Source organism: Pseudomonas trivialis (assembly GCF_001439805.1).
In the GTDB taxonomy this organism is placed as follows: Bacteria; Pseudomonadota; Gammaproteobacteria; order Pseudomonadales; family Pseudomonadaceae; genus Aquipseudomonas; species Aquipseudomonas trivialis.
The window spans coordinates 57,672-145,227 of the sequence record NZ_JYLK01000017.1; the positions used below are offsets into that span (position 1 = coordinate 57,672).

At 61.6% G+C, this 87,556-nt stretch carries 45 protein-coding genes, 1 tRNA gene and 7 pseudogenes (1 of these 53 running past the window's edge); 23 read left to right on the forward strand and 30 right to left on the reverse strand.

The window, feature by feature from the left end; genetic code table 11:
* Together pvdQ and TU79_RS21055 are read left to right on the forward strand one after the other, a co-directional pair.
* Window positions 1–1,520, forward strand: partial view of a bifunctional acylase PvdQ gene (pvdQ, locus tag TU79_RS21050; RefSeq protein WP_057009806.1) — the 3' portion only. 760 nt of this gene lie to the left of the window's left edge; 1,520 of the gene's 2,280 nt are visible here — the last part of the coding sequence; the start codon falls outside the window, past its left edge; its stop codon occupies window positions 1,518–1,520.
* Window positions 1,521–1,750: 230 nt separating this feature from the next.
* Window positions 1,751–1,824, forward strand: a tRNA-Cys gene (locus TU79_RS21055).
* Window positions 1,825–1,964: 140 nt separating this feature from the next.
* Here the strand turns inward: TU79_RS21055 and TU79_RS21060 are convergent.
* Window positions 1,965–3,623 (reverse strand): ATP-dependent nuclease, encoded by a 1,659-nt coding sequence (locus tag TU79_RS21060; RefSeq protein ID WP_162276081.1) that lies wholly within the window; start codon window positions 3,621–3,623, stop codon window positions 1,965–1,967.
* A 312-nt stretch (window positions 3,624–3,935) separates the two neighbouring features.
* A pseudogene (locus TU79_RS25560) lies at window positions 3,936–4,294 on the reverse strand (transposase); the annotation flags it as partial.
* An 835-nt stretch (window positions 4,295–5,129) separates the two neighbouring features.
* On the opposite strand from TU79_RS25560, the gene TU79_RS25570 reads away from it, so the two are divergent.
* Window positions 5,130–6,968 (forward strand): DUF7380 domain-containing protein, encoded by a 1,839-nt coding sequence (locus tag TU79_RS25570; protein ID WP_162276080.1) that lies wholly within the window; start codon window positions 5,130–5,132, stop codon window positions 6,966–6,968.
* Window positions 6,969–7,445: 477 nt separating this feature from the next.
* Here the strand turns inward: TU79_RS25570 and TU79_RS26655 are convergent, their stop codons facing one another.
* Both TU79_RS26655 and TU79_RS21085 read right to left on the reverse strand, forming a co-directional pair.
* Entirely contained in the window at window positions 7,446–7,718 is a 273-nt protein-coding gene (locus tag TU79_RS26655) for a hypothetical protein (protein ID WP_231986832.1), read from the reverse strand.
* Between the two features lie 78 nt (window positions 7,719–7,796).
* Window positions 7,797–8,039 (reverse strand): hypothetical protein, encoded by a 243-nt coding sequence (locus TU79_RS21085; protein WP_057009811.1) that lies wholly within the window; start codon window positions 8,037–8,039, stop codon window positions 7,797–7,799.
* Between the two features lie 235 nt (window positions 8,040–8,274).
* Between TU79_RS21085 and TU79_RS21090 the strand changes: the two genes are divergently transcribed.
* From TU79_RS21090 to xylB, 9 genes are all read left to right on the forward strand, one after another.
* Entirely contained in the window at window positions 8,275–8,625 is a 351-nt protein-coding gene (locus tag TU79_RS21090) for a hypothetical protein (protein ID WP_057009812.1), read from the forward strand.
* A gap of 228 nt (window positions 8,626–8,853) precedes the next feature.
* Window positions 8,854–9,417 carry a riboflavin biosynthesis intermediates N-glycosidase gene (gene ybiA, locus TU79_RS21095; RefSeq protein WP_057009813.1) on the forward strand — a complete coding sequence of 188 codons (564 nt, stop codon included), beginning with the start codon at window positions 8,854–8,856 and terminating at the stop codon, window positions 9,415–9,417.
* Window positions 9,418–9,593: 176 nt separating this feature from the next.
* A complete protein-coding gene (locus tag TU79_RS21100; protein WP_057009814.1) occupies window positions 9,594–10,151 on the forward strand; it encodes a hypothetical protein in 558 nt (185 codons plus the stop codon).
* 254 nt (window positions 10,152–10,405) lie between these two features.
* A complete protein-coding gene (locus TU79_RS21105; RefSeq protein WP_057009815.1) occupies window positions 10,406–10,741 on the forward strand; it encodes a hypothetical protein in 336 nt (111 codons plus the stop codon).
* A gap of 223 nt (window positions 10,742–10,964) precedes the next feature.
* Window positions 10,965–12,233, forward strand: a complete 1,269-nt coding sequence (locus TU79_RS21110) for a sugar ABC transporter ATP-binding protein (RefSeq protein ID WP_057009816.1) — start codon at window positions 10,965–10,967, stop codon at window positions 12,231–12,233.
* Window positions 12,226–13,206, forward strand: a complete 981-nt coding sequence (locus TU79_RS21115; RefSeq protein WP_057009817.1) for an ABC transporter permease subunit — start codon at window positions 12,226–12,228, stop codon at window positions 13,204–13,206. Before TU79_RS21110 ends, TU79_RS21115 begins: the two co-directional genes overlap by 8 nt.
* Before the next feature lie 34 nt (window positions 13,207–13,240).
* The gene (locus TU79_RS21120; RefSeq protein ID WP_057009818.1) at window positions 13,241–14,173 is read left to right on the forward strand and encodes an ABC transporter substrate-binding protein; all 933 of its coding nucleotides are present in this window, start codon (window positions 13,241–13,243) and stop codon (window positions 14,171–14,173) included.
* 21 nt (window positions 14,174–14,194) lie between these two features.
* Window positions 14,195–15,187 (forward strand): LacI family DNA-binding transcriptional regulator, encoded by a 993-nt coding sequence (locus tag TU79_RS21125; protein ID WP_057009819.1) that lies wholly within the window; start codon window positions 14,195–14,197, stop codon window positions 15,185–15,187.
* A gap of 16 nt (window positions 15,188–15,203) precedes the next feature.
* A complete protein-coding gene (gene xylB, locus TU79_RS21130; RefSeq protein ID WP_057009820.1) occupies window positions 15,204–16,694 on the forward strand; it encodes a xylulokinase in 1,491 nt (496 codons plus the stop codon).
* A gap of 189 nt (window positions 16,695–16,883) precedes the next feature.
* Here xylB and TU79_RS21135 read toward each other — a convergent pair whose 3' ends face one another.
* The 3 genes from TU79_RS21135 to TU79_RS21145 form a co-directional block, all read right to left on the reverse strand.
* Window positions 16,884–17,336 carry an REP-associated tyrosine transposase gene (locus TU79_RS21135; protein ID WP_057009848.1) on the reverse strand — a complete coding sequence of 151 codons (453 nt, stop codon included), beginning with the start codon at window positions 17,334–17,336 and terminating at the stop codon, window positions 16,884–16,886.
* 350 nt (window positions 17,337–17,686) lie between these two features.
* Window positions 17,687–19,666 (reverse strand): peptidase U32 family protein, encoded by a 1,980-nt coding sequence (locus tag TU79_RS21140; RefSeq protein WP_057009821.1) that lies wholly within the window; start codon window positions 19,664–19,666, stop codon window positions 17,687–17,689.
* An 80-nt stretch (window positions 19,667–19,746) separates the two neighbouring features.
* On the reverse strand, window positions 19,747–20,127 hold the full coding sequence (locus TU79_RS21145; RefSeq protein ID WP_057009822.1) for a RidA family protein: 381 nt from the start codon (window positions 20,125–20,127) through the stop codon (window positions 19,747–19,749).
* Window positions 20,128–20,319: 192 nt separating this feature from the next.
* Between TU79_RS21145 and TU79_RS21150 the strand changes: the two genes are divergently transcribed.
* A complete protein-coding gene (locus TU79_RS21150) occupies window positions 20,320–21,675 on the forward strand; it encodes a methyl-accepting chemotaxis protein (protein ID WP_057009823.1) in 1,356 nt (451 codons plus the stop codon).
* A 23-nt stretch (window positions 21,676–21,698) separates the two neighbouring features.
* On the opposite strand, the gene TU79_RS21155 is transcribed toward TU79_RS21150, so the two are convergent.
* Complete coding sequence (locus TU79_RS21155) at window positions 21,699–23,402, reverse strand: ABC transporter ATP-binding protein/permease (protein ID WP_057009824.1); 1,704 nt, start codon at window positions 23,400–23,402, stop codon at window positions 21,699–21,701.
* 199 nt (window positions 23,403–23,601) lie between these two features.
* On the opposite strand from TU79_RS21155, the gene fhuF reads away from it, so the two are divergent.
* Complete coding sequence (fhuF, locus tag TU79_RS21160) at window positions 23,602–24,285, forward strand: siderophore-iron reductase FhuF (protein ID WP_197675637.1); 684 nt, start codon at window positions 23,602–23,604, stop codon at window positions 24,283–24,285.
* On the opposite strand, the gene TU79_RS21165 is transcribed toward fhuF, so the two are convergent.
* From TU79_RS21165 to TU79_RS21200, 8 genes are read right to left on the reverse strand one after another with little or no spacing between them, the layout of a single operon-like run.
* Window positions 24,276–25,916 carry a cyclic peptide export ABC transporter gene (locus TU79_RS21165; RefSeq protein WP_057009825.1) on the reverse strand — a complete coding sequence of 547 codons (1,641 nt, stop codon included), beginning with the start codon at window positions 25,914–25,916 and terminating at the stop codon, window positions 24,276–24,278. The two genes, fhuF and TU79_RS21165, sit on opposite strands and share 10 nt — an antisense overlap.
* Entirely contained in the window at window positions 25,917–29,636 is a 3,720-nt protein-coding gene (locus TU79_RS21170; protein WP_057009826.1) for a non-ribosomal peptide synthetase, read from the reverse strand.
* Window positions 29,633–39,673 (reverse strand): non-ribosomal peptide synthetase, encoded by a 10,041-nt coding sequence (locus TU79_RS21175; RefSeq protein ID WP_057009827.1) that lies wholly within the window; start codon window positions 39,671–39,673, stop codon window positions 29,633–29,635. The genes TU79_RS21170 and TU79_RS21175 overlap by 4 nt, the downstream gene beginning before the upstream one ends.
* Before the next feature lie 47 nt (window positions 39,674–39,720).
* Window positions 39,721–53,610: a non-ribosomal peptide synthetase gene (locus TU79_RS21180; protein ID WP_057009828.1), complete on the reverse strand. Its 13,890-nt coding sequence runs from the start codon at window positions 53,608–53,610 to the stop codon at window positions 39,721–39,723.
* Window positions 53,611–53,644: 34 nt separating this feature from the next.
* Complete coding sequence (locus tag TU79_RS21185) at window positions 53,645–56,629, reverse strand: non-ribosomal peptide synthetase (protein WP_057009829.1); 2,985 nt, start codon at window positions 56,627–56,629, stop codon at window positions 53,645–53,647.
* 34 nt (window positions 56,630–56,663) lie between these two features.
* Entirely contained in the window at window positions 56,664–57,710 is a 1,047-nt protein-coding gene (locus TU79_RS21190) for a TauD/TfdA family dioxygenase (protein ID WP_057009830.1), read from the reverse strand.
* A 17-nt stretch (window positions 57,711–57,727) separates the two neighbouring features.
* Window positions 57,728–61,099, reverse strand: a complete 3,372-nt coding sequence (locus tag TU79_RS21195) for a condensation domain-containing protein (RefSeq protein WP_057009831.1) — start codon at window positions 61,097–61,099, stop codon at window positions 57,728–57,730.
* An 8-nt stretch (window positions 61,100–61,107) separates the two neighbouring features.
* Window positions 61,108–62,043, reverse strand: a complete 936-nt coding sequence (locus TU79_RS21200; RefSeq protein ID WP_414896197.1) for a TauD/TfdA family dioxygenase — start codon at window positions 62,041–62,043, stop codon at window positions 61,108–61,110.
* Between the two features lie 294 nt (window positions 62,044–62,337).
* On the opposite strand from TU79_RS21200, the gene TU79_RS21205 reads away from it, so the two are divergent.
* Both TU79_RS21205 and TU79_RS21210 read left to right on the forward strand, forming a co-directional pair.
* Window positions 62,338–64,398 (forward strand): TonB-dependent receptor, encoded by a 2,061-nt coding sequence (locus TU79_RS21205; protein WP_057009833.1) that lies wholly within the window; start codon window positions 62,338–62,340, stop codon window positions 64,396–64,398.
* An 86-nt stretch (window positions 64,399–64,484) separates the two neighbouring features.
* Window positions 64,485–65,888 (forward strand): diaminobutyrate--2-oxoglutarate transaminase, encoded by a 1,404-nt coding sequence (locus TU79_RS21210; protein WP_082638626.1) that lies wholly within the window; start codon window positions 64,485–64,487, stop codon window positions 65,886–65,888.
* Between the two features lie 3 nt (window positions 65,889–65,891).
* Here the strand turns inward: TU79_RS21210 and TU79_RS21215 are convergent, their stop codons facing one another.
* The 5 genes from TU79_RS21215 to TU79_RS21235 all read right to left on the reverse strand — a co-directional run bounded on the left by TU79_RS21215 (window position 65,892) and on the right by TU79_RS21235 (window position 74,227).
* Window positions 65,892–66,554 (reverse strand): fimbria/pilus periplasmic chaperone, encoded by a 663-nt coding sequence (locus TU79_RS21215; protein ID WP_231986830.1) that lies wholly within the window; start codon window positions 66,552–66,554, stop codon window positions 65,892–65,894.
* A complete protein-coding gene (locus TU79_RS21220) occupies window positions 66,538–68,940 on the reverse strand; it encodes a fimbria/pilus outer membrane usher protein (protein WP_057009835.1) in 2,403 nt (800 codons plus the stop codon). Before TU79_RS21220 ends, TU79_RS21215 begins: the two co-directional genes overlap by 17 nt.
* A gap of 51 nt (window positions 68,941–68,991) precedes the next feature.
* Window positions 68,992–69,687, reverse strand: coding sequence for a DUF1120 domain-containing protein (locus TU79_RS21225; protein WP_169793804.1), 696 nt, complete (start codon window positions 69,685–69,687; stop codon window positions 68,992–68,994).
* Between the two features lie 179 nt (window positions 69,688–69,866).
* A complete protein-coding gene (locus tag TU79_RS21230; RefSeq protein ID WP_057009837.1) occupies window positions 69,867–73,580 on the reverse strand; it encodes an ATP-binding protein in 3,714 nt (1,237 codons plus the stop codon).
* Window positions 73,577–74,227, reverse strand: coding sequence for a response regulator (locus TU79_RS21235; RefSeq protein WP_057009838.1), 651 nt, complete (start codon window positions 74,225–74,227; stop codon window positions 73,577–73,579). Before TU79_RS21235 ends, TU79_RS21230 begins: the two co-directional genes overlap by 4 nt.
* A gap of 254 nt (window positions 74,228–74,481) precedes the next feature.
* On the opposite strand from TU79_RS21235, the gene TU79_RS21240 reads away from it, so the two are divergent.
* Both TU79_RS21240 and TU79_RS21245 read left to right on the forward strand, forming a co-directional pair.
* Entirely contained in the window at window positions 74,482–74,853 is a 372-nt protein-coding gene (locus TU79_RS21240) for a hypothetical protein (protein ID WP_057009839.1), read from the forward strand.
* 135 nt (window positions 74,854–74,988) lie between these two features.
* Window positions 74,989–75,237, forward strand: a complete 249-nt coding sequence (locus TU79_RS21245) for a CsbD family protein (RefSeq protein ID WP_057009840.1) — start codon at window positions 74,989–74,991, stop codon at window positions 75,235–75,237.
* Window positions 75,238–75,335: 98 nt separating this feature from the next.
* On the opposite strand, the gene TU79_RS21250 is transcribed toward TU79_RS21245, so the two are convergent.
* Window positions 75,336–76,148, reverse strand: coding sequence for a DUF1206 domain-containing protein (locus TU79_RS21250; protein WP_057009841.1), 813 nt, complete (start codon window positions 76,146–76,148; stop codon window positions 75,336–75,338).
* A gap of 168 nt (window positions 76,149–76,316) precedes the next feature.
* Here TU79_RS21250 and TU79_RS21255 point away from each other — a divergent pair, with 168 nt between their 5' ends.
* Window positions 76,317–76,706, forward strand: coding sequence for a hypothetical protein (locus TU79_RS21255; RefSeq protein WP_057009842.1), 390 nt, complete (start codon window positions 76,317–76,319; stop codon window positions 76,704–76,706).
* Window positions 76,707–76,795: 89 nt separating this feature from the next.
* On the opposite strand, the gene TU79_RS26120 is transcribed toward TU79_RS21255, so the two are convergent.
* The 4 genes and pseudogenes from TU79_RS26120 to TU79_RS21265 form a co-directional block, all read right to left on the reverse strand.
* Complete coding sequence (locus tag TU79_RS26120) at window positions 76,796–77,053, reverse strand: hypothetical protein (protein WP_139136788.1); 258 nt, start codon at window positions 77,051–77,053, stop codon at window positions 76,796–76,798.
* A 246-nt stretch (window positions 77,054–77,299) separates the two neighbouring features.
* Window positions 77,300–78,172, reverse strand: coding sequence for a methyl-accepting chemotaxis protein (locus TU79_RS27065; RefSeq protein ID WP_428839044.1), 873 nt, complete (start codon window positions 78,170–78,172; stop codon window positions 77,300–77,302).
* Window positions 78,155–79,039 (reverse strand): annotated as a pseudogene (locus TU79_RS27070) (MCP four helix bundle domain-containing protein); the annotation flags it as partial. The pseudogene TU79_RS27070 and the gene TU79_RS27065, both read right to left, overlap by 18 nt.
* A gap of 210 nt (window positions 79,040–79,249) precedes the next feature.
* Window positions 79,250–80,116, reverse strand: a pseudogene (locus TU79_RS21265) (acyl-CoA dehydrogenase family protein); the annotation flags it as partial.
* On the opposite strand from TU79_RS21265, the pseudogene TU79_RS21270 reads away from it, so the two are divergent.
* Window positions 80,112–80,816, forward strand: a pseudogene (locus tag TU79_RS21270) (dioxygenase family protein); the annotation flags it as partial. The pseudogenes TU79_RS21265 and TU79_RS21270 sit on opposite strands and share 5 nt — an antisense overlap.
* A gap of 313 nt (window positions 80,817–81,129) precedes the next feature.
* Window positions 81,130–81,571 (forward strand): annotated as a pseudogene (locus TU79_RS25575) (Na+/H+ antiporter NhaA); the annotation flags it as partial.
* A gap of 194 nt (window positions 81,572–81,765) precedes the next feature.
* Here the strand turns inward: TU79_RS25575 and TU79_RS27075 are convergent.
* Window positions 81,766–81,868 (reverse strand): annotated as a pseudogene (locus TU79_RS27075) (NAD-dependent deacylase); the annotation flags it as partial.
* Entirely contained in the window at window positions 81,856–82,161 is a 306-nt protein-coding gene (locus TU79_RS26660; protein ID WP_057009844.1) for a BPSL0761 family protein, read from the reverse strand. The pseudogene TU79_RS27075 and the gene TU79_RS26660, both read right to left, overlap by 13 nt.
* A 1,670-nt stretch (window positions 82,162–83,831) precedes the next feature.
* Here TU79_RS26660 and TU79_RS21285 point away from each other — a divergent pair.
* Both TU79_RS21285 and TU79_RS21290 read left to right on the forward strand, forming a co-directional pair.
* Window positions 83,832–84,113, forward strand: coding sequence for a helix-turn-helix domain-containing protein (locus TU79_RS21285; protein WP_042944669.1), 282 nt, complete (start codon window positions 83,832–83,834; stop codon window positions 84,111–84,113).
* Between the two features lie 195 nt (window positions 84,114–84,308).
* Window positions 84,309–85,289: pseudogene (locus tag TU79_RS21290) on the forward strand (IS5 family transposase).
* A 128-nt stretch (window positions 85,290–85,417) separates the two neighbouring features.
* Here the strand turns inward: TU79_RS21290 and TU79_RS21295 are convergent.
* Both TU79_RS21295 and TU79_RS25590 read right to left on the reverse strand, forming a co-directional pair.
* On the reverse strand, window positions 85,418–85,777 hold the full coding sequence (locus TU79_RS21295) for a hypothetical protein (RefSeq protein WP_057009846.1): 360 nt from the start codon (window positions 85,775–85,777) through the stop codon (window positions 85,418–85,420).
* A 1,483-nt stretch (window positions 85,778–87,260) separates the two neighbouring features.
* Window positions 87,261–87,556, reverse strand: a 296-nt coding sequence (locus TU79_RS25590) for a transposase (protein WP_211263083.1), incomplete at its 5' end; no start/stop codon positions are given.

Below are 87,556 nucleotides of genomic sequence, written 5' to 3' on the forward strand. Positions count from 1 at the left end.
TCCCCGGCCAGTTGGACGTAATGGGCGCCGCACTGCCAGGCCTGCCGGTGGTGAATATCGGTTTCAACCAGCACGTGGCGTGGACGCACACGGTGGACACGTCCAAGCATTTCACCCTGTACCGGCTGACGCTCGACCCCAAGGACGCCACGCGCTACCTGCTGGACGGCAAATCCGTGGCCCTGAAGAAAACGTCGCTCACCGTGCAGGTCAAGCAGCCGGACGGCAGTCTCAAGGCGGTGAACCACACCGTTTACAGCTCGCCGTTCGGCCCGGTGGTGCGGTGGCCCGGCAAGCTGGATTGGGACGCCAGGTACGCCTTCAGCCTGCGCGACGCCAACCTGGATAACGACCGCGTGCTGCAACAGTGGTACGCCATGAACCGCGCCGACAGCCTCAAATCCCTGCAAACCTCGGTGCACACCCTGCAAGGCATTCCGTGGGTGAACACGGTCGCCGCCGATGACCAGGGCCAGAGCCTGTACATGAACCTGTCGGTGGTGCCCAACGTCAGCGCCGCCAAACTGGCGCAATGCAGCGACCCCCGCGCCGGCCTGCAAATGATCGTGCTCGACGGTGCCCACAGCGCCTGCGCCTGGGACATCGACCCGCGCGCGGCGCAGGCGGGCATTTTCCCGGCAAGCCAGTTGCCGCAGTTGCAGCGCACTGACTACGTGCAGCATTCCAATGATTCCGCGTGGATGGTCAACCCCAAGGCGCCATTGACCGGTTTCTCTCCGGTGATCAGTCAGGACTCCATCGGCCTCGGCCCACGTGCGCGCTTTGCCCTCCAGCGCCTGCACGCCCTGGAGAAACAACCGATCAGCGTCGCCGACCTGCAAGGCCTGGTGATGGACAACGAGGTGTACCTGGCCGGCCAGGTCATGCCCGACCTGCTCGCATTCTGCGCCAAACAGCTGGGCAGCGACGCCGACACACTGCAACCGCTGTGCAGCAGCCTCAAGGCCTGGGACCAACGCGCCAACCTCGACAGCGGCGTGGGCCTGGTGCACTTCATCAACCTCATGGAACACCTGCAGCAAACCCCCGACGCCTGGCGCGTTGCCTTCGACCCCGCCAACCCCCTCACCACCCCGCGCGGCCTCGCCATCGACCGAGCGCCCGTGGCCAACACCCTGCGCGAAGCCATGCTGGCCTCGACCGCAGCCGTCGGCAAACTCGGCGCGGCCCATTGGGGCGACGTCCAAGTCTCCGGCCACACCCCGATGCACGGCGGCCCGCAGGAACTCGGCATCTACAACGCCATGCAAACCGTACCCCGCGCCGACGGCAAGCGCGAAGTCGTCAGCGGCACCAGCTACCTGCAAATCGTCACCTTCGACGACAAAGGCCCGCAGGCGCTCGGCGTGCTCGCGTTCTCCGAATCGAGCAATCCCGACTCGAAATACTCAAAAGACCAGACCCAGGCATTCGCCGAGAAAAAGCTGCGCCCACTGCCGTTCACCGACGCCCAGATCCAGGCCGACCCGCAGTACCAGACCCAGCACATAAAGGAGTAGGGCAGGCGCGCAACCCCTTGATGCGATGCGAAATATTTTCCAAATCAAGGGGTTGCAGGCATGGGTAAATCGGTACATAATGGCGCCCATCGAACGCAATGAGGCGTTAAAAACCTCAATGTATTCAATAGGTTACAGTGAGTTATAGTTGTTCGAGTAGAGGCAGGCCCTTACAGCCCACTCAAGTTTTTATGCGGTGAATGTCGGTGGTAAAGGCATTGATCGTTTGAGGCCGAGTAGCAAAATGGTTATGCAGCGGATTGCAAATCCGCCTACGCCGGTTCGATTCCGACCTCGGCCTCCACTCTTAAAGCCCCGTAGATCAATGGTCTCCGGGGTTTTTTATTGCTTGTGTTTTGGGAAGTGTTCCGCAACCCTCCAAGAGAGTTTCCTCGAAGGAGCTGCTGGGCGGTGGGTCTGGGAGTGCACTCGCGTTGATCAAGCTTAGCTATTCCAAGCCCGAATCTTAGTAACTAACTCCATCACTTTTTCTCCTAGCTCCGGACGGAAAGCCAGATTCTCGTGGTTCAGATGATCGGCGTAGGCGAATGCCTTATTGTGTTTGTCGGTGTAAGCTTTAGCTTTTGAGATACGATTATTATTTAGGTAGTCCTGTATGGGCTCAAACTCCCCGATTTGCGGTAAGTTTTTTACGTTATGAACAATTTCGAATGCTTCCTTGGGGATGTAATTTTCAATTTCTTTGCATCGAGTTACCCAAACCAGTGCGCGTGTGTCGGCTACTTCGCTAATTAGTGTCGCTACTCGTGGTTTTAGAGAGCCTTTAGAGTGCTTTCGATCACTGTCGCATACAAAAGCAAAATTACGATTTATTTTAAAAGCTTTGATCGCCTCTTGTGTTTCATTATCAGGTAAGCTAGCGTCAATATTAGCAAGAACGCTTCCGCCGTAAAATACAAATTGATAGTGGCGCCCCTCGCTAAGTTCTCCTTTGCTCCATATGTCGATCCATTTTTTTATAAATACCCGGTCTGAGGGGCCCTCCACCCAGATTAAACCGTTTGCTTGCAAGAGATCGCTAGCTCGGACGCCAAGATCATCTAACACACCATGCCCAGTAGCTTCGCCAGAGTACGTGGTTCCTATAACTCCATCGTCTCCGCGCGAGACGTGTAATATTTGTGCATGTTCTGAATTACCGAATATATCTATTGCGACATTTGAGTGAGTTGTCAAAAAAATGTGGCAGTTGTTTTTAGTGGCAAAATTTTCTAGGTAAATAAATAAGTTTCTTTGTAGAGCCGGGTGGAGGTTGTTTTCAAGCTCTTCGAGAGAAAAAATATATTTGCTTATTGATTTTCCTTCGTAGTTTGGTCTAACTAATAAGTTTATTAATGAGAGTATGATGGTCTTCAGTCCACTGCCGGAAGCGGATAAAGCGATGGGGCCTTTGTTTTCTTCCCCGAGAAAGATTTCCCATTTATCGGTTTCTTGGTGGTACCGAGTTATTATTTCATTGAATGTGATGTCAGGTGAAAATATAGTGTTTAAAGCAGTGAGTAATTTTACTTGGATGTGGTTTCTTTCAAAGCCAACATGTTGAAGGTATTTATGAATAATTTGTGTGGCGCCCACGCCGCTGGTGGATAGTGCCATCTCATCGGTTATTACTTCGGGCGTGATGTCACGGTCTGCATCAAGCTTTATGTGCCTAAATGAACGTAATACGGGTGAGATTTTAAGTCTAGATAGGCGTCTTTTTTCTTCTTCATCCGCAAGAACGTCAATTTTCACAAAAGATAAAGTTTCGGATGAGATCTCTTTCCACGTCATGCGAGAATCCACAAATTTCGCTCCGTGATCTTCCCAATGATTCCCAGAGAGGTCACCGCCGGAAGAGTTTCGTGAGAATTGTGCATGGAGTTGCGACACAGCTAGGGATTCAGTGATTTCTACGCATGTATTAATGTTTGATGTGATCAGTTTTCCTTCGCATAAAAAGTCTAGAACGTGTAATAATGCTGATTTTCCGATGTTGTTACGTCCAACTATTACGTTTATAGGCTTTATAACCTCGAATCCTGCTCCTGTTTGCCCGAAACTTTTATAATTTCTTAGATGGAATGCGCTTTCAATCGTCACGTTGCCTCCCCTGGCTAGAGTGTCTTCTAGTAATAGATTTTCTTGGCAGAAAGTCTGCTGAATACGAACTGAAAAAGGAGGACCCAAGGAGGAGCCCTAACGTCTTGGATATTTGCAAATTTAGCTGCTTTTCGGCAATAGCTATTTAGTCGGATTAACGATCTCACCGACACGGCGGTATACTTTTCTAGTGATTTCTGCCGTCGAATGCCCGAGCAGTCTACTAGCGTGAGACAATTCTATCTCGCTGGCAGCTTTGGGACGGATATCTTTGAACTGGAACTGTCGGATCAGCACTGCCAGGTCAGAGTCACCGTCGGTGGCCTTGCTGTTGTCTTTTCGGAAGTTGGCGATGGTCTTGAAATCCGGCATCAAACGCCCGGTCAACCACATCAGCTCGACGTTGCGTTGAACTTCTCGTTCCAGCCGCCGGCTCGACTGAATGCGGTTGAGATAGCCGTAGATGTAGATCTTTAGCAGGATCGCGGGGTGGTAAGCCGGCCGTCCAGTATCGGCTGGAATGGCACCTTCAAAACCTAGATTGACCAAGTTGAGTTCGTCGACGAAAACGTCAACTACGCGTACCGGTTGGCATCGCTGACGTAGTCGTCGAGGCTTTCGGGAAGTAAGGTGCCTTGGCCTCGGTGTTCACCTTGGATAAAGCGCTTCATAGGCAATCCCCGCGATAAAATCCTCAGCAATCATAGCAAGGGATCACGGAGTCGTTTCTACATACGCCGGGGCAATCGCAGACACCAATGGATGCCTATAGATAGACGGTCTGGGGACAGCGACTCTGATTGCTCAGCCTCAGGCTCCGAGATACCCTTTCTCCTCCTGACAGATAGGCGCGGCCAACAAATCATGTCTACTTGCTATTCCATTCAAATCACGCCAGAAAGACCATTGCCGGCCTTCTATTGCATTGCTGAACATCTATGGGGAACCGGATGTGATGTTGACTCTGACGGTGACTGCGCAGGTTCAGATGATCGCCAATGGACGGAACTGACATTGTCGCTTCGCGGCACATCAGGAGAACGTATCGACATTGACCCGCTCTCGCTCATGCCTCTTACCCTCGTAATCCGTTCATCGCATGCCACCCTCTGCCAAAGAGCGGCCGACTACATCGTATCTGTTTCCGGAGGCACTATCGGCGCAGCTGTTAACGTCAAGACGGTATGAGTGCGCGGACACGAGGCTTATAGATTTCCGACAGGTGAAGAACCTAAAAGTGAGACCCCTTGGCGTTTTTACACACTCTAGGCCCAGAGCTGTCGGTCGCAAACGGCAGCGATCGGCCAGAAACGAACACCCGCGATGAGTCTAGGATACCTGGGGCGATTCATTGCCTACTAAAAGTCCGGGAAAAGATCGACCTCATGCCCCCTTGGTCTCCTACAGGTTAGGGGCAATACATGCTATGCATGTACGAGATCCAAAGCGGTTCACCATCCCCGAAGCTACCGTATGCATTTCGATAGTCCTACATGGAGACAAAGTATGGCTCTGGATTGGCAACTCATCACTGAAGAAACCTTGTCAAATCTCGACTTGGACAGCCTGCTTCAAGGTGTAACAGACTGCGAATGTCTCAGTTTTCAAAGTGAAATTTCTCGTTTGGAAAAGGAAGAAGCTCGGTGGAGTCCTGCTCAACTGGAAGGTTTACGCTTCATTGGTGCATCGCTATCGATGATGCTTCAGGCAACCCAGCCGTCTGAACCTTTTGGTCCAATGTTTGTGATGGGCGGTCGTCGGAGCGCTATTCCGACAGATTTCCCGAAAGACAAGCTTCGTGGGCTACAGGCCTGGGCACTCGCTCTCAAAGACCCAGAGCTTCGAGCAAGACTTTTGGATCTGATATGGGTTCAAGCTCGTTCATTTCCAGCTGCTCTGGGCGCGGTTGATGCATATCTTGAATCGGCATTAAGGCTTGAAAGTTCGACTGATTGGTCAAAATGCCTTGAGCGTTTAGAGCGATCTTTGCGCCTCTCTGCGGGGTTAGGCAAAGGCGGAGCCCCGCTGCGACTAAAGGCCCTAAACGAAATTGAAGCGATGCTGCACCGGCATCAAGGAAAGGATCCTCTTTATTTGACATTGCGCCTCACACGACTGCTTCTGGAGTTCAAACACGGTGACCCGAGGCAGTACGCCGAATATGCTCGTGCGGCAGCAGCAGCCGCAGATACAGAAAAAAACCACTGGCGCGCGAAAGACTATTATCAACTGGCAGCCGATTGCCTGCGCACCTCAGGTGATGTACACGGAGAAGGTGCTGCCCTTAGAAATTCGGCAGAATCATTGGTTAAAGAATCTGAACTGGCTCGAATCCAGGCCGGACGCGGAGCGATGGCCGCTGCATCAATTTTGTCAGACGCAGTAGAGTCCATGCGACAAGCTCCAGGTGGACGCGAACGCGCGGCAGAGCTGCATGATCAGTTGTTGAAACTGCAGAAAGATTCCTTGGATGATTTCAAGTCAATTTCGACCAGCATCGACCTAACCGAAATGGTCCTAAATTCAAGGGCGGCTGTACGTGATAAAAGCTTTCATGACGCTGTAATCACCTTGATTAGCATGGCGGCACCGCCATCTATCCCCAAACTGATCCAGGACGTCAAGGATCAAGCTCGTGTCTCGATTCTGGGTAGTATGATGTCCAGCGAGATCGTCAACTCTCGCGGTCGGGTAGTTGCCCGCGCTCCTGGACTTGATGGCGCTACTGAAGATACCAAGCACGATGGACTGCGTTGGAGGATGTATAGCACGGCGCGCCTAGGAAGAGGCCTTAACGTACAGGGAGCCTTCGAACCCGCTCGAACGGAGATTTTGGCTGCACACTTTCCGGACCGGCTCGACGTATTAGATTTGATTCAGCACAGTCCTTGGGTACCCCCAGGACATATCGAGAGCATACTTCGTGCATTAGTAGCTGGTTTCCACGGAGACATGCTCATAGCATCGTATCTTGTGATCCCACAACTCGAAGCGATCATTCGGCATGTCGTTGAGTCGATGGGCGGTGCTACTTCAATGCTAGAGCCTGGTGGAGTACAGCCGGAGAGGCCGCTAAGTGTTCTTCTCGAAACTCCTGAAGCACTCAAAATTTTTGGATCGGATGGAGTTTTTGAGTTGCAGGGTTTGCTCGTTGACCCTCTCGGAACGAATCTACGTAACGAAGTAGCACATGGACTGATTGATGATGAGGGTCTTTTTGGCACGGACGTACTATATGCGTGGTGGCTACTGTTGAAGTACTGCGCACTCACATCGAAGATTGTACAGCGAGGATCGACCGATTCTGCTAGTTCCGAAACGCTTGGGGAAAGCGCTAAATCATAATTCCTGCGGTATTGGAAGATCAGATACTGAATCCCTATCCGTGGGCCTATGTAAGAAAGGTTTGCTAAGACCAGTCGTAGGCGTACACAGCTGTAGGCGACGAGGCATAGGAAATCAATTCCGCAACTGAAATAGAATCGCCCGATTTCAAAGGGCTCCAGCCCAGTGTAAGTTTTGGCAATGCGGAATTGATCCTCTCGTAAATGACTGATAAATAAAAAAATATTTGTGGATTGCAAATCCGCCTACGCCGGTTCGGTTCCGACCTCGGCCTCCACTCTTGAAAACCCTGCAGATTAGCGTCTGCGGGGTTTTTTATTGGCTGGGATTTGGTCATCGCTTCGGCAATTTGTCTGACCGCTTTTGTAATCCTAAAAAACGGACTGAAAATCGCGTTTCTACGCGAAAGCATCATTGCCGATCCCGACTTGGCCCCACACCTCACGCTCTTCTCCGTGTTGACGGTCATATTGTTCATCAGCATCCCAAAGCGTGAGTCTGGTTCGGAAAGCAGTACTCGTTACGGTCGAACTCATGGTGGCCGGAATCGTCCGAGGCAGCCATTAGTGAAAAAAATTCAGTTGCAGATATAGAAAAAACATCAACCCCTCTAAACGTGAAGTTGAGTTGAGCGTGTCCGGAGGCGCCTATGAACTGGACTTCATCGCCAGGGCCGTACTCAAGCTGGATGGAAGATTCGCAGAAATAATCGACGCGGCCATAGGCTCGTTCAAGCGGGAATCCACTCACAGACATTTCTTTCCTTGCTGCTGCGCGTGAAGCGCCAAGTCGTGCGGGGCCGATTGAGTATTGGTGCAATTCAGAGGGTCATTTCTTCATCAAGAGCCGTAGTCGCTGCCATTCATTCCAGCAGTCCTCGGCAACTAAGTCCCGGAAACCACGTTCGTTCTCCATATCCAGGGCGACGTCGAATGGAACTGCAACACACGTCGCTTGATCACGGATTTTGAGCACCTCGGACTCTGTAAGTTGGGAGCCTTTTTTCGTTTCGGCGCTTTGCAAAGCGACCGAAAGCGCCGGAATGAATACGAGGCAAAGCTGATCCGTCATCTGTTGCTTGCCTCAATTGTGCGAGAAGGCCGAAAGATTACGCTGGTTGCTTGATCACGGTTATTGACCAAGAGCATCCATCGCCTGATGTCAGCTTTGGGTCGCCTCCTGCCTGCCATGAAAGGCTGCGACCAATACGACCGAGGGTCTATCATGCACTACCAACGAGAATTACTAAAAGGCACTCTCATTAGCTATATTGCGGTATCAGATTGAGAGTTTAGAAGGAAAAATTTTGGAAATATCCAAGGTAAAGGCCGAACTGGAGGCGGTGCTTCAGGATTTCGGGGCTCGTCCCTATGGTTTTTTTTCCATTCTGGACGATTCAGACAACCCGAACCTCAATCTGCGCAAGCAGAACATTGGCTGGGACTTCATAAAATTCGAGCGCTGGCACAGCCTTGATCTGTCCAGCTACATACTATGGAGCATTTCTGACAACGGAGATCTGCTTTGGTGGAATGGTGAGCAGACAATCGCGATGAGTCCGAGGGACGGTACTTACCTGTCCGAGCCTGTCAGCCCGCGTGGGTTCATTCGTCTTGTGGGGCTGAACAAGGTCGGAAGATTGTTCCCGGACTTTTGAATGGTCACATGCTGGCCGACTTCTGCTGGTGCCGAAACGCTGCGCTGGGTCGATTTCGGCCTGTCGTGAGTGTCAGAAATCGACCAGAATAGGTCTAACGTATCGCTGTTTAGTTTACATTCGAAAACCCGAGACTGAATTTTTCAGCCGAACACCTAGCAAACCTCGTGATTGTCTTGGTCAGCACAGTAGCTGTAACTTCGATCTTCAGTCAGCGAGGATATATTTTTGAACGACTCTGAACATCTGAAAGGACTGTGCGCCCGTTTCAACTCTGGAGAGCCTCTGAGGTTTACGTTTTTCTGGGGGCATCAGCGCAGCAAAACTGTCGTCACGGCTTCGTGCTTCAGCCAATGGTTCGAGGCCGGGTTCATTGTCGAGGGGCGACATTACCCGACGGCCGAACACTTCATGATGGCCGAGAAAGCGGCCTTGTTCGACGATCAGGAAAATCGTGCGCAGGTGCTCCACGCTCCTACTCCTAATGCTGCCAAAGCACTTGGCCGCAACGTGCGCGGATTTAATGATAAGGTTTGGCTGCAACACCGATACGACATTGTTGTTCGAGCGAACCAGGCCAAGTTCTCTCAGAATCCGCAGTTAAACGAATATCTTCTACAAACCGGTTCGCGCGTTATTGTCGAAGCCAGCCCGGTTGATAACATCTGGGGTATAGGACTTGCACAGGACAATGCAGATGCGAACAATCCAAATCTATGGAAAGGTTTGAATCTGTTGGGATTTGCGCTGATGCAGGTGCGGGACGGGACTAGTATCCCAACCCCAAGGTAGTGACCTGACCTTACTCGCGAAAAACGCAGAAGCCTTGGCGAACGCCAGGGTTTCTTGCACGCGGCCTTATTAAAACGCGCGTCAATGCTGATTCAGCAATACGGCGTGTAGATAGGATGCTGTACGGCATTAAGTGACAGGCATGTCCGATAATTGATAGCTAGGGAACACTGAGTATGCGTCGCTTAATAGCCAACGGGTTTGTGCTTGTCATTGCGACACTCTGTTTCGGCTGCACATCTTATTCGTCCCAGCCGACAATCAACGAACCCGTTGAACCCGCAACACAAGAAATCATCTCCAGCTTCAGTTACGCAATACACTCCCCATGGAAAGACAGTCGCTTCGGGAAGGACGCATATGCAGCGACACTCAAAATTATTCCCGATGCACAGGATACGGGCTCCAGCCTTGCCGCCCTGACCCTGCTGCCATTAGAGATAAAGATCTCGGAGTTCTCATCTGGCGGCGCTTGCGGACAAGATTACTTGACGGGCCTGAGCCTGGGTTTGATCCCCAGTTGGTGTACGCGAACAAACCTTTTCAAGTTTGATTTTATATTGAATAAGGATCAGCACTTTTGCAGGCAGAAAACCTATTCGATAAACTCCATGTCGTTTTCACATCTCACGATGATTCCGTTTGCACTATTCAACACTGACAATCAGCCATTGACGCTCTATCAGGCGGCGCTCAAGGATTTTCTTCGGATAGGTCAATGTGCGACGCGTTGAGAGGCATGTTAACAGGCTTTGTTTTGCGGCTACGAGGGGCTCATTCCAGGCGTTGGGACGTTCGAAATTTATCTCAAATGAACGGCCGCTCTGCGCCGATTGTGTTGAAAAAGTCGGCTTGCCCAAAACGCTCGAATACTGATGGGTGACCTTCCGAATCGAAGCGGGCGGCCGTTAAGTGACTGAGCAGGAAACGGATAGTGCACTCAGCAGCTGTTGCGTTTCCATGCGTTTTCCCCCGACAGGAGACGCACATGACGTTTCGTATAAAAGGCCTTTCCCCCGAACCCTTTAAGACATTGCCCGACCTGCCGGAGCACAACTTGGCCACACTGGGTGTCATACGCTACCAAGTCGACAGCCACCCCGGTTTCCCTGACCGTATCGAATTGAAAGACGCAGAGAAGGTTGAGAGTGTGGTATTGCTCAACCACGTCTGCGAGCCCGCGCTATCTGTTGAGTTTCTATCTGCAGGCAACATTCTCTATACCCTCGGAATTAAAGACCTCACCACCGCCGCTGCGACACGTTTGGGTGGTGGACCGTGCGAGGGTCGCAAGCCGGCCTCCGAGGGTTCCGGCCGGACATAAGCCCGCCTCACACGGCCAATGGATTTACTGCGCCGCGAGATCATAGCCAAGTTGCTTGAAGCCGCAGCCCAGCCCCCAAAAATACCTACGCTTCCCCAAAATCCACCTGATGAATCGTTTAACCCCCCGACAAAATGCACACGCAAGCGCTTGCGTAAGCAAATGTATCTGATTACAGTCGGCCTCACTCGATTACAAAAATAATAAATCCAGGAGCTCATCAATGAGCCTTGAACCCTTGCTTGAGATGCAGGGCATCAGCAAAACCTTCAACGGTTTGCGCGTGCTCAACAGTGTCGGCCTGAAGGTCTTCCCCGGCGAGATCCACGCCTTGATGGGGGAGAACGGCGCCGGCAAGTCCACCTTGATGAAGATCCTTTCCGGCGCTTACCAGGCCGATCCCGGCGGTGAAATCCGCATCGACGGCCAGCCCGTCCCCACCTTTACTCCCGCGACCGCCAAAGCCCTCGGCATTGCCGTGATCTACCAGGAACTGAGCCTGTGCCCGAACCTGAGCGTGGCCGAGAACATTTACCTGGGCCGTGAACTGCGCCGGGGCTGGACCATCGACCGCAAAGGCATGCAGGCCGGCTGCGTCGAGGTGCTGCGCGACGGCCAGTACGTCGGCGAACTGACCCGCGATGCGCTGTCGGCCGAGGTGCTGGTGAAGATGATGGTGGGCCGCGATTTGTCCGGCTTCTACAAGAAGGAACACGCGGCCTACAACCCCGGCAACGTGGTGATGCGCGTGCGTGACATGGCCGATGGCAAACACGTACGCCATTGCAGTTTCGACCTGCACGCCGGTGAAGTGCTGGGCATCGCCGGGCTGGTGGGGGCAGGGCGCACCGAGCTGGCGCGGTTGATCTTTGCCGCCGACCCGCGCACCAGCGGCACCCTGGAAGTGGTGGGCAAAACCGTCACCCAGTTGCGCAACCCGGCGGACGCGATTCGCGCAGGCGTGGTCTACCTCACCGAGGATCGCAAGGCCCAGGGCCTGTTCCTGGACATGAGCGTGGCCGACAACATCAACGTGTGCGCTTGCGTGCCGGATGCCCACGCCGGCGGCGTGCTCGACCGCACGCACGCCGCGCAACGCTCGAATGACGCGATCAGGTCGCTGTCGATTCGCGTGGCGTCGGGCAAGGTCAGCGTGGGCTCGCTGTCCGGCGGCAACCAGCAAAAGGTGCTGCTGGCACGGCTGCTGGAGGTCAAGCCGCATGTGCTGATCCTCGACGAGCCCACCCGTGGCGTCGACATCGGCTCCAAGTCCGAGATCTACCGCATCATCAATCAACTGGCCCAGGCCGGCGTTGGCATCGTGGTCATTTCCAGCGAACTGCCGGAAATCATCGGCACCTGCGACCGCGTGCTCATCATGCGCGAAGGCCAGTTGGTGGCCGAAGTCGGCGGGGCCTCCGGCCACGCCATCTCCCAGGAACGTATTATTGACCTCGCCACCGGTGGCGATCAGGTGGTGGCCCATGGCTGAAGTGAACGTGGCGACAACAACAGGCAAGGCAGAACGGGTTCGCGAGCTGATGCGCACCGTCGGCATGTTGCCGGTGCTGGTCCTGCTGCTGGTGGGCTTTGCCCTGGCCAGCGAAAACTTTCTGACCCTGCAGAACCTCTCGATCATCACCCAGCAGGCCTCGGTCAACGTGGTGCTGGCGGCGGGCATGACCTTTGTGATCCTCACGGCGGGCATCGACCTGTCGGTGGGCGCGATCCTCGCGGCGTCCGCCGTAGTGGCCTTGCAGGCGTCGATGTCGCCGCAGTTCGGCATGTTCGGCATCGCGGCGGGCGTAGGCTTTGGCCTGTTGCTGGGCCTGGTCAACGGCGGGTTGATCGCCTTCATGCGCCTGCCGCCGTTTATCGTCACCCTCGGCGCGCTCACCGCCATGCGTGGCCTGGCGCGCCTGCTGGCAGATGACAAGACCGTGTTCAACCCCGACCTGCCGTTCGCGTTTATCGGCAACGATTCGATCCTCGGCGTGCCCTGGCTGGTGGTGATCGCCGTCGCGGTGGTCGCGCTGTCGTGGTTCATCCTGCGCCGTACGGTGATGGGTGTGCAGATCTATTCGGTGGGCGGCAACCCGGAAGCGGCGCGGCTGTCGGGGATCAAGGTGTGGAAGGTGCTGCTGTTCGTCTACGCCATGTCCGGCGCGCTGGCCGGGCTCGGCGCGGTGATGAGCGCCTCGCGCCTGTTTGCCGCCAACGGCCTGCAACTGGGGCAATCCTATGAACTGGATGCGATTGCCGCGGTGATCCTCGGCGGCACCAGTTTTACCGGCGGCGTCGGCACCATCGGCGGCACCCTGATCGGCGCGCTGATCATTGCGGTGTTGACCAACGGTTTGGTATTGCTGGGCGTCTCGGATATCTGGCAGTACATCATCAAGGGCATCGTGATCATCGGCGCGGTCGCGCTGGACCGTTATCGCCAATCCGGTGCGCGCACCTGAGTTTCCTCACACAACAATCACAAGAGAGACCCGTATGAACCTCAAACGCCTGTTCCCCGTTATGGCCCTGGCTGCCCTGATGTCCCAAGCCGTCGAAGCCCGTGAGCTCAAAGCACTCGGCATCAGCATGGGCTCGCTGGGCAACCCGTATTTCGTGACCCTGGCCGATGGCGCCACCGCGCGGGCCAAGGCGCTCAACCCCAACGTCAAGGTCACCTCGGTGTCAGCTGACTATGACCTGAGCAAGCAGTTTTCGCAGATCGACAACTTCATTTCGTCCAAGGTCGACCTGATCCTGATCAACGCCGTCGACCCGTCCGCCATGGCCTCGGCGATCAAGAAAGCGCGTGACGCCGGCATCGTCGTGGTGGCAGTGGACGTGGACGCCAAGGGCGTGAACGCCACGGTGCAGACCGACAACGTCGAAGCCGGCAAGCTGGCCTGCCAGTTCCTGGTGGACAAGCTCGGCGGCAAGGGCAACGTGATCATCCAGAACGGTCCGCAGGTCACCGCCGTGACCGACCGTGTCAAAGGCTGCAAAGCCGCACTGGCCAGCGCGCCGGACATGAAAGTGCTGTCCGACGACCAGGACGGCAAGGGCTCGCGTGAAGGTGGGCTGAACGCGATGCAGGGCTACCTCACGCGCTTCCCGAAAATCGACGGCCTGTTCGCGATCAACGACCCGCAAGCCATCGGCAGCGACCTGGCGGCCAAACAGCTCAAGCGCAGCGGCATCGTGATTACCTCGGTGGACGGCGCGCCGGATATCGAGAACGCCCTGAAGACCGACACCCAGATCCAGGCGTCTGCCAGCCAGGACCCATGGGCCATGGCGCAAACCGCTGTGAACGTGGGCAATGACCTGCTCAACGACAAGGCCCCGGCCGAAGCGATCATCCAGCTCACGCCCAAACTGATCACCCGGGACAATGTCGCCAGCTACAGCGGCTGGTCGAGCCAACGTTGATGGGCTGAGGGGAGTCGCGCCGTGGTCACCATGGATGACGTCGCAAGCAGGGCGGGCGTGTCGACCTCGACCGTGTCCCATGTGCTCAACGGCACCCGCAAGGTCAGCCCGGCCACGGTGCTGGCGGTGCAGCAGGCGATCCAGGCGTTGGGGTACATCCCCAACACCCTGGCGCGCTCGCTCGCGCGGTCGAGCACCAGCACCATCGGCGTGGCGATTTCGGCGCTGTCCAACCATTACTTCAGCGAAACGGTGCACGCGATTGAAACCGAGTGCGCCAAGCACGGCTTCATGATGCTGTTCGTCGACACCCACGACGATCCTGAGCAGGAGCTGCGGGTGATCACAGCGCTGCACCATCGGCGGGTCGACGGCATTGTGCTGGCGCCGTCGAACGGCTCGATGGCCCTGGAATACCTGCGCGCCAACCGGATTCCGGCGGTGCTGGTGGACCGCATGATGAGCGGTCAGTTTGACCAGATCGGCGTGGAGAACACCCAGGCCACCCAGGGGCTGATTGCCCACCTGATCGAACACGGCCACCGTCGCATCGGCTTTATCGCCGGGCGTCCGGGCTTCAGCACCACCGAGGAACGTGTCGAAGGCTACAAGGCGGCGTTACAGGCGGCGGGGTTGCCGTTTGATCCGCAATTGCTGGTCAACGGCGGCTCGAACACCGAGCCGGCGCGACTGGCGACCGTGCAACTGTTGGCCCTGGATTCACCGCCCACGGCGATCATGACCGGCAATAACCTGATGACCCTGGGCGCCATGCATGCCCTGCGTGACGCCGGGCTGGACGTGCCGGCGCAGATGGCGCTGGTGGGGTTCGACGATTTTGACTGGGCGGATTTTTTCGTGCCGCGCCTGACGTTGATCGCCCAGCCGGTGCAGGCGCTGGGCATGCGCGCGGTCAACCTGTTGCTGCAACGCATGGCCACGCCAGGTGCGCCGGCGCAAAGCGTGCGCCTGACGCCGAGCCTGCAGGTGCGCAACTCATGTGGCTGTCATTGATTGGAATCACACGCGTATGAGCAGTCCTGTTTCTCTCGGTATTGACCTGGGTACATCGGAACTCAAAGCCATCCTCATGGATGCCTTGGGCAACGTGCTGGCTCAAACGGGCGTGCGCTTGAGCGTGTCGCGGCGTCATAGCGGCTGGTCCGAGCAGGCTCCGGAAGACTGGTGGCAGGCCTGCTTGCAGGCGCTGGGCAGCCTGCGTACCCATGAGGCCTTCGGCCGGGTGGTCTGTATCGGCCTGTCGGGGCAGATGCACGGAGCGGTATTGCTCGGTGACGACAACCGTGTGTTGTACCCGGCGATCCTGTGGGACGACTCACGCGCCGTGGCCGAGGCCGAGCAACTGGGCGCAGGCTTTGCCGACATCACCGGCAGCCTGCCGATGGCCGGGCTCACCGCGCCGAAACTGCTGTGGCTGCAACGCCACGAACCCGAGGTGTTCCAGGCGATTGATTGCGTGCTGTCGCCCAAGGATTACCTGCGCCTGCGCCTCTGTGGCGAGCGCATCAGCGAGATGTCGGACGCCGCCGGCACCCTGTGGCTGGACGTGGCGCAGCGCGAATGGTTCAGCCCCATGCTGCACGCCACGGGCCTTGAGCCTGGGCAAATGCCGAAGCTGGTGGAGGGGGGCGCGGCGAGTGCTCTATTGACGGCGCAAGGGCTGGGCTTGTCCGCCAGCGTGGTGATCGCCGGCGGCGGTGGCGACAATCCTGTCGCGGCAGTGGGCATCGGTGCGATCAACGCCGGTGACGGCTTCATCACCCTGGGCACCAGCGCGGCGATCGTCGCCATCACCGACCACGCCGCCGGCAACCCGGCCAGCGCCGTGCACAGCTTTTGCCATGCGCTGCCCGAGCGCTGGTACACCATGGGCGCCATGCTCGCGGGGGCCAGTTGTTTGCGCTGGGTCACACGGCTCACGGGCACTGCGGATGAGCAGACGCTGCTGGATCTGGTGCAGGCGCACCTGCCCATTGCAGAAAGCGTGCCGCTGAGCACACCGTTATTCCTGCCGTATCTCGCCGGCGAACGCACCCCCCATAACGACCCGCTGCTGCGCGGTGGTTTCATGGGCCTGGGGCATGACTGCACGCCGGCCATGCTTGGCTACGCAGTGATGGAAGGTGTGGGCTTCGGCTTGCTCGACGCCTGGCGCGCGGTGCAATCGAGCGGTGCCGAGGTCAGCGCCTTTGCCCTGGTCGGCGGTGGCGCCCGCAGCGAATATTGGGCGCAGTTGCTGGCCAACATCCTCCAGCGTGAAGTGTTCACCCTGCACGGCAGCGAACTGAGCGCCTGCATCGGCGCGGCAAAGCTGGGGTTCCTCGCGATGGGGCAGGGCGCTGATTTGCTGGCGGCGGGAATGCCGGTCAAGGCGCGCTACTTACCTGACCCGGCACAACAACCGGTGCTTGAAGCGCGCTATGCCAAATTTCAGGGCCTGCTGGCCGCAGCGAAATCTGTCGCAAGCGGGCTTCCTGTGATGAGTGGGCTTGTGTGGTGAGCAGGTTTTTTTGGGTGAGAGGGCGTCCTGTGGCGAGCGGGCTTGCCCCGCGTTGGGCTGCGCAGCAGCCCCAATAAAAAAAACACCGCGGTCTGCCTGACAGATCGCGGTGTCTGGTTTGGGGCCGCTACGCGCCCCAACGCGGGGCAAGCCCGCTCGCCACAGAGATATCTGCCCCCGATGTCACAACTAGGCAGCATCCCATAACGAATAATCGCCAATATGCTCAACCAGCCCCGCCCGTAAAGGGTTGGCAATGATGTAGCGCGCCATTTTGCGGATATCTTCCTCGGCTCTTACTGCTCTATCGTGGTAACCACGTTGCCAGAACCGTTCCCGGCTGCAGCGGGCCCGATTAATGCTCAAGGTGCTGCGAGACTTCGTCGCTCGCATCACCTCGGCAAGCGTTGAGTCGTTGAGGTTGAACAGCCAGTGAAAGTGATCCGGCATGACCACCCACGCCAACGAATTAACGCGGCCCGTTTCATGGGCTCTTTTGAATTCGGTAACCAATAACCGGCCCAACCGAAAGTCCCGAAACAGAGGCAGGCGCTGATGCACCACTGCGGTGACAAGATAAGCACGTCCGGACTCCGAGTAGCGACCGCGACGCAGCAGGTGTGAGTTTGGTTGAAGAGACAATCCGTTGCTCCTTGCATGGATAAGAAACCTCCACGCTAGCAGCGCATTCGAAGCGGCGACGTTGACTACCGTGTCCCTATATTTCAACCAACACCCAAACCCTTGTGGTGAGCGGGCTTCCTGTGGTGAGAGGGCTTCCTGTGGCGAGCGGGCTTGCCCCGCGTTGGGGCGCGAAGCGGCCCTAAACCAGACACCGCGATCTATCAGGCAGACCGCGGTGTTTTTATTGGGGCTGCTGCGCAGCCCAACGCGGGGCAAGCCCGCTCGCCACAACAAGCCCGCTCACCACAGGAAACGCGCTAGCCACAGGAAGCCCTCTCACCACAAGAGCCCCCGCGCTAGCGTTTTGGCTAGTGAGTACCCTGATAGATAAGATTTTCCGGATTGAAATGCTCCACCACGCTGCCCGGTTGCGGCAACCCCAGGATATGCCCCTTGATCTTGCCCACCACATGCATTTCGCAGGGCTTGCAGTCGAACTTCAGGGTCAGCACTTCATCGCCATGGATCAACTGCATCGGCGCTACCTTGGTCTTAACGCCTGTCACGCCCTTGGCCTGTTTGGGGCACAGGTTGAACGAGAAGCGCAGGCAGTGCTTGGTGATCATCACCGGCACTTCGCCGGTTTCTTCGTGGGCTTCGAAGGCGGCGTCGATCAGCTTCACCCCGTGACGGTGATAGAAATCACGGGCCTTCTGGTTGTAGACGTTGGCCAGGAACGACAGATGCGCGTCCGGGTACACCGGCGGCGGTGTGGTCTCGGCCTTGCGCCCGCCACGAGGGTGGGCGGCAACCCGGGCCGCGGTGAGGGCTTCGATCACTTCGCGGCGCAGAGTCTTGAGCTGCGAGTTGGGGATGAAGAACGCCTGCGGTGCATCCAGCGCGATATCGGTGGCGTGGTACTCCGTGGTACCGAGCTGGCCGAGCAGGTCACGCAAGGTGTCCAGCGCCTGTTCCGGCTTGTTGGCCATGCCAAACGGGCCGGGCAGGGTGAGGCTGGCGATGATGCCTTCTTCGCTGGTGGCGGTGACTTCAAGCTGCTCTTCGCGCAGGCGCGCCACCCAGGCCAGGCCGATGCGGCGTTCGGCCGAGGTCTTGAGCAGGGCCTGTTGCCAGTTGTGGTCCAGGTTGCGGTTCAGCGGGTGGTGCGGGCGCAGTTGATGCAGGCCGGCGGGCATTTCGTTCGGCTCGACGCGGTAGCGGTAGCGCTTCTGCCCGTCTTCCTCGAACTCCCCCTTGGGCTCGGCGATGTTGGCGCGAAAGCCCACCACCTCACGCTTGACCAGTACATTGAGCCCGTCGCCGTTGGACAGCGGTTCATGGGTCACCACCTGCAAGTCGCGCTTGCCGGCCTTTTCCACGGTGCCTACCGGCAGGCCGGTGAAGGTCGGGGTGTCGAAGGCGCCGATGTCGATCTTGCGGTCGCTGACAAAGTAATCGGTGCTGCCCCGATGAAAAGTCTTTTCCGGATCCGGCAGGAAGAAATGCGCCGTACGCCCGCTGGAAGCGCGCGCCAGGTCGGTGCGGTCTTCGAGCACATCGTCCAGACGCTGGCGGTAATAGGCGGTGATGTTCTTCACATAGCCCATGTCCTTGTAGCGGCCTTCGATCTTGAACGAGCGCACGCCGGCTTCGACCAGGGCGCGGATGTTGGCGCTCTGGTTGTTGTCCTTCATCGACAGCAGGTGCTTTTCAAAGGCTACGACGCGGCCCTGGTCGTCCTTCAAGGTGTACGGCAGGCGGCAGGCCTGGGAGCAGTCGCCACGGTTGGCGCTACGGCCGTTCTGCGCGTGGGAGATATTGCACTGCCCGGAGAACGCCACGCACAGGGCGCCGTGGATGAAGAACTCGACGGCCGCCTCGGTCTCGTCGGCAATTGCGCGAATTTCCTGCAGGTTCAGCTCGCGGGCCAGTACCAGCTGCGAGAAACCGGCCTGATCGAGAAATTTGGCGCGGGCCAGGGTGCGGATATCGGTCTGGGTGCTGGCGTGCAGCTCGATGGGCGGGATATCCAGCTCCATCACGCCCAGGTCCTGCACGATCAACGCGTCGACGCCGGCGTCGTAGAGCTGATGGATCAGCTTGCGCGCGGGCTCCAGTTCATTGTCATGCAGGATGGTGTTGATCGTGGTGAAGACGCGCGCGTGGTAACGATGGGCGAATTCCACCAATTGAGCGATATCGCTCACCTCGTTACAGGCGTTATGGCGGGCGCCGAAGCTTGGCCCGCCGATATAGATGGCGTCGGCGCCATGCAGGATGGCCTCGCGCGCGATGGCGACATCGCGGGCCGGGCTGAGCAATTCAAGGTGATGCTTGGGCAAGGACATAGTTTTTTTAGTCAGGCTTGTCACGGTTGAGGCGCGCATTGTAGCCGTGAAATGCCTGACCGGCATCTACCGCAGGGCTGTCAGGCCTTGGCGGCCATTGCGGTGACTTCCACGCGCATGCCTTTGACGGCCAGTTCAGCCACGCCGACCGCCGCCCGCACCGGCCATGGCTTGGCAAAAAAGCGCGTGTACACCGCGTTGAAAGCGGCGCGGTCGGCCATGTCGGTGAGGTAGATGGTCATGTGCATCACCCGGTCCATCGAGCTGCCGGCCTTTTCCAGCGCGACTTTCAGCGCTTGCAGCGTGCATTCGCTTTGCAGGGTGATGTCGCCCAGTTCCAGGCTGCCATCGGCGTGGGTCGGGATCTGGGTGGACACCAGGATGCCGTTGAAGCCGATAACGTCCGAGGAAATCGAGTCTTCGTCGGGATCAGGAGTGAAGGACAGGTCGTGATTGGCCATGGGCGCCTCTTGTTGGCAAAAAAACAGAGGCGCCATGGTCCCTGAAAAGCCGCGCCGGGGCAAACCTGCGCAACCGGCCCGCGAGCGGATTTTGACGTCAATAAATAAACATTTTTGCCGCTTAAAGTCCCGTATTCCGAGGCCGATAGGAGTTCTGATACAACCGAATTATCCGCGCGCAGAGGGCACGTCATGTTCAACAAATCACTCAAGACAGAACTGGCGGCCAGGACGGCCGAAGTCACCGAGTACAAAGGACTGATTGCTGCGCTCGAGCGCTCCATGGCCGTGGTCGAATTCGACCTCAACGGCAAAGTGCTGCGCGCCAACGACAACTTCCTCAAGACCCTGGGTTACAGCGCCGCGCAATTGGCTGGCAAGACCCACCGCGATTTCTGCCTGCCGGCGCTCACCGGCAGCCCGGCCTACGCCACGTTCTGGCAAGACCTCAGAGCGGGCAAATTCGTGTCGGGCACCTTCAAACGGGTGGACGCAAACGGCAAGGTGATCTGGCTGGAGGCCAGTTACAACCCGGTGCTGGATGAGCGCGGCCAGGTGCTCAAAGTGGTCAAGTACGCCCTGGACGTCACCGCCAACGTCGAGCAGGAAGCCGCCACCCGCAGCAAACTGGTGGCGCTGGACCGCGCGATGGCGGTGATCGAGTTCGACCTTGCCGGGCAAGTGCTGGACGCCAACCCGAACTTTCTCAACGTGATGGGCTATTCACTGGCGGAACTCAAGGGCAAGCATCACCGCCTGTTCTGCGAGCCGGCGCTGATCAACAGCAACGAATACACCGACTTCTGGCGCCGGTTGAACAACGGCGAGTTCTTCACCGGCCAATTCAAGCGTATTGGCAAACAGGGTCGCGTCGTCTGGCTGGAGGCCAGCTACAACCCGGTATTCGACAGCGACGGCAAACTGATCAAGATCGTCAAGTTCGCCAGCGACATCACCGAGCGTGTGGAAAAGTTCGAGGAAGATTCACGCGGCGCCTCCCGTGCCTACCACATCTCGTCCGAAACCGAGCGCTTCGCCGAGCACGGCACCCAGGTGATCCACGACACCGCCACGGAGATGCGCCGCATCGCCGAAAACATCGGCGCCTCCGCCAAGCTGGTGGGGCAGTTGGGCGAGCGTTCCGAGCAGATCACCGCCATCGTCAACACCATTCGCGGGATCGCCGACCAGACCAACCTGCTGGCGCTCAATGCCGCCATCGAAGCCGCGCGGGCGGGGGACCAGGGCCGTGGGTTCGCAGTGGTGGCCGATGAAGTCCGGCAACTGGCCGGACGCACCAGCCGCTCCACCGCCGAGATTGCCGAGATGATCGGCATGATCCTTTCGGAAACCCGCGACGCGGTCTCCAGCATGAATTCCACTCAGGAGGGCGCGCAACGTGGCGTCAACCTGGCGGACCAGGCCGGTTCGGTGATCCTGCAGATCCGCACCAGCACCAGCGATGCGGTGCAGGCGGTGAGCATGTTTGCCTCGAAGCTGGACGAGTCGGAGGTGATCCCGAAGACCGCCGTGGGCTGGATGGGCTGATCAGCGTGCGCCAGTGAGGTCGCCTATACCGGCTGCATCACCGCGCGGCGTACCCATTCCACTTCGTCGCGCAACTCCAGCACCTGCCCATGAAACCGCTCCAGCGCGGCATTGTGGCCAACGCTGATGAGGATCGTCTGCGGCAACGTTTCTTTGAGCAACTGGTAGCAACGCGCTTCGTTGGCCGCGTCCATCGCCGCGCTGCTCTCGTCGAGGAACAGCACTGCCGGCCGCGCCAGCAGCGCACGCACAAAGGCGCAACGCTGTTGCTCGCCGATGCTCAGGGTCTGCGCCCAGTCACGCTCTTCGGCCAGTTGCGTGCCCAGGTGCGCCAGGCCGAGCTGGTCGAGGAACCGCTGTACCACCGCGTCCTGCTCGGCCGGTGCGGGGTTGGGGTACCAGAGGGTTTCACGCAGGCTGCCCAGGGGCAGGTAATTTTTTTGCGACAGGGTGAGGGTGCGCTCACGGTCATAGGCGACCGACCCCGAGGCATGATGCCAGAGCCCGGTGAGGGCGCGAATCAGGGTGGACTTGCCATAACCGGACGGCGCGCGGATCAGCAAGCTGTCGCCGGGCTTGAGCGCAAGGTTGAAGCCGCTGAACAGACGGCGGCCGTCCGGTAGCCAGATGTCCAGATTGCGCACCTGCAAGCCGTCACGCTGTTGCGTCAGCACCACGGCGGACTCGATCTTGACGGTGTCCAGACGCTCCTGGAACCCATGCAGCCGGTCGATCACCGACTTCCATTCGGCCAGTTCCGGAAACACGCCCACCAGATACGCCACGGCCGCATGCACTTCGCCAAAGGCGGCGCTGATCTGCGTCAGACGGCCCAGGGTAAAGACCCCGGCAAAAAACTGCGGCGCCATGATAAACATCGGAATCACCGTGGCGCTGCGCAGGTAGAACGTCGAGTAACCCATGATCAGCTTTTGCTTTTTCACCAGCCTCCAGAAGTTCTGCAGGGCAGCTTCCAGGCGCTGGTTGAAGCGCTGGTTTTCCACCGCCTCGCCACGGTACTGGGCCACCGAATCGGCGTTCTCGCGCAGGCGCATCAACGAAAAACGAAAATCAGCCTCGCGCCGTTGCTGCATGAAGTTCAGGTGAGGCAGGGCGCGACCGAGCCAGAAGGCGAAACCGGTGCCGGCCAGCGCATACACCAGCGCCACCCACACCAGCAGCCCGGGTATCATCAGGCCGCTGTCGCCCAGCGGAATGCGGATCAGGTCCGAGGCCTGCCAGAGGATATTGAGGAACGAAAACAGCGACACCACGGCCGTCAGCAGCCCCAGGCTCAGCTTGAGCGACTTGATGATGAACAGGTCGATGTCTTCGGCGATGCGCTGGTCGGGGTTGTCGACCTCGGTGTCGCTCATCTTCAGCTTCTGGTAGCGCTGGCTGCCCAGCCACTGGTCGAGCATGTTGCGCGTGGCCCAGCGCCGCCAGACGATGGTCAGTTTCTGCTGGAAGTGAAACGCGCCCACGGTGAACACGGCGAGGCCCACCTGCAGCAGGATGAACTGCCCCGTGCCGAGCATGAAGCCCGGGTAGTCCTTGGCCTGCAGCGCGTTATAAAAATGCAGGTTCCAGAAGTTGTTGAGAATGTTGACGCCCACCAGACACAGGTTCATCAGCACCGTGCCCAGCAGCAACAACAGGGCCGGGTATTTCTGTTCCGAGGTCCAGAACGGCCGTGCCAGGCGCCAGAAATTGCGAAGTGTATGCATGAGGGCTGAAGATGTCCGGTCGTTGGCGACGTTGAGTTTGCAGGGGAGGGAGGATAGGATCCGCCAATGCTAATCGCTTGCATTCATAAGGGAAAGCCACAGGAGCATCGGTATCGAATTTCCAGAATGGCTCAAGCAGGCGTGGCCGCCGATCCAGCGGGTCATCCAGCTTGACGCGAATGACCAGCCTTTTCTCGCGCTGAGCCGCGTGGCCGAGCCGGCGCTGCTGCAGCCGGTGCTGGCCGAGTTCGCCCTGCGTTACCCCGGCGTCAACAACGCGGCGGTGGTGTCGCAGTGGTCGATGAACTACATGAGCATCGTGGTGCCGGCCACCCTGGCCTGCGTGCTTACCCGCGAGCAGGCCATCGACTTCTGGCGCGACGACAGCGTGTTGCGCCTGGACGCCGGCCAGCCGCTGGCGTTGCACTTTGCCAGGCCCTTGCCGGGCCTCGCCGCCGCCGAGCGGGCCGACTACTTTTCGCGCTGGGTGCACGAGCACCTCGCGCCCCTGTTCGCCACCCTCGCGCTGGCCGGGGGCCTGGCGCCGAAGATCCTGTGGGGTAATTTTGTCGCGATCTGGGACGGCGCTTTCGCCCGGCTCGACCCGGATCTGTCCCGCCCAGGCTTTGCCGACGCGCACCGCTGGCTGGAACCGGTCACCGTCAACCACGGCCGCCTGAAATTGCGCGGCCTGCAACGTCAGGTGCCGTCGCCCGCCCCCGAGATTTGCCCGCAACTGCCGCTGCGCCGGCATTGCTGCCTGCACTATCAACTGCACCCGCTGGTGGCAGGTGAGCCGCTGGTGCTGTGCGAATCCTGCCCCAAGCTGCACCGCCTGCCACTGGCCGAGCAGGTCAGTTACCTGCACTCGCTCTACGACTGAGCTTCCAGCGCCACGCCGGCCGCCAGCGGCGCCTCACTCAGGCGCCCGTGTTCGAGGCGCAGCAGGCGGTCGGCGAGGCCGAAATACGCGTCGTCGTGAGAGATCACGATCACCAGTTTGCCCCGCGCGCGCAGGTCGGCCAGGATCCGCGTGTAGAAAAAGTGCTTGAACACCGGGTCCTGATCCGCCGCCCACTCATCGAACAGGTAGCACGGCCGGTCATCCAGATAGGCACTGAGCAACGCCAGGCGCTTGCGTTGCCCGGAGGACAGCGCCAGCGTGGTCAGGCGGCCCTGTTCGATCTGCACCTTGTGATCCAGTTGCAGGTGCACGAGGTAATCCTGCGCCTGCTGCACCAGCTTGGGGTTGTCGCCGTCGAACAGGTTTTCGAACAGACAGAAGTCGGTAAAGATCGCCGAAAAGTGCTGGCGGAAATGGTGGTTGTCAGCGCTTGAAGACACTTGCTCGTCCAGCATCACCTCACCGCTCTCCGGGCGATACAGGCCGGTCAACAGCAGCGCCAGGGTGGTCTTGCCGCTGCCATTGCCGCCGGCGATGAACACCACTTCGCCGGCCTTCAGGGTGACGCTGATCGGCCCCAGGGTGAAATGCCCGTCCTCGCGCTCGCGGTAGTAGGTGTGGGTGACGTCACGGCACACCAGGCTGCGCACGCGCGTCGGCGCGAAGGTGTCCAGGGTTTCCTCGGCGCTGTGCATCTGGCCTTCCAGCGCGCGGATCTTGTTCAGCGCAACGCTGGCGCGGCCCAGGGTCGGCACCGCGTGCATCAGCTCCGAGAGTGGCGTGATCATGTACAGAATCGCGAGAATATAGCCCGTGACCAGGCTCACGCTCAGGTCGATAAAACGCGGCGCCACAAACAGCACCACGCCAATCAGCAGGTAGAACACCGCGTTGCCCCAGTTGAGCACCACCGCGTAAATGCTCATGCCACGCACGAAGTCGCGCCGGTATTGCTGGCTGGTCGGCAGCAGCAGGCGGCTGAAAAAGTGTTGGCGACGCGGATGGTTCAGCTGCAATTCCTTGCTGCCATCGGTGAGCAGCCGGTAGTGGTCGAACAACTGGTCCTTGAGCTCGCGCGCGCGGGAGATCGAGGTCAGCGCCTTGCGCTGCGGCCAGTTGAAACTCAGGCTGCCCAGCACGATCAGCAACACCGTGAGGCCCAGCAACGGCAGGCTCAACCAGCCCAGGTAACCGAGACAGGCGAGGATGATCCCGCCGTTGACCAGCAGCACCGGCACCAGCTCCACCGCCTGGCTGATGGTTTGCGTGTCGTCGGTCAGCACCGCCAGCAGCCGGTGTTTGCCCAGGCGCTGCAATTGCGCGTAGGGCGTGTCGATCAGTTTGGCGCTCAGGTGCAGGCGCATATCGTTGACCGCCGCCTGGCCCAGGCGCAGCAGGCTTATATCGGAAATGATCCGCGACACCGCCACCAGCAGCACCAGCGCGCCGAAGTACAGGCCATCCATCGGGCGCAACTGGTCGAACACCGTGAGGCTGTGGTTGATCATCGCGATCAACCCCGCCGCCGCGAGGCCGCAGGCCAGCCCGGTCAGCGTCGCCACCAGCAGGGCGCGCCACGAGCGCTTGGCCATGAGTATCAGCAAATCCATTCAAACTGCTCCGTCTGTCGCCAGGGCCGCAAGGCCGGCCGCCAGCTGTTGATGCACCGAGGGTTGCGCGAGGATGTTCAAGTGCTGCGCCTGCACCACTTCACGGGTGTAAGCGCCGCTGCTCAACTGCTCCCACTGCGGGTCGGCAAAATCTGCTTCTTCCAGCGTGGCATCCGCCCACCACACCTGCACCGGGCAGCGCAGCCGTGGCGGCTGGAAGCTGGCGAGCAACTGGCGGGTCTGCTGCTGATGGCCAAGCCGCGTGTGCAGGTGTTCCCAGCTGTCGCCGTCGAGCTGCAGACCTTGCTGCTGCGCCCATTGCGCCAGCGCGGGCAGGCGCTGCGCGGCGGGCAGGGCAGCCAGTTGCGCGGTCAACTCGGCCAGCGCCGGCGCCGGTAAGCCGCGCAGTACCGCCTGGCTGTTTGCCGTGAGCGCCTGCGTGGCGTCGGCCAGCAAGGTCTCGACGCTGTCTTCATCGGCGCTGCGCGCGTACTGCGAGTCGAGGATGCCGAGAAACGCCACCTGTTCGCCGCACCGCTCCAGCTGCGCCGCAGCGGTGATCGCCAGCAGCCCGCCGAGGGAAAAGCCCAACAAGTGATAGGGCCCGTGCGGCTGCCGAGCACGTATGTGCTCGATATAGCGCGCCGTCAGGCCGTCGATATCGCCGTCGCCCACCGTGCCGTCGTCACCCAGCTTTTGCAACCCCCACAGTTGCCACTGCGGCAGATGGGGCAGCAGCGCACGGTAATCCTGCACATGCCCGGTGGAGGGGTGGAAGCAGAACAGATTCGCCCCCGCGCCCGGCGTCGACAGGCGCACCAGTGGCGACAGCTTGAATTCGGCCTGCACCAGCGCGGCAAAGGCCGCCACGCTCGGTGCATTGAACACCGCGTTCACCGTGACCGGCGCCGCCAGTACCGTCTGCAGGCGGCTGGCCAGGCTCACCGCCGCCAGCGAATGCCCGCCCAGGGCAAAGAAATCATCCTCAATGCCCACCCGCTCCAGGCCCAGCACCTGCGCCCAGGTCTCGGCCAGCAGCGCCTCCAGCGGCGTGCGCGGCACTGCACCGCCGACGCCGCCCTGCACCTGATCGGCCCATTGCTGCAGGGTCTTGCGGTCGAGCTTGCCGTTGCCCATCAGCGGCAACGCCTCAACGATGCGCAGGCTTGGCAGCATGTAATCCGGCAGGCGGTCCTGGGCCTGGCCGTGCAGTTGCGCCACGCTCACCGAGTGCCCCGGCGCCAGGGTCACGAAGGCAAACAGTTGCTGACCCAGTTCGCCCTTGGGCAGGCATTCCACCGCCGCCTGGGCCACGCCCGGCAGGCCGGCGAGCTGCGCCTGGATCTCGTCAAGCTCGATGCGAAAACCACGCACCTTGACCTGGCGGTCGCTACGGCCGGTGATTTCCAGGCTGGCGTCGTGGCGATAACGCGCACGGTCGCCGGTGCGGTACAGCCGCTCGCCGTCGCGCTCGATAAAGCATTCGGCCGTCTGGGGGGCGTCGAGGTAGCCGCGCGCCAGTTGCGGCCCGGCGATATACAGCTCGGCGTGCTGCCCCGGCGGCACCGGTCGCTGCTGTTGATCCAGCAAGTACAGGCGCATGCCGTCGAGCCGATCATCCAGCGGCAGGCGCCGGTAATCACAGGCCGGGTTGAGTTTATGCATGGCCACGCCCACGGTAGCCTCCGTCGGCCCGTAGTGGTTGAACAGCGTCAGCGCCGGCGCGAACTGGCGGATCGACTGCAGCAGGCGCGGCGAACAGCTCTCGCCGCCGAGGATCAGTTGCCTGCGCGGCAGCACGGCGGCGCTTTGTGCGTGCATCAGCCAGGCATCGAGCAGCGACGGCACGATTTTCAGATGGTCGACCGGGTACTGCGCCTGCCAGGCGGCCCAGGCCTGGGCGTCCATCGCGGTGGTCTTGTCCAGCAGGTGCAGTTCGCCGCCGCTGAGCAAGGCGGGAAACAGCAGGGTGTAACCCAGGTCGGCGGCCAGGGACGTGACCACGGCGCTGCGCTCACCGGCTTGCAGCTGCAGGCGCGCGGACACGCTGGAGACATAACTGGCCAGTTGCGCGTGCTCGACGATCACGCCCTTGGGCACACCGGTGCTGCCCGAGGTGAACAGCACATAGGCCGCATCCGTGGGCAGCACGTCGTTGCCCAGGTCGGCCATGGGCGCCTGTTGCCACACGGCGGTGTCGCGCAGATCGAGGCTGCCCATCGACGCCAGCAGCGGCGCGCTGCCGGCGGCCCCGGTCAGCACAAAGCGCGGCTGCGCCTGTTGCAGGATCGCCAGGGAGCGTTGCGCGGGCTGGTGCACGTCCAGCGGCACAAAGGCCGCGCCGCTCTTGAGCACGGCGAGCATCGCCAGCACCATCGGCGCCGAACGGTCCAGGTACAGCGCCACGCGGTCCTCACGGCCGATGCCCTGGCCGCGCAGGTAATGCGCCAATTGGTTGCTGCGCGCGTGCAGCTCGGCGTAGCTCAGGTGCTGGTGCGGATCGCGCAGGGCCAGGTGTTCGGCAAAGCCTGCGGCGCAGGCGTTGAAGCGCGCCGGCACGCTGGCGAACGGCGGGGTGATGCGCTGATGGCGTGCCGCGAGTGTCGCCGCAAAGCCCGGCGCCGCCAGCGACAGTTCGCCCAGCGGCGTGGCGGGGTGGGCGAGGGCGTCCAGCAGCAGCGATTGCAGTTGTTCCAGCAGGGTTTCAGCGGCCCGGGTGCTGTAACGATTGGCCTGATGGCACAGCGTCAGGCGCTGATCGTCGGCGATCAGCAGCAGCTCCATGCCGGCCGGGATTGCCGACACTTCCAGCACCGTGAACGGGGTGGCGGCGAGCGCCGGGCTCCACTGGAAACCATAAGGTGACGCGAGGTCGGCCGGCGAATATTCCTGCCATTCGCCCACGTCTTCACAACGTCTTTGCAGCGCCGCCAGGGCCTCGCCGAACGGACGCTCCAGCGCCGGCTGCCACGGCAGCGGCAGGGCCTTGGCGAACAATCCCCAGCAGTCGGCCAGTTCTTCGTAGTCGTCACGGCAGTCATGCACCCAGTTGAGGGTGAGGGCCGGGCTGTCAGTGGCGCTCAACCGCTGCAACAGCACGCCCCAGGCGGCCATCAGCAGGTGTTCGGCGGGGGCGGCCTGGGCGTGCAACGCAGCGCTCAACGCGGGATCGAGCATCACGCAGGTGGTCAGCGGCGTGTCGGCCTTGTCGCTGCGCGCCTCGCGGTACAGCAGCTCGGTGCCGGCCTGTTGGCCCAGGGCCAGATCGGCCCAGTACTGGCGTCCCTGCGCCGCATCGTCATCCGCCTGCAGGTCATGAATCCAGGCGCTGTACTGGGTGTAGGTCATCGCCTCGGCGTCCGCCAGCGGCGGCTGCATCGAACCCAGCGCCTGCGCCAGGCGCAGCAGTGTGCCACGGTCGGCCGCCAGCGCGGGCAGTTGCAAGGTCACCCGTTGCACCTCGGCGTCCAGCGCCTGCACGTCAATGCTGACCACGCTTTCGCCGGCGACGCGTTGCAACGGCACCTGCATCCCCGGCTCGGGCCGAGTGTGCAGGCGCAATGCATCATGCACCTGCGCCAGCGCCGCCAGCCGTTCACGCAATTGCGCCAGCGCGGTGGCGCCACGCACCTCCAGCACCAGACGGGCCGGCGGCGCATTCGCCAGCCATTGGCTGCGTTGCTGTGGCGACAGGGCGAACGCTGCCTCGTGGTTGCTCATGGCTGTTCCCCCAGTTGTTCGCGGTTCATCATCTGCCCCATGGCCACGCAGATTTTGCGCTCGCCTTCAAACGGGTCGCGGGCATGGGCCACCAGCATATTGTCGAGCATCACCATGTCGCCCTTGTGCCAGGCAAAGCGCACCGCACAGGCCTCGTACGCGGCGCCGATCACGTCCATCACCGCGTCTTCGATCACGCTGCCATCGCCGTAATACACGTTGCGCGGCAGGTTGCCGGCGCCGAACAGGTTGATCAGGTTGCTGCGCACCTCAGGCTCCAGGCACGCGCTGTGGTGCAACTGCACCTGGTTGAAAAACGACGCTTGGCCGGTGTCCGGGTGCGTCACAATCGCCGGGCATTGCTGGGCGATCTTCAGGTTGTCCGCGCCCAGCCACTCCCACTGCATGCCCGCTTGGCGGCACTGACGCTCGACCTCTTCGCGCTGCTCGGTCTTGAAGAAGTCCTGCCAGCGCACGTCCAGCTTGTCGGTGAAGTGCCGCACATACAAAAGGCCCAGGGCCTTGAAGCGCTCAACGATGTCCGGCGGCAACTGCGCCAGCACCTGGCGGCAGTCGACAATCGGCGTGCAACCGCCCCGTGGCGCCGGGATCTCGCAGAAGAACCACTGCTTGCGCGGCCATTGCGCCATGTGCGAGCTCTCGTTGTGGAACAGGATCATGTGCTGTTCCGGGTACGGCGTGGAGTGATAGATATTCTTGCCGGATTTATTCTTCGGCAGGTCGCCGTAGGTGCCGTACAGGTCCGGCTCGATGGCCTGGGCGAACTGCTCGAAAGCGGCGGCATCCGGCAGGTTGAACCCGCGAAACAGCAGGCCGCCGTGGGTGCGCAGCTGCGCATTGATCCACTCGCGCGCCTGCACGGCCCAGTGCACCGGGTCGAGGTCCGCCAGCAAGGGTTCGATCACCAGCGGCAGCGGTTGCCCCTCGCCCAGGGTGCGGGTGCGCACCTGCTCGTGGGCCAGTTGGCTGACGGCGGTGGCGCGGGTGTTCTTCAGCTTGCTCATCTTCGACTGCTTGCGCTCGCTGCGCGCTTGCGTCTCATCGATGGCCACCGGGGCGTCTGCGTGCAGGCGCCACGTCCAGTCCTGCAACGTCAGGCTGTCGAGCAGTTGCGCAAAGCCTTGCTCCAGGCGTTCAACGGTGTGCGCCTGCAACACGCTGGTGCGATAGACCCAGCGTACCTGCAAGCCGTTTTCGTCTTCCTCGACAAACACGGCCAGGTCGAACTTGCTGGTCTGCTGCTGCGGCGCCAGATGTTCCACCGCCAGGTCCGCCAGGCTGGCCGTGCCCTGCGGCGTGTTCTGCATCACGAACAGTACCTGCACCAGCGGGTTTACCCCCGGAGTGCGCGGCGGTTGCAGCGCCTCCACCAGCTTGTCGAACGGCACTTGCTGGTGCTGGAACGCGGCCAGGCAATCCTCGCGCAGGCGTTGCAGGCGGCTGTCGAATGTATCGCCGGCCTCCAGCCGTGCGCGGATCGGCAGCACGTTGACGAAGAAGCCGATCAGGTTTTCCAGCGCCGCCTGCTCGCGGTTGGCCAGGTCGGTGCCGACGATAAAGTCATTGGCGCCCGTGGCCCGCTGCAACAGGCTGTTGAACGCATTGAGCAACAGCATAAACAGCGTCGCCTTGTGTGCCTGGGCATACGCCTTGAGCACCTGGGTCTGGGCCGGGGTGAAATGCTGGGTCAACAGCGCGCCCTGATAGTCCGGCTGGGCCGGACGCGGCGCATCCAGCGGCAACGGGATCAGCATCGGCGCGCCGTCGAGCTGGCGCCGCCAATAGTCGATGGCACGCGCCAATTGGCGCTGTTGCGCTTCGCTGCGTTGCCACTGGGCGTAATCGGCGTACTGGATCGGCAACGCGGTAAACACCGGCGTGGTGCCGCTGGCACAGGCCTGGTAACCGGTGATCAATTCCTGCATCAGGATGCCCATGGACCAGGCGTCCGTGGCGATATGGTGCAGCACCAGTTGCAGCACGTGATCATCCGCGCCCAGTTTCAGCAACTGCGCGCGCAGCATCGGCGCCTGTTGCAGATCAAACGGTTGTGCCGACTGTTGATCGATCACCGCCTGCAGGGCTTGCGGCTGCACCGTGAGTGGCGTGAGGTCGAGCGTCGGCGCCGCATGGATCACCTGGCACGGCTGGTCGCCGTGCAAGTCAAAGCTGGTGCGCAGCGATTCATGCCGTTCCAGCACCCGCTGCAACGCCTGTTGCAAGGCGGCGATATCCAGCGGGCCACGCAGGCGCACCACGCTGGACATGTTGTAGGCCGCGTTCGGCCCCTCAAAACGGTCAAGGAACCACAGCCGTTGCTGGGCGTAGGACAGCGCCAGCGGCCGATTGCGCGGCACCGGCACGATCTCGTCCTCGTCGGTCACCTGGGCCTGTTGATCCACCACCTGTGCCAGGTGCTCCAGGGTGCCGCCCTCGAACAGCACGCGCAGCGGCAGGCTGACGTTCAAGCGGCGGCGAATGCGCGAGAGCATCTGCGTGGCCAGCAGCGAGTGGCCGCCAATGGCGAAGAAGTCATCGTGCACGCTGACGCTGGGCACGCCGAGGATGGCCTGCCACAGCTCGGCCAAGATTTTTTCGGTCGGCGTGCGCGGGGCAATCGACACGCCATCGGCGGCTGCGGCCTGGGGCAGATCCAGCGCGGCGAGAGCCCGGCGGTCGACCTTGCCGTTGGCATTGAGCGGAAGCTGCGCCAGTTCCACCCAGCGCGCCGGCACCATGTAGTTGGCCAGTTGCGTGGCCAAATGGGCGCTCAGGACCGACTGCGCATCGGCCTCAAAGGCGCTATCGAGCACAAGGAACACCACCAGTTGCAGGGCGCCACGGGCATCCGGCAAGGCTAGAACTGCTGCGCTCTGCACGGCCGGGTGCTGCATCAGACGGTTTTCGATTTCGCCCAGTTCGATGCGATGGCCACGAATCTTCACCTGCTGATCGCGCCGGCCCAGGTATTCGATCACGCCATCGGCGCGCAGGCGGCCGATATCGCCGCTGCGGTAGAGGCGCGCGCCCGGCTCGAACGGATGATCGACGAAGGCTTCGCGGGTGCGTTGCGGGTCGCGCAGGTAGCCGCGGCCCACGCCGACGCCACCGATGCACAGTTCGCCCGGCACGCCGATGGGCACGCTGCGCAGCGCGCTGTCGAATACAAACACCTGGTTGTTCGCGGTCGGCCGGCCAATCGGCATGTGCAGGCAGTCGGCGTCCGGTGCCTGGGTGATTGGGTAAAACGCCACGTCATCCGAACACTCGGCAGGGCCGTAGGCGTTCATCAACGGGATGGTCGGGAAGCGCGCAAACCAGTCCCGGGCCAACGCCGGCGGCAGCGCCTCGCCGGTCGGCAGCAGCCAGCGCAAGGTGGGCAGGCGGTGCTCGTCGCGGGCTTCCTGCAACATGCCGCGAATCAGCGCGGGCACGGTTTCCAGCAGGGTCAATTGTTGCGCCTGCACCGCATCGAGCAGGGCCAGCGGGTCATGGGCCTGGGCGTCCGGCAGGATATGCACGGTGGCGCCCACCAGCGGCGCGGCGAGGAACTGCCATATACAAATATCGAACGCGGCGGAGGCGGTCTGGGCGATGCGGTCGTGTTCGCCCAGGCCCAGGGCCGGCACCTTGCCGAAGATGTTATTGAGCATGCCGCGCTGTTCCACCATCACCCCTTTAGGCGTACCGGTGGAGCCGGAGGTGAAAATCACATAGGCCAACTGGTCGGGGTTGTGCGCGTAAGTCACCGCGGGCCGGGCCTCGCCTTGCCACAGCGTTTGCGCAACCAGGCAGGTCGGCTGCTTGAGCAACTGCGGCAGCACGCCCTCCAGCACGCCACTGGCGCTGTCGCACACCAGCAACAACGGCGCTTCACCCAGGTTGAGCAGCTCGGCCAGACGCGCGGCCGGCTGCTGGATGTCCAGCGCCTGGAACGCGGCACCGGCCTTGAGCGTGCCGAGCATCAGGGTCAGCAAGGTCAGGCCGCGCTCGGCAAACAGCGCGACCAGGGTTTCCGGGCCGGCACCGGCGCTGTGCAGGGCATGGGCGACGGCGTTGGCGCGGCGGTCCAGTTCGGCGTAGGTCAGGGACTCCTGCCCGTGCACGGCGGCGATCTGCTGCGGCCGGCGGCGCACCTGCTCGTCGAACAAGGCGGCGTAACCCTGGGTCAGCGGGAAGTCGACCGCGCTGCGGTTCCACTCCACCTGCAGTTGCTGACGCTCGGCGGGCGCCAGCATGTGCAGGCTGCCCAGCGTTGCCTCGGGGGCTTCGAGCATGCTCGACAGCAACTGCACCAGGTGCCCGAGCATGCGCTGCACGCTGTCGGCACTGAACCGCTGGCTGTCATAGGACAGGCGAATGCCCAGGCGGTCGCCGGGGTACAGCACCACGGTCATCGGGAAGTTGGTGTGCACGCGGTCTTCATAGATGTCGATGCTGAAGGCGTCCAGCTGCACGCTGCTGATGTCCAGCGGCGCGTTTTCGAACACCACCAGGCTGTCGAACAGCTGCTGCCCGCGCGGCACGCCGCTGCTGCGCTGGATATCCACCAGCGAGGCACTTTCGTGTTCGCGCAGCCGCGCATTGTGCGACAACAGCGCCTGCAACCAGCCGGCGACCGGCGCTTCGGGGTCGACGTCGAGGCGCAGCGGCAGGCTGTTGATGAACAGCCCGACCATTTCCTCGACGCCGGCAAGCTCGGTGGGGCGACCGGCCACGGTGACGCCGAACAGCACGTCGCGATTGCCGCTGTAGCGCGACAACAGCAAGGCCCAGGCGCCCTGGATCCAGGTGTTGGGCGTCAGTTGGTAGTGCTGGCACAGCTGCTGCAAGCGTTGGGTCTGGCTGATGCTCAAGGTCTGGTCGAGGTCGCCGACCGCTTCCGGCGCCTGCTCCGCGCGGGCCGGGGCGTTGTCCAGGTGCAACGGCGTCGGCTCGCTGAAACCGGCCAGGTCCGCTTGCCAGAAGGCGTGGGCGGCGGCCATGTCCTGGCGTTCCAGCCAGCTCATGTAGCCACGGAATGAGCGAAAGCGCGGGCGTGCCAGCGGTTCCTGATGCACAACTGCCTGATAGATCGCCAGCAGGTCCTCCATCAACAGGCCGAAGCACCAGGCATCGGTGAGGATATGGTGGAAGCTGCGCACCACGGCGAATCGGCGCTCATCGAGCTGGAACACGCGCAGGTGCGTCAGTGGCGCGACGCCCATGTCGAAACCCTGCACGCGCTGGGCCTCCAGCGCCTGGTCCATGGCCAGGCGTTGCTGCGCGTCATCCAGGTGACGCAGGTCCTGCCAGTCGAACGCCGGCGCGGTGTGGCGGTACACGCATTGCAACGGCTCATGGTCGTCCTGCCACCAGAAGGCGGTGCGCATCATCGGATGGCGGTCGAGGAACACCTGCCAGGCCGTTTCCATGGCCGGGCGTTGCAGCACGCCGTCCCAGCTGTAGCGCTGCTGCATCAGGTAGATGCCGCTGTGGGGCTGCAGCAGGGTGTGCAGCAGCATGCCCTGTTGCATCGACGACAACGGGTAGACGTCTTCGAGGTTCGCCCAGTCCAGCGGCTCGGCGGCGAGGGTTGCGGCTTGCCGGTGGCACAGCGGGAAGGCGTCGCTGTGGGGACGCAGCTCAGGCGCGGCCGCAAGTGCAGCAAGGCTGGCCAGGCGCTCGGCCAGTGGCGCGGTCCAGTCGGCGGCCAGCGGGCCTTCGCAGCGCAGGTGCAGTTGGTCGTCCTGCCAGTGGGCTTCGACGCGCAGGGCATGGGCCGTGGCCGCCGGCAGGTCGGCGGCGGTGATCTGCGCCAGCATGCCGTGGGCTTCGCGGTGGCTGTCGAGGTCGCCGCGCCAGTGAATCGCGATATCGGCCGGGGGCAGATCGCGCAACGGTTCCTGCAGGTAGGTGTTATCCGACAGGTAGCGCAGCACGCCATAGTCGGCGCCGTGTTGCGGGTAGGCACGCAGTTGCGCGGCCACGGCGTGCAGGCGTTGCAGCGCGGTGGCTGCGTCGGTGTGCAGGAACACCGGCACCGGCAGGTCCAGCGCGCCGATGATGCGTTGCGGTTCAAGATCGGCGAGGGCGATGGGCGACTGCACCGGCAAGCGCTCAATGGCCGGGCGCGCAGCGTACAGCTCAAGCGCCAGCAGGCCGTTGCCGCACTGTTCGGCCACGGCAGTGGCCAGCAGGCTGTTCCAGTCCAGGTGCAGCACCTCGGCCAGGCGTTTCAAGGCGCCGGAGGTCTGGCTGCTCAGGCTGTGTTCGATCACCTGGCTCGGTTGCTGGCTGGCGGGCAGTTGCAGCGTGTCCATCCCGGCAAATTGCAGCCAGTGTTCCCAGGCGTCATCGAGGGCATCGCTGTGGGCGTGGTCTTGCTGATGGCGCGCCCATGGGGTGAAGTTGCCGCCGTGATAGGACAGCCGCACCGGCCGTTGCAGGCGCAACTGGCTCAGCGCCAGATTGAGGTCGGTGAGCAACAACGGCCACGAGGCGTCGTCCACGCACAGCGGATGCGCGGCCAGCAGCAGGTGCCCGTCGCCCAGCAGGCTGGCGTGCAGGTTTTGCCCGGCTTGCAGGTCCAGTTCGTCGACCGCGGCCTGGGCGAGGACCTGCAACTGATGCGGCAGGTATTCGCCGCTGCTGATGGCGGCCGCCTTGGGCACTGCCAGTACGCGCTGCTGCCAGTCCGCGTCGAAGCCCAGGCGCAGGGCCTGATGATGCTGCTGCAAGGCGGCAAGGGCCTGAGCGAGCAAGGCAGGGTCCAGCGGCTGCGCCAGGGCCACGCAGCGCCAGGTGGCCGTCAGCGGGCCTTGTTCCAGACGCGCACGCTGGCCGGCGCCGAGGGGCAGCTCATAGCCGTCGGCTTGCTGCTGCGCCACGGTGTGGCTGGCATCGGCGCCGAGCACGCGTGCGATGTCGGCGACGGTGCGGTTCTCGAACAGTTGGCGCGGGGTGAGCTTGAGGCCTTGCTGGTTGGCCCGCGCGATGATTTGCAGGTTCAGAATCGAATCGCCGCCGATGGCGAAGAAATTGTCGTTGACCCCAACCTGTTCACGCTTGAGCACGTCCTGCCAGATCGCCGCCAGCAGGCGTTCAACGTCATTGCGTGGCGCCACATAATCGGCGCTGTCGTCGCGGGTGGCGTGGGGCAATGGCAGGCGTTGCACATCGACCTTGCCATTGCCGGTCAGGGGCAGTTCATCGAGGGTGATGAAGTGCGCCGGCACCATGTAGTCCGGCACGCGGCTGCCCAGGTCGTTGCGCAGCTTGAGCGCCGACAGTGACTGGCTGGCCACCAGATAGGCGACCAGACGCAGGCTGCCCTCCAGCTCGATCGCGCGCACCACCACCTGTTCGATCAGTGGCGACAGGCGCCGAATCTGCGCCTCGACTTCGCCCAATTCCAGGCGATTGCCGCGAATCTTCACCTGACTGTCGACGCGGCCGAGGAACGCCAGTTGGCCGTCCACCAGCCAGCGCACGCGGTCGCCCGTGCGGTACCAGCGCTGTTGCCGGTCATCCAGGTGGAAGCGTTCGACGGTCAGGTCGTCGCGGTGCAGGTAGCCACGGGCGAGTGCGCCGCTGATCAGCAGTTCGCCGCTGATGCCGGTGGCCACGTCGCGCCCCTGGGCGTCGACTACGCGCAGTTGGCGGTTCGGCAGCGGCCGGCCGAGGGCAATGCGTGGCTGGCCCGTCGTGAGTTCGGTGGCAATCGCACCCACCGTCGCCTCGCTCGGCCCGTAGTGGTTGAACACCCGCAGGCCGGGCGCCAGCGCGTTGACCTGAGCCAGCAGCGCCGGGCTCAGGGCGTCGCCGCCAAACACCAGCAGGGCCGTGGGCAGCAAGCGCGCATCCGGCAGTGCCTGCAACAGCCCGCTGAGGTGGCTCGGGGTGATTTTCAGCACGTCCACCGGGAACTCGCTGAACAGCTGCGCCAGGGCCAGCGGGCTGAAAGCGCTCTCGTCATCCACCAGCAACAGGCTGGCGCCGCTGCACAGCGCGCCGAACAGCTGGGTGTGGCCGAGGTCGGCGGCAATGCTCGACAGCAGGCCATAGCGCGCGGCGGCGGGCGGCTGCAGCACGCTGTGCACCGCGCTCAGGTAATCGACGATGGCGCGGTGTTCGACCACCACGCCCTTGGGCGTGCCGGTGGAACCGGAGGTGTAGATCACGTAGGCCGCGTCATCCAGGCGGTGGGAAACCACGGGCGCGCTGGCGGGACGGACGGCAATTGCTGCGGCCTGTGCGTCCAGGCACAGCAGCGGCGTGTGCTCACCCAGGCGTGTCAGCAGGGGCGTCGCCGTGGCGCCGATCAACAGCGCGGTGCGGCTGTCCTGCAGCACGTCGGCCAGGCGTCCGGCGGGTTGTTTGAGGTCCAGCGGCAGGTAGGCGGCGCCGGCCTTGAGGGTGGCGAGCACGGCGATCACAAAATCGGCGCTGCGCTCCAGCGCCAGCGCCACCAGGCTGTGACGGCCGATGCCCTGGGCGCACAGATGCTGGCTAAGGCGGTTGGCGCGCTGATCGAGTTCGCCGTAGCTCAGCACACCGTCGCGGTCGCGCAGCGCCGGTTGCTCCGGTGCGGCGGCGGCCTGCTGTTCAACGCGCTGATGCAGGCACAGGTCGGGCACTGCAAGCGCCGCACCACGCCCGAGGGCTTGCAGTTGCTCGCGCTCCTGCGCACCCAGCCAGTCGAGATCCGCAACCCGGCACTGCGGCTGCGCGGCCATGGCCAGCAGCACCGTGCGCAATTGCGCCGACAGCAGGGCGATTTCCTCGTCGCTGAAACGGCTGCGGTTGTAGCTGAACAGGTAATGCAACTGCTCGCCCGGCACCACGATCAGCGACAACGGAAAATGGTTGCGCCCCTGGGTCAGGGTCAGGCCATCGCTAGCGTGCTCGCGGTTCGGGTCGGCGAAGCTCAGGCCACCGGCGTCCTGGTTGAGCGCATCGGTGACCGGGAAGTTCTCGAACACCAGGATCGAGTCGAACAGCGCCTGCTCGGCGGCGATGCGGCTCATCGACTTGAGCTTGCCCAGCGGCAGATACGCGTGGTGGCGCAGGTCGCTGTTGGCTTGCTGCAACTGTTGCAGCCAGTCCACCAGCGCCGGGCCTTCGGACCATTGCACGCGCAGGGGCAGGGTGTTGATGAACAGCCCGACGGTGCTGTCGATGGCGGCCAGGTTTTCCGGGCGACCGGCCACGGTGACGCCGTAGATCACGTCATCGCGCCCGGCGTGCTGGCCCAACAGCAGCGCCCAGGCGCCCTGGATCAAGGTGTTAAGGGTCAGGTGATGGCGACGGGCGAACTGCGCCAGTTGCTCGGTTTCGTCGATGCTCAGGCGGTGTTCGCGTTCGGCGCACGGCGCGTCGGCAGGCGGGGTCAGGCGCAGGCCGAAGTCGGGCAGCGGGGTCGGTTCGCTGACATCCTGCAACTGCCCGCGCCAGAAGCTTTCGGTGGCGGCCATGTCCTGCTCGGCCAGCCAGGCGATGTAGTCGCGGTAGGCACGGGTCGGCGGCAGATTGGCCGGGCGGCCGTGGGCGTGTTCGTAGTAGAGCGCCAGCCATTCCTGGATCGCGATGCCCACGCTCCAGCCGTCCATGATGATGTGATGGAAGGTCCAGATCAGGTGCCAGCGCTGCGGTTCGAGGCGCACCAGGGCCAGGCGCATCAGCGGCGCGTCGTTCAGCGCCAGCGGTTCGGCGCGTTGTTCAAGGGCCAGTTGCGGCAGGGCGGTGTGGCTGTCGCTGCGGCCTTGCCAGTCGAGTTCGCTCAACGGCAGGTTCAACCCGGACTGCACCACCTGATAGGCATCGTCGAGGTCTTCCCACAGAAACGCGCTGCGCAATACCGCGTGGCGTTGCATCAGGGCCTGCCAGGCGGCGCGAAACGCCGGCAGTTGCAGCGGGCCGTTCATGTCCAGGCTCAGTTGCTGGTAGTACACCCGCGAATCGGGCTCGACCACGCTGTGAAACAGCAAACCGTGCTGGGTCGGCGACAGGGAGTAGATGTCTTCGATGTTGTTCATGGTTGTGCAATCCATTTCAAATGCTTGGAGAGAACGGCGCGCCGTTCTCAGGAATTCGGTTTGCTCTTGAGCTTGCCCAGCAAGGTGTCGAGGGACTTTTGATTCAGTGCCTTGGCCAGCGGAAAGTCGGATGGCATCAATGCGCCAGCCTTGGGATCGCGGCAGTGTTCGAGCAGCGCTTGCAGGTGCGTGAGCAGGCGCGCCGGCAGGTCGCGGTCGGCCTCGGCGCTGACGCTGTGCCAATGCAGGTGCAACACGCCGTCCTCCAGCCACGCCACCACTTCACGGGCATGGCTCACACGGTTGGCAGGCGCAACCTCCGCCGGCGCCGCCAGGGTGCTGGCGCGCAACCAGCCGGCTGGCGGTTGCTCGTGGCCCAGGTAGTTGAACAGCACATCGCCGTTGCCGGCCGGCAACTCACCGCGCAGGCGCAGCAAGCCATAGCCCAGGCCCTGACCGGGCACCGCGCGCAAGGCTTCCTTGGCCTGGCGCGCCCAGTCGCCCACGCTGCCACGGGCGTTCACCCGCAGCGGGAACAGGGTGGTAAACCAACCCACGGTGCGGCTGACATCCAGCCCTTCAAAGCCCGCGTCGCGGCCATGGCGTTCCAGGTCAACCACGACCTCCTGGCGCTGATCGACTTCGGCCAGGGTTGCAACCAGTGCGGCGATCAGCAGTTCTTCCGGCTGGGTGCGGTAGGCGGCGTGGGACTCGGTCAACCATTGCTGGGTGCGCGTGGCATCCCAGCGCGCCGACAGGGTCTGGCGCTCGGCCACCGTGGCCTGCGGCATCGGGTTGACGGCGAGCTGGCGGCTCCAGTACGGCTGTTCGGCGCTGGCAGCGCGGGCGTGCAACTGCTCGGCCCATTGCCGGTACGCGGTGGTTTTTGCCGGCATCACCACGGGCGCGCCGCTTTCCAGGGCGGCATACACCTGCTGGAAATCTTCCAGCAACGGCCCCCAGGACACGGCGTCGATCACCAGGTGATGGGCCACCAGATACAGGCGCTGCGGCGTGCCTTCCAGCAGCGCGGCGGCGAACAACGGGCCGTGTTGCAGGTCCAGGCTCTGCGCCACCTGTTGCAGTTGCTGCGTTTGAGTTGCGAGGGTCAGCCGCGCCGGTTCCACCGTGGCAATAACGGCCTGCCATTGGCCGTCCACTGCGCTGAAACGCAGGCGCAATGCGTCGTGATGAGCGATCAGTTTATCCAGCGTTTGCTGCACCAGAGCCGGTTGCAATGGACGCGTGCTGTCGGCCAGCACCGATTGGTTCCAGTAGGCGGGCTGGGGTTGCTGCTGGTCGAAGAACCACTGGTGCAACGGCATCAACGGCATCGCACCGCTGACTTCGCCTTGCTCGGCCACGGCCAGCAGCGGCGTGATCAGCTGCGCCAGGCCCGCCGGGGTCTGGGCGCGGAACAGGTCTTTGGGCGTGAGGGCGTAACCCAGGTCGCGCAGCTGCGAAATCAGCTTGAGGCCGAGGATCGAGTCACCGCCCAGCGCAAAGAAGCTGTCCGCGGTGCCGACCGCGCGGCCGCCGGTGAGGCTGTCGCCAAGCAAGTCGCTGAACAGCTGGCACACCAGGCCTTCCAGGGCAGTGCGTGGTGCGACCGACGCCTGTTGGCGCTGCGGCAGAGGCAGCGCCGCCAGCGCCTTGCGGTCGAGCTTGCCATTGCTGGTCAGCGGCAGGCTTGGCAGTTGCACCCAAACGGCAGGCACCATATAAGCCGGCAGTTGCGCGCTGAGTGCGGCGCCCAGCGCCGTCTCGGCCGCAGCGCCGCTGTAGAACGCCACCAGGCGATTGTCGAGCACCAGCGTGCAGGCGCCGCTGACGCCTGGCCGGCCGAGCAAAGCAGCATCGATTTCGCCCAGTTCGATACGTTGGCCGCGCAGCTTGACCTGATGGTCGAGGCGGCCGAGGTAGTCGATATTGCCGTCAGCGCGGAAGCGGCAACGGTCACTGGTGCGATACAGGCGTTCGCCGTTCACCGTCAGGAAGCGTTCGGCGGTGAGGTCGTCACGTTTGAGGTAACCGCGCGCAACGCCGACGCCGCCGATATACAGCTCGCCGATGCTGCCAATCGGCAGCGGCTGCTGCTGATCATCCAGAATGTGCAGGCGCAGGTTGGCGATGGGTTTGCCAATCGGCACCACCGCGTCGTCGACCGAGCAACGCCACACCGACACGTCAATCGCCGCTTCGGTCGGGCCATACAGGTTGACCAGCGCCGCCGGGTGGCGGCTCATGAAACGCTGCACCAGATCCGCCGGCAGGGCTTCGCCGCTGGCGAACACCTGACGCAGGCTGCGGCAGTCAGCCAGACTCGGCTCTTCGGCAAACGCGCGCAGCATCGACGGCACGAAGTGCAGGGTGGTGACCTGCTCCTGCTGGATCAACTGGCTCAGGTAAGCCGGATCACGGTGCCCATCGGGACGCGCCACCACCAGCGTGGCGCCCGTGATCAGCGGCCAGAAGAACTCCCACACCGACACGTCGAAGCTGTAGGGGGTCTTTTGCAGCACGCGGTCGTCAGGCCCAATCGGAAATGCATCCTGCATCCAGTGCAGGCGGTTCATCAGCGCGCCGTGTTCGTTCATCACGCCTTTAGGCTGGCCGGTGGAACCGGAGGTGTAGAGCACGTAGGCGAGGTCATTGGCCTGCATGTTCAGCGGTTCGACGTTGTCAGCAGCGGGCAGTGAGTCCAGCGTCCACGCGTTATGGCCTGCGGGCAGGCGCGACAGCCACTGGGGCTGGGTCAACGTGACCAGAGCATCCGCATCCTCAATCAAAAACGCCAGACGCGCGGCCGGCAGCTCCGGATCGAGCGGCAGCCAGGCGGCGCCGGCGTGCACGATGCCGAGCAAGGCCACCACCATCTCCACCGAGCGCTCCATGCACACCGGCACAATCGATTCGCGGCCAATGCCAGCACTGCGCAGGGCGCGGGCGACGTGGTGGGCGCGCTGGTCCAGCTCGGCGTAGCTCAGGCGCTGGCCTTCGAAGACCAGGGCTTGCGCATTCGGCGTGCGTGCGGCCTGTTGGCTCAGGGCCGTGTGCAGGTCGGTCGGGCCGGGGTAATGCCGCTCGGTGGCGTTCCATTGCGCCAGTTGCGCCTGATCCTGCTGCTGCGGGAACAGCTCGACCAATGCGCGCTCCGGTGTTGCCACCAGTGCATCGAGCAGCGCACACCATTGCGCGCTCCAGCGTTGCATCGTCGCGGCGTTGAACAGCGCGGCCTGGTATTCCAGCGCCAGGGTCATGTCGCTGCCGTCGTCGTGCACTTCCCAGCTTTGTTCGAACTTGGCGTCGATGGCCGGCAGGGTGCGTTCTTCAAGGGCCAGTCCCGGCCACTGGCGGCTGTCCATATGGCCGTGATTGAGGGAGAACAGCACCTGAAACAGCGGCGTGCGGTTAAGGTCGCGGCGCTGGGTCACGGCGCTGACCAGGCTGGCGAACGGCAGGTCGGCGTGGGCCTGAGCGGCGCGCAGATCGGCTTCCACCGCGTCCAGCAGGCTAGCCGCCGGAGCCTGTTGGTCGACGTCGCTGCGGATCACCAGGGTATTGACCAGGCAGGCCAGCAGGGTCTGGGTTTGCGGCGAGTCGCGCTGGTCCGCCGGAGTGCCCAGGCGAATATCGCGCTGGCCGCTGTAGCGCGCCAGCAGGGCACTCAAGGCGCTGGCGAGCACCACGTACGGCGTGGTGCCGCGCTGCCGCGCGAAGTGGCGAATCGCCGCCGAACGCTCGCGGCCCAGGCTGAGATTCAGTTGACCGGCACGCCGATCCGCTTCGGCGGCGCGTGGCCGGTCCAGCGGCAGTTCGAGACGGTAGTCGTCCTCGCCCAGATGGTTTTTCCAGTAATCCAGGCTGGCCTCGCGCCGGGCCTGGGTGTGCGGGTGCTGTTGCCACAGGGCGAAGTCGATGTAGTCGATGGGCAGTGGCGTAAAGTCCGGCGCCTGCCCGTGCAGCCCGGCGCGGTAGGCCTGGGCCAGTTCGTCGATCAGCAGGCGCATGGCCCAGCCGTCGGTGGCGCTGTGGTGCAGGCACACCAGCAAGCGGTGCTCGTCGCTGCCCTGGCGGTGCATTAAATGCGCGCGCCAGGGGGCGGCGTTTGCCAGGTCGAAAGGGGCCATCAACTCGGTCTGCGCGCGGTTGCACGCACTGTCCCAGTCGCGCTCGGCAACCGACGTCACCTGCAGCGCCGGGCCTTGCGCATCGATCAGCAACTGCGCCTGGCCTGCGACTTCCCTAATGCGGCTGCGCAGCACCAGATGGCGCTCGCTGAGCTGATCAAAGGCGGCGCGCAAGGCCGGCAGGTTCAGGGCACCGGTCAAGGTCAGCGCGAACGGCATGTGGTATTCGCGCGATTGTGGCACCAGTCGGCTGAGCATCCAGAACCGCTGTTGCGCCAGGCCCAGCGGCAGGGCAGCCGGACGTGGCTGAGGCGTGATCTGTTCACCCGGCAAGGCGTCGTCCAGCTGCGCGGCCAGGGCCGCGACGGTCGGCTGGGCAAACACCCGTGCCAACGGCAAGGTCACGCCCAGGCGTTCCCGCACCCGGGCGACCAGTTGCGTGGCCAACAGGGAGTGGCCGCCAAGCTGGAAGAAGTGGTCGTCGATGCCCACCTGCGGGCATTGCAGCACTTCGCTGAACACCTCGCACAGCAGCGTTTCGTTGGCGTTGCGCGGTGCGCGGTGCGGCTGCTCGCGGCTGGCGTCCGGCAGGCGGATGGCGGCGAGTGCCTTGCGGTCAAGCTTGCCGTTGGGGCTGAGCGGCAGGTGCTCAAGCTGCACCAGCAGGCCCGGCAGCAGGTGGGACGGCAGCTCGCGGGCGAGTGCCGCGCGCAGGTCGGCTTCGCTGGCGTCACCGCTCCAGAAACTCACCAGACGTTGGTCGAGCAGCAGAGTGGCGGCCTCGCGGACCTGCGGCCGGGCCAGCAGGGCAGCGTCGATTTCGCCGAGTTCGATGCGCTGGCCGCGCAGCTTGACCTGATGGTCGAGGCGGCCGAGGTAGTCGATATTGCCGTCAGGCAGGAAGCGGCAGCGGTCACCGGTGCGGTACAGGCGTTCGCCATTTACCGTGAGGAAGCGTTCGGCGGTGAGGTCGTCACGTTTGAGGTAACCGCGCGCGACGCCAACACCACCGATATACAGTTCGCCGGCCGTACCGATGGGCAACGGCTGCTGCTGGTCATTCAGAATATGCAGCTGCAGGTTGGCGATGGGCTTGCCGATCGGCACCACAGCGTCGTCGACCGAGCAACGCCACACCGACACGTCAATCGCCGCTTCGGTCGGGCCATAGAGATTGACCAGCGCCGCCGAATGGCGGCTCATGAAACGCTGTACCAGATCCACGGGCAGGGCTTCGCCGCTGGCGAACACCTGACGCAGGCTGCGGCAGTCAGCCAAGCTCGGTTCTTCGGCAAACGCGCGCAGCATCGACGGCACAAAGTGCAGGGTGGTGACCTGTTCCTGCTGGATCAGCTGGCTGAGGTAGGCCGGGTCACGATGGCCATCGGGACGCGCCACCACCAGCGTGGCGCCCGTGATCAGCGGCCAGAAGAACTCCCACACCGACACGTCGAAGCTGTAGGGGGTCTTTTGCAGCACGCGGTCGTCAGGCCCAATCGGAAATGCATCCTGCATCCAGTGCAGGCGGTTCATCAGCGCGCCGTGTTCGTTCATCACGCCTTTGGGCTGGCCGGTGGAACCGGAGGTGTAGAGCACGTAGGCGAGGTCATTGGCCTGCATGTTCAGCGGTTCGGCGTCGCCCGCGTCGGGCAGTGAGTCCAGCGTCCACGCGTTGTGGCCTGCGGGCAGGCGCGACAGCCACTGGGGCTGGGTCAACGTGACCAGAGCTTCCGCATCCTCAATCAGAAATGCCAGACGCGCGGCCGGCAACTCGGGATCCAGCGGCAGCCAGGCGGCGCCGGCATGCACGATGCCGAGCAAGGCCACCACCATCTCCACCGAGCGCTCCATGCACACCGGCACAATCGATTCGCGGCCAATACCGGCGCTGCGCAGGGCGCGGGCGACGTGGTGGGCGCGCTGGTCCAGCTCGGCGTAGCTCAGGCGCTGGTCTTCGAAGACCAGAGCTTGCGCATTCGGCGTGAGTGCGGCCTGTTGGCTCAGGGCCGTGTGCAGGTCGGTCGGGCCGGGGTAATGCCGGTGGGTGGCGTTCCACGCCTGCTGTTGCACGCGCTCGGCGTCGGTCAGTGGCGACCATTCGCCGATCAGCGTCTGCGGTGCGTCGAGCATGCTTTCCAGCAATGCCTGCCATTGCGTCAACCAGCGTTGGGCGGTGGCCTGGCTGAACAGCGCGCTGCGGTATTCCAGCAACACCGACAGCACTTCGCCGTCGTGCACTTCCCAGTTCAGGTCGAACTTGGTGGCGGCGGCCGTCACCGCCCGTTCACGCACCTGCAAGTGCGGCCACTGGCCGACGTCGGCAGCGCCGTTCTGCATGACGAACAGCACCTGGAACAACGGCGTCTGACCGAGGCTGCGTTCGGGCGCGAGGTGTTCGACCAGTTGATCGAACGGCACGTCCTGATGCTGCTGGGCGTCGAGCACGGTGTTGCGCACCTGGTCGAGCAAGCCGGCGAAGTCCAGGTTCGGTGCCAGGTCGGCGCGCATCACCAGGGTGTTGACGAAGCAACCGATCAGCGGCTGCAACTCGGCCAATGGCCGCTGCGCCACCGGGCTGCCGACGCGCACGTCGCGCTGGTTGGCATAGCGTCCCAGCAACAGTTGTGCGGCGCTGAGCAGCAGCATGTACAGGGTTGCGCCGCGTTGCTGGGCAAACTGACGCAAGCGCGCGGTCAGCTCGGCGGGCAATTGCACTTGCACCGAGTCGGCATGCGGATCGAGCAGGTGCGGGCGTGGCTGGTCGGTGGGCAGTTCCAACTGGTAGCTGGTGTCCTGCAGTTGCGTTCGCCAGTAGGCCAACTGGCTGTCGAATCGCGCCTGTTGCGCCGCCTCGCGCTGCCACAGCGCGTAGTCCGGGTATTGCAGGGCCAGCGCCGGCAGGCTGTGGTGCTCGCCTTTGTAGCAGCGAGCCAGTTCGTCGAGCAGGTTCTGCGTGGAGGCATCGTCGGTCACGCAGTGGTGCAGGGTCAGCACCAGCAACGCCTGCCTGTTGCGTTTGAGCAGGCGCGCGCGAATCGGCGCTTCACGGGACAGGTCAAAGCGCTGCGCGGTGGCGGCCTGGATCGCGTCTTCGTTCAGTTGTTGCCAGTGCGCGTCGGTGACGGCGTCCCAGTGCGTCATGGCCAGCGTCAGCTCGACGTGGGGTTCGATCACCAGCGCCAGTTCACCGGCCGGCTCACGCACGATGCGGCTGCGCAGGATTTCGTGGCGTTGAATCACACTGTTCAGCGCCGCTTGCAGCGCCGGAACATGCAGCTCGCCGTCGAACTGCACGGCGCTGACCACGTTGTACTCACTGGCGCCGCTCAGTTGCTCGAGAAACCACAGGCGCTGCTGTTCGAACGACAGCGGCAGGCGTGCAGGCCGCGGAGCGGGCACGAAGGTGTCGCGGGGTGTTTGCAGCGGCTGCGCGAGCAACGCCGCCAGGGCGTGCAACGTGGGATGTTCGAACACCGCCCGCAGCGGTGGCACTGTGGCAAATTGCTGACGCAGGCGCGCAAACAGCACGGCCGCCAACAGCGAATGGCCACCCAGGTAAAAGAACTGGCTGTCACGCCCGATTGCGCTCAACGGCAGCTTCAGCAGCTCGGCCCACAGGGCGGCGAGCTGGCGTTCGGCGTCGGTGCGCGGTGGGTCCGTGGCGTCCGGCTCGGCCTGGGTGTGCGGCGCGGGCAAGGCCTTGCGGTTGAGTTTGCCGTTATCGGTCAAGGGCAACTGGTCCAGCACCACAAAGGCCGACGGCACCATGTAGTCGGGCAGGGCGGCGCCAAGGGCGTGGCGCCACGCGCTGAGGTCGGGCTGGTCGCCACTGACGTAGGCCACCAGGCGCTTGTCGCCAGGCACGTCTTCACGGGCCAGCACCACCGCCTGGCGTACGCCGGGTTGCGCGCCGAGCAGGGCTTCGATTTCGCCCAGTTCTACGCGGAAACCACGGATTTTCACTTGATGGTCCATGCGGCCCAGGTATTCGAGCTGACCACCGGGCAGCCAGCGCACCAGGTCGCCGGACTTGTACATCCTTGCCTCTGGCAGCGGTGAGAACGGATCGTCGATGAATACCTTGGCGGTCTGTTCGGCGCGGTTGAGGTAACCGCGGGTCACGCCGGCACCGCCGATATGCAGCTCGCCGGGCACGCCCACCGGCAGCGGGTTGAGGAACGCGTCGAGCACGTAGGTGCGCACGTTGGCAATCGGCCGGCCAATGATCGGCCGCTGCGGGAAGTCATCCACCGCGCAGCCGGTGGCATCCACGGTGCACTCGGTGGGGCCGTAGGTGTTGAAGAAGCGGCTGCCGGCGATGGACGGCAGGCGTTGCCAGAGCTGCGCGTCCACCGCATCGCCGCCAAACAGCACGAAGCGCGGCAGGTAGGTCTCGCCACGGCGCACACCGTCGGTTTCGAGCAGGCTCTTGAGCTGCGCCGGGGTGCATTCGAAGGCGTCCAGGCGTGTGTCCTTGAAGAATTGCGCCAGGGTGGCCGGGTCGTAGCGCACGTCTTCCGGGGTCAAGTACAGGCTGTGGCCGTCGAGCAGCAGGATGAGTTCGGCCACCGAACTGTCGAAGGCGAACGAGTAGTTGAAGCTGGTGCGCATCGGCTGGTCGGTGTAGCGGCGGTACAGACCGTGAATGCGCGCCCAGGCCAGGTTGACCACCGATTTGTGGGTAACCAGCGTGCCCTTGGGCTTACCGGTGGAGCCGGAGGTGTACATGAGGTAGGCCAGGTCATCGGGACCTGCCAGCGCGGCGGGGTTGCTCTCGGGTTGGCTGGCGAGCAGCGCGGCGTCGGCGTCCAGATGCAGGCGTGGCAGGTGGCTGCCCAGCTGTTCGAGCAGGCCTTGCTGGCCGACGAACAACAGCGGCTGCGCGTCGTCGAGCATGTAGGCCAGGCGCTCGGCCGGGTAGCTCGGGTCCAGCGGCACATAGGCGCCACCGGCCTTGAGAATGCCCAGCAGGCCGATCAACAATTCCAGCGAACGCTCCACACACAGCGCCACCGGTCGGTTGGCGCCCACGCCTTGCCCACGCAGGTAATGGGCGACCTGGTTGGCGCGGCGGTTCAGTTCGGCGTAGCTCAGGCGTCGGCCTTCAAAGCACAGCGCATCACGCTCAGGCGTGCGTTCGGCCTGTTGTTCGAACAGCTGGGCGAAGGTCAGGTGCTGCGGCACGTCCATTTCGGTACGGTTCCACTCCACCACCGTGCGCTGCCACTCGGCGGGCATCAGCAAGGGCAGGGTGGCGACCGCGCGTTGCGGCGCGGCGAGCAGTTGTTCCAGCAGGTGTTCCAGGCGCGCCAGGGTTTGCCGCGCGCTGTCCTGGGTGAACAGGTCGAGGGCGAACATCAGTTCGAGCTGAATCGGCGCATCGGCCGGGCACAGCACGTGCAGGTCGAGGTCGCATTCGGAGTGCTTGAGCGGCGTGTCGAGCGCTTCGAAGGCCAGCCCCGGAAACTGCAGGCGTGCCTCCATGGCCAATTGCTGCGCAACCATCACCTGATACAGCGGCGCATGGCTGAGGCTGCGCGGCAGTTGCAGGCTGTCCACCAGTTGTTCGAACGGCAGGTCCTGGTGTTGCAGGCCTTCGCGCAAACGCGTGGCGACCTGGACAACCACCGCGTTGAAATCGGCCTGGGCGCTGAAGTCGGCGCGGATCGCCAAGTTGTTCAGCAGGATCCCCAGCAGGCCTTCGGTGCCCGGCTGTTCACGGTGGGTAACCGGGGTGCCGATCAGTACGGTGGCGTCGCCGCTCAGGCGGTGCATCAACACCGCAAAGCCTGCGAACAGTACGCTGAACGGCGTAGTGCCCAGGCGACTGGCGAGTGCCTGCACGCGGCCGCTGAGGGCGGCGCTGAGTTCGCGTTGCACCAGCCCCGCGCGGTAGCTCTGCACCGACGGCCGTGGATGGTCGGTGGGCAAGGCCAGCAGGGGGCTGGCGTCCTGGTCGCGGCGGTCAAGGGTGCGCGTCCAGTAATCGAGTTGGCGCGCAAGTTCAGCGCCTTGCAGGTGATCACGCTGCCACAGGGCGAAGTCGGCGTATTGCAGGGGCAGGGCCGGCAATTGTGCGGCGGCGCCGTGGCGGCGGGCTTCGTACCCTTGCGCCAGCTCACGCAGGGCGATGGTGGCCGACCAGGCGTCGGACACCAGGTGATGCAGGGCAATGCCCAGCACGTGCTCGTCCGGCGCCACTTTGAGCAGGCGCGCGCGCAGCAGCGGCGGTGCCGTCAGGTCAAAGGGCTGTTCGAAGGTGGCTTGCAGGGCGTTGAACTGCGCGCCTTCACGGGCGGTGGCGGCCAGGTTCGACAGGTCTTCGAACGGCAGCTCAATGTTCAGCGTCGCGCTGATGTGCTGGCTCGGCACGCCGTCCACGCTGCGAATGCCGGTGCGCAGGATTTCATGGCGCGCCAGCAGGTCATTCAGGCTCGCGTGCAGGGCTGCCACGTCGAGTGGCCCGCTGAGGCGCAGGGCAAACGGGATATTGAACAGCGTGGTGCCGGGCGTCAGTTGCTCGATAAACCACAGGCGTTGCTGGGAGAACGACAACGGCAGCAGCGCCGGGCGCGGTCTGGCCTGCAGCGAATCGGCTGCGACGGCTTGCGGTGCGGCGGCCTGCGCCTCACGCTCGGCAATGGCCACGGCCAGCAGGGCAACGGTGGGCTGCTCGAACAACACCCGCAGCGGCAGCTCGAGTTTGAACGTGCTGCGCAGGCGCGCGACGATCTGCGTCGCCAGCAGCGAGTGGCCGCCGAGGGTGAAGAAATTGTCTTCCACACCCACGCTGTCGCGGCCCAGCACGTCGGCCCAGATGGCGGCAATGGCGGTTTCGTGTTCGTTACGCGGCGCGAGGCTTTCGCTGGCATCGGCCTGCCAGGTCAGTTGCAGCGCGGCCAGGGCCTTGCGGTCGACCTTGCCGTTGTTGTTCAGCGGCAGGCGGTCGAGGCATTCAAAGGCGGCCGGCACCATGTACGGCGGCAACTGCGCGCGCAGGTGTTCGCTCAGGCCATTGTTGCCCAGGCTTTCGTCATGGGCCGACCAGTAGGCCACCAGCCAGGCTTCGCCCACGCTGTTTTCGCGCAGCAATACCGCCGCTTCGCGCACGTTCGGGTGCAGGGCCAGACGGTGTTCGATTTCGGTCAGTTCGATGCGGTGCCCGCGCAGCTTGACCTGCTGGTCGCGGCGGCCGAGGTATTCGAGCACCCCGTCGGCACGCCAGCGGCCAAGGTCGCCAGTGCGGTACAGGCGAGCGTCGAGCTGCGCATGCTCGATGAAGGCTTCGGCGCTGCGCTGCGGGTCGTGCAGGTAGCCGCGACCCACGCCGACGCCGCCGACGCAGATTTCCCCGGCCACGCCGACGGGCACCGGGCGCAGTGCTTCATCGAGCACGTACAGGCGGTTGTTGGCGGTGGGCTTGCCGATGGGCATGTGGCTGACGCTGGCATACGGCGCTTCGGTAATCGGCTGGAACGCCACGTCGTCGGCGCATTCGGCCGGGCCGTAGGCGTTCATCAGTGCGATGGCGGGGAACCGCCCAAACCAGTCGCGGGCCACGGTCGGCGGCAGCGCTTCGCCGGTGGGCAGCACCCAGCGCAGATCGGGCAGTTGCAGGTCGCACGGGCACAGCGCAAGCAGGGTGCGCATCAGGCTCGGGACGATTTCCAGCACATGCAGGCGCTCGCTGGCGAGCGCCTGCAGCAGGCGTTGCGGGTCGTGGGCGACCTCGTCCGGCAGGATGTGCACGGTGGCGCCGAGTACCGGGGCGGCGAGGAACTGCCACACGCTGATATCGAAGGCCACCGAAGCGGTCTGGGGAATGCGGTCGGCGGCGTTCAGGCCCAGGGCCGGGACTTTGCCGAAGATGTTATTGAGCATGCCGCGCTGTTCGATCATCACGCCCTTGGGCGTACCGGTCGAGCCCGAGGTGAACAGCACGTAGGCCAGACTGTGCGGGCTGCCGGCCGGTGCCAGCGGTGCATCGTTGGGGGTGTTCCAGGCCGCTTCGGCGAACAGTGCCCGGGGCGCGTGATCGAGGCCGCTGAGCAACTGATCGAGCAGGCCGCTGCAGTCTTCACTGGCGACCAGCAAGGGCGCGCGGGACAGGCCGAGGATTTCGCGCAGGCGCTCGGGCGGGTGGTTGACCTCCAGCGGCAGCATCGCCGCGCCGGCCTTGAACACCGCGATCATCGCGGTCAACAGCGCCAGGCCACGGGGGGCGAGCAGCGCCACCAACCGGTCTTCGGCGGCGCCGGCCGCACGCAGGGCGTGGGCCAGGCGCGTGGCGCGCCGGTCCAGTTCGGCGTAGGTCAGGGACTGGCCGTCGCAGATAGCGGCCACCTGATCGCCGCGTTCGGCGACTTGGGCGGCAAACAGTTCGGCGTAGCTTTTATCCAGCGGGAAGTCGTGGGGGTTGAGCGCCCAGTCGCCAAGCAATTGCTCGCGTTCATCGGCGGCCAGCAGCTCGAAACTGCCCAGCGCTGCCTCTGGCGCGGCGAGCATGCCGCGCACCAGGCTGGCCAGGTGGCCGAGCAGGCGCTGCACCGTCTCGGCGGTGAAACGCTCACGGTCGTACGACACGCGGATGCCCAGTTGCTCGCCGGGCAGGATCACCACGGTCAAGCCGTAGTGGGTATGCACGCTGTGGTCCATGCCGTCGAGGCTGAACTGAAAGCCGCCGTCGAGAATCTGCTCATCAATGGGGGCGTTCTCGAACACCAGGATGCTGTCGAACAGGGTTTCGCCGCGGGGGAAGTCGCTCCAGCCCTGGATATCGGTGAGCGGCGTGTGCTCGAAGTCGCGCATCTGCACGTTGAGTGCCTGCAAGTCCCCCAGCCAGTCGCCCAGCCGCGCCTCGGGATCGACGCTGACGCGCAAGGGCAGGGTGTTGATGAACAGGCCGATCATTTCGGCAACACCGGTGAGTTCGGCCGGACGCCCGGCCACGGTGACGCCGAACACCACGTCGTGTTGCCCGCTGTAGCGCGACAGCAGCAGCGACCACACGCCCTGGAAAAAGGTGTTGGGGGTGATCCGGCGGCTGCGGCAGAAACTGGCCAGCGCCTGGGTGTGTTGCGCGTCCAGGTGGACCAGTTGGTCCTCCACCAGCACCGCATCGGTATAGCGGTCGCGCGTTACGCCGTTGTCCACGGTGAGCGGCGTCGGTGCGTTGAGCCCGTGCAACTGGCCGCGCCAGAACTGCTCGGCCTTGCCCGCGTCCTGACGTTGCAGCCATTGGATGTAATCGCGAAACGGCCGGGGGCTGCTGATCTGCGGCGTGCGCTGGTTGCACAGCGCCTCGTAGACCTTGAGAAAGTCCACGGTCACCAGGGAAATGCACCAGGCGTCCATCAGGATATGGTGGAAGCTGCGGATGAATTCATAGGCCTCATCGGCCAGGCGCACCAGACGAAAGCGGATCAGCGGCGGCTTGGACAGGTTGAAGCCGACTTTCTGCTCCTCCTCCAGCAGCACACGAATGCGCGCCTGCTGCTCGTGGGGCGCCAGCCCGCGCAGGTCGAGGGTATCGAGGGGCACCTTGACCTCGCGGTGGATCACCTGCACCGGCTGCTTCCGGGTTTTCCACTGGAAGCTCGCCCGCAGTGACGGGTGCAGCGCCACCACTTGGCGCCACGCTTCAAGAAACGCGGTCTCGTCAATGGCCCCACCGATTCGGTAGCGATCCTGCATCAGGTACACCCCGGAGTCCTCGTGCAGCAGGGAGTGGAACAGCATCCCTTGTTGCAGCGGTGACAGCGGGTAGACATCTTCGATCGGATTGCGCGTGGTCTTGTCGGTGGTCATTCAAAACGTCCTGCAGAAATAGGGGCGACGGCGATTACAGGTCGGCGTCGTTGAGCTCGGCCATCAGCGCGTTGAGTTCGTCATCCGACATGCCGGAGGCGCTGAACTCGGCGCTTTGCGCCTGCGCCGGGCTTTTGTCCAGCGGCTGGGCGACGCTGGCCATGGCGGCGATGCTCTGGTGCTCGAACACGTGCTTGGCCGACAGTGCGATGCCTTGTTCGTGGGCCTGGGCCACCACTTGCAGGCTGAGAATCGAGTCGCCGCCGATGGCGAAGAAGCTCTCGGTGACGCTGACACGGGGCAGTTTCAGGACCTTGGCGACGATGGTGTGCAGCGTGGTTTCCATCGGCGTGCGCGGGGCCACATGGCTGCTCTGGTCAAGTTGATCCGGGTCGGGCAACTGCTGGAGGTCGAGCTTGCCGTTGGGCGTGCGCGGGAAGGCGCTGAGGGTGATTACGCGGGTGGGCACCATGTACGACGGCAAGCGCTCGCCGAGGTAGCGCTTGAGCGCTTCGGAATCCGGCGCATAGCCGTGGGCGGCGAGCACGTAGGCGAGCAGGCGCTTGCCGGCGGGCTGGTCCTGCACGATCACTGCCGCTTCGCGCACGTCGCTGTGGCTGCACAGTTGGCGCTCGATCTCGCCGAGCTCGATGCGGTAGCCGCGCAACTTGACCTGATGGTCCTTGCGCCCGAGGAACGCCAGGCGCCCGTCGGCCAGCCAGCAGGCGAGGTCGCCGGTACGGTAGGCGCGGGTGCCATCGGCGAGGGTGACGAAGGCGTTGGCGGTTTCTTCGGGTTTGTGGCGGTAACCCCGGGCCAGGGTCGGGCCGGCAAGAATGATCTCGCCCGGTTCACCGATGCCGCTGGCGACGTCGTGTTCATTGAGCACGCGCAGGTCCATGCCGGCAATCGGGCGGCCGATGGTCAGGGCGCGGTCGGTGTCGAGCACGTCGTAAGTGGCCCACACGGTGGCTTCGGTGGGGCCGTATTCGTTGACCAGCAAGGCGCCGGGCAGGGCGTTGCGGTGCTGGGCAATCAGCGACGGCGGGCAGGCCTCACCGGCAACGATCCAGCAGCGCAGGCTGTCGGCGCCACCCAACTGGTCCAGCAGCGCCTGGTACAGCGACGGCAGCGACAGGCCATGGCTGACCCGGTGCTGCGCGATCAACTGCGCCAGGCGCGCCATGTCCAGTTCTTCGCCGGGCGCCGGCAAGACCAGGCGACCGCCCTGGGCCAGGGTCCAGAAAATGCCGGCCACCGAGCTGTCGAAGGCAAATGACGACAGCAGCAGGTAGGCGCTCACGGGCGTCTCATAGGCGGCCATGCGCACCTGGGTGGAATGGCTCAGGGCGCCGTGGCTGATTTCCACGGCTTTGGGTGCGCCGGTGGAACCGGAGGTGTAGATCAGGTACGCAAGGTCGTCGCGGTGGGGCAGTGGCAATGGCGGCAGCGCGCTGGCGGCGTGCAGATCGGCCAGCACAAAGCAGTGCAGGCCGGTCGGGACGCTGTCGGCCAGCTCGGGGCTGACGACGATGTGCGCGATGGCGCTGTCGGCGAGCATGTAGGCGCGCCGGTCCTGCGGGTAAGTGGGGTCGACCGGCACGTAGGCGCCACCGGCCTTCATTACGGCGAGCATGGCGACGATGGCGGCGTTGCCGCGCGGGAACAGAATGCCCACCGGCACGTTGGCGGCGATCCCGGCGTTCGCCAGTTGGTGCGCCAGTTGGGTGGCGCTGGCGTCCAGTTGCGCGTAGGTCAGGTCGCCCTGTTGATCGCTGAGGGCGACGGCATCGGGCTGGCGCTGCACCTGGCGGGCGATCAGCTCCACCAGCGTCACCGCTTCGATCTCCGGCTGCTGTGTCGGTGCGGCGATGATCGCAGTTTGCTGCGGGCCGCTGATGGGCAGTAGTGCCCAGGTCTGCTGCGGGTTGGCCAGCGCGGCCTGCAGCAGTTGCGTCCATTGCTCGGCCAGGCAGGCGGCCGCTTCGGTGCTGAGCTGATTGCAGTCGTAGACCAACTGGGCGCGGAGCCGGTCGCTGCCTTGATGGACCTGCAGGCACGCCTTGGCCGGGCTCGTCACCGCGCTGGCCTCGCGCTCGCGCGGGTCACTGGCGCGCCAGGCGAAGGCGTAACCGCCGCTGAGGTCGCCAGTGTAATAGTCCTGCCAGCCGGCGGCGCGCTCTACCAGGGTGCCGATATGGCTGCTCTGTTCCAGCAGGGTGGCCTGCGCCTGCAGGTCGATGCGCAGGGGCAGGCTCTGCTCGAACAGGCCCACGGCGCTGTCGAGTTCCGGTCCACGGCTGGGGTGAATCAGGGTAATGGGCACTTGCTGCTGCCCGGACAGGCGCCCGAGCAGCACGGCCCAGGCGGTCAGCATCAGGTGGGCGGTGAAGGCCGGGTGGTTGGGCAGGCTGATGTCCAGATGTGCGGGGGCAAATCCACCGTCACGGGGTGTTTCCAGTGACAGTTGCAAGGCATGCCGTTCGTGCTCGGCCCCAGGGTTCCAGAACAGCGCGCCGGGATGCTGCGGTGCGTCTTCGACCAGGCTCCAGCGCCATTCGGCGTAATCGGCGTATTGCAGGCTGTCGGCGAGGTCCGGTGGGGTGTCTTGCAGCAGGGCTGTCGCCAGCAGTGTGAGGCTGGCGAGGTCCAGGTGACTGCTGGCGGCGGCCAGGTGCAGCACCTGGCCGTCGGGCCGTTGCACGAGGGTGACCGTCAGCGGCGGTGTCCAGTCCTGCGGCAGCGACGGGATCTGCTGCGCAAGGCTCACACGCAACGCGGACGTGTCATGGATCACCTGCACCGGGTGGCGCAAGCCGGGCACCGGCGTCAGTTGGGTGCGCAGGATCTCGCTGCCGCCCGCCAGCGCCTGCAGGCGCTGTGTGAGGGTGTCAGCGTCGACCGGCTGGGTCACGGCCCATTGCAGCTGGCAACCGAACGGGTGCCGGCTGCCGCCGTTGAGGTGTGGGTAAAGGGACGCCTGTTGCGGCGAGATGCGAAAGCCTTGAAGTCCGTTCATGTTCAACTCAACTGCAAAATAGGGGGGAGAGCGCTCACACGGCGACGTCGCTGGACAGCAGGGCCTCGGCCATGCCGGTCATGATTGCGCGCTTGCCGGTAAAGGGTTCGCGGCCGTGGACTGCGAGCATGTTGTCGATAAACAGTACGTCGCCCTGTTGCCAGCTGAAGCGCACCAGCGAATCGAGGTAGGCGGCGCGCAGCGCTTGCAGCACCTGGGGCTCGATGGGCGTGCCATCGCCGTAAAAGGTGTTGGTGGGCAGGTCGAGGTCGTTGAAGTTGCCTTGCAGCGAATCGCGGATCGCCGCCGGCAGGGTGCTGATGTGAAAGAACGTGGCGTGGTTGAACCAGACCTCTTCGCCGGTACGCGGGTGGCGCACCACGGCCGGGCCGCGCTGGCGAGTGCGCAGGCGGTTGTCTTCCTTCCACTCGACCTCGATGCCGACGCTGGCGCAGTAGGCTTCGACGTCGCTGCGCTCGCTGGACTGGAACACGCTCTGCCACGGCAGGCCGAAGCCGTCGCCGTAGTTGCGCACGTAGAGCACGCCTTTTTCGCGAAAGCGCGCCTGGATCTCGCTGCTGATGCGTGACTTGACCGTGCGGGTGGAGCCAATCGGGGTTTCGCCGCCGGTCTCGGAAGGCAACTGGCAGTAGAAGAACAGCCGCAGCGGAAACCGGGGCGAATAGGAATGCTCGTTGTGCGGAAAGATCATCTGGTCGGCCGGGTAATCGGTCGAGGTGTAGATGTTGCCGCCCACCCGGGTGCGCGGCGAGGCGCGGAACATGTATTCCAGGGCGCCGGGGGACAGCGCGGCGATGACCTGGTCGAACTGCTCCACCGAGTTGACGCCGAAGCCACGAAACAGCAGGGCGCCGTGTTGCAGCAGTTTCTGTTCCAGGGCATCGCGCTCACTGGCGGCCCACGCCGCGAGGTCAACGCCTTCGACGGCCGGTTCGATCACCAGCGGCAGGGCATGGTCGGCGCTGAGCAGGCGTTCGCTGACCAGTTGCCGTGGGGCGACGTTCATCGCTTTGCGGCGTACACCGCCGAGGGTGCGCGGCGTTGGGGGTACGTCTGGCATACAGGCATCCACCTCTGTCAAAGGGTCAGTGAGCGTCGTTTGGTCTGCAGCAACTGGCTGCGCCCGGCGCTGGCTTGGGTGTGCTGGCTTTCGCGCTGGAAGGCCTGGTCCCAGGTGTCGAGGCGCGCCGCCAGTGCGGGCAGCGACTCGTCAAGCCAGTCGCCGGCCTCGTCCAGCAGACGCGTCCACAGGTGTTGCAGGCGCAGGGCACGGGCCTGATCGAAGTGCTCGCCACGGTACTTCAGGGTGGCGTCGATGCCATGGCCGGCGTGTACCAGGTCCAGCACCAGGTGGAAGTCCCCCGGTGCCTGGGCCACATCGAGCGTGTGCAGGTGCGCGCCGGCAATCAGCGTCGGCGCTGAACGTGACGGTTGATAGTTGAGCTTGACCTGGAACAGCGGCGCGTGGCCCGGACGGCGTGCGGGGGCCAGCGCGGCGACCACCAGGTCGAACGGCAGGTCCTGATGGGCGTAGGCTTGTTGCGCCTGCTCACGCACCTGTTGGAAAAATTCACCGAGGCTAGACTCGCCCTCTACCTCGCAGCGCAGGGTGAGTTGGTTGACGAAGAAACCGATCACCTCGTTATGCGCCGCCAGCGGACGCCCGCTGACGTCGGTGCCGAGCAGGAAGCGCTGTTGCCCCCCCAACTGCTTGAGCACCAGTTGGTAGCAGGCCAGCAGCAGCATGAACAGCGTCATGCCCTGTTCACGGGCCAGACCTGACAGCGCATCGCAGCGCGATTGAGGCAGGCTGAAGTCGAGGCGGTGCTGCCCCGGCGTCGCGCCGCTGCCGCCCAATGCCAGGGTTTGCGGGACGTCGGCCAGGTGCGCGCGCCAGAAGTCCTGCTGCGCGGCGATGCGCTGGGGTGTCCAATGCGCCGCTTCCCAACGGGCGAAGTCGAGGTATTGCAAAGGGCGATCAGGCGAGGTGTGCGCCGCCAGTTCGGCGAGCAGCAGTTGCGCGGAGCGGCCGTCGAAGGCGATGTGGTGCAGGGTCAGCAGCAGGTCATGCTGCTCGCCCTGGCTGATCAGGTGGGCGCGCAACATTGGGCCGTGTTGCAGATCGATAGGGGTGGCGTGTTCCCGGGCCAGGCAGGCCTGCAGGTTGTCCTGGGCGATCAATTGCACAGGGCTGGCGGGCACTACACGCTGCTGCGGGCCGTCGACGCCGTCGTGGTAGACCGTGCGCAGCACGCTGTGACGCTCAACCAGCGCGTCGAGCCGCTGTGACAGAGCGGACGTGTCCAGCGCGCCGTGCAGTGTCAGGTGCAGCACGAGGTTGTGCTGGGTGTCCTGCGGGTTGAGTTGATGCAGGAACCACAGTCGGCGCTGGGCGAAGGACTGGTGGCTGTGGCTGAGGCCGGCCTCGGGTGCGGGATTGGCGAGCGGGGCAGGGGTGCCGAGGTGGATCAGCAGGGCCTGCGCCCAGTGCGCCAGGGTTTGTTCGCCGAACAGACTCTGTGTATCCGGCTCCCAGCCGAGGTCGCGCCGCAGACGCGCGGCGAAATCGGCCAGGGCGATGGAGTCCAGGCCCAGGCCGATCAGGCTGAGTTGGGTATTCACGCGGATGTACGGATTGAGCGCGAGCAGGGTCTGCGCCAGCCATTGATGGCAGGCGGCAAGGTCGGGCTGTTCGCGCAATTGCGTTACTTCAAGGCGTTCTGCGGACGAAGCGGGCGTGGCGCCGCTCTGGGCGATGATGCTCAAGGTGCCGGCCGCGAGCTGGGCGCGGGCGCCCTGGCGGGCGATCTTGCCGCTGGTGGTCATGGGAATGGTGCCGGCCTGCACCAGCACAATCTGATCGATGCCGCAGTCAGCCGCTTCGCGCACGGCGCTTTGCATCGATGCAAACAGCGCCGGGTGATGGGCCGGGTCGACGAACTTGCGTTGCGGCTCGGCCACGATCACCAGTTTTTCGCGGCCCAGCACCGGGTCCATTTCCGAGAAGGCAGCGATGCGACCGGTGCGGATGCCGGGTTCGCTGTCGGTGATCGCAAACTCGATATCGTGGGGGTAGAGGTTGCGGCCGTTGAGAATCAGCAGGTCCTTGAGGCGCCCGCAGATCACCACCTGGCCCTGGTGCATGAAGCCCAGGTCGCCGGAGCGCAGGTAATGGCCGGGCTCGCCGGTGATCTGTGCCTGGAAGGCGATGCGGCTGGCCTCGGGGTTTTGCCAGTAGGCCTCGGCGTTGCTTGGGCCTTGCAGCCACACTTCGCCGATGCAATCGGCGGCGCAGCGCTCGAAGGTGTCCGGGTTGGCGATGGCAATGGCGTGATGGGCCTGGGGGTAGCCACAGGCGACGAATTCCACTGCGGGCGCCTCGCCGCTGGCCATGGCCACGCGACCGGTTTCCAGCACCTGTTTGTCCAGGCGCAGCACCACTGGCAGCGCGTCGGCCGGGGTGGCGCTGACGCACAGGGTGGCCTCGGCCTGACCGTAACCGGGGCTAATGGCCAGCGGGTTGAGGCCGCAGGCGGCAAAGCGCTGGGCAAAGGCGTCGAGGGTGCCGGGGTGGATCGGCTCGGCGCCATTGATTGCGTGTCGCCAGGCGCTGAGGTCGAGCTGGGCGATCAGGCTGTCGCTGACCACGCGGTTGCACAGGGCGTAGGCGAAGTTGGGCGCAAAACTGGCGGTGGCGCGGTGGCGACTCAGCGCCTGCAGCCAGGTGGAGGGCGCGTTGACGAAGGTCTGCGAGGCCATCAGGTAGCACGGCATGCCGCTGTAGAGGGGCGCCAGCACGCCGCCGATCAGGCCCATGTCGTGATACAGCGGCAGCCAGTTGACCATGGCGCCGTGTTCATCGAAACCGTAGGCCTGGCGCATCAGTTCGACGTTGGCGATCAGGTTGCGCTGGCGCACTTCGACGCCCTTGGGCGTGCCGGTGGAGCCCGAGGTGTATTGCAGGAATGCCACCGTGGCGGCGTCGATGGACGGGCGTTGCCATTGGTCGGCGGGCGGCGCGCCGAGGTCGTGCACAGTGAGCACGTCGACGCGGTGGTCCACCAGTTCGCGCAGGGCCTCGCAGTGTTCGGCGGGTGCCAGGATCAGCGCCGGCTGCGCATCGATCACCACATTGCGCACGCGGTCCAGATGCCGCGGCTTGCGCGACGGCGGCGGGAACAACGGCACGGCGATCAACCCGGCATACAGGCAGGCGCAGAAGGTGCGGGCATAGTCGAGGCTGCTGGGCAGCATCAACAGCACGCGCTCGCCCGGGCTGTAGCGCGCTTGCAGGGCAGCGGCCAGGGAGCGGGACTGTTCGTGCAGTTGGGCGAAGGTGAGCGTTTCGCCGATGTCGACGCCGTCGGGCAGAAAGTGCAACGCGGCACGTTGCGGGAAGTGCAGGGCGTTGGCCTCCAGCACGTCTATCCAATGATTGAATGCAAACATGGTGGGGTTCATGCCATGGCCACGATGACTTTGCGGTCACCGGTATAGGGATTGCGCCCGTGGGCGACCAGTCGGTTGTCGAGCATCAGGATGTCGCCGGCCTGCCAGGGGAAGCTTACGGCGGTCTGTTCATACACGGCGCGCACGCGGTCGAGCAGGGCGTCGGGAATGGCCGAGCCGTCGCCGAAGTACACGTGGCGCGGCAGGTTTTCTTCACCCACGGCGGCCAGCAGGCTGGCGCGCACGGCGGGCTCGATTGCCGAGACGTGAAACAGGTGCGCCTGGTTGAACCAGACCCACTCGCCGGTGTCCGGGTGCTGCAGCACGGCGGGGCAGCGCTGGCGGGTGCGCAGGTCGCCGTCGGCTTTCCATTCCCACTCGATGCCGTTGTCCTGGCAGTAGCGCTCGACCTGGGCACGGTCTTGGGTGTTGAACACTTTTTGCCAGGGCAGGTCGAGGGCGCCGCTGTAGTTGCGCACGTAGAGCAGTTCGCGGCTGGCGAACTGCTCGCGGATCTCGGCGGGCATGCGCTGATAGATCAGGCGGCTGTCGCAGATCGGCGTTTCGCCGCCGGTTTCACTGGCCTTGATGCAGTGGAACCAGATGCGTGAAGGCCAGGGCCGGGTGTAGGCCTGTTCGTTATGCAAGGGGATGAACTGGTGCGCCGGGTATTCGGTGGAGCTGTAGACCCCGGCGAATACCTTGCTGCGCGGCGTCGAGCCGAACTCGTAGCTGGCCAGGGGCGCGCCGAAGCTGGCGGCAAAGCGCTTGAAGTCGATGGGGGTGGCGACCGTGAAGCCGCGAAACAGCACGCCGCCGACGGTGCGCAAGCTGGCGTCGAGGCTGTCGCGCACGGACTGCTCCAGCGCATGGATCGATTGGCCGGGGTTGGCCTGCACGCACCGGGGCAGGGTGGCGCCGTGGTTATCATCCGTGATCAACATGGGCTTGAAACGTCCGTCCGGGTGTTCGATGGAGGTCATTGTCTTGCACATCCTGTTTATGCTCTTGGCTTTTCAGCAACGTGACAGCAGGCCTTGAAAACCGGGCAGAGGCCTTCACAAAACGTTTAACAAAATGTGTTTATCTCGGTACGAAGGGCATACTAGGTGTTAATGAGAGGGATTATCAATAGTATTCCTTTAATATTTTTTTTGGCTTAGACTCCGCTCCGCTGGGGAAAAAACAGCGTTTGCCAACGTATAAAAATTCGAATAATTGCGGTAGGGGAGCGGGGCGTGAATCACACAATCAATACACTGGCGTTGGCGGTAGCATCAGCCGTCTGCCTGATGAACACTGCATGGGCGGACGATCAGCCAGCGGCGCTGGAGATCGCTCCAGTCACCGTCACGGGCGAAAAGATGAACCGTTCGCTCGAGAAGACCCAGTCGAGCGTGGCGGTGGTCACGGAGCAGCAACTGCGCGAAAAGGCCGATCACAACCTGATCGATGTGTTTGCCCGCACACCTGGGGTGTACAACCAGTCGGGTAACGAGAACTGGGGGATTCGTGGCGTGCCGGTGTCCGGTTTCGATGACCAGGGCCCGGCGACGTTGAACGGCGCGATTTCGGTGTATGTGGATGGCGCCCAGCAACCCAACCGCGCGTTGACGCTGAGCCCGGTTGGCCTGTGGGATACCGAACAGGTCGAAGTGCTGCTTGGCCCGCAGTCCACCACTCAGGGGCGCAACTCCCTGGCCGGTGCGGTGGTGATCACCACCCGCAACCCCACTTTCGAACCCACCTTCTCCGCCCAGACCAACATCGGCAACTACGGTGAGCACGGCGTGGCCGTGGCCGGCGGTGGCTCGATCATCGACGACAAGGTCGCCGGCCGCATCGCCATCGATACCCAGGACGGCGACGGCTATATCCGCAACACCACCAATAACGATGACGCCAACCCGCACCGCACCAGCAACTATCGCGGCAAGTTGTTGATCACGCCGAACGACGACATCGATGTGCTGCTGACCTACGCGCACAACGAGCACCGCCAGGGCGACAACTCGATCACGCGTATCGGCGACAAGGTGCAGTACTACAAGATTGCGTCCAACACCAAGGCCTACGACAACCTCAACCAGGACACCGTGAGCGCGAAGATCGACTGGCGCCTCAACGACGCCTGGACGCTGACCAACATGACCAGCTACACCCACTCGGGCTACACCGCGCGCAAGGACTTCGACCAGACCGCCACGGCCAACAACGTCATCCTGCGCGAGCAGAACGGCGACATGTTCAGCCAGGAACTGCGTCTGGCGTATCAGAACGACACCGTGCGCAGCTTCGGCGGGCTGTACCTGGGCAATACCACCAACAGCTTCCACGACCGCTTGCTGTTCAACAACGTGCAGCGCGGCGCCGCCAAGGGCGATGTGGATATCAACAACGCTGCGGTGTTTGGTGAAGTGAACTGGGACTTTGCGCCCAACTGGACGCTGATCACCGGCCTGCGCTACGACTACGAGACCAACGATACCGATATCAAGCAGGACGACTTCTCCAGCCCCTCCAAGGCGAAAAAGACGTTTAACGCGTTCCTGCCAAAGGTCGGCGTTGACTATCAATTCATGCCGGACCAGTACGTCGGGTTCATGGTGCAGAAAGGCTACCGCGGCGGTGGTGTCAACGTGCGAGCCGGTGGCGGTCACGTTGCCTACGATCCGGAATACACCACCAACTACGAGCTGTCGTACCGCGGATCGTTCCTCGAGAAGAGCCTGCGCGCACGCGCCAACCTGTACTACACCGACTGGAAAGACCAGCAGGTGAGCGTGCTCGATCCAACGGGTAATTTCTTCCTGGTTTACAACGCCGGTCGCAGCGACATCAAGGGCCTGGAAGTGTCCGTCGAAAAAGACTTTGGCGAGCAGTTCACCCTGAACGTCGGCGGCGCGGTCACCGACTCCAAGTACAAGGAATTCAACACCGGTGACGGTAATGATCGCAGCGGCCAGCCGTTCCTCTACTCGCCCAAATACAAGATGTCGGTGGGCGGCACCTACCGCTGGAATGACCGCCTGACCCTCAACACCGACCTGACCTACCAGAGCACCGCGCCGTCCGACTTCGAGTTCGATGCTGCTGGCAATGTGAGCAAGGTGCGTCGCAGTGACAACTATGTGCTGACCAACTTCAGCACCGAATACAAGGTCACCAAGAACGTCGCGGTGTCCGGTTACCTGAAAAACGCGTTCGGCAAGGAATACGTCACCAGCAACCGCATCGGCGACATCATCGATGTGGGCGCGCCACGCACGTTCGGCCTGGTGCTGCGTTACGACATGTAAATCGCTGGACGCCGGGGCCGCAGGGTCTCGGCGTCTGGTTTGCCTGGCGCACTCTGCTTCCACACCCAGCCTCCCTGGAGGACTTCATGAACGCCGTTTCGAATGCCACGACGGGTGGTGCAGCACAGCTACGCCTGTCGCACACCGGATTGTCCCAGCCCTATTGCCTGGACCTGACGCCGATGCTCGAGCGCCAGCAACAGCAGGAGTCGAATGCGCGCAGCTACCCACGGCGCATTCCGCTGGTACTTGAACGGGCCCACGGCATCTACGTACAGGACAGTCGCGGCCAGGTGTTTGTCGATTGCCTGGCCGGCGCCGGTACCCTGGCGCTGGGCCACAACCACCCGGTGATCATTGAAGCGATCACGCAATTGATGACCGCCGGCGTGCCGATGCACACCCTGGACCTGATGACACCGGTCAAGGATGCCTTCGTGCAGGAAATCTTCGGCTGCCTGCCGGCGGATTTCGCTCGCAACGCGCGCATTCAGTTTTGCGGCCCCAGCGGGGCGGACGCGGTGGAAGCCGCGCTCAAGCTGACCCGCACCGCCACTGGGCGGCATTCGGTGCTGGCGTTCGAGGGGGCCTACCACGGCATGACCCTGGGGACGCTGGCCATCAGCGGCAACCTGTCACCCAAAAATGCCCTCGGCGCCCTGATGCCTGGGGTGCAGCGCCTGCCGTTCCCCCATGATTATCGCTGTCCGTTCGGCGTCGCCGGCGAGCAGGGTGTCACCCTCAACCTGCGTTACCTGGAGCACCTGCTCAACGACCCGGAAAGCGGCGTGACCCTGCCGGGCGCGATGATTCTTGAACCGATCCAGGGGGAGGGCGGGGTGATCGCCGCGCCGGACCGCTGGCTGCAGGAGCTGCGACGCCTGACCGCCGCCCACGGCATTCCGTTGATCGTCGACGAAATCCAGTGCGGCATCGGGCGCAGCGGGCGCATGTTCGGCTTCGAGCAGTCGGGCATCACCCCGGACGTGATCACGTTGTCCAAGGCCATCGGTGGCGGCTTGCCGTTGTCGGTGATGGTCTACAACGACTCGCTGGATGTGTGGCAGCCCGGTGCCCATGCCGGCACCTTCCGTGGCAACCAGTTGGCCATGGCGGCCGGCACCGCGACCTTGCGTTTTATTCGCGACAATCACCTGGTGGCCCACGCCGAAACCGTGGGCGCGCACCTGCGCAAACAGTTGCAGGCGCTGCAGGGCGAATTTCCCTGGATCGGCGATGTGCGCGGACGCGGCCTGATGCTGGGCATGGAAATCGTCGATCCCCATGGGCTCGCTGACGTACAAGGGCATCCACCGGTCGACGCAGTACGCGCCAAGGCCTTCCAGCAGGCGTGCCTCAGGCACGGGTTGATCGTGGAGCTGGGCGGACGTCATGGCGCCACCGTGCGCTTTCTGCCGCCGCTGATCATCACCGAGCAGGAGATTGATTTTGTGGCGCAGATCCTGTTTGAGGCGGCGCGTTCAGTTTGATCATCAAGGCTTCGACGCCTGGCCGGATAACTGGATGACATGGGTTTGCAGCATGAAGTTGAAGCTGGACACGCTGTTGAACGTCAAAGAGGCGTTGGCGGCCAGCGGTGATGTCAGCGCCTGGCACAGCGTTTCGCCCGGCAACACGTAAGCCTTGTTGAAGGTAATGTCGGCCTTGGTCGGCGCACTGGACATGGTCGGATCAAAACGAAATACCTTGCGCGACGGGTTGCTCATACAGAGTTTCCCCTGCGTTTGCTTGAAGCTGATTTGCTTCCAGGTGTCGACCTCGGACACGTTGGGATCCACGCCAATGATCACGGGCAGATCCTGACCGATGACGAATTTCACCTTGCCTGCGGCTTGCTGCTGTGGGGGCAACCCTGAAAACAGCACCCGTGCGATGTGTTCCTTGTCGAGGGGCTTGTTGCCACGGAAGATCACGCGCACGGTCTGGTTTTTACCGGGCGCGACCACCACGGTTTGCGGCACGGTGTACAACACGCCACCGTCGAGGTCGTCATCGGGCAGTTTGCTCACTTTGCTGTAGAGCAGCACGGCTTCGTCACTGTTGTTTTTAAGGTCGATGGTGGCCTCTTTCTGTCCTTTTTCAATCAGCACCGCAGAGGCGCTGGGTTGCACCTGGGCGTCAGCCAGCAGGGGCATGGCTGACAGGCAGGCCAGCCAGAGGGATTTTTTGCCGAGAGCAGTCAAACGTTGTATCGATAATTTGTTCATTGGAAATCTCCAGTTGAGTGGGAAGTTTGCACATCAAGGTGCTGTCGGACGCATCGAACATCCCTGACGTTTGCAGTTGTTCAATATTGTCCTGTTTAACCAGCAGCACGTTCTGGTCGATAAAGTTGGCGATCAAGTTGCCGTCCTGGTCATAAAACACCGTGCGGGAACTGAGCGCTTCAGGCTTGTTTGTCCAGCGCATCAACACGTTCTTGTTAGTGGTGGGCTCGAAATCAAAATAGGAAACCGCGCCACGGTCGCTGATAAAGTCCACCTGGTTGTTTTGGAAGTACACGCCATCGTCCAACCCCTTGGGATTGACGTTGACAAAGTCAGGCTTGTTATCGGAGATATCGGCCAGCACCACTTTGCCGTTATAGTTTGTTCTGGCCGAGCTGCGCTGGCTGCTGACCTTGACGAAACCCTTGAGGTGAGTGTCGACAATGGCATAGGTATCTTTGAGTTGATCGGGTGTAAACACCACGCCCTTGTGATTGACGGCGATTGAACCCGAAAGGCTCAGGCCGTTTGACGTTGCGCTGCGGCTGTCGCTTTCGGACTTGGAAACCGTCAGGCCGGCATGGGTGTACGGTGTATTGAAGTCGTTGCTTATATAGTTTTCCGTGGTCTCGCTGCGATTGGCAGTGCGCTGCACATGGCCAGCGGTCACGCTGTAATCACTGTTGACCCGGGTGGTCAGGTAGTTATCCAGGCGCTGGTTATTGCTGTAAGCGTTATATTGTGACCGGTAGTCAACACGGCGGCCGCCCACTTCAAATGGAATCGACAGGCTGGCATTCAACGTCATTTTGTCACGCCGGGTATCACCGGGGGCTTGCGGGGCATACCCGGCACTCAGGTTGAGTGAGGCTTTTTTGATGTTTGTGGAATAGCCTGCCGACCACGTCGAATAACTGGCGCGGTTATAAAAGTTATTTCGGTTGAGCGAAAGGCTGAACGCATTATTGTCGCCCACCACAAAACTGTGCGTGATGCCCAGCGTGCTTTTTATATCGGCCTGGTAATCATAAAGAACTTGGCCGACGTAGGAGAAATTGCGGCTGATTGCCTGGTACGTAAGGTCGGTGCCGCCGTAACTCAGTGTGGCGTTAAAGTTGGCACCCAGTTTGTTGCGCTCATTCCTCGCTAACAGGCCGTACGTAGTCATCTGCAGACCGCCTTTATTGAGGGTGTTGCTGACGGAGACGCCCTGATAACGTTGTTGGGCGACAACCGCGACGGTGGGGTTCACGGCGTCGCTGTAGCGTTTTGAATAACCTGCGCCTGCGGTTACGGCGTGCGTATCGGTGTTGGAGCGCCCGGCAAATGCATACAGCCCACTGCTTTGCGTGGTAGCGCGGCTGATGCGGGCACGGGAAATCTGGCGAGTATCGATCACCTGACCATCGCGCTTGATCACCACCACCACGTCCGACGTGAGTGATGTCACCGGTATTGCGGCCAGGTTGTTGTGGCCGCGGTTGACATTCAAGGTGTAGACCAACTGGTCTCGCTGGTAGAACTCGATCACCGCCGGCGCATCGCTGTCGTAGGTGAAGGCAACGCTGCCAATGCTTGAGGGCGCACCCTTGGTGTTGTAGACCACGCCATCCACATACCCCACGCCGAAGCCGCCGTCGGGGGAGTTCAGGCGACCGGCTTTGACGCGGCCAATGTCGAAATCGCGGTCCAGATAAAACGACTGGACGTTGTTATTGCTGTAGCGCTGGGTTCTGGACGTAAAGCTGCTGAAGGTGCCGTTGGCGCGCAGCAGCGCGTTATTTGCATTGGCGCCGAGTTGATAGGTTGCGCTCAATGAGTCATTGCTCGAACCGCTGGAGTCGAACGACGAATAGTAGGTGTTGTAGTTGACGAAGGCGCCGGTTCCGCCCTTTTGTTGTTGAATGAAATCGGGGTTTTCCAGCAGCGCGCGCGGTACCGTGAGCTTCAGGCTGCGGTCGCTGCGGCTGAAATCGGGCTTGATCCGATCAGTCAGCAGCACGTAGGTCGCAGCGCCATTTTGAATGCGCTGCCCCCAGGCTTCTTTCTTCAGACCGAACCGTTCAAGGTCATGGGCGGTATAGCCCGCTTGTCCTCCGGGCGCGCGATAAACCACGGTCTTGGCAATGAAGCGATCATTGACGTAGAGATGGACCGCGTTATCGCCAGCATAGAGCTCCGTGTCGTGAAGGGCGTCCTCAACTTGCTGGTCACTGATGCCACTGATACCGAGCAACTTGTTGTCAAATTTGAGTTGTGCGTGAGCGTTCATCGAGATGAAAAAGATCAGCAGTAAGGAGTGAACAAGTTTCATGGCAATAAAAATGTCCCACCGTCAGGCAGGACATTTGCGAACCTACAATAATTAGTAGTAACGAACGTTGACTTGTGCCGTGCCGTTCCATGGAACTTGCGTGGTCGCGCTGATTTGGCTGGCTTTGTTTATTTGCGGTTCAACCTCGAAGTTCCAGGTGAACGACGTGCCGCTGGCGGGGTTGTTACTGGCATCCAGAGGGCTCCATTCTTCTGCGGTGTAATAAGCCCAATTGGACATCAACGCCCGACTGCTGGGGGTAGACATATGGTTGGCCGCGTCGCGGTTATAACCAAAGGTGGTGGTGTTGGTTACGCCGTCGACGGTGGTGCTGACCGGCTTCAGCACAAAGTTGCCGATCTTATTCTTGGTTACCGGATCCATGCCGATACCGAAGATACGGCCCGAATCGCCGTGGTCGGTGCGCCCGGCGCTATTCTTGCCGACCAGGGCGCTGGAAGGGTCCGCATCAACTATCCACATGGCGGTTTTCGTGGCTGTGCCTTCCGGGCAGTTAATAACGATCGTGGCTGGTTTTGCGGGGAGTGTGGTGAAGTCGGTTTTGTTCAGTGAGCTCCAAGGGATCTCGCCCCAGTCCAGATCATTGCCACTGGGGATATTTACCGTACACGCGCTTGGCGTGATAACACCTTTAACGTTAATCTCGCTGGCGGCATGGGCGATAAAAGGCGCGAGGGCAGCGAAGCCGGCAATGGATAATGAGGTACCCAGTTTGAAACGTTTCACAGTCATACTCCTATGAATAATTAAAAGACGCGTCGAGATGGCAACGTCGATAATGAAATCAACACCATTCAAGAGCGGCGAAATTATAGGAGTGCAAAAAGTGCTAGTTGCCTGGAATATTCCAGTTCTGCTGTTGGCGAGGACAGCTGGACGTGCATAAGGGGATTATGTGCGAACCGTCAAACACCGGCGGCGCGAAGTTGGTAAACGAAGTCGCGTACCGCCGCGTGTACCACCGAGTGGTGCTGTGCTTCACGGTGCAAATGCTGCGCCTGACGGGACAGTTCGGTCAGTTCGACCAGTTGCAACGCTCCGGCAAGTTTATGCAGCAGATGACCTAGAGTTTCGGCATCGTCGCTGCTTAGTGCGGCCTCTATGGCCTGCACGTCCTTGCGACTCTCTGCGCAAAAACTGTCCCACATCACCGCCTTCAGATCGCCCATGCTGGTGACTGCCGAGTCTTCAGGCGGTGCGCACAGATAACGCTCGAACAGGGTAATCAACGCACCGAGGACGATGGGCTTGAGGATGAGTTCGTCCATGCCGGCCGCTCGGGCACGCTGCTGTTCCTGCGGGTGAATGCTCGCCGTCATGCCGATGATGGGGATCGTCGCGGCGTCGAGCTGCGAGTCGCGTACCTGACGCGTCATGGCGTAGCCGTCCAGTTCCGGCATATAGCAGTCGGTGAGGATCAGCGTGTACTGCTGCGTTTGCAGGCGTTCGAGTGCCTGCACGCCGTTTTCCACCAGGTCGAAGGCGCAGTGCAGGTGCTCCATCTGCCTTTTCAGCAGCAGTCGATTGGTGGGGTGATCTTCCACGATCAGCACCTTGTGCCCTTTGGGGTAGCTGGAGCGGGGCAACGGAATTCGGCGGCGGCTGTTGCGCCCCAGCAGCAGTTGCTCAAGTGCGGCCTGCAAACCGCCCCAGGTCAAGGGGTTGACGCTCAGCCGGGTGCCCGTGGGGCGGGCCGCATAGCCGGCAGGCAAGGCCTCGGTTGTGATCAGCAGCGTCCCGGGCTTGCCCGCGGATGCTTCATCGGCGGTGATGAGCAGGTCATGCTGATCCGACGTGAAGTGAAACCCCAGCGCCAGCAGATGCTCCGACAGGGCTTCACGGTAGAACGCCACATTGGATGCGAGCCTGACCGAGTGCGATGCGAAAGGTCTTTCCACCGCTGCGATGATGGGCAGGCTCAAGGTGAAGGTGATGCTTGTGCCTTCATTGAGGCGGCTGTGCAGATGCAGTTCCCCGCCCATCAATTGCACAAGCCGACGCGAAATCATCAGGCCCAGACCAGAGCCGCCATAGCGCCGGGTGATGGAGCTGTCCGCTTGCATGAAGGGTTGAAACAGCCGCTCCTGCTGATCCTGACTGATGCCGATGCCGGTGTCCGCGACCAGGAATTCCAGGTGCTGCTCGCTATCATCGTGCTTGACGCTCAGCGCCAGGCGCACCTGACCGCTCTGGGTGAACTTGGTGGCGTTGCTCAGCAGATTGAGCAGCACCTGGCGCAAGCGGCTGCCGTCCACTTCCAGTAGCCCGGCGATGCGATGATCAATCAGGCTGTGCAGCCCAAGGCCCTTGCTGTGGGCCTGAGGGCCGATCAGGCGCAGCACGCCGTCGAGCAATTGACGCAGATCGGTAGGCTCGGGCGCGATCACCAGCATGCCGGAATCGATGCGTGAAAAATCCAGGGTGTCATCGAGTACTTGCAGGAGCGAGCGGGTCGATTCGTTGACCATCGTCAGCATTTCCTGCGCGTCCGTCGGCAGGTGCAGGTCGCTCATCAGTTCGAGCAGGCCGAGAATGCCATTCATGGGGGTGCGAATTTCATGGCTCATGGTGGCCAGAAACGCCGCCTTGGCCTCGGCTGCCTGTTCGGCCAGCTGTTCGGCTGCGCGAATGCTGGTGACGTCGATGAAGGTGGTGAGCACGCCCTGGGGTTCGTCGCCGTCAAGCCGATAGGGGGTGACGATGTACAGCCAGTGCTGGTCGCTGCCGTCCTCGCCCACCAGGATGTGTTCGCCCTGTTGGCGTTCATCGTCGCGCAGCGCCCGGTCGACCATTTTCGAGATGCGCTGGCGCACCTGCGCCGGGTAGTAGCTGATTTCGTCAACCGAGCGTCCCAGCACCTGGGCCGCTTCGACGTTGAAGGTTCGCTCATAGGCTTTATTGAGCATCAGGTAGCGCCGCTGACGGTCCTTGATCGCCACCGGATACGGGTACGATTCAAGCAATTCGCGGCTGAAGCGCAATTGCGCGGACAGCCGCTGTTGCGCTTCGCTCAGGGCGCGTTGCCGGGCTTTGAGCGACAGGTGCGCATAGAGCAATACGCCAATGATCAGCAGGGCCACCGACCCGATGCTGCCGATGATGCGCCAGAGGTGTTGCGGGGAGACGCCGATTTCGTAGGTGTTGTGCAGCCACTGTTGGGCGAACAGGTCGCGCTGTTCGATCGGAATGCTCTGGATGAGCTGATCCAGCAGGGGCGCCAGTTGCGCATGGCGCTCGGCGACGGCGATGGACAATTCCAGCGGCAGATCGGTGGCAGCCGCAATCTTCAAGCTGTCCGACCAGCCTTTCTCCAATAAGCGATCCACTGTTATCAGGTTACCCACGTAGCCAACGGCTTTGCCCGTGCGCACCAGCTCGAAGCCATCTGCCGGATCGGTCACCAGCAGCAGCTTGCTGTCGGGCACCCGTTGCTGGAGGCGCTGCGCGAATTTCGGGTTCGCCGGTACGGCCAGGGTCGCGCCATTGAGTTCTTCGATAGCCGTTTTTGCGGGTTCTCCCAGGCGCGTCACCAACACGTTCGGGATCTTCACGAAGGGCTGCGTGTAGCGCCAACCGGGCAAGTGCTCGGTGGACGCGTCCACTGGGATACGCAGGTCAACCTCGTCGGAGGGCGCAACCGTGCCGCTTGGCGCGGGTATCTCGACCACTTTGAGGCGCAGCGCGTTCACCAGGTATTTCAGGTAGCTGTAGCTCAGGCCATTGGCACGACCGTGTTCGTCAAGGAACGACATCGGACGAAAGGTGGTTTCATAGCTCACGCGCAGTATCGGCAGGTCATCCACCCATTGGCGCTGCGCGGTCGTCAGGTGGGAGGAGGGCTGCATGCGTTGTTTCAGCGAATGCTTGTCCAGCCAGCGCAACTGCAGGTCGTTAAGGAAGTCCGACGGCGTGCGGGCCATCTCTGCGGCGAGTGCGTCGCGCAAATCGGAGCGGAGTGCGCTGATGCCGAAGTGCAGACCGGCGTTATCGTAAAGATCCTGCTGCCTGACTTCGAGGGACTTGTAGCGTCCGCTGCTGAACAGTGCCTCGAGCTGGTAAGGCTCGCCCAGGTACGCGTCACCTTCACCGTTCTGCAAAGCCTCCAATGCCGCCCTGGTGTCTGCATAGATTCGCAGTTGAGGTGGCGGCAGGCGGTGGCGCAGCCACTGGGCTGTTGTGTAGCCTTGCTCGGCAACGAATGAATGTGAGGCCAGGTCGGTTGGCGTGATCGCCGCGCTGCCGTGCCGGACAACCAACACAAGCGGGGAGAGCAGATAAGGGCTGGAAAAGTCCATGCAGCGCTGACGCTCGGCATTGGTCTGCAAGTCCGGCACCACGTCGATGCGTCCTTCGCACAGTGCGGCAGTGGCTTGCTCAAAGGTGGCGAACTGACGAAACTCCAGCTTCAGATTCAATTGATCGGCCAGGTAACGCAGGTAGTCGATACTGAATCCGGCCGGGCTGTCACCGACCCAGAAGCCGAGAGGTGGGGTGGTTTGCACGGGCAGACCGACCACCACCACAGGGTTGCCCGGCGCCGCCGGGGGGGGTGTTGACGCCGCGCACAGGCTCGACACCAGCAGTGTCAGCCACAACAGCCTGCGCAGGGCGTTTGTCACCCGGCGTGCTCGACGGTGGATTTGGCCAGTGATGCGTAATATTGATAGAGCTGCGCATCTGACTGTATGCCTAGCTTGCGCTTGGCCGAGTTCTTGCCCCAGCTGACAGTCTTGATGCTGCGATGGAGGATTTCTGCGATGTCTTCGGGCGACTTGCCCGACGCCAGCAGCCGCACGATCTCCAGCTCCCTGGGGCTCAGCAGCGTTTCGCCAGCCGTACTGCGGGGCGCTTCGGCCAGCGCTTTTTTCAATGCATCATTCAGATAGATGCCCCGACGCAGCACGGTTCGCACGGCTTTTGGCAGGCAGAGAATGTCGCTGTTTTTTTGAATGATGCCCCGCACTTTCGCTTCCAGAATCAACCTCAGAATGCCGAGATTCTCTTCACCCGTGAGCACCAGCACCGGCAGGTTCGGGTAGCGTCTGTTGAGTACGCCCAGCATCTGCAGGCCATCCATGTCGGCGCCGGGCATCGAATAGTCAACGATCAGCACGTCGCATTCATGGTTTTCCAGCGCGCTGAAGAGTTCCGGAACACTGGTGACGGTCGCCTGGATTTTGGCAAAGCTGCTGTCATTCAACAGCACAACCTGGCAACCATGCAGGATGGCAGGGTGATCGTCGGCGATGATGATACGAGGAATCATAAGCGCTGCTCCTGGGGAACTGTACAAATTGGCCCGTCACTGTCACCCGACTTCTCAACACGCAAAAAGTGTAGCGTGAGTACCGTCCTGCGCGCCTGTTTAGTTGAAACGGAAGAACATGAACGATACAGGCTCGCAGGTTTGAGGTGGCTGGAAAAATCCAGTTCCCGGTGTTGAGCAAAAGCACGGCAGTATTACCCATTGTCGGATAAGGCGCGTTAGCATTAACAGCACTTGATCAGTGGAGCACTCGCATGAAATACCTGATGTTGTTGGGCACGACGATCCTGAGCTTGAATGCATTCGCTCAGTCAACCCTGGAGCTTCCAAGTTGCAACCTGCCACAGCAGCGGGTTCAGGTCGCCCAGACCGGTGGGCAGATGACAGACCCAAGGCAAGCGCATATCTCGCAACGAGCCAATATCCTCGCCGCCGACGTCAGCACGTCGCGCAAGGCACGAAAGTTGACCCAGGCTGAGGCTGATCATCTGGTCAAGCGCATTGAAGAGATTCGCCGGCAAAGCAATCGCGCGGTTAAACAGAAGGGGCATTTGAGCGCTGCCGATTCGGCGGCTTTTGATGATGAGCTTGATGGGCTGGCCAAGGGCATGTGCGCAACCCGGTAGGTCTTCGCAGCCGGAGCGATCCCTGCGGCATTTCAACTTGAACTAATCACGACGTGATCCTCCCTAATGCTGTGCAGCTAACCTGCGGCCCGGACTGACGCCGGGTTGCCCACTACACGCAAAGGGTTTGTAATTATGAAAAGTGAACAAGTAGAAGGTGTTGTAGAAAAGGTTGCGGGCAAGGCGCAAAGCGCGGTCGGCAAGTTGTTCGGCGACTCGAAGCTGGAAGCCGAAGGTGCTGGACGCCAGGCGGCCGGTCAATTGACCCAGACCTACGGTGATGCGCTTGACAGTGTTTCTACCTTCGTTAAAGAGAAGCCGGTTGCAGCCCTGGCAATTGGTGCCGTCGCGCTGTTGGTGCTGGATCGCCTGCTGCGCCGCTGAGTCGCGGACAAGCATGGCTGGCGGGCTCTCACCGCGCGTTTACCAGCCGGCCAAGTCATCTGCGTGACTTGCCGGCTCGGCATGTTGGCTAGCTCAAGTCATGCTTTCGCCACGCCTGGCAGATCCATATTGATCCTGCGCCAGAAGGCTTCAGAGAAGCTGTAAACCGAGAACGCAATCAGCCCTAAGGCCATCACTATCAAAATAAGCCATCCGGCCGGGAGATTCTGGAGCGCGTTCAGGGCTTCCTTCATACCTGGTGGATTCATGGCTTGATAAGCAGAACCACTGATTGCCAGCAGCACCGAGATCTCCAAAAACACGACGCCACGGGCAATCAATCCGAATCGTGATACCGGGCGGACGTACTGCATGACGTCTTCATCGGCCTCAAAGTACTGCTCGAACGACGCCTTCCATCCCTTGATGATATGAGCAACACCGACACCAAAAGGAACGAGGGCGATCACGTACACCAACACATTCGAGTGATCCCAAGACAAAAAATGCGCGAGCCAGTCTCTGGTCTGCCCCCCGGAATCGCCTGAGCTTCTGATGCCGCTAACGAGTAAGCCCAATGCAAAAAACGCTAAAGCGCCATTGACCATACCGCCGGCCAACAGACCCGCGCGAATCACCAGGCCTTTGAGCGCTTTGCCGTGATGGTCGACATCACGGGTAGCCTGAAGGACGCGCCAGGCAGCAAATGCGAGCAGTCCGGCCACCACAAGCCCGATTAGAAAATAGCCAAATGGTTGGCTTAGCAGGGCTTCCAGGCTTTTGTGGCTGTCCTTGGGTTTCGTCGCATCCTGAGCTGCCAGCAGGGCGAAGATACCGATGATCAAATAGAGCAGCCCCCGAGCGGCGTAGCCTCCCCGGGCAAGTATTACCAGGCCATGTTGCGTATACATTCGACGTATTCCAGAGATGTGATACAGGAGCAGACCCCTCATGCTGACGGGGGTTCTAATTCCCTGTTCTTCAAAATGATTGGCGTGCAGTACAGTGGCAGCCGCCAGACCGTCGAAGTTCAAACGGTGCAGGGCAGGGAAGGTTCGCGTGCGAGCCGGTGAGGAATAATGCAACTCAGCTTGATAAAAGGAAGAGCGTCATTGAAAAGTATATGGCTGGCGACAATCGTAACCTTGGTCATCAGTGTGAGCTTTTGGCTGGCGGCGTCATGGTTGGCCGGAGTGAATGAGCCGTGGGATGCGCAACGTTATTTGACTGTTCTGTACCCTGCGTCCCTGGCGCTGGCACTGACGCTTGGTCTGCTGTTTAAACAACGCGGATGGCTGGCGGGTCCCATCGTCATGTTCGGGCAGATTCCGTGCGTGATGATCACATCTGAACCAGGACCGTTACTGGCAGTCGGCATGTTGTATTGCATTTTGCTTTCGATCCCGGCGGTGATGCTGTTCTGGATCGCGCGTGTGGTTTGTCGGCGGCTGGTTGCTTCTAAGGGCTAGCTGCATGAGGAATGATCAGAGAGGGTGTTCGCGCGGGTATGGCGGTCAATCATTAAAGATTATTAATCATTGGCAGCAAAATCAACAATCTAGACGGTATTTTCATTTAAAAAGGATGAGATCTCCAGGATTCCAGAGGGATTTATCTTTTTTAAATTTCGCGCATATCCACAAACAGAAAAATCATCAGCGAAGCTATAGAAGTATACAAAAATAAAGAAGCCGTACCGTTTTAAAAGATATGGAAAAGGGTTGAGGTCGTATGTAAAGAGGAAGGATTCAAGACGCCATCGAAGCCAACCGCCGTCACCTTCCGCACCAGCGATGGGAGCGGAGAGGGTGGCCATCTTGTTATAGTCGGGGCAATTTGGAGGCAACACAGAGGACCATATGGCGCCGTTATCCAGCGCCACGGTTGGCCCACACGCCAATGGGACACTTAGCGGCCGTCACTGTGTGGGCAGGATCAGGGTTCAAATTGAACTCCGTGAGAGCCAGACTTGCCTGCGAACCAGGCGCCTTGGTATATCAGGCAGACCTCTTCATCGCACGCGCGGGCAAGCCTTGCTCCAACAGATGGCTTCCGATACCTCTTACAAGCGAAACCTCGACACCATGCTGTTCAGGTCAACCGCCAGACGGGTCAACTCGCCGCTGGCGGCGCTGGTCTGGGCAGCGCCGTTGGAAGATTGCGTCGACAGGTCCCGGATGTTGACCAAGTTGCGGTCCACTTCACGGGCGACTGCAGCCTGTTCTTCCGCAGCGGCGGCAATGACCAGGTTACGCTCGTTGATCTCGATCACTGCGGTGTTGATGGTTTCCAGCGCCACGCCTGCGCCTTTCGCGATGTTCAGGGTAGATTCAGCACGTTCAGTGCTGTTACGCATTGAACTGACCGCTTTTTGGGTGCCGCCTTGAATGCTGCCAACCATGCGTTCAATTTCGCTTGTGGACTGTTGGGTGCGATGGGCCAAAGCGCGTACTTCATCGGCGACAACCGCAAAGCCGCGACCGGCTTCACCGGCCCGGGCCGCTTCGATAGCTGCGTTCAGCGCCAGCAGGTTGGTCTGATCCGCCAAGCCACGAATCACGTCCAGAACCTTGCCGATGTCGCGGGACTCTTCCGCAAGATTACCAATCAGATCGGCGGTGCTTTGCACATCCCCGCTCATGCGTTCGATAGCGTTGACGGTTTCGTGAACCAGATCCCGGCCATCGCCTGCTGACGCCGTCGCGTTTTTTGACGCCTCTGACGTGCTCACTGCGTTACGCGCCACTTCTTCGACGGCGCTGGTCATTTCGTTGACTGCAGTCGCGGCTTGTTCTATTTCGTTGTCCTGCTGCGCAAGGCCACGGGCGCTTTCATCGGTAACTGCGTTCAGCTCCTCGGCAGCGGAAGCCAGTTGTGTTGCGGATCCGGAAATACGCATCAAGGTATCGCGCAGTTTCTCCTGCATTTTTTGCATGGCTAGCAGCAACCGGCCCGCTTCGTCGGTGCCATCAACCTTTATTGGTAGGGTCAGATTACCTTCGGCGATGGTTTCAGCCGCTTCAAGTGCCAACGCTATCGGTTGGGTGATGCTCTTGGTCAGCAGCCAGGCAAACAGCATGGTCAGCAGCGAGGCAATAATGAGGAAGCCGACAACCCAGTTGAACGCAGAGCTGTACTGGTCAGCAGCGGATTGATTGATAATAGCCAGCTGGGCGTTATTGAAGTCAGTAAGCTTATTCAACGCCACGTTTGTCTGCTCAGCGTTAGCCGCAGACTCGGCGTTCAGCACGCGCGTTAGCGCCTGCAGATCGCCAGCCTGACTGAGGGTAACAAGGCGCGTTTCAATCTTCCGATATTCACCCATCAGCCGCATATAGTCGTTGTAGTCGGATTGCTCTACAGGGGATGAAATCAGTTTGGCGTATGCTGCCTGCGACTTGTTAAGTTGTTGGTTTTGTTCCGCAAGTAATTCGATGGTCCTGTTCTGAATATTCGGTTCGCGATCAGTCAGCAGCCGATGCGATAAAACCCGCATGCGGACGCCCGTCACCGTGAGAGCATTCAGGGCCTGAAAGCTAGGGACGCCATTTATCGCGATGTCGTCGCCAGCTGCTCGGATCTTGCTCATCTGAGACAGGGCGAAGAGGCCGAGAATCAGCATGAGCGCGCCTATCAGGGAGAACCCGAGAAATGCGCGCGGAGCAATGTTCATTGTTCTTATTGTCATGGTTTTCCCAGAGCGTGGAATGTGCTCCCCGCAAGCAGCGGCGGATGGCCCAGCGCATAAGTTTTTATCGGTCGCTTGATGACACACTTGAGCGAAAACAGCTGTGTGCCGCATATTAAAACTGATATTGCCCACTCACCAACTTGCAGACATCGACTGATGTTGGCTCGATGCAGCCCGATGGCGACAATCTTCAACCCAAACGACCTGAACGCGACGTTCGTTCAGTTGGTAGAGACTTGCTAACAAAGTTGCATATTTCTCTTGCAGAATCAGCTCTAGAGGCTGCGGCAGCGTGGCAGAAGATGCTGTGCATAATGGTGCTCAAGGATAGGGGATGGTCGGTTCGATGCCGGCGAACACCGCGCCAGCGCCGTCGTAAGTCGCTTCGCCGAGGAAAGCATGCTGTGTCACTACCATGGAGTCGCGTACGATCCATTGCAGACGATTGTCATTGAAGATGGCTGCAGTCCCAGCCAGTCGATAAGCCTTCATGACTACGTCCGCTCCGGTATGAGCGGCATGGGTGGCGCTGAGGCGTAATAAGTTAGTCTGCTGCAGGGTCACCGGATTACCGGCCAAAAGCGAGGCCCATACAGCTTCGGCGGATTCGTAGAAAAACGCCTGGGCGCTTCGCAGCATCGCCTCTGCCTTACCCAGTTCGCTGCGGTAATAAGCGCGATCACCCAAGCGCGGGGCACCGGTGACAGTCTTGGTGCTGCCCGACATTGCGATCACCAAGTCCAGTGCTGCGCGTGCCAGCCCAAGGTTAACGGCGGCGTGAACTTGCGCCTGGTAGGAAACGGACGGGTAATGATAGAGGGGCTCGTCAATTGTGGAGGCACTGCCACGCACGAAAGTCCACTCGTGTTGGATGTTCTTTTGGTGCAATTTGAGGTCATGGCTTCCCGTCCCTTGCATTCCGACAACATTCCAGTTGTCGACGATCTGCACTTCGCTTGCCGGGAACACAGCGGTCAGCGGTTTGCCTGCCGTCGGTCCTCCACCGTTGGCCGATGTGCCACCGATGCCTACACCAATCCAGTTGGCACCTTTGCACCCACTAGCAAACCGCCAGTGCCCGCTGACTTCCCAGCCATTTTCAGTCTCTTTGGCGGGTTGTAGAGGGTAAAGGCCGCCAGCATAGACCTGGTCTGGCCCGTTGGCATAAATCAACGCTTGGGTTGCCGGGCTGGGCCTGGAGCATTATCTGGATATGTTGATGGACGCCGCCGATGTCGAGGCCGGCAAGACCGGTGGCACCCCGCGTACCATCGAGGGCCCGCTTTACGTTGCCGGTGCGCCGTTGTCCAAGTACGAAGCGCGCCTGGATGATGGGACCGATGCTGCCGTGCCGCTGTTCATGCAAGGCCAGGTGCGCGATACCGACGGCAATCCACTAGTCGGCGCGATTGTCGATGTGTGGCAAGCTAATACCGGCGGCACGTATTCGTGGTTTGACCCGACGCAATCGGAGTTCAACCTGCGTCGACGCATCGAAACCGATGCCCAGGGCAACTATCGTTTCCGCAGCATCGTGCCGTCGGGTTATGGCTGCCCGCCGACCGGGCCGACCCAACAGTTGCTTGATCAACTCGGGCGCCACGGGCAGCGGCCGGCGCATATCCATTTCTTTATTTCGGCTCCGGGTTATCGGCACCTGACCACTCAGATCAACCTGTCGGATGACCCGTACTTGCACGACGATTTTGCGTATGCCACACGCGATGAACTGATCGCCGAAATCCGCTTCAGCGACGATCAGCAACTGGCGCGGGAGTTGGGCGTGCAAGGGCGCTTTGCGCGAATTGATTTCGACTTTGAGCTGCAGGTGGCCGCTGCACCGGTAGAGCAGAAGCGCATGCAGCGCGTTCGTGCGCTCGAGGATTGAGCGCGGTAGGGCAGGTGAGTACCTGAGTGTTCGGGATTACGGTGTGTCGGTCAGTCTATCGACCGATAGATCGCAACGGGGGCGCAAGCAGACTTTAGTTGCATTGCCTGGTCAGCGGATGCCGGCCAGGCTTGGCGCAGAGGCTTTTTGGAGAAACTCAGCCGAATTGATCTGCATATTCAACTACGGCCTTAGACTTCCTGCTACGTGTTAGCTGATAAGAAAAAATTGCCAGCCACATGAACCAGCCTGGCATCACCATCAAGACGACGCTCAGCCATTTCGCGGCTGAGTACCGTGTACTATTCGCCAAGGGTGGGCTATTCCTGCAGCGACCGATATCGCGTTTGCCTTGGGCGTACTGTCGCTGCTCGGTAAACGTGTGCCCATTTCGTTGAAAATCTTTCTGTCCGCGCTGGCGATTCTTGATGACCTTGGTGCTGTACTGATCATCGCCCTGTTTTATACCAGCGGCTTGTCGGTCAGCATGTTGCTGGCCTCACTGAGCGTTATTGTGTTCCTGGTGATGCCCAACCGATTCGGTGTGACCCGGCTCTGTCCTTACCTGATAGCGGGCAGTCTCCTGTGGTGTAGAGCTTCTGTGCGGAATTGGTTTCACAATGAGCCTGTTCATCGGGGCGCTGGCCTTCCCGGATAACCCGCATTTGGTCGATGAGGTGAAGGTTGGGGTGCTAATGGGCTCTATTCTTTCCGCTGTCCTCGGTATTGCTGTTCTTTTGAAGGCTAAACGTTAATCCTGAGTTCATCTGTCCGTTGAGAGCTGCATGATGGATGAGCATCCAGTCGCGCCTGCGGGTTCAGGCATCATCAGGATATTTCGAACGCTTGAGCAACCCGAGATAGCTTCTCGGCAGAGCCAACATAAATAGCGAGAGGATGTTCGGAAAGCCTGGGCCGTTCCCAACCGCTCAGGATCGTACCTTTCTCAAAGGTCTGTGAGCTTGTCACGGAAAGTCGGAATCCCACTTTTAACAGATATGTCGGCGCCGGTAAAAAAACACAACCTTTCGAGCGGCAGTCACGGCTTTGATGGCGCGATCCCAGCATGCCCTTTGGAAGCTTTGTCGGCTGCAGCGCAAACGAACGGGGTGTGGTAGCTGCTATCGATTGCGGAGCTGAAGACTGGGCCCATCGGGGACACGTCAGTATCTGACGCTTCTTCAATCCGTCCTGCCAGAAGCACCTGAAACTGAGATGGATAGTGACGCAGGAGGAATTTGGCGTCACGGCGTACCCTTTCTGGCATCGATAAGTCTCGGGAGAGCTCGAGCAGAAACTCCCCCGTTTGGATGACTGCCCGGGTACGTTCAATCGGCATGGTCATGTTTAAGCCCTCTTAGTCATCGTGCTGCCGTAATTAGGTGCTCACGCTTGGCGAATGTCTTGACCTACAGTTAGTTGACGTGCCGTATCGGCCACACAGGGAACATGCTACTAGGTTCCTTAGGCTAAGGCCCCCCGTGCGTGAGTGCTTGGACGAAATCAATCGGCGTTATGCTGCGCAACGGACTCCTGTGCAGAACACGTTAGCCATGCCCGAAGTGAAGCCACCAAAGCCCGACAAATTGCCAACATCGCCCACCATCAGCGGTCCTTGGTTGCGTGTCTGACAAAATCCATTGACTTGGTGAGGGTCAAAAGATCTATGGTATTTCTTACTGAAACGTTATCCCTAGATGCGTGGATCAGCCGGCGAGCCTTCAAACCGGTTCTAGTTCGAATCCGTCTAACAGGGCTCGGTCCAGAAACCTGTTCTGTTTATCAGATCTGTTCCGAAGCAAGCCCTGAGCATGCTCTTCAAAATCTGCTTTCATTTTCCACTTGAGTGTCTTTACTTTTCGTCTCCCCTTCATTACCCCCCCATTTTTTTGAGTTTCAAAAGTCATAGTAATACTAGGTGCATCAAGCACTGCTGGAGACTATCTCCAACGCAGAAAGCGAGTAACTCTTCTTCTTAATTTGGCGAACACGCGGTGAGCGGCAGGGTTGTTGTGCGTTGGAGAAATTTCCTCGCTCTGGAAGCGCTGTGATCAAATTCGATGCAGGTCGGTGCTTGAATCGCATGCGACCGCCTGGCGAAGTCTGATGCGAACGAGTGCTCTGTGAAACCACATCATATCTCCATGTTTGGTATCCATGCGGTTATTCAGCCAGCGCTGTCTAGTCAGCGCGTTAGCCGAGGAGGTCATTCAGGTCGGGGTCATTGAACCAGCAGTGACTACGACGGTATAGCAAGCTCAACTATCTCGGCTGACCTGTAGCGGCCAGCAGGCCTGAACATGCAAAGTACTAATAGAGCGGTTGATGGAAGCTTATATTTCTCACTGTCTCCCTAAGGGTCCAAAAAGCTGGGTATTGGATGCTGCCGAATAGTTCTCTGATAGCTGAAAGTTCTGTTGTTGAAGGTGCCTGGGACAATACAACACCCGTGATTTCTTTTTCCGACGAAGATCCAGGTCACCCAGTTTGTAACTGGCTGAAGCAGTTCGGTAAACGACCGCGCTTTGATCAGTAGAGATGCCGTTGAAGACGGTAACGCTCTCTAGCTCCTCTAAAGTCCAGTAGGTGCGACCGCTGATGGACGGCGGGCACATCATGTGAACATGCCTAATCTCTACGTCCGTGACTGCAGCTAGGTAGTACTGTAATTCGTAAGCACAGTTGAGTATGGCTGCACGATTGGTCTGCCCCGTGTGCAGGGAGATGATAGTGGCAATAAAGCATAGTCCCTCCATTTCGCCGTGAGTCCAATTCCGTACCTCACGCTGAGCGGGGTCATAAACAAAAATCAATTAGGGCACCCTGACTGGTAGAAGGCATCGGTTTTGGAAAATGCACTGCTTGCGATGGATAGAAAAAAAGCCCACAGCAGCGCTAAGAAATTTCCCTTGCAGGTTTGCGTTGCCGCAACGCAATTCTACCGAAATGAACACTATAGATTGTAGCCCTATAGTGAGCAAAAAGGCTTCATCGTTCCTTTTGCGAGGAATGGTCATGGAAGTGAAGCAGGCGTTCGGGATTGCGCTCCGAAATGCCAGGGTTCGTCGGGGCTTAACGCAGGAAGATTTCTACGACATCAGCAGTAGGACCTACATCAGCACGTTAGAGCGCGGGCTCAAAAACGTTACCATTGACAAAGCAGCTGCATTGGCCGAGCGCACTGGCGTTCATCCTCTCACTCTGATAATCGAGACTTTCCTGATCCTCGACCCAACAGTTAATCTAGCCTCCCTGATTAGACAGGTGCAGGAAGAAATGGAAGCGGCTTCTAAGTGAGGGGCGGTGGGGTCATAATTGGGGGGTAGAGGAGAGGAGCCGCACAGCAGCCCAAGGAGTCGAGAGGGCAGCCAGGGCTTCTGAGCCCGGTCAACCGGGGGCTGAGCATTAATTGCCTGTTCAGTCCCCTAGGGATTCTCCGAACAAGTCCGCAAATGTGATGAAATGTGCCTGACCACCTGATCCGAGCCGCCCATGAGCCAGATGAGCTTTTCCGATTTCGAATACGCCGGAAAACGTAAGCAGACACGCCGCGAACGCTTCCTCGCCGAGATGGATCAAGTCGTGCCTTGGACAGACCTGCTGGGGCTGATCGAGCCGTTCTACCCCAAGGCCGGCGGTGGCAGAAAACCGTATCCGCTGGAAACCATGCTGCGCATCCATCTGTTGCAGAACTGGTTCTCCCTGAGCGACCCGGCCATGGAAGAAGCGCTCTACGAAATCACGCCCATGCGCCAATTCGCACGCCTGACGTTGAGCGCGCCGATCCCGGAAGACACTACGATCATGAACTTCCGGCACTTGCTGGAGAAGCATCAACTCGCACCTGCGATCCTCGCGGTCATCAACGCTTATTTACAAGAAAAAGGCCTGTCGCTGCGTCAAGGCACTATCGTTGATGCCACCATTATTCATGCCCCCAGTTCCACCAAGAACGAGGAAGGCAAGCGCGATCCCGAGATGCATCAGACCAGGAAAGGTAATCAGTATTTCTTCGGAATGAAGGCCCATATTGGCGCTGATGTCGAGTCCGGCCTGGTTCATCACGTTCATGGCACCGCCGCCAATGTGGCCGATGTCACACAGGTCGCCGAACTATTGCATGGCGAAGAAAACGCGGTGTATGCGGACGCTGGATACACCGGTGTCGAGAAGCGTGAAGAGCATGAAAATCGTGAAGTTATCTGGCAAATCGCAGCCCGCCGCAGCGCCTATTCCAGGTTGAATAAACGCAGCCTGCTGTACAAAGCCAAGCGCAAGATCGAGTAGTGCAAAGCTCAGACACGGGTCAAGGTTGAGCATCCGTTTCGGGTGATCAAGCGGCAGTTTGGTTACGTTAAAGTGCGCTTTCGTGGGCTGATGAAAAACACAGCTCAGTTGACCACGCTGTTCGCCCTGTCAAACCTGTGGATGGCTCGAAAACAGCTGATGGGTATGGGCGAGTTGCGTGTTTAACACGGAAGAGCAGACGAAATAGCCCTCAATACACGAAGCATCGGTCGTTTTTTGGCAAATAGCGCTGCGTTCCGAGGAAATTTGGACTTGCCGCCGCCGCGTGGCAAGTTGATCGGAGCTTCCCTAGATCAGGCCTCACGATTCTGAGTATGGCGTAAAGCTGCAGACTTACCTCGTGCAAGTGTGAGCTGACTGTCCAGGAGCACATCGGTCACTTCATAGTATTTGCCTTGACTGTCCTTGCGCCGATTGAGGATCTGCTCACCCTCAAGATTGGTGATGGCGTAGGCATGGACAATGTCTGAGCGTTCGGCGTTCATCGTCTGAAACAAGTCAGCCGCCAATTGTCCAGGTGCGACGACACCGGGGTAGGACAGAGCCGCTTTCTCCACAGCCTTTCGAAAGGCGTTACGCAAACCTGCGCCCATCTGCTCCTCAAGCTTCGTCCGGTTCAAAGTGGGATCAAGGTGGCAGGTAACCTTGGCCATGAAACTGGCGATCTAGGCGAAACCGTACCAGGCAAAACCCAAACGAAACAGGTGGGCATTGCTACCAGGTAAGGCCACGCGGCCAAGGCTTTTAATGGCCTCGAATTCTGCATCAGTGCTCATGGTTTACCTATCCCTAGATGCGCCTCCAGTAGGCGGCAATTGTCTTATCATTCAGCGATGCATGATGCGCGCGTTTTCGGGAGCCTAGGTGATCCCGTGAATGGCTACTCTGTAAATGACAACCGTGCATCAACTATGCACAGGTCGCAGCCTAGGACGCTTGCTAAACGTCCTTGAACCAGAGAACACTGCCAAACTCCAACACAAATCCCGATCCGCGCGCCAACGAGGGCAATCGCTTTAGCTAATCTGCCTTCGAAAATACGGTCAAGCGCAACGCCGAAACCTCTTGAAGCGGTCCTAAGTTTTCCGGTTACCATTTTCCGGATGGTGGAGTTCAGAAATTCTACCTTCGACAATGTTGAGTTGTGCATCCTGATGAACTCCTTGTTCTCGAAGGCCTGGATCTCCTCTTTCCCCTAAAGGAAATGCCGGCGAATGCCACCGTTGAGCTCCATTAGGGACGTTATTTTGGGGTGGTGCGCGTAACCAGAGCCGCAGCGGTCGGCCAGTAGGTCATTCAAATTCAGCCGGCGCTCCACGGGGATGACGGAAGCATCCCTTCCGCCTAATACTCGGTACCGATGCTCAAGGTGTTCGAATCCGTAGGTAAGGTTTCGCATATTCCAGTGCACCCAGTACTTGTCGCGCCTGTCACGGACGAACTGATAAAAACCGGTTAGCAACTGGAGTTCTACCGCGTCGAAATTCCCGAGAACGTCTTTCCGTCCGATTCGAAACTCTTCAGCGATGGAATGCGTGGAGAAACTAACGGCCTGACCGGTAGCGTAATGGCAATGGAGGTGATACGGGGGAGAGGCCTTCGTTATCGTCGTACAGGCTCTGGCAGGAGTAGTGAATGGTGTAGAAAATCTGAGGGGCCTTCTTGACTTCTCGAATGAATGCGCCGCTATCCGTAATGCTCATTGACTCTACTCGCGGTCAGTCGTGCGTCGAGGCAGATTACTCAACGCTTCCGCACCGATGATGGAGCGGAAATCTATTCCCTGTAATAAAGCCTGTTTCAGCGTGGCACGACGGCGACAAGGTGGACTGACGTCACTCCAAGTCGCCATAAATCAATGCTGGCCGTCCAAATGGGTAATTGCACTGATTTGACCACCTGTTTACATTCGACTTGACCAGCCATTTGCATCGGATGTGACCAGCGCACGGCTACGTCTTGACCGGCAGGAAACGGCCGATTCTGTTGAAAAGTCGATTTTCAGGAAACGTGACGCTGAGCTTGGCCTCATCAAAGAACCTATTCACCACTGTTAAGTGGTTTTTCGGTACTTCGTTGACCGTTGCTGCTTTGTCAGTGGGTTAATTTGAGGGTTTTTGCTGATTTCGGGCGCACCTATCCTGTGGTTGGCGGCCCGTGAGAGGTGAGTTTGGCCAGTCGGCGCAGGTTCTGTACCGCAGCCGCTAACGTAAATTCATCAGTCGCGCCACTCATCCCACGTAGTCGCAAGCGATCCAGTTTCAAGATGCGCTTGAGGTGGGCGAATAACATTTCGACTTTCTTGCGTTCGTGACGAGATCGCACATATTCCGGCGTCTTCGCGATTCGCCGAGCCACATCACGAGCCGCTTCATGAACGCTACGGGCGATCTTACGAACCGATGTGTTCGGGCAGCACTTGGCTTTCATCG

Excerpts from the sequence above, each read along its gene's own strand:
- TU79_RS21150 (WP_057009823.1), top strand. The coding sequence starts at position 20,320 with ATGTTCAACAAATCACTCAAGACAGAACTGGCGGCCAGGACGGCCGAA.
- TU79_RS21210 (WP_082638626.1), top strand. The coding sequence starts at position 64,485 with ATGAACGCCGTTTCGAATGCCACGACGGGTGGTGCAGCACAGCTACGC.
- TU79_RS21295 (WP_057009846.1), bottom strand. The coding sequence starts at position 85,777 with ATGGCCAAGGTTACCTGCCACCTTGATCCCACTTTGAACCGGACGAAG.
- TU79_RS27065 (WP_428839044.1), bottom strand. The coding sequence starts at position 78,172 with ATGCAAAAAATGCAGGAGAAACTGCGCGATACCTTGATGCGTATTTCC.
- TU79_RS21085 (WP_057009811.1), bottom strand. The coding sequence starts at position 8,039 with ATGACGGATCAGCTTTGCCTCGTATTCATTCCGGCGCTTTCGGTCGCT.
- TU79_RS21185 (WP_057009829.1), bottom strand. The coding sequence starts at position 56,629 with ATGAACGGACTTCAAGGCTTTCGCATCTCGCCGCAACAGGCGTCCCTT.
- TU79_RS21245 (WP_057009840.1), top strand. The coding sequence starts at position 74,989 with ATGAAAAGTGAACAAGTAGAAGGTGTTGTAGAAAAGGTTGCGGGCAAG.
- TU79_RS21195 (WP_057009831.1), bottom strand. The coding sequence starts at position 61,099 with ATGTTTGCATTCAATCATTGGATAGACGTGCTGGAGGCCAACGCCCTG.
- TU79_RS21285 (WP_042944669.1), top strand. The coding sequence starts at position 83,832 with ATGGAAGTGAAGCAGGCGTTCGGGATTGCGCTCCGAAATGCCAGGGTT.
- TU79_RS21215 (WP_231986830.1), bottom strand. The coding sequence starts at position 66,554 with ATGCCCCTGCTGGCTGACGCCCAGGTGCAACCCAGCGCCTCTGCGGTG.
- TU79_RS21105 (WP_057009815.1), top strand. The coding sequence starts at position 10,406 with ATGACGTTTCGTATAAAAGGCCTTTCCCCCGAACCCTTTAAGACATTG.
- TU79_RS21115 (WP_057009817.1), top strand. The coding sequence starts at position 12,226 with ATGGCTGAAGTGAACGTGGCGACAACAACAGGCAAGGCAGAACGGGTT.
- TU79_RS21170 (WP_057009826.1), bottom strand. The coding sequence starts at position 29,636 with ATGAGCAACCACGAGGCAGCGTTCGCCCTGTCGCCACAGCAACGCAGC.
- TU79_RS21110 (WP_057009816.1), top strand. The coding sequence starts at position 10,965 with ATGAGCCTTGAACCCTTGCTTGAGATGCAGGGCATCAGCAAAACCTTC.
- TU79_RS21120 (WP_057009818.1), top strand. The coding sequence starts at position 13,241 with ATGAACCTCAAACGCCTGTTCCCCGTTATGGCCCTGGCTGCCCTGATG.
- TU79_RS21175 (WP_057009827.1), bottom strand. The coding sequence starts at position 39,673 with ATGAACAACATCGAAGACATCTACTCCCTGTCGCCGACCCAGCACGGT.
- TU79_RS26120 (WP_139136788.1), bottom strand. The coding sequence starts at position 77,053 with ATGGCCACCCTCTCCGCTCCCATCGCTGGTGCGGAAGGTGACGGCGGT.
- TU79_RS21235 (WP_057009838.1), bottom strand. The coding sequence starts at position 74,227 with ATGATTCCTCGTATCATCATCGCCGACGATCACCCTGCCATCCTGCAT.
- TU79_RS21100 (WP_057009814.1), top strand. The coding sequence starts at position 9,594 with ATGCGTCGCTTAATAGCCAACGGGTTTGTGCTTGTCATTGCGACACTC.
- TU79_RS21190 (WP_057009830.1), bottom strand. The coding sequence starts at position 57,710 with ATGCCAGACGTACCCCCAACGCCGCGCACCCTCGGCGGTGTACGCCGC.
- TU79_RS21140 (WP_057009821.1), bottom strand. The coding sequence starts at position 19,666 with ATGTCCTTGCCCAAGCATCACCTTGAATTGCTCAGCCCGGCCCGCGAT.
- TU79_RS21200 (WP_414896197.1), bottom strand. The coding sequence starts at position 62,043 with ATGTTGATCACGGATGATAACCACGGCGCCACCCTGCCCCGGTGCGTG.
- TU79_RS21250 (WP_057009841.1), bottom strand. The coding sequence starts at position 76,148 with ATGTATACGCAACATGGCCTGGTAATACTTGCCCGGGGAGGCTACGCC.
- TU79_RS21220 (WP_057009835.1), bottom strand. The coding sequence starts at position 68,940 with ATGAAACTTGTTCACTCCTTACTGCTGATCTTTTTCATCTCGATGAAC.
- TU79_RS25570 (WP_162276080.1), top strand. The coding sequence starts at position 5,130 with ATGGCTCTGGATTGGCAACTCATCACTGAAGAAACCTTGTCAAATCTC.
- xylB (WP_057009820.1), top strand. The coding sequence starts at position 15,204 with ATGAGCAGTCCTGTTTCTCTCGGTATTGACCTGGGTACATCGGAACTC.
- TU79_RS21255 (WP_057009842.1), top strand. The coding sequence starts at position 76,317 with ATGCAACTCAGCTTGATAAAAGGAAGAGCGTCATTGAAAAGTATATGG.
- TU79_RS21145 (WP_057009822.1), bottom strand. The coding sequence starts at position 20,127 with ATGGCCAATCACGACCTGTCCTTCACTCCTGATCCCGACGAAGACTCG.
- TU79_RS21180 (WP_057009828.1), bottom strand. The coding sequence starts at position 53,610 with ATGACCACCGACAAGACCACGCGCAATCCGATCGAAGATGTCTACCCG.
- TU79_RS21155 (WP_057009824.1), bottom strand. The coding sequence starts at position 23,402 with ATGCATACACTTCGCAATTTCTGGCGCCTGGCACGGCCGTTCTGGACC.
- TU79_RS21240 (WP_057009839.1), top strand. The coding sequence starts at position 74,482 with ATGAAATACCTGATGTTGTTGGGCACGACGATCCTGAGCTTGAATGCA.
- TU79_RS21165 (WP_057009825.1), bottom strand. The coding sequence starts at position 25,916 with ATGGATTTGCTGATACTCATGGCCAAGCGCTCGTGGCGCGCCCTGCTG.
- TU79_RS26660 (WP_057009844.1), bottom strand. The coding sequence starts at position 82,161 with ATGACCATGCCGATTGAACGTACCCGGGCAGTCATCCAAACGGGGGAG.